This window comes from Rhodopseudomonas palustris, from assembly GCF_013415845.1.
In the GTDB taxonomy this organism is placed as follows: Bacteria; Pseudomonadota; Alphaproteobacteria; order Rhizobiales; family Xanthobacteraceae; genus Rhodopseudomonas; species Rhodopseudomonas palustris_F.
The window spans coordinates 4,037,272-4,152,614 of sequence record NZ_CP058907.1; the positions used below are offsets into that span (position 1 = coordinate 4,037,272).

Annotated in this window: 98 protein-coding genes and 1 pseudogene (2 of these 99 only partly in view); 48 read left to right on the forward strand and 51 right to left on the reverse strand. The window is 64.6% G+C overall.

Features of this window, described 5'->3' with window-relative positions; all coding sequences use genetic code 11:
* Positions 1-753: the 5' portion of an alcohol dehydrogenase gene (locus tag HZF03_RS18465; protein ID WP_119017902.1), read on the reverse strand. Its footprint begins 300 nt before the window's first position; only the first 753 of its 1,053 coding nucleotides appear in the window; the start codon lies at positions 751-753; its stop codon lies beyond the left edge, outside the window.
* Between the two features lie 78 nt (positions 754-831).
* Positions 832-1,821 carry an NAD(P)H-dependent flavin oxidoreductase gene (locus HZF03_RS18470; protein WP_179906190.1) on the reverse strand — a complete coding sequence of 330 codons (990 nt, stop codon included), beginning with the start codon at positions 1,819-1,821 and terminating at the stop codon, positions 832-834.
* An 84-nt stretch (positions 1,822-1,905) separates the two neighbouring features.
* Here HZF03_RS18470 and HZF03_RS18475 point away from each other — a divergent pair, with 84 nt between their 5' ends.
* Entirely contained in the window at positions 1,906-3,468 is a 1,563-nt protein-coding gene (locus tag HZF03_RS18475) for an AMP-binding protein (protein WP_119017901.1), read from the forward strand.
* Positions 3,469-3,533: 65 nt separating this feature from the next.
* Here HZF03_RS18475 and HZF03_RS18480 read toward each other — a convergent pair whose 3' ends face one another.
* From HZF03_RS18480 to HZF03_RS18490, 3 genes are read right to left on the reverse strand one after another with little or no spacing between them, the layout of a single operon-like run.
* Complete coding sequence (locus HZF03_RS18480; RefSeq protein ID WP_119017900.1) at positions 3,534-4,256, reverse strand: urease accessory protein UreF; 723 nt, start codon at positions 4,254-4,256, stop codon at positions 3,534-3,536.
* Positions 4,246-4,902, reverse strand: coding sequence for an urease accessory protein UreE (locus tag HZF03_RS18485; protein ID WP_119017899.1), 657 nt, complete (start codon positions 4,900-4,902; stop codon positions 4,246-4,248). Before HZF03_RS18485 ends, HZF03_RS18480 begins: the two co-directional genes overlap by 11 nt.
* An 8-nt stretch (positions 4,903-4,910) precedes the next feature.
* Entirely contained in the window at positions 4,911-5,210 is a 300-nt protein-coding gene (locus tag HZF03_RS18490) for a putative quinol monooxygenase (protein WP_119017898.1), read from the reverse strand.
* 268 nt (positions 5,211-5,478) lie between these two features.
* Here HZF03_RS18490 and HZF03_RS18495 point away from each other — a divergent pair.
* Positions 5,479-6,647, forward strand: a pseudogene (locus HZF03_RS18495) (IS481-like element ISRpa3 family transposase).
* A gap of 40 nt (positions 6,648-6,687) precedes the next feature.
* Here HZF03_RS18495 and ureC read toward each other — a convergent pair.
* From ureC to urtA, 10 genes are all read right to left on the reverse strand, one after another.
* Entirely contained in the window at positions 6,688-8,400 is a 1,713-nt protein-coding gene (gene ureC, locus HZF03_RS18500) for an urease subunit alpha (RefSeq protein WP_119020067.1), read from the reverse strand.
* Positions 8,397-8,933, reverse strand: coding sequence for an HD domain-containing protein (locus HZF03_RS18505; RefSeq protein WP_107345418.1), 537 nt, complete (start codon positions 8,931-8,933; stop codon positions 8,397-8,399). Before HZF03_RS18505 ends, ureC begins: the two co-directional genes overlap by 4 nt.
* Complete coding sequence (locus HZF03_RS18510; protein ID WP_119020068.1) at positions 8,933-9,238, reverse strand: urease subunit beta; 306 nt, start codon at positions 9,236-9,238, stop codon at positions 8,933-8,935. Before HZF03_RS18510 ends, HZF03_RS18505 begins: the two co-directional genes overlap by 1 nt.
* A gap of 136 nt (positions 9,239-9,374) precedes the next feature.
* On the reverse strand, positions 9,375-9,677 hold the full coding sequence (locus HZF03_RS18515; protein ID WP_011159202.1) for an urease subunit gamma: 303 nt from the start codon (positions 9,675-9,677) through the stop codon (positions 9,375-9,377).
* Positions 9,678-9,723: 46 nt separating this feature from the next.
* Complete coding sequence (locus HZF03_RS18520) at positions 9,724-10,560, reverse strand: urease accessory protein UreD (protein ID WP_165858186.1); 837 nt, start codon at positions 10,558-10,560, stop codon at positions 9,724-9,726.
* Between the two features lie 228 nt (positions 10,561-10,788).
* Positions 10,789-11,484 (reverse strand): urea ABC transporter ATP-binding subunit UrtE, encoded by a 696-nt coding sequence (gene urtE, locus HZF03_RS18525; protein ID WP_119020070.1) that lies wholly within the window; start codon positions 11,482-11,484, stop codon positions 10,789-10,791.
* Between the two features lie 219 nt (positions 11,485-11,703).
* The gene (urtD, locus tag HZF03_RS18530; RefSeq protein WP_119019507.1) at positions 11,704-12,468 is read right to left on the reverse strand and encodes an urea ABC transporter ATP-binding protein UrtD; all 765 of its coding nucleotides are present in this window, start codon (positions 12,466-12,468) and stop codon (positions 11,704-11,706) included.
* A gap of 4 nt (positions 12,469-12,472) precedes the next feature.
* A complete protein-coding gene (urtC, locus tag HZF03_RS18535) occupies positions 12,473-13,639 on the reverse strand; it encodes an urea ABC transporter permease subunit UrtC (RefSeq protein ID WP_119019508.1) in 1,167 nt (388 codons plus the stop codon).
* A 358-nt stretch (positions 13,640-13,997) separates the two neighbouring features.
* Positions 13,998-15,611 (reverse strand): urea ABC transporter permease subunit UrtB, encoded by a 1,614-nt coding sequence (gene urtB / locus HZF03_RS18540; RefSeq protein WP_119019509.1) that lies wholly within the window; start codon positions 15,609-15,611, stop codon positions 13,998-14,000.
* A gap of 109 nt (positions 15,612-15,720) precedes the next feature.
* A complete protein-coding gene (gene urtA, locus HZF03_RS18545; RefSeq protein ID WP_107345426.1) occupies positions 15,721-17,043 on the reverse strand; it encodes an urea ABC transporter substrate-binding protein in 1,323 nt (440 codons plus the stop codon).
* A 490-nt stretch (positions 17,044-17,533) separates the two neighbouring features.
* Between urtA and HZF03_RS18550 the strand changes: the two genes are divergently transcribed.
* The 3 genes from HZF03_RS18550 to HZF03_RS18560 all read left to right on the forward strand — a co-directional run bounded on the left by HZF03_RS18550 (position 17,534) and on the right by HZF03_RS18560 (position 19,752).
* Positions 17,534-18,955, forward strand: coding sequence for a DEAD/DEAH box helicase (locus HZF03_RS18550; RefSeq protein ID WP_179906335.1), 1,422 nt, complete (start codon positions 17,534-17,536; stop codon positions 18,953-18,955).
* 24 nt (positions 18,956-18,979) lie between these two features.
* Positions 18,980-19,258 (forward strand): translation initiation factor IF-1, encoded by a 279-nt coding sequence (gene infA / locus HZF03_RS18555; protein WP_011159210.1) that lies wholly within the window; start codon positions 18,980-18,982, stop codon positions 19,256-19,258.
* 281 nt (positions 19,259-19,539) lie between these two features.
* A complete protein-coding gene (locus tag HZF03_RS18560) occupies positions 19,540-19,752 on the forward strand; it encodes a cold-shock protein (protein ID WP_011440687.1) in 213 nt (70 codons plus the stop codon).
* Positions 19,753-19,865: 113 nt separating this feature from the next.
* On the opposite strand, the gene HZF03_RS18565 is transcribed toward HZF03_RS18560, so the two are convergent.
* Complete coding sequence (locus HZF03_RS18565) at positions 19,866-20,492, reverse strand: TadE/TadG family type IV pilus assembly protein (RefSeq protein ID WP_119019511.1); 627 nt, start codon at positions 20,490-20,492, stop codon at positions 19,866-19,868.
* A 12-nt stretch (positions 20,493-20,504) separates the two neighbouring features.
* Positions 20,505-21,038 (reverse strand): TadE/TadG family type IV pilus assembly protein, encoded by a 534-nt coding sequence (locus HZF03_RS18570; protein ID WP_011159213.1) that lies wholly within the window; start codon positions 21,036-21,038, stop codon positions 20,505-20,507.
* Positions 21,039-21,951: 913 nt separating this feature from the next.
* On the opposite strand from HZF03_RS18570, the gene HZF03_RS18575 reads away from it, so the two are divergent.
* The 9 genes from HZF03_RS18575 (at position 21,952) to HZF03_RS18615 (ending at position 30,574) form a co-directional block, all read left to right on the forward strand.
* Positions 21,952-22,116: a Flp family type IVb pilin gene (locus HZF03_RS18575; RefSeq protein WP_011159214.1), complete on the forward strand. Its 165-nt coding sequence runs from the start codon at positions 21,952-21,954 to the stop codon at positions 22,114-22,116.
* 327 nt (positions 22,117-22,443) lie between these two features.
* Positions 22,444-22,968: an A24 family peptidase gene (locus HZF03_RS18580; RefSeq protein WP_011159215.1), complete on the forward strand. Its 525-nt coding sequence runs from the start codon at positions 22,444-22,446 to the stop codon at positions 22,966-22,968.
* Positions 22,969-23,092: 124 nt separating this feature from the next.
* Complete coding sequence (gene cpaB, locus HZF03_RS18585) at positions 23,093-23,656, forward strand: Flp pilus assembly protein CpaB (RefSeq protein WP_338111527.1); 564 nt, start codon at positions 23,093-23,095, stop codon at positions 23,654-23,656.
* 14 nt (positions 23,657-23,670) lie between these two features.
* Positions 23,671-25,113, forward strand: coding sequence for a type II and III secretion system protein family protein (locus tag HZF03_RS18590; RefSeq protein WP_011159217.1), 1,443 nt, complete (start codon positions 23,671-23,673; stop codon positions 25,111-25,113).
* A 19-nt stretch (positions 25,114-25,132) separates the two neighbouring features.
* Positions 25,133-25,861: a CpaD family pilus assembly protein gene (locus HZF03_RS18595; protein WP_011159218.1), complete on the forward strand. Its 729-nt coding sequence runs from the start codon at positions 25,133-25,135 to the stop codon at positions 25,859-25,861.
* Positions 25,858-27,129 (forward strand): CpaE/TadZ family protein, encoded by a 1,272-nt coding sequence (locus HZF03_RS18600; protein WP_119019513.1) that lies wholly within the window; start codon positions 25,858-25,860, stop codon positions 27,127-27,129. The genes HZF03_RS18595 and HZF03_RS18600 overlap by 4 nt, the downstream gene beginning before the upstream one ends.
* A 20-nt stretch (positions 27,130-27,149) precedes the next feature.
* Positions 27,150-28,604 (forward strand): TadA family conjugal transfer-associated ATPase, encoded by a 1,455-nt coding sequence (locus HZF03_RS18605; RefSeq protein ID WP_012497088.1) that lies wholly within the window; start codon positions 27,150-27,152, stop codon positions 28,602-28,604.
* Between the two features lie 12 nt (positions 28,605-28,616).
* Positions 28,617-29,591 (forward strand): type II secretion system F family protein, encoded by a 975-nt coding sequence (locus HZF03_RS18610; RefSeq protein WP_012497089.1) that lies wholly within the window; start codon positions 28,617-28,619, stop codon positions 29,589-29,591.
* An 8-nt stretch (positions 29,592-29,599) separates the two neighbouring features.
* Positions 29,600-30,574 carry a type II secretion system F family protein gene (locus HZF03_RS18615; RefSeq protein ID WP_119019514.1) on the forward strand — a complete coding sequence of 325 codons (975 nt, stop codon included), beginning with the start codon at positions 29,600-29,602 and terminating at the stop codon, positions 30,572-30,574.
* A gap of 23 nt (positions 30,575-30,597) precedes the next feature.
* Here HZF03_RS18615 and HZF03_RS18620 read toward each other — a convergent pair whose 3' ends face one another.
* Complete coding sequence (locus HZF03_RS18620) at positions 30,598-31,392, reverse strand: tetratricopeptide repeat protein (RefSeq protein WP_119019515.1); 795 nt, start codon at positions 31,390-31,392, stop codon at positions 30,598-30,600.
* Positions 31,393-31,509: 117 nt separating this feature from the next.
* On the opposite strand from HZF03_RS18620, the gene HZF03_RS18625 reads away from it, so the two are divergent.
* Positions 31,510-32,892, forward strand: a complete 1,383-nt coding sequence (locus tag HZF03_RS18625; RefSeq protein WP_119019516.1) for a leucyl aminopeptidase family protein — start codon at positions 31,510-31,512, stop codon at positions 32,890-32,892.
* Positions 32,885-33,730, forward strand: coding sequence for a C40 family peptidase (locus HZF03_RS18630; RefSeq protein ID WP_119019517.1), 846 nt, complete (start codon positions 32,885-32,887; stop codon positions 33,728-33,730). The genes HZF03_RS18625 and HZF03_RS18630 overlap by 8 nt, the downstream gene beginning before the upstream one ends.
* Here HZF03_RS18630 and HZF03_RS18635 read toward each other — a convergent pair.
* The 7 genes from HZF03_RS18635 to HZF03_RS18665 all read right to left on the reverse strand — a co-directional run bounded on the left by HZF03_RS18635 (position 33,714) and on the right by HZF03_RS18665 (position 42,834).
* The gene (locus tag HZF03_RS18635; RefSeq protein WP_119019518.1) at positions 33,714-34,352 is read right to left on the reverse strand and encodes an NUDIX domain-containing protein; all 639 of its coding nucleotides are present in this window, start codon (positions 34,350-34,352) and stop codon (positions 33,714-33,716) included. The two genes, HZF03_RS18630 and HZF03_RS18635, sit on opposite strands and share 17 nt — an antisense overlap.
* Before the next feature lie 7 nt (positions 34,353-34,359).
* The gene (locus HZF03_RS18640) at positions 34,360-35,997 is read right to left on the reverse strand and encodes an ABC transporter ATP-binding protein (RefSeq protein ID WP_104512631.1); all 1,638 of its coding nucleotides are present in this window, start codon (positions 35,995-35,997) and stop codon (positions 34,360-34,362) included.
* 5 nt (positions 35,998-36,002) lie between these two features.
* Positions 36,003-37,181 (reverse strand): ABC transporter permease, encoded by a 1,179-nt coding sequence (locus tag HZF03_RS18645; protein ID WP_011159228.1) that lies wholly within the window; start codon positions 37,179-37,181, stop codon positions 36,003-36,005.
* Positions 37,181-38,290, reverse strand: coding sequence for a microcin C ABC transporter permease YejB (locus HZF03_RS18650; protein ID WP_011159229.1), 1,110 nt, complete (start codon positions 38,288-38,290; stop codon positions 37,181-37,183). Before HZF03_RS18650 ends, HZF03_RS18645 begins: the two co-directional genes overlap by 1 nt.
* Position 38,291: 1 nt before the next feature.
* Positions 38,292-40,157, reverse strand: coding sequence for an extracellular solute-binding protein (locus HZF03_RS18655; protein WP_119019519.1), 1,866 nt, complete (start codon positions 40,155-40,157; stop codon positions 38,292-38,294).
* Between the two features lie 14 nt (positions 40,158-40,171).
* Positions 40,172-42,067: an extracellular solute-binding protein gene (locus HZF03_RS18660; protein WP_012497096.1), complete on the reverse strand. Its 1,896-nt coding sequence runs from the start codon at positions 42,065-42,067 to the stop codon at positions 40,172-40,174.
* Between the two features lie 212 nt (positions 42,068-42,279).
* On the reverse strand, positions 42,280-42,834 hold the full coding sequence (locus HZF03_RS18665) for a c-type cytochrome (protein ID WP_012497097.1): 555 nt from the start codon (positions 42,832-42,834) through the stop codon (positions 42,280-42,282).
* Between the two features lie 199 nt (positions 42,835-43,033).
* Here HZF03_RS18665 and HZF03_RS18670 point away from each other — a divergent pair, with 199 nt between their 5' ends.
* Together HZF03_RS18670 and HZF03_RS18675 are read left to right on the forward strand one after the other, a co-directional pair.
* Positions 43,034-43,771 (forward strand): 3-deoxy-manno-octulosonate cytidylyltransferase, encoded by a 738-nt coding sequence (locus tag HZF03_RS18670; protein WP_012497098.1) that lies wholly within the window; start codon positions 43,034-43,036, stop codon positions 43,769-43,771.
* A 71-nt stretch (positions 43,772-43,842) separates the two neighbouring features.
* On the forward strand, positions 43,843-44,685 hold the full coding sequence (locus HZF03_RS18675; protein WP_012497099.1) for a prephenate dehydratase: 843 nt from the start codon (positions 43,843-43,845) through the stop codon (positions 44,683-44,685).
* Between the two features lie 39 nt (positions 44,686-44,724).
* Here the strand turns inward: HZF03_RS18675 and HZF03_RS18680 are convergent, their stop codons facing one another.
* Positions 44,725-45,324 carry a TetR/AcrR family transcriptional regulator gene (locus tag HZF03_RS18680; RefSeq protein WP_234832307.1) on the reverse strand — a complete coding sequence of 200 codons (600 nt, stop codon included), beginning with the start codon at positions 45,322-45,324 and terminating at the stop codon, positions 44,725-44,727.
* A gap of 171 nt (positions 45,325-45,495) precedes the next feature.
* On the opposite strand from HZF03_RS18680, the gene HZF03_RS18685 reads away from it, so the two are divergent.
* Genes HZF03_RS18685 through HZF03_RS18695 form a run of 3 tightly spaced genes read left to right on the forward strand, consistent with a single transcriptional unit; the run spans position 45,496 to position 48,927 of the window.
* A complete protein-coding gene (locus tag HZF03_RS18685; protein ID WP_234832308.1) occupies positions 45,496-46,653 on the forward strand; it encodes an HlyD/EmrA/EmrK family protein in 1,158 nt (385 codons plus the stop codon).
* Positions 46,650-48,182 (forward strand): DHA2 family efflux MFS transporter permease subunit, encoded by a 1,533-nt coding sequence (locus tag HZF03_RS18690; RefSeq protein ID WP_119019521.1) that lies wholly within the window; start codon positions 46,650-46,652, stop codon positions 48,180-48,182. Before HZF03_RS18685 ends, HZF03_RS18690 begins: the two co-directional genes overlap by 4 nt.
* A 16-nt stretch (positions 48,183-48,198) precedes the next feature.
* Complete coding sequence (locus HZF03_RS18695) at positions 48,199-48,927, forward strand: siderophore-interacting protein (protein ID WP_119019522.1); 729 nt, start codon at positions 48,199-48,201, stop codon at positions 48,925-48,927.
* Between the two features lie 67 nt (positions 48,928-48,994).
* Here HZF03_RS18695 and HZF03_RS18700 read toward each other — a convergent pair whose 3' ends face one another.
* Positions 48,995-50,011: an LLM class flavin-dependent oxidoreductase gene (locus HZF03_RS18700; RefSeq protein ID WP_119019523.1), complete on the reverse strand. Its 1,017-nt coding sequence runs from the start codon at positions 50,009-50,011 to the stop codon at positions 48,995-48,997.
* Positions 50,012-50,421: 410 nt separating this feature from the next.
* Between HZF03_RS18700 and metF the strand changes: the two genes are divergently transcribed.
* From metF to metH, 3 genes are all read left to right on the forward strand, one after another.
* A complete protein-coding gene (gene metF, locus HZF03_RS18705) occupies positions 50,422-51,309 on the forward strand; it encodes a methylenetetrahydrofolate reductase [NAD(P)H] (RefSeq protein WP_119019524.1) in 888 nt (295 codons plus the stop codon).
* Positions 51,310-51,391: 82 nt separating this feature from the next.
* Positions 51,392-51,793, forward strand: a complete 402-nt coding sequence (locus tag HZF03_RS18710) for an endonuclease domain-containing protein (RefSeq protein WP_119019525.1) — start codon at positions 51,392-51,394, stop codon at positions 51,791-51,793.
* A gap of 11 nt (positions 51,794-51,804) precedes the next feature.
* Positions 51,805-55,686, forward strand: coding sequence for a methionine synthase (metH, locus tag HZF03_RS18715; RefSeq protein WP_119019526.1), 3,882 nt, complete (start codon positions 51,805-51,807; stop codon positions 55,684-55,686).
* 385 nt (positions 55,687-56,071) lie between these two features.
* On the opposite strand, the gene HZF03_RS18720 is transcribed toward metH, so the two are convergent.
* Genes HZF03_RS18720 through glpK form a run of 3 tightly spaced genes read right to left on the reverse strand, consistent with a single transcriptional unit; the run spans position 56,072 to position 58,072 of the window.
* Positions 56,072-56,335: a DUF2442 domain-containing protein gene (locus HZF03_RS18720; RefSeq protein WP_119019527.1), complete on the reverse strand. Its 264-nt coding sequence runs from the start codon at positions 56,333-56,335 to the stop codon at positions 56,072-56,074.
* Positions 56,316-56,552 carry a DUF4160 domain-containing protein gene (locus HZF03_RS18725; RefSeq protein ID WP_119019528.1) on the reverse strand — a complete coding sequence of 79 codons (237 nt, stop codon included), beginning with the start codon at positions 56,550-56,552 and terminating at the stop codon, positions 56,316-56,318. Before HZF03_RS18725 ends, HZF03_RS18720 begins: the two co-directional genes overlap by 20 nt.
* 17 nt (positions 56,553-56,569) lie before the next feature.
* Positions 56,570-58,072 (reverse strand): glycerol kinase GlpK, encoded by a 1,503-nt coding sequence (gene glpK, locus HZF03_RS18730; RefSeq protein WP_119019529.1) that lies wholly within the window; start codon positions 58,070-58,072, stop codon positions 56,570-56,572.
* On the opposite strand from glpK, the gene HZF03_RS18735 reads away from it, so the two are divergent.
* The 7 genes from HZF03_RS18735 (at position 58,059) to HZF03_RS18765 (ending at position 64,694) form a co-directional block, all read left to right on the forward strand.
* The gene (locus HZF03_RS18735; RefSeq protein ID WP_133303254.1) at positions 58,059-58,265 is read left to right on the forward strand and encodes a hypothetical protein; all 207 of its coding nucleotides are present in this window, start codon (positions 58,059-58,061) and stop codon (positions 58,263-58,265) included. The genes glpK and HZF03_RS18735 overlap by 14 nt on opposite strands.
* A gap of 15 nt (positions 58,266-58,280) precedes the next feature.
* The gene (locus HZF03_RS18740; RefSeq protein WP_047310094.1) at positions 58,281-58,865 is read left to right on the forward strand and encodes an ANTAR domain-containing response regulator; all 585 of its coding nucleotides are present in this window, start codon (positions 58,281-58,283) and stop codon (positions 58,863-58,865) included.
* Positions 58,862-60,022, forward strand: coding sequence for a CmpA/NrtA family ABC transporter substrate-binding protein (locus HZF03_RS18745; protein ID WP_119019530.1), 1,161 nt, complete (start codon positions 58,862-58,864; stop codon positions 60,020-60,022). The genes HZF03_RS18740 and HZF03_RS18745 overlap by 4 nt, the downstream gene beginning before the upstream one ends.
* Positions 60,023-60,042: 20 nt before the next feature.
* Positions 60,043-60,483 carry a globin domain-containing protein gene (locus tag HZF03_RS18750; protein ID WP_011159247.1) on the forward strand — a complete coding sequence of 147 codons (441 nt, stop codon included), beginning with the start codon at positions 60,043-60,045 and terminating at the stop codon, positions 60,481-60,483.
* 357 nt (positions 60,484-60,840) lie between these two features.
* A complete protein-coding gene (locus tag HZF03_RS18755) occupies positions 60,841-61,263 on the forward strand; it encodes a globin family protein (protein WP_119019531.1) in 423 nt (140 codons plus the stop codon).
* A gap of 42 nt (positions 61,264-61,305) precedes the next feature.
* Complete coding sequence (locus tag HZF03_RS18760; RefSeq protein WP_119019532.1) at positions 61,306-63,078, forward strand: NirA family protein; 1,773 nt, start codon at positions 61,306-61,308, stop codon at positions 63,076-63,078.
* Positions 63,075-64,694: a sulfite reductase subunit alpha gene (locus HZF03_RS18765; RefSeq protein ID WP_119019533.1), complete on the forward strand. Its 1,620-nt coding sequence runs from the start codon at positions 63,075-63,077 to the stop codon at positions 64,692-64,694. Before HZF03_RS18760 ends, HZF03_RS18765 begins: the two co-directional genes overlap by 4 nt.
* Before the next feature lie 318 nt (positions 64,695-65,012).
* Here the strand turns inward: HZF03_RS18765 and HZF03_RS18770 are convergent, their stop codons facing one another.
* The 6 genes from HZF03_RS18770 to HZF03_RS18795 form a co-directional block, all read right to left on the reverse strand.
* Positions 65,013-65,786 (reverse strand): SDR family NAD(P)-dependent oxidoreductase, encoded by a 774-nt coding sequence (locus HZF03_RS18770; RefSeq protein ID WP_119019534.1) that lies wholly within the window; start codon positions 65,784-65,786, stop codon positions 65,013-65,015.
* Between the two features lie 329 nt (positions 65,787-66,115).
* Complete coding sequence (gene pimD / locus HZF03_RS18775) at positions 66,116-67,258, reverse strand: pimeloyl-CoA dehydrogenase small subunit (protein ID WP_119019535.1); 1,143 nt, start codon at positions 67,256-67,258, stop codon at positions 66,116-66,118.
* 189 nt (positions 67,259-67,447) lie between these two features.
* Positions 67,448-68,638: a pimeloyl-CoA dehydrogenase large subunit gene (pimC, locus tag HZF03_RS18780; RefSeq protein WP_011159252.1), complete on the reverse strand. Its 1,191-nt coding sequence runs from the start codon at positions 68,636-68,638 to the stop codon at positions 67,448-67,450.
* 214 nt (positions 68,639-68,852) lie between these two features.
* Positions 68,853-70,040, reverse strand: a complete 1,188-nt coding sequence (locus tag HZF03_RS18785) for an acetyl-CoA C-acyltransferase (RefSeq protein WP_119018005.1) — start codon at positions 70,038-70,040, stop codon at positions 68,853-68,855.
* A 31-nt stretch (positions 70,041-70,071) separates the two neighbouring features.
* Entirely contained in the window at positions 70,072-71,730 is a 1,659-nt protein-coding gene (gene pimA, locus HZF03_RS18790) for a dicarboxylate--CoA ligase PimA (protein WP_119018006.1), read from the reverse strand.
* A 179-nt stretch (positions 71,731-71,909) separates the two neighbouring features.
* Complete coding sequence (locus HZF03_RS18795) at positions 71,910-74,009, reverse strand: 3-hydroxyacyl-CoA dehydrogenase NAD-binding domain-containing protein (RefSeq protein WP_119018007.1); 2,100 nt, start codon at positions 74,007-74,009, stop codon at positions 71,910-71,912.
* Between the two features lie 132 nt (positions 74,010-74,141).
* Here HZF03_RS18795 and HZF03_RS18800 point away from each other — a divergent pair, with 132 nt between their 5' ends.
* The 8 genes from HZF03_RS18800 to HZF03_RS18835 all read left to right on the forward strand — a co-directional run bounded on the left by HZF03_RS18800 (position 74,142) and on the right by HZF03_RS18835 (position 82,884).
* Positions 74,142-75,008: an IclR family transcriptional regulator gene (locus HZF03_RS18800; RefSeq protein ID WP_011159256.1), complete on the forward strand. Its 867-nt coding sequence runs from the start codon at positions 74,142-74,144 to the stop codon at positions 75,006-75,008.
* A 30-nt stretch (positions 75,009-75,038) separates the two neighbouring features.
* Positions 75,039-75,839: an ABC transporter ATP-binding protein gene (locus HZF03_RS18805; RefSeq protein ID WP_011159257.1), complete on the forward strand. Its 801-nt coding sequence runs from the start codon at positions 75,039-75,041 to the stop codon at positions 75,837-75,839.
* A complete protein-coding gene (locus HZF03_RS18810; protein ID WP_011159258.1) occupies positions 75,836-76,549 on the forward strand; it encodes an ABC transporter ATP-binding protein in 714 nt (237 codons plus the stop codon). Before HZF03_RS18805 ends, HZF03_RS18810 begins: the two co-directional genes overlap by 4 nt.
* Before the next feature lie 10 nt (positions 76,550-76,559).
* The gene (locus HZF03_RS18815; RefSeq protein WP_011159259.1) at positions 76,560-77,438 is read left to right on the forward strand and encodes a branched-chain amino acid ABC transporter permease; all 879 of its coding nucleotides are present in this window, start codon (positions 76,560-76,562) and stop codon (positions 77,436-77,438) included.
* Positions 77,439-77,440: 2 nt separating this feature from the next.
* Complete coding sequence (locus HZF03_RS18820) at positions 77,441-78,460, forward strand: branched-chain amino acid ABC transporter permease (RefSeq protein WP_104512645.1); 1,020 nt, start codon at positions 77,441-77,443, stop codon at positions 78,458-78,460.
* A gap of 198 nt (positions 78,461-78,658) precedes the next feature.
* Complete coding sequence (locus HZF03_RS18825; protein ID WP_119018008.1) at positions 78,659-79,894, forward strand: ABC transporter substrate-binding protein; 1,236 nt, start codon at positions 78,659-78,661, stop codon at positions 79,892-79,894.
* Positions 79,895-80,074: 180 nt separating this feature from the next.
* Positions 80,075-81,307, forward strand: a complete 1,233-nt coding sequence (locus tag HZF03_RS18830) for an ABC transporter substrate-binding protein (protein WP_119018009.1) — start codon at positions 80,075-80,077, stop codon at positions 81,305-81,307.
* 347 nt (positions 81,308-81,654) lie between these two features.
* Complete coding sequence (locus tag HZF03_RS18835; RefSeq protein WP_012497121.1) at positions 81,655-82,884, forward strand: ABC transporter substrate-binding protein; 1,230 nt, start codon at positions 81,655-81,657, stop codon at positions 82,882-82,884.
* Positions 82,885-83,008: 124 nt separating this feature from the next.
* Here the strand turns inward: HZF03_RS18835 and HZF03_RS18840 are convergent, their stop codons facing one another.
* Positions 83,009-83,509: a YciE/YciF ferroxidase family protein gene (locus HZF03_RS18840; RefSeq protein WP_011159264.1), complete on the reverse strand. Its 501-nt coding sequence runs from the start codon at positions 83,507-83,509 to the stop codon at positions 83,009-83,011.
* A 244-nt stretch (positions 83,510-83,753) separates the two neighbouring features.
* Here HZF03_RS18840 and HZF03_RS18845 point away from each other — a divergent pair, with 244 nt between their 5' ends.
* Positions 83,754-84,800 carry a transporter gene (locus HZF03_RS18845; RefSeq protein ID WP_119018010.1) on the forward strand — a complete coding sequence of 349 codons (1,047 nt, stop codon included), beginning with the start codon at positions 83,754-83,756 and terminating at the stop codon, positions 84,798-84,800.
* A 188-nt stretch (positions 84,801-84,988) separates the two neighbouring features.
* Positions 84,989-87,001 (forward strand): carbohydrate porin, encoded by a 2,013-nt coding sequence (locus HZF03_RS18850; protein WP_119018011.1) that lies wholly within the window; start codon positions 84,989-84,991, stop codon positions 86,999-87,001.
* Positions 87,002-87,131: 130 nt separating this feature from the next.
* On the opposite strand, the gene HZF03_RS18855 is transcribed toward HZF03_RS18850, so the two are convergent.
* On the reverse strand, positions 87,132-88,304 hold the full coding sequence (locus tag HZF03_RS18855; RefSeq protein WP_011159267.1) for a M20 aminoacylase family protein: 1,173 nt from the start codon (positions 88,302-88,304) through the stop codon (positions 87,132-87,134).
* A gap of 124 nt (positions 88,305-88,428) precedes the next feature.
* Between HZF03_RS18855 and HZF03_RS18860 the strand changes: the two genes are divergently transcribed.
* The 3 genes from HZF03_RS18860 (at position 88,429) to HZF03_RS18870 (ending at position 94,070) form a co-directional block, all read left to right on the forward strand.
* On the forward strand, positions 88,429-90,054 hold the full coding sequence (locus HZF03_RS18860) for a GMC family oxidoreductase (RefSeq protein ID WP_119018012.1): 1,626 nt from the start codon (positions 88,429-88,431) through the stop codon (positions 90,052-90,054).
* A 228-nt stretch (positions 90,055-90,282) separates the two neighbouring features.
* Positions 90,283-93,411, forward strand: coding sequence for an N-6 DNA methylase (locus tag HZF03_RS18865; protein WP_119018013.1), 3,129 nt, complete (start codon positions 90,283-90,285; stop codon positions 93,409-93,411).
* A complete protein-coding gene (locus tag HZF03_RS18870; RefSeq protein WP_119018014.1) occupies positions 93,408-94,070 on the forward strand; it encodes a hypothetical protein in 663 nt (220 codons plus the stop codon). The genes HZF03_RS18865 and HZF03_RS18870 overlap by 4 nt, the downstream gene beginning before the upstream one ends.
* A gap of 129 nt (positions 94,071-94,199) precedes the next feature.
* Here HZF03_RS18870 and hpnO read toward each other — a convergent pair whose 3' ends face one another.
* Both hpnO and hpnN read right to left on the reverse strand, forming a co-directional pair.
* Positions 94,200-95,591: an aminobacteriohopanetriol synthase HpnO gene (gene hpnO / locus HZF03_RS18875; protein ID WP_011159270.1), complete on the reverse strand. Its 1,392-nt coding sequence runs from the start codon at positions 95,589-95,591 to the stop codon at positions 94,200-94,202.
* A gap of 331 nt (positions 95,592-95,922) precedes the next feature.
* Positions 95,923-98,529: a hopanoid transporter HpnN gene (gene hpnN, locus HZF03_RS18880; protein ID WP_119018056.1), complete on the reverse strand. Its 2,607-nt coding sequence runs from the start codon at positions 98,527-98,529 to the stop codon at positions 95,923-95,925.
* A gap of 312 nt (positions 98,530-98,841) precedes the next feature.
* Here hpnN and ispH point away from each other — a divergent pair, with 312 nt between their 5' ends.
* Positions 98,842-99,786, forward strand: a complete 945-nt coding sequence (gene ispH / locus HZF03_RS18885; RefSeq protein WP_012497128.1) for a 4-hydroxy-3-methylbut-2-enyl diphosphate reductase — start codon at positions 98,842-98,844, stop codon at positions 99,784-99,786.
* Positions 99,787-99,825: 39 nt separating this feature from the next.
* On the forward strand, positions 99,826-100,986 hold the full coding sequence (hpnH, locus tag HZF03_RS18890) for an adenosyl-hopene transferase HpnH (RefSeq protein WP_119018015.1): 1,161 nt from the start codon (positions 99,826-99,828) through the stop codon (positions 100,984-100,986).
* A 75-nt stretch (positions 100,987-101,061) separates the two neighbouring features.
* Here the strand turns inward: hpnH and pstS are convergent, their stop codons facing one another.
* On the reverse strand, positions 101,062-102,066 hold the full coding sequence (pstS, locus tag HZF03_RS18895; protein WP_119018016.1) for a phosphate ABC transporter substrate-binding protein PstS: 1,005 nt from the start codon (positions 102,064-102,066) through the stop codon (positions 101,062-101,064).
* A gap of 33 nt (positions 102,067-102,099) precedes the next feature.
* Positions 102,100-103,344 carry a phosphonoacetate hydrolase gene (gene phnA / locus HZF03_RS18900; protein ID WP_119018017.1) on the reverse strand — a complete coding sequence of 415 codons (1,245 nt, stop codon included), beginning with the start codon at positions 103,342-103,344 and terminating at the stop codon, positions 102,100-102,102.
* 157 nt (positions 103,345-103,501) lie between these two features.
* Here phnA and HZF03_RS18905 point away from each other — a divergent pair, with 157 nt between their 5' ends.
* Positions 103,502-104,392 carry a LysR substrate-binding domain-containing protein gene (locus HZF03_RS18905; RefSeq protein ID WP_119018018.1) on the forward strand — a complete coding sequence of 297 codons (891 nt, stop codon included), beginning with the start codon at positions 103,502-103,504 and terminating at the stop codon, positions 104,390-104,392.
* Positions 104,393-104,482: 90 nt separating this feature from the next.
* Here HZF03_RS18905 and HZF03_RS18910 read toward each other — a convergent pair whose 3' ends face one another.
* From HZF03_RS18910 to HZF03_RS18935, 6 genes are all read right to left on the reverse strand, one after another.
* A complete protein-coding gene (locus HZF03_RS18910; protein WP_119018019.1) occupies positions 104,483-105,226 on the reverse strand; it encodes a phosphorylase in 744 nt (247 codons plus the stop codon).
* Complete coding sequence (shc, locus tag HZF03_RS18915) at positions 105,223-107,184, reverse strand: squalene--hopene cyclase (protein ID WP_119018020.1); 1,962 nt, start codon at positions 107,182-107,184, stop codon at positions 105,223-105,225. The genes HZF03_RS18910 and shc overlap by 4 nt, the downstream gene beginning before the upstream one ends.
* Before the next feature lie 33 nt (positions 107,185-107,217).
* Positions 107,218-108,474, reverse strand: a complete 1,257-nt coding sequence (gene hpnE, locus HZF03_RS18920) for a hydroxysqualene dehydroxylase HpnE (RefSeq protein WP_012497134.1) — start codon at positions 108,472-108,474, stop codon at positions 107,218-107,220.
* Positions 108,474-109,313 (reverse strand): presqualene diphosphate synthase HpnD, encoded by an 840-nt coding sequence (hpnD, locus tag HZF03_RS18925; protein ID WP_119018021.1) that lies wholly within the window; start codon positions 109,311-109,313, stop codon positions 108,474-108,476. The genes hpnE and hpnD overlap by 1 nt, the downstream gene beginning before the upstream one ends.
* On the reverse strand, positions 109,310-110,188 hold the full coding sequence (gene hpnC, locus HZF03_RS18930) for a squalene synthase HpnC (protein ID WP_119018057.1): 879 nt from the start codon (positions 110,186-110,188) through the stop codon (positions 109,310-109,312). Before hpnC ends, hpnD begins: the two co-directional genes overlap by 4 nt.
* A gap of 204 nt (positions 110,189-110,392) precedes the next feature.
* The gene (locus tag HZF03_RS18935; protein WP_011159282.1) at positions 110,393-110,632 is read right to left on the reverse strand and encodes a hypothetical protein; all 240 of its coding nucleotides are present in this window, start codon (positions 110,630-110,632) and stop codon (positions 110,393-110,395) included.
* 389 nt (positions 110,633-111,021) lie between these two features.
* Here HZF03_RS18935 and HZF03_RS18940 point away from each other — a divergent pair, with 389 nt between their 5' ends.
* Complete coding sequence (locus HZF03_RS18940) at positions 111,022-111,525, forward strand: hypothetical protein (RefSeq protein ID WP_011159283.1); 504 nt, start codon at positions 111,022-111,024, stop codon at positions 111,523-111,525.
* A 94-nt stretch (positions 111,526-111,619) separates the two neighbouring features.
* Here HZF03_RS18940 and HZF03_RS18945 read toward each other — a convergent pair whose 3' ends face one another.
* The 3 genes from HZF03_RS18945 to hpnP all read right to left on the reverse strand — a co-directional run.
* Positions 111,620-113,989, reverse strand: coding sequence for an efflux RND transporter permease subunit (locus tag HZF03_RS18945; protein WP_119018022.1), 2,370 nt, complete (start codon positions 113,987-113,989; stop codon positions 111,620-111,622).
* Positions 113,990-114,196: 207 nt separating this feature from the next.
* On the reverse strand, positions 114,197-114,964 hold the full coding sequence (gene eutC / locus HZF03_RS18950; protein WP_119018023.1) for an ethanolamine ammonia-lyase subunit EutC: 768 nt from the start codon (positions 114,962-114,964) through the stop codon (positions 114,197-114,199).
* 7 nt (positions 114,965-114,971) lie between these two features.
* On the reverse strand, positions 114,972-115,343 hold the final stretch of the coding sequence (hpnP, locus tag HZF03_RS18955; RefSeq protein WP_119018024.1) for a hopanoid C-2 methylase. Its footprint extends 1,212 nt past the window's final position; the window shows 372 of its 1,584 coding nt (coding positions 1,213-1,584); the start codon falls outside the window, past its right edge; it ends in the stop codon at positions 114,972-114,974.

Consider the following 115,343-nt stretch of genomic DNA (forward strand, 5'->3'; position numbering starts at 1 on the left):
GACCAGATCCAGCGCACCGCGCACCGGGCCTTTGGCGATCGCCGCGATCTGCGCCAGCGCGTCCGGCGCGGCGCCGTCGACCGTGCCGAGCGCGCCGGCCTTCTGCGCCGCCTCGCGCTTGGCCGCGTCGATATCGACCATGATGGCGCCCTTGCCGCCCATCGCCTTGAGCAGCTCCAGCGCCATCAATCCGAGTCCGCCGGCACCGAAGATCACGATCGGGCTGTCGAGGCAGAAGTCGAGCTTCTTCAGCGCGCTGTAGGTGGTGATGCCGGAGCACGCATAGGGCGCTGCGGTCACCGGATCGAGCCCATCAAGGCTGAGCAGATAGCGCGGATGCGGCACGATCAGTTCGTCCGAGTAGCCGCCGTCGCAATACACCCCGAGAAACCGCGGCTTCAGACACATATTCTCGTCGCCGGCCTTGCAGACGTCGCATTCGCCGCAGCCGATCCACGGATACACCAACGCGACCTCGCCAATCTTGGCGTCCTTGGCGTCGGGACCGGCGGCGACGATTTCGCCGACGGTCTCGTGCCCCATCGTCAGCGGCAATGCGACGCCGCGATCGGCGAGCGACAACTTCTTGCGGCCGTGGCCGAGTTCGTAACCGCCTTCCCAGATGTGCAGATCGCTATGGCAGATGCCGGCGGCCTTGACGCGGACCAGCACTTGCGTGCCGGTCAGTTCCGGCGTCGGCCGGTTGTCCTCGCTCAACGGTTTGCCGAAATCGGTGACGCGAAAGCTCCTCATGGCGTAGTCTCCCGAGATTGTTCTTGTTTATCGTCGAAGCATGCCACGCCGCCGCACGGCCGTCGATGGCCGGTGCGGCTACGCCGCGCTGCGGAATTCGGCCGTAGTCTTCGCCACCAGATCGGCGATCGGCACGACGCCGCCGATGCCGGACGCCGAATGACCGGCGCTCCAGATATCGCGCCAGCGCTTCGGCCGGTCCTCCCGCGCACCGACGTCGATATCTTTGCCGATGTCGATGCCGCCGCGCTCCGGCAGATCGTCGGGATCGAGCCCGGCGGCGACGATCGACGGCCGCAGCATATTGGTCTGCAATCCAGTGAACGCTTTGGTGAGCAGGATATCGTCGGCGCTCGCCTCCACCAGCATTGCCTTGTAGCGCGGATCGGCGAGGCTCTCTTCCGTGGCGATGAACTTGGTGCCCATGTAGCCGAGGTCGCAGCCGAGCGTCATCGCGGCGCGCAGCGCGACGCCGTCACTGATGCCGCCGGCCAGCACGATCACGCCGTCGAAGAATTGCCGCACCGCACGCACGAAGGCGAACGGATTGAGCCAACCGGTCTGGCCCCCGGCACCGGCGGTGAGCAACACCAGGCCGTCAACTCCGGCCGCCACCGCGCGTTCGGCATGGCGGATGCTCGCAACGTCGGCGAGCACCATGGCGCCGACATCGTGCAGCGGCGCGATCACCGGCTGCGGCGAGCCGACGCTGGTGATCACCACCTCGGGCTTGTGCCGCAATAACAGCTGTAAATCGTCGCCGAGCCGCGCGTTGGAGCGATGCACGATCAGGTTCGGACACCACGGCGCGGCGCGCCGGCCGCTCGCGTGCTCGTGTGCCGCGATTCGGCGCGTGATCTCATCGAGCCAGCCCCCGAGTTGTTCCGTCGTGCGGCAATTCACCGTCGGAAATGATCCGATCACGCCGCTACTACACGCCGCAGCCACCAGATCGACGCCGGACACCAGAAACATCGGTGCCGCAATCAGCGGCAAACTGAGACGATCGCCGAAGCGCGCCAGACGGTCGGATGATTTCACGGCAGTTTCCTCCTGCTCTGTTTGCATCGGCCCTGGTCAGCCGTGCTAATGTGGTTGCCGAACATTGGCACGCCCAACAGCCGATGACAAAACACAAGGGAGACGAACGCCATGACTGCCGAGCTCAACGCTTTTCCGACTGCAGGCACGCAGACATTGCGGGCGCTGGCGCGCTATCCGTCGCGCACCGCGTTCGCCTGGCCCGGCGGCAGCTTGAGCTATCGCGGCGCCACCGACATGATCGGCAGCATCCAGAAGGTGTTCATGGGGCTCGGCCTGCCGCCGGGCACGCGGGTTGCGCTGCTCACCGCCAATCGCGCCGAGACCTGGTGCGCCGGCGTCGCCGCCCAGCTCTGCCGCTTCGCCATCACCTGGCTGCATCCGCTCGGCTCGCGCCAGGATCAGCTCGATCAGATCGAGGACTCCGAAGCTGCGGTGCTGATCATCGACGCCGCCGCCTTTCTGGAGCGCGGCGGCGAGCTGGCCGCCCAGGCCAGCGGCCTGCGCCACGTCTTCACCATCGGCCGCGCCGGCTACGGGCTCGATCTGCTCACCGCGCTGGAGCAGGCCGGCAGCGCCACGGCGCGCGACTTCGCTCAGCTCGATGATGTCGCGGTGCTGAACTACACCGGCGGCACCACCGGGAAATCCAAAGGAGCGCTGCGCCACCATCGCGAGAACGCCGGTTTCGCCAATGCGATCCTGGCCGATTTCGAAATCCCGTTCGATCCGCGCTATCTCACGGTGGCGCCGATCAGCCACGTTGCCGGCACCAAGGTGCTGCCGTCGCTGATCCGCGGCGGCACCATCCACATGATGAAGGGGTTCGATCCGGAAGCGGTGCTGCAGACGATCGAGCGCGAGAAGATCAACTTCACGCTGTTCGTGCCGACGATGATCTACGTGCTGCTCGATCATCCGGCGCTCGCCAAGACCGATCTGTCGTCGCTCGACCTGGTGCTGTACGGCGCCTCGCCGATGTCGCCGACGCGGCTGGTCGAAGGCATCGAGCGGATCGGGTCGGTGTTCTCGCAGCTCTACGGCCAGACCGAGTGCTATCCGGTGTCGGTGCTGCGCAAGGCCGATCACGATCCGAAGCAGCCGGAGCTGTTTCTGTCGTGCGGCTTCCCGATCGCGGCCTGCGATGCCCGGATTCTCGACGAGAACGATCAGGAAGTGCCGCTCGGCGAGGCCGGCGAGATCTGCGTGCGCGCGCCGCACGTGATGGCTGAATATTGGAAGCGTCCGGAGCAGACCGCCGAAACGCTGAAGAGCGGCTGGCTGCACACCGGCGACATCGCCAAGCAGGACGACCGCGGCTACATGTACATTCTCGACCGCAAGAAGGACATGATCGTGTCCGGCGGCTTCAACATCTTCCCGCGCGAGGTCGAGGACGTGTTGTCGACCCATCGGGACGTCGCGATGGTCGCGGTGGTCGGCGTGCCCGACGACAAATGGGGCGAAGCGGTCACCGCCGTCGTCGTCGCCAAGCCTGGCACCAAGCCCGACGAGCGCGAGTTGATCGAGCTGGTCAAGACCCGCAAGGGCTCGGCGCATGCGCCGAAACAGGTGCAGTTCGTCACCGAGCTGCCGATGACCGGCGTCGGCAAGATCGACAAGAAAGTGCTGCGCGCCGGCTTCTGGGCCGGTCGGGATCGGATGGTCGGGTAGTTCGCAATCCCGTCAATGGTCATTCCGGGGCGCGCGCAGCGCGAACCCGGAGTGACGACCTGGTACTACGACCGAAACAGCCGCGTGTACTGCGTCTCGTGGCGCAGGCTGGCGAGATCGGCGCGGAAGGTGGCGGTGCCGAGGTCGTCGAGCGACGCGGTCAGCGCTCGCGCGCCCGTCGCGATCACCGATGGCTCCAGCGCGGCGAGCACGCGCTGGCTGTCGGTCTGGCCGAGCGGGATCAGCCGCGCGCCGGCCGAGATCCAGTTCGACGTCACCGCGTGCAGGAAGCCGTGCAGCGTCGCCGGCAGCGGCACGCCGTGCGATGCGCTGACCACGCCGACCGCGACCGGATAGGCGATCGCCTCGCCGCATGCTGCCACGGCGCGGCCGAGGCCGTCGCTGTTCCATGCCTTGCGGGCGATCTCGATAAAGGCGCGGCCCTGCGACAGCGTCTCGAGCTGGCGCTCAGCCGAGGTGACGAACGCCGCGGCGAGTTCAGCGACGGCTAGCAGGCCGGCGTCGTCATGTCGCTCGGTGGCGCGGTAGGCATGGCAGAGCAGCACCGCGTCGCAGAATCCGGCGCCATGCTGCAGCATCGCGTCGAGCCAATCGCGCAAACTGGCGGCGCCTTCGACGTCGCCGGCCTCCACCGCCCATTCGATGCCGCTGGAATAAGAGAACGCGCCGACCGGGAACGCCGGCGACAGCCAAGTCATCAGCCGGAACAGCGCCGCGCTCTGCTGTGCGGGCAGCGGCTGCGCCGACGCCTCCGGCTCAGTGCTCATGCTTGTGAGAATGGCCGTGCGAATGCTGATGGCCGCAGCTCTCGTCATGGACATGATGGTCATGCCCCTGGTGATCATGCCCGCAACCGTGGCCGTGAGCGTGATCATGGGCGTGATCATGGTCGTGGCTGTGATCATGATGTGCATGACCATGATGCGCGTGGTCATGATGCGCATGATCGTGGTGGCCGTGCGCCGCATCGCCGCTGTCGTGCGCCGGTGCGTAGGCGCCGCCTTCCGGATCGAACGGCGCTTCGATCTCCACCACCTTGCCGCCGAGGCCGCGGACCATGTCGGCGATGACGTGGTCGCGGCGGATGCGCAGCGCCTTAGCCATCAGTTGCGTCGGCAGATGGCGGTTGCCGAGATGCCAGGCGAGCCGCACCAGATGTTGCGGATCGTGGCCGCGGATCTCGAGCAGCGGCTCCGGTGCCGCGACCACTTCCACCAGCCGGCCGTCTTCCAGCACCAGCGCGTCGCCGCCGCGCAGCGCCACCGCCTGCTCCAGATCGAGCAGGAACGAAAGTCCCCGCGTCCCGGTCATCGCCATGCGGCGGCGATGCCGGTCGTCGAAATCGAGCACGACGGTGTCGGCCGGGGTGGCGGTCCAGCGATGCTGGCCGCGGACGGCGGTGGCGCGGATCATGGAGTCTCCTATCTGGTCACGACGTTCGCCGGCGTGATGATTTCGATCTTGGGCGGCGCGGCGAAGCAGGTGACGGCGACGCGACCGAACGTCTTCATGTGCTCGGCCTTGCGATGCGGCTCCAGCGCTTCGGCGTTTTCCCACTGCTCGACGAACACCATCTTGCCGGGATCGGTGACGCTCTCGTGCAGGTCGTAGGCGATGTTGCCGGGCTCCTTGCGCGTCTCGGCGATGCAGGCTTTGGCAGCGACGATCAGTTCGGCACGCATTTCGGGCTTCACGGTCAAAGTGGCGACGACATAGATCACGAATATTCCTCCCGGCGGTTTGTGTCTGCAAGGCCGGACATGGCGCCGGCGCGCGGGACATTAGGCGGATGCGGCGGGGATGCAAAGGGGCGGCTCAACCGCGTCGACGCGCCACGCGACGGTCATTCCGGGATGCGCGCAAACGCGCGCTGTTGCACAGAGATGGATCGCCGGGTCAAGTGTTCAGCCCGGAGACATGACCTACGGGTGTTCGGAGACATAGTCGACGCATCATAGTGGCTGGATTTGGCGGTTGGAGGCCAAGTCCATGCCCTGGCGTGAGGTGTCGGCGGTGGATCAGAGACGAGAGTTCGTCCGGCTTGCGATGCAGGAGGGAGCGAACCGGCGGGAGTTGTGCCGGCGGTTCGGCATTCATTGGACGACCGGCTACAAATGGTTGGAGCGATGCGCGGCCGGAGGTGATGTCGTCGACCTATCGCGGCGGCCGCACGAAAGCCCGCGGCAAACCTCGGCGGCGTGCGAGGCACAGGTGCTGGCGGTTCGCGATGCGCATCCAGCGTGGGGGGCGCGCAAGATCGCTAGCTCGATGAAGCGGTCCGGACACAGCGCTCCGGCGGTGTCGACGATCCACGAGATCCTGCGCCGGCACGGCCGGATCAAGCCTGCCGCCGGCGGTCCACCGGCGACGCTGCGGTTCGAGATGCCGGCACCGAACATGCTTTGGCAGATGGACTTCAAAGGCTGGGTTCGGCTCGGCAACGACGTCCGCTGCCATCCGCTGACCGTGGTGGACGATCACTCACGCTACGATCTGTGCCTCCAGGCTTGCGCCGATCAGCGCGGCGAAACCGTGCAGGACAGGCTGCAAACGACGTTCCGGCACTACGGCTTGCCCGACACGATCTTCGTCGACAACGGCTCGCCGTGGTCGGATAGTTCCGGCGAGCGCTGGACGTGGTTTTCGGTGTGGCTGCTCAAGCTCGGCATCAGCGTGATCCGCAGCCGTCCCTATCACCCGCAGAGCCGCGGCAAGAACGAGCGCTTCCATCGCACGCTGGACGACGAGGTGTTTGCGCTGCGGCCCTTGCGCGACCTCGCCGAGGCGCAACGTGCCTTCGACTCCTGGCGCGAGGTGTACAACTTCGAGCGCCCTCACGAGTCGCTAGGCCAGCTGGTGCCTGCTGATCGCTACCAACCGAGCCGGCGTTCTCTGCCGGACCGCCTGCCGGCTCCAGAATACGATGAGCGCGACATCGTCCGCTCCGTCCCGAAAACCAAGGCCTATGTCAGCTTCAAAGGTCGTTTGTGGAAGGTGCCGCAAGCCTTCGCCGGAGAGCGCTTGGCCATCAGGCCGCTCTCCACCGACGGCAAATACGGCGTGTTCTTCGCCGCCCACCAAGTCGCCACCATCGACTTGACGGCGGAAAAGGTGTCGGTCATGTCTCCGAACACGTGTCGACTATGTCTCCGGGCTGAACATCAAGCCCGGCGATGACGCAATGAATGCTGCCCCGCTTCAGAACATGAAGTAGCGCTGCGCCAGCGGCAGCACTTCGGCCGGGGCGCAGGTGAGCAGTTCGCCGTCGGCGCGGACTTCGTAGGTCTCGGGATCGACTTCGAGCTTCGGCGTGGCGTCGTTGTGGATCATGCTCTTCTTGGAGATGCCGCCGCGGACGTTGCTAATCGGGACCAGCTTCTTGGCGATGCCGAGGTCGCGGGCGAGATTGCCGGCAGCGGCGGCCTGCGAGGTGAACACCACCGACGACGCGGTCAACGCCCTGCCGAAGGCGCCGAACATCGGCTGATAGTGCACCGGCTGCGGCGTCGGGATCGAGGCGTTGGGATCGCCCATCGGCGCCGCGACGATGCTGCCACCCTTGATGATGCAGTCCGGCTTGACGCCGAAGAAAGCCGGCGACCACAGCACGAGGTCTGCCATCTTGCCCTTTTCGACCGAACCGATCAGCTTCGACACGCCATGCGCGATCGCCGGGTTGATCGTGTACTTGGCGATGTAGCGTTTGACCCGGAAGTTATCATTCCGCGCCGAGTCCTGCGGCAGCGCGCCGCGCTGCTTCTTCATTTTGTCGGCGGTCTGCCAGGTGCGGATGATCACTTCGCCGAGCCGGCCCATCGCCTGACTGTCCGACGACATCATCGACAGCGCGCCGAGGTCGTGCAGGATGTCTTCGGCCGCGATCGTCTCCTTGCGGATGCGGCTCTCCGCAAAGGCGAGATCCTCGGCGATCGACGGATCGAGATGGTGGCACACCATCAGCATGTCGAGATGCTCATCGATGGTGTTCTTGGTGAACGGCCGCGTCGGATTGGTCGACGACGGCAGCACGTTGTCGAGGCTCGCGACCTTGATGATGTCCGGCGCGTGGCCGCCGCCGGCGCCTTCAGTGTGGAAGGCGTGAATGGTGCGGCCCTTGAACGCCTTCACGGTGTCTTCGACGAAACCCGACTCGTTGAGCGTGTCGGTGTGGATCATCACCTGGATGTCGTATTCGTCGGCGACGGTGAGGCAATTGTCGATCGCCGCCGGCGTCGTGCCCCAGTCCTCGTGCAGCTTGAGCGCGCAGGCCCCGCCTTCGATCATTTCCTTCAGCGGCCCGGGCAGCGCGGCGTTGCCCTTGCCGGAGATGCCGAGATTGACCGGAAACGCATCGAACGACTGAATCATCCGGCCGATGTGCCATGGGCCCGGGGTGCAGGTCGTTGCAAAGGTGCCGTGCGACGGGCCGGTGCCGCCGCCCAGCATCGTGGTGACGCCGCTCATCAGCGCATGTTCGATCTGCTGCGGGCAGATGAAATGGATGTGGCTGTCGAAGCCTCCGGCGGTGAGGATCTTGCCTTCGCCGGCGATCACGTCGGTGCCGGGACCGATGATGATATCGACATTGGGCTGAATGTCCGGATTACCGGCCTTGCCGATCGCGGTGATCACGCCGGCCGTGATGGCAACGTCGGCTTTGACGATGCCCCAATGGTCGACGATCAGCGCGTTGGTGATCACCGTATCGGCGGCGCCGCCCTTGTTGGTCACCTGCGACTGGCCCATGCCGTCGCGGATCACCTTGCCGCCGCCGAATTTCACCTCTTCGCCGTAAGTGGTGAGATCCTTCTCGACCTCGACGATCAGATCGGTGTCGGCGAGCCGGACGCGGTCGCCGGTGGTCGGGCCGAACATGTCGGCATAGACGGAACGTGCAATCTTGGTGCTCACAACACGGCCCTCCCGCGCGCGGCGGTTTCGTCGAATAAACGTTCGAGGTGATCGTTGACGCCGCGGCAACCGGCCGCGACCTTTTCGGCCCAATCGAGATAGTCGAGCAGCCGGTCGCGTTCCCAATCGTCCGGCGGCGACAGGATCAGCGAGCGAAGATTGCTGATCTTGTCCGCGAGCTTGATCATCTTGGCGCGCGGCGCCAGATGCGGCGCGTGCTCGATCTGCAGCCGCTTGCGCTCGGCCTTCGGCAGCGTCTTGTCGTCAGTGCAGGCGACCACCAGCTCGGCGACGTCTTCGCTAAACAGCTCGGCGAGATCGTCGCGCGTGACGCCGGTGTCCTCGATGGTGTCGTGCAGCCAGCCGGCGGCCACCAGCGGCGCATCGGCGCCCTCCGTCGCGACCGTCAGCAACAGCGCGACTTCGGCGAGGTGATTGACGTAAGGCTCCTTATCGGCGCCCTTGCGCCGCGTCCCGGCATGTTTTCGCGCGGCGAAGTCGGCAGCGCGAGACACCAGCACGAGATCGGTCATTACAGCTTGCCCATCACGTCGCCGCGGAAGCCGTAGATGGTGCGGCTGCCGGCGAGCGCGACCAGCTGGACGTCGCGGCTCTGGCCGGGCTCGAAGCGCACGGCGGTGCCGGCCGCGATGTCGAGCCGCATGCCGCGGGCCTTGTCGCGGTCGAATTGCAGCGCCGGGTTGGTTTCGAAGAAATGATAGTGCGAGCCGACCTGGATCGGCCGGTCGCCGCTGTTGGCCACCGTCAGCGTCACCGTGGCGCGCCCGGCGTTGAGCTCGATCTCGCCGTCTTCGATGAACAGTTCACCGGGGATCATCGATTTTCTCCACAACAGGCGTCATTGCGAGCGAAGCGAAGCAATCCAGAGCCGCACGCGTGGCCCTGGATTGCTTCGTCGCTGCGCTCCTCGCAATGACGAACGAAAGAGCCTTCGAAACGACGGCACATCGCCACTACCTGATCGGCTGGTGCACGGTGACGAGCTTGGTGCCGTCGGGGAATGTGGCTTCGACCTGGATGTCGTGAATCATTTCGGCGATGCCGTCCATGCACTGGTCGCGCGTGATCACCTGGGCGCCGGCGTGCATCAGTTCGGCGACGCTGCGGCCGTCGCGCGCGCCCTCGACGATGAAATCGGTGATCAGCGCCACGGCCTCGGGATGGTTGAGCTTGACGCCGCGCTCGAGCCGGCGGCGGGCGACCATCGCTGCCATCGAGACCAGCAGCTTGTCCTTTTCGCGGGGGGAGAGGTTCATGAAGGCACTCGATCGAATGAGCCTGAAATTCGGACGTGACGCAGGATCAACTCAGCCACAGCCGCGGCAGCGCGCGGCCGGCGGCGCGGCCGAGAACAGTCATCATGTCGGCGCGCAGCTTCGCGGCATTTTGAGCGCAGAACCGGGCCATTGCAAACCCATTCCACGCCGAAATCCCAACCTCGGCGCCGAACGTATCGGCCGCCTCACGCAGCCGTTCGACCAGCGCCGCATCGCCCGGCACGATCAGCGCCGTGCCGATCGCGACACCGGCTTTGGCCACTGCAGGGCGTGCCAAGAGGGCACCGATCTCGCCATCGAGCCGCACGGTTTCGGCGAACAGCAATTTGCCGCCGCGCCGCATCCGCCAGCGGTCGACGAAGCGGCCGTGCTGCATGGTCTCCCCCATCGCCGAGCGGCCGAAGATCACCATCTCGGACAGCAACAGCGAAGCATCGTCCGCAAGCTCGATATCGATCCGTCGCTCGGCGCGGGCCTGATCGAACAGGATGGTCTCCTGCGGCAGCCACGCCAGATGGCCGCCGCTCGCGACCTTGAGGGTGATATCGAGCTGCGCGGCGGGGCCGTGCGAGCGATACACCTTCTCGGCCGCCGCCGTGGTCAGCGTCAGCCGCGCATCGGCCTGAACGTCGAGGCTGATGCCGAAGCGATCCCCACCGGCGACGCCGCCCGCGGTATTCACCAGCACAGCCGACAGCCCCTGCAGCTCCGGCGATGGAAAGCGCACCCGGAGCGATCCGGCTTCGTGCACCGGTCCGCGCCGCGTGACGCCGCCATCCGCCCGCACCTCGACGGCGACTTCGCCGACCGCGCGATTGGCGGCGAAGGTCGGCGAGGTGGTGAGGCTGGTATCCGCGATCATGCCGAGTATCCGCGGCGGCGCCACAACGGCAGCGCGCTCCCTCGCCCCGCTGTTGCGGGGAGAGGGTTGGGGTGAGGGGCGACGCGGGTCGCAGGCTCTCGGCTCTGCGGAAGCGCCCCCTTACCCGATCGGCATCGCTGCGCGACGCCGATCGACCTCTCCCCGCGCGCGGGGAGAGGTGAAGAGCGGCGCGCGTGGTTATGCCGAAGCTGATAAGTCAAAGCCGTCCTACAGCGCCATCTGCCGGCTGATCTCGGCTTGGTCGAGGCTGGCGCGGTCGCAGGTGTATTTCACTGCGCCGCGATCCATCACCGCGAAATTGTCGCCGAGTTCGCAGGCGAAATCGAGATACTGTTCGACCAGCACAATGGCGATGTTGCCGAGATTGCGCAAATACGAAATCGCCCGGCCGATGTCCTTGATGATCGACGGTTGAATGCCCTCGGTCGGCTCGTCGAGCAGCAGCACCTTGGGCCGCATCACCAGCGCGCGGCCGATCGCGAGCTGCTGCTGCTGGCCGCCGGACAGATCGCCGCCTCGCCGCTTCAGCATCGAATTGAGCACCGGAAACAGCGAGAACACGTCGTCGGGGATCGACTTGTCGGCGCGCTTCAGCGGCGCATAGCCGGTCTTGAGGTTTTCTTCGACCGTGAGCAGCGGAAAGATCTCGCGGCCCTGCGGCACCAGCGAGATGCCGCGCCGCGCCCGCTCATACGGCTTCAGATGCGAGATGTCGGTGCCGTCGAAGGTGATTGCTCCGGACGAGATCGGCTGCTGTCCCACCAGCGCACGCAGCAGGCTGGTCTTGCCGACGCCGTTGCGGCCGAGCACACACGTGACCTTGCCGGGCTCCGCCGCGATCGACACCCCGCGGAGCGCCTGCGCGGCGCCGTAGTACAGATTGATATTGTCGACGGTGAGCATGGGTTCGTCCTCAATATGTAGCTTCAGCAAGAGCCGGCGTACTTTGCCCGGCCGCCATCCCGCCCACGGACGTCATCCCCCGCGCATGCGGGGGATCCAGTACGCCGCAGCGTTGCGGTGAACACGCGGCTCCCTGGGATACTGGGTCGCCCGCCTGCGCGGGCGATGACGGTGCAGCGTGGGGAGACGGCGCGAGAAACAACCCAGCAAGAATCATCATCACCGCCCCAGATACACTTCGACGACGCGCTCGTTGGCCGAGACGTCGTCGATCGAGCCTTCGGCCAGTACGGTGCCTTCGTGCAGGCACGTGACTTTAACGCCGAGCTCGCGCACGAAGGTCATGTCGTGCTCGACCACCATCACGGTCTTGTCGTGGCGGTTGATCTCGCGCAGCAGCTCCGCGGTCTGCTGGGTCTCGACGTCGGTCATGCCGGCGACCGGTTCGTCGACCAGCAACACCTTGGGGTCCTGCGCCAGTAGCATGCCGATCTCCAGCCACTGCTTCTGGCCGTGCGACAGCGAGCCGGCGAGCCGGTCGCGGGCGTCGCGCAGGCGGATGATGTCGAGCACGCGCTCGATCCGCTCGCTCTCGTCCCTGCTCCGCCGCCAGAACAGCGTGCCGCGGACGCTGTGATCGACGTTGAGGGCCAACAGCAGATTGTCTTCGATGGTCTGGCTTTCGAACACCGTCGGCTTCTGAAATTTGCGGCCGATGCCGAGCTTGGCGATCTCGGTCTCGTCGAGCTTGGTGAGGTCGACGGTGCCATCGAACACCACCTCGCCTTTGTCCGGCTTGGTCTTGCCGGTGATGATATCCATCATCGTGGTCTTGCCGGCGCCGTTCGGGCCGATGATCGCCCGCATCTCGCCGGGCTCCAGCGTCAGCGACAGGTTGTTGATGGCGTGAAAGCCATCGAACGAGACGTGCACACCGTCGAGATACAGCATCGCCGATGTCGAGCGGGTTTCGAGCATACTCATGACGTCACTCCGCCGGCTTCGGTTGAATCACGCCGTCTTCCCGCGCCGCGCTGTCCGCGGTGTCGGTCGGCGGCAGCTTGCGCGAGGCCAGCCACGCATTGACGGTGCCGACGATGCCCTTCGGCAGCAGCAGCGTCACCGCCACGAACAGCGCGCCGAGCATGAACAACCAATACGGCGCCAGCGGCCCGGAGGTGAACACCGTCTTGGCGTAGTTGACGACGATCGCACCCAGCGCGGCGCCCACCAGCGTGCCGCGACCGCCGACCGCGACCCAGATCACCGCCTCGATCGAGTTGGCGGGGGCGAATTCGCTCGGGTTGATGATGCCGACCTGCGGGACGTACAGCGCGCCCGCGACGCCGGCCATGCACGCCGACAGCGTGAACACGAACAGCTTGTAGGACTCGACACGATAGCCGAGGAACCGGGTGCGGCTTTCGGCATCGCGGATCGCGATCAGCACCTTGCCAAGCTTGGAGGTAACGACCGCCCGGCAGATGAAGAAGCCGATCGCCAGCGCCAAACAGCTCAGCATGAACAGCGCCGCGCGGGTGCCGTCGGCCTGGACGTTGAAGCCGAGGATGTCCTTGAAATCGGTCAGGCCGTTATTGCCGCCGAAACCGAAATCGTTGCGGAAGAACGCCAGCAGCAACGCATAGGTCATCGCTTGGGTGATGATCGACAGATACACGCCGGTGACGCGGGAGCGGAACGCCAGCCAGCCGAAGCAGAAGGCGAGCAGGCCCGGCACCAGCAGCACCATCACGGCCGCGAACCAGAACATGTCGAAGCCGTACCAGTACCAGGGCAGCTCCTTCCAGTTCAGGAACACCATGAAGTCCGGAAGGGTCGGATTGGCATAGACGCCGCGGGTGCCGATCTGGCGCATCAGATACATGCCCATCGCGTAGCCGCCGAGCGCGAAGAAAGCGCCGTGGCCGAGCGAGAGGATGCCGCAATAGCCCCAGATCAGATCGATCGACAGCGCGAGCAACGCGTAGCAGACGTATTTGCCGAACAGCGAGATCAGATAGGTCGGCACATGCAGCGCCGACGACTCCGGCGTCAGCAGATTGAGCAGCGGCAGCAGGATTCCGATCGCAGCGAGCAGCACCAGAAAGATCGTCGCCCCGCGATCGAGCGAGCGGGTGAGGATGTGCGGAGTCATGACGCCACCCCTCCGTCATTGCGAGGAGCCCCCGGATCGGCGCTTCGCGCCGTCCGAGGACAGGCTCCGCGACGAAGCAATCCAGAGTCCAGTGCACGAAGCTCTGGATTGCTTCGCTTCGCTCGCAATGACGTGGCTGATGCCGTGCGTGTCGCCGCGTTGCGGCGTGTGTCGAACCATGAGCCTGCAAGTGACGAGCGAGCACGACCAACTCCCCTCCCCCTTGCGGGGAGGGGTCGGGGGTGGGGGTCCACAAGGGCTAAGCTTGTGGCAGGCCCCCTCACCCCAGCCCTCTCCCGCAGGCGGGAGAGGGAGTTCGGCTGCGGCGCGGAGTGAAGGTGTTGCATTCCGATCATCCTCATGCCTCCACCGCACGACCCTTGAGCGCGAACAGGCCGCGAGGGCGCTTTTGGATGAACAGGATGATCAGCACCAGGATGGCGATCTTGCCGAGCACGGCGCCGGCGACCGGCTCCAGGAACTTATTGGCGATACCGAGCGAGAACGCGCCGACCAGCGTGCCCCACAGGTTTCCGACGCCGCCGAACACCACCACCATGAAGCTATCGATGATGTAGCTCTGGCCGAGGTTCGGCGAGACGTTGTCGATCTGCGACAGCGCCACACCGGCAATGCCGGCGATGCCGGAGCCAAGCCCGAAGGTCAGCGCATCGACCCGCGACGTGGCAATCCCCATCGACGCCGCCATCCGGCGGTTCTGCGTCACCGCCCGCATCTCCAGGCCGAGCGAGGTGTAGCGCAGCATCGCCAGCAGCAGGGCGAACACCGCCAGCGTGAAGCACAGGATCCACAGCCGATTGTAGGTGATGGTCATCTCACCGAGTTCGAATGCACCGCTCATCCAGCTCGGATTGCCGACCTCGCGATTGGTCGGACCGAACAGCGTGCGAACCGCCTGCTGCAGGATCAGCGACAGGCCCCAGGTGGCGAGCAGCGTTTCCAAAGGACGACCGTAGAGAAAGCGGATCACGGTGCGCTCGATCAGCACGCCGATCGCGCCGGCGACCAGGAAGGCGAGCGGCACCGCGATCAGCAGTGAGTAGTCGAACAGCGCCGGATAGCGGGTGCGGATCGCCTCCTGCACCACGAAGGTGGTGTAGGCGCCGAGCATCACCATCTCGCCATGCGCCATGTTGATCACGCCCATCACCCCGAAGGTGATGGCGAGACCGATCGCGGCGAGCAGCAGCACCGAGCCGAGCGACAGCCCGTACCAAGCATTCTGCGCCATCGACCAGATCGCCAGATTGCGCTCGATCGATGCCTTGGCGCCGGCGATGCCGCTGGCGACGGCCGCGCTCTGGTTCGACGGCGCGCCGGTGAGCAGCGCCATCGCCTCCTGATCGCCGCGCGCCTTGATGGTGGCGACCGCATCCAGCTTGTCGGCATCGGAGGCGCCCTGCTTGAACAGCAGGATCGACGCCCGCGCTTCGGTGAAGGCGCGCTTGGCGGCAGCGTTCTTTTCCGCCTTCAGCGCTGCCTCGACGGTCGGCAGCATGGTCTCGTCGTGCGATTTGAACACCGACTGCGCCGCCTGGATCCGCTTGTCGAGATCCGGCGACAGCAGCGTCAGGCCGGCCATCGCGCCGGCGACGACGCGGCGCAGCTTGTTGTTGAGCCGCACCGCGCTGGCCTTGGCCGGCAGCGCACCGACCGCCTCGCCGGTCGCCGCATTGGCGATCTTGCCGTCGTCGGTCTTGATGAAGGCCGCCTTGCTGTCCGGATCAGCGTAGAGCTTGCCGTCCTGTAGCGCGGTGATGATCACCGCAGCGCGCGGATTGCCGCTGGCGACCAGCTTGCCGATCGCGTCCTCGCTGTCGGAAAAGGAATCTTGGGCGAATTGCGCGATGGCATCCTCATAGGGACCGGCCACTGCGGGCAAGCTCCCCAATGTGGCGAACGCGATCGCGACCGCGGCAAACAGAATGCGCGTCAGATGGATGAGAGGCACTGAAGTATCCCGGCAAGGATGAAGGTGCGTCGGCGGATGGAAAGGGCGGCGCGCACCGGCGTCGCCGCCCTTTCGCTTGTCGGACGTCAGCAGATGACCAGGCGAACCGTCAGGTGCCCTGGCCGCCGCACTTCTTGGTCACGGTGTTGTAGTTACCGCACTTCAGCGTCACCCAGTCACCGATCAGGTCCTTCGAGCCTTCCAGCTCCTTCGACCAGGCGTCGCCCGGCACCAAGCCCGGGGTCTTCCACACCACGTCGAACTGGCCGTCGGCCTTGATCTCGCCGATGAACACCGGCTTGGTGATGTGGTGGTTCGGCAGCATTTCAGAGATGCCGCCGGTCAGGTTCGGCGCCTTGGTGCCCGGCAGCGCGTCGATCACCTTGTCCGGATCGACCGAGCCGGCCTTCTCGACCGCCTTCACCCACATGTTGAAGCCGATCACGTGGGCTTCCATCGGGTCGTTGGTCACGCGCTTCGGATTCTTGGTGTAGGCCTGCCAGTCCTTGATGAACTGCTCGTTCTCGGGGGTCTTGATCGACTGGAAGTAGTTCCAGGCGGCGAGATGGCCGACCAGCGGCTTGGTGTCGATGCCGGCGAGTTCTTCTTCGCCGACCGAGAACGCCACCACCGGAATGTCGGTGGCCTTGATGCCCTGGTTGCCGAGCTCCTTGTAGAACGGCACGTTGGCGTCGCCGTTGATGGTAGACACCACGGCGGTCTTCTTGCCGGCGGAGCCGAACTTCTTGATGTCGGCGACGATGGTCTGCCAGTCCGAGTGGCCGAACGGGGTGTAGTTGATCATGATGTCTTCGGACTTGACGCCCTTCGACTTCAGATAGGCTTCGAGGATCTTGTTGGTGGTGCGCGGATAGACGTAGTCGGTGCCAGCCAGCACCCAGCGCTCGACCTTTTCTTCCTTGGCGAGATAGTCGACCGCCGGGATCGCCTGCTGGTTCGGCGCGGCGCCGGTGTAGAATACGTTGCGCTCGCTCTCCTCGCCTTCGTACTGCACCGGATAGAACAGGATCGAGTTCAGCTCCTTGAACACCGGCAGCACTGACTTGCGCGACACCGAGGTCCAGCAGCCGAACACCACCGAGACCTTGTCCTTGGTGATCAGCTCGCGGGCCTTCTCGGCGAACAGCGGCCAGTTCGACGCCGGATCGACCACCACCGCCTCGAGCTTCTTGCCGAGCACGCCGCCCTTCTTGTTCTGCTCGTCGATCAGAAACAGCACCGTGTCCTTCAGCGTGGTCTCGCTGATCGCCATGGTGCCGGACAGCGAATGCAGCACGCCCACCTTGATGGTGTCGTCCGCAGCCTTGGCCGGCCCGAACGCCGACAGGCCCAGAGCCAGGCCGGCCGCCGCGGCCAGCCAGCTCCGGCGGCTGATCGGGGTCGCTCCGAGTCGCTTGGTTTCAATACGCATGAGGTGTCATCTCCCTGACGCAGACATGATGCGCGGCCCCAACGGCCGTCTGCGGCAAGGAAGATCGCAAGAAGTATGCCATGCCCTCGGATGCGCCTAAGGCGATGATCGGGCGAGACAATTCGGATTAGAGCAAAGTTCGCTATGAGCACGTCAGCCCAATGAATGGGCAGAAGCAATGACCGCACATTGGCCATCCAGCACAACAAATAATCAAATGTTCGCAAGCTGATTAATTATTGCACTTTCCTGCCAATCGCGAAGGAACAGCAATTGGACCTTGAAAGCAGTGCAGCGATGTTCCATATGACTGTGAGAGACCTAGAGAATCATCAGGTCGTTGCGAGCCGCGTGTTCTGATCCCGCGTTCTGTCCTGAACAGCGGTTTCTGGTTCGCCTTTCATCCGATAATAGCCGACGTTCCGGACACGCGAGCGTCTCAGAGTTTCCAAGCGCACCCGACGGGCTCCGTCGGGCGTTTGCTTTCATGATGGAAAGAACCAACCTTTTGACCTCCTTTCAGGAATTCGGCCTCGCCGATCCGATCGCTCGCGCTCTTCAGGAAGAAAACTACCACACCCCCACGCCGATCCAGGCGCAGACTATCCCCCTCGCCCTCGCCGGCCGCGACGTCGTCGGCATTGCCCAGACCGGCACCGGCAAGACCGCCTCGTTCGCGCTGCCGATCCTGCACCGCCTGTTGCAGAACCGGATCAAGCCGGCCTCCAAGACCTGCCGCGTGCTGGTGCTGAGCCCGACCCGCGAGCTCTCCGGCCAGATCCTCGACAGCTTCAATGCCTATGGCCGCCACATCCATCTCAGCGCCGCGCTGGCGATCGGCGGCGTGCCGATGGGCCGCCAGGTTCGCAGCCTGATGGGCGGCGTCGACGTCCTCGTCGCCACTCCGGGCCGCCTGCTCGACCTCGTCCAGGGCAACGCGCTCAAGCTCGCACATGTCGAATTCCTGGTGCTGGACGAAGCCGACCGCATGCTCGACATGGGCTTCATCAACGACATCCGGAAGATCGTCGCCAAGCTGCCGATCAAGCGGCAGACGCTGTTCTTCTCGGCTACCATGCCGAAGGATATCGCCGACCTCGCCGAGCAAATGCTGCGTGACCCTGCCCGCGTGGCGGTGACGCCGGTGTCCTCGACGGTGGAGCGGATCAACCAGCGGGTGATCCAGCTCGACCATTCCGCCAAGCCGGCCGCGCTCGCCCAGATCCTCAAGGACGACAAGGTCAATCAGGCGCTGGTCTTCACCCGCACCAAGCATGGTGCCGACAAGGTGGTGAAGGGCCTCGCCCGGGCCGGTATTACCGCCGACGCGATTCACGGTAACAAGTCGCAGAACTACCGCGAGCGCGTGCTGGCGGCATTCCGCACCGGCGAATTGCGCACCCTGGTAGCGACCGATATCGCCGCGCGCGGTATCGACGTCGACGGCGTGTCGCATGTGGTCAACTTCGATCTGCCGAATATTCCGGAGACCTACGTCCACCGCATCGGCCGCACCGCGCGCGCCGGAGCGGATGGCACTGCAATCTCGCTTTGCGCCGGCGAAGAGATGGCGTATCTGCGCGACATCGAAAAACTGATCAAGGTGTCGTTGCCGAAGGAAGATCGCCGTACCCCGGGCGCCCACGCTGCTCCCACCCCGCCCCCGCATCGCGGCCCCCGTCAAGCGCCCCACGGCCATTCTCCGCGCAATGGCGATGCACCGACGCGGGGAAAGAATCATCGGCGCCGCGGGCCCGCAGCCGGGCCTGCCCGCCAGTCGGACGCCAGCCGCCACGAGGCGGCGCCGCGACCGCAGCACGGTGGCAACGGCGAGGGACTGCAGGGCGTGGCGTTTTTGCAGCGCAAAAACCGTCCGGCGCAGCCGACCGCTCAGCACCGACCGCATCGCTAACGAACAGCCGATCTGGAGATACCGATGGCCAAAGAAGAGCTGATCCAGTTCGAAGGACTGGTGACCGAAATTCTGCCCGACGCGCGCTATCGCGTGCAGCTCGATACCGGACATGAAATCGTCGCCTATACCGCCGGCAAGATGAAGAAGAATCGCATCAAGACGCTGGCCGGCGACCGGGTCACGGTCGAGATGTCACCATACGATCTGGAGAAGGGCCGGCTGATCTTCCGTCATAAGGACGAGCGTCCGGGCGGTCCGCCGCGCAGTGGTCCGCCGCGCGGTCAGTTCCGCCGCCGCTAAGGGCGAGCTGCCTAATAACAAGGCGCTTTGCCGACCCGGCAAAGCGCCCGAAGCCCCATACTTTCCGGAACCGCGAGGCTCAAAAAATCGCGCATGCCAGGATTGTTTTGGGGACAGGCTTCGCATAATATCTGTTAATCGATTTTCGGCCGGACGACATTAGCTATCCACCGGTACAGCCGGTTCAGAACGCTGACGACCCTTCCAAAAATTCGATCTCACCAGCCCACCGAGACAAAGTGGGCATCGACCGTGTCTATATTGAGAAGGGACTACCACCCGTGAGCATGGGAACCGTGAAGTGGTTCAACGCGACCAAGGGCTACGGCTTCATCCAGCCGGATGATGGCGGCAACGACGTGTTCGTGCACATCAGCGCTGTCGAGCGTGCCGGTCTCGGCACCCTGCGCGAGGGCCAGAAGATCAGCTACGAAATCGTCGCCGATCGCCGCTCTGGCAAGTCGTCGGCCGACAATCTGCGCGCTGCAAGCTGAGCAGATTTCGGTTCTGAACCGAATGGGGCCGCGCCAACAGCGCGGCCTCTTTCATTTTGGGCATGCTCGGCGTGAAGGAAGCCGCCGGATCGATCACGGCGAGGCGGAGAGCGTTAGTTCGTCGGGCACATTGTGGTGCCGTACAGCACACAGAGCGATTGCCGAGGCCGCGTGTAGGACTGGTCCGTCAGACTGATGCCAGCCTGTGGAATGAAGTACGCGACCGTCGGCTGATACTGATAGCTGACTTCACTCAGGATCAGATAGGTGTTGGCGACTTTGAGTCCATCCGGAATCGCGATGGTGTCACCCGCCTGCCGCGTCGAGTTCGCCACTGTCGCGGTGGCCGAGCCGCCACTTTGCGTCACCGTCCCCGTCTTGCTCCACTGCACCGTGGCAACCTGGTTCTTGTTGACGAAGATCTCGGTGATCGTCGCTTTGACTGGAGTAGCTGCATACGGGGTCAACACGCCGTAGCTCGCAGCAAACACGTTCTTGAGGTCGTTGTCAGTGACGCTGGTCGCCTGCGACACCAGGTCCGACAAGGTTCGCGCGACCAACGTCACCTTGCGATCGACGGCGATACCGGAAGTGACTTCGACGGTTGCGAGGAACATCACCAGCATCACCGGCACGATGATTGCGAATTCGATCGCGGCCACGCCGCGGCGATCACGTTGCAGCTGCCGCAGCAACACGAGCGATCGAGCAAGAAGAAGACGTTGAAAACTAAAACGCATCGCGCTGCTCGCTCAAGGCTCGTTGCGGAACGCGGCGGTTGCCGACAGCAGTCGCTTACCACCAGCGAGATTCGAGGTGTCGAAACCGAGCCCGGTGACGAACAACGGCCATTGATAGAAGGCGCGAACGACGATGATGTCTCCGGCCTTGCCGATGTTGTACTGCATGTTGTCGACGAACTTCTTGTTGCTGTCGATCGGCGTGGTGATACTGACCGTACCGAAGTCGCTGCCGTAGTTTTGCACGTCGACGCGGACAATACTGCAGTCGAACAAAGAGATGAGACGCTTACAGACCTCGGTCTTGAATTGGTCCTGCGTCATTGAGGCGTCCTGCGCCTGCCGCGTAAAGATCAGCCGCGACGAATCCTGAACCGCGGTCTCCAGTACCTGGCTGGCGAAAAAGATCATTGCCACTTCAATGATCGCGAACAACAACGCGAAAAAAATCGGGGCAACGATCGCAAATTCGACCGCCGCAGAGCCCTTCCGGTTCCGACGAAATTTGCGAGCCATTGCCCGCGCTGGTGAAACGATGGACGGCATCGATCCGTAGCCCTCTTCCGTCAGTCAACCTCTATTCAAGGCAACCTAATCGCAACACATTGTGGAAGTGTTTCGCTGTATTGAAACGAAATGCGACGCGCTGTTAACCGCGCGTCAACCACGACGTTCTGGCCACCAGGGAGCCATCCCGAACAGCCGCCGCAGACTTGGTGTTGGCGGTCCCGACGCGCCACTCGCGTGCTCGTTGAGCCTACCGGTCTGCCCCATGGCGGACCTGAAGTCGCATTCCAATATCCCAGCGTCTCGCGACGCTGTCAGATCCGCGCGCAGTTCTAAGATTCCCAATCGACGCACGATGCCTCCAGTCTAGAGGGTCACATCCGCAATGATCGGGTTGAGCAACATCCAGAGGCTGCTTGATCGGCTTGGCCTGATCCACGCTGACAGAAACCGAATCTCCGTGCCGGCACTCGCAGGCGCCGCCCCCACACGAAGAGCAGCGAAGGAACAAAGAGCATCGCACCAAGACGGCGCGTGAAGCGAATGGACGCCGCACTTAACTCTGGGAGGTTTACGAGCCGACGAAAGCGCCTCCGAGCGGGATCGGCGCCTGACGGTGAACAAGGTGCGGCCGACTGATGAATGAAACGGAAATCAAAACGTAAAGATTTGAAACAGTTTGTCCGATTTTGAAGCAGCTTGCGTAGCAATGGTCCAAACCACGGTATCGCCATGCCGAGAACGGGGCCTTCGCCACTCAATTACTTCAAATTAACAGCACATTTACCCTCCGCCGGAAGTGCCACCGAAACACCTGATGCCCCCATGTTTACGCAATCGAATTAACTGCGCTGCAATTTCCCCCACCTAGGGTTAGCTCCATGGTCACGGTGCTGAGAACGCCGGCCAGACCAAACAGAGTTCGACAGCCACGTGTACATGGAGCTACCCGATGAAGAACATCGTTGCGCGTTTCATCAAGGACGAATCCGGCGCCACCGCGATTGAATACGGCCTGATCGCTGCCGGCATCTCGCTCGCCATCATTGCCGCAGTGCAGGGCCTCGCCGGCAAGCTGAACTCGACCTTCACCAGCGTCCAGAACGCGCTGAAGTAATCGGCAGGTTGGCCGAACAATCAAGGCCCCGGCGTTCCGGGGCCTTTTTTGTTCTTCATCCCTCTCACGATCAGAACTGCAATGCACCGTTCCGATCATATCCAACCGATTCCGGCGCCTGATGGCGCGGTTGCGGCCTCACGCGACACGGCCGCACGGCAGACGGTTTGCGCAGCTCTCGCCCTCGCTGTCGCGGCGGTTCTTATCCAGATCGCTGCGAGGCTGTGGTGAGGACGAACCGCATTTCCCGATCATTCACTTCTGCCATCTAGTTTGGTTTCGAGCCGCAATGGTTCGAGTTGTTCGCAGAGTTCCGACGAGGCCAAGATGATCGCCGACCTGCTTCGCATTTCGCTGTTTCCCGCGTTGATGGCCTTCGCCGCAACCAGCGACTTGCTGACGATGACGATCTCCAACCGGATTTCGCTTTTGCTCGTCGCGGGCTTTCTGGTCTTGGCTCCGCTCACCGGACTCGGTGCCTACGACATCCTGCTGCACTTCGGCGCCGGCGCGTTGGTGCTTGCGGTCGCCTTCGGCTGTTTTGCGATGGGCTGGATCGGAGGCGGCGACGCCAAGGTGGTGGCCGCCGCAGCACTGTGGTTCGGCTTCGACCACCTGCTGGACTACCTGCTGTATGCTTCGCTGTTCGGCGGTGCGCTGACGCTGCTGCTGCTCGGCTTTCGGCAATGGCCCCTGCCCTATCGCCTCGCCTGCCAGGGCTGGGTCCTGCGGCTGCACGACCAGCAAACCGGCATTCCTTACGGCATTGCGCTGGCGATGGGCGCGCTGGTGATCTACCCGCACACCGAATGGATCAAGGCGGTCGATATCGCCCGTTTCACCCTGAGCTGATCGCCTGGGAACTTCCCGTTAACGCGATTTAGATACGCCTCATTAACCATGCTTTGACGAATAGCTGGTCAACTCGCCTCAATGCGGCGGGTGCGCCGCCCGAGTCATGTGGAAAGTGAAGCGTATGAATCCCGCGCGCATTGTCGTGCTGACCATCGCTGTCGGTGCCGGCGGCGTCGCCGCTTATCTGGCCAACAGCACCGGTCCGCAGCCGGGTGCCCCTGCCGCGCCGGTTGCGCAGACCGTCGAGGTTCTGGTCGCCAAGAACGACATTCCGCTCGGTCAAGCCGTGACGCCCGGCGATCTGCAATGGCAGACCTGGCCAGCCGCAACCGCCAGCTCGAACTTCATCCGCCGCGACGTTCACCCCGGCGCCACCACCGATATCGGCGGCTCGATCACCCGCGCGCCCTTCATTGCCGGCGAGCCGATCCGCAGACAGAAGCTGGTCAAAGCCGATGGCTCCAGCTCCGTGCCCGCGATCCTGTCCGCCGACATGCGCGCCATTTCGACTGAGACCGCTCTGGAGCCCGGCGCGACTGGCGCACGACAGAGCGGAACGCTGTCGCTGGCGCCGCTCCTTGCCGATGCGCGGCAGACTGCCTCGAACGACACCACCGAAGCCAAGCGTGGCATCGTCAAAGTGGCGCGCTACGAAATTACCACTCAGGCATCGTTGCAGAGATGATCGGAGAACGGGAGATGACTCGCAATACCGGTCCCCGATTGACCCACTTCTGGCGCGGCACGGCGATCGCCCTGTCCGCAGCCGTGGCTCTGACGCTGATCCCGAGCTGGACCGCGGTGCACGCCAGCGACTACCGTGCGGCGCCTGTCCCGCCGGCATCGTCCGGCCTGAATGCCCAATCGATTTCGCTCGGCATCGGCAAGTCGATGGTGATCGACCTGCCGCGCGACATCAAAGACGTGCTGGTTGCGGATCCGAAAATCGCCAATGCGGTGGTCCGTTCTGCGCAGCGCGCCTACATCATCGGCGCCGCCGTTGGCCAAACCAACATCGTGTTCTTCGATTCCGCCGGCCGGCAGATCGCCGCCTACGACATCGCCGTGACGCGCGACCTCAACGGTCTCCGGACCGCACTCAAGCAGACCTTGCCCAATGCCGAAATCCAGGTCGAAGGCCTCGGCGACGGCGTGATGCTGAACGGCTGGGTGACCTCCCCGATCGACGCGCAGCAGGCGTACGACCTCGCCGTTCGGTTGGTGGGCGAAGATAAGAAGGTCGTCAACAACATCGCGGTCCGCGGCCGCGATCAGGTGATGCTGAAGATCACCGTCGCCGAAGTGCAGCGGGACATCGTCAAGCAGCTCGGCGTCGATCTCAGCGCCAACATGGCCTACGGCACCGCCGTGGTGAACTTCAACAACTCCAATCCATTCACCCAATCTGGCGGTCCGCTGGTTTCGAGCAACGCGCTGACCACGAAATTCGGATCGCTGCCGTCCGTCACCGCAACGCTGCGGGCGATGGAAAGCGCTGGCGTCGTGCGTACCCTCGCCGAGCCAAACCTGACAGCAATCTCCGGCGAGCCGGCGACCTTCCTGGCCGGCGGCGAATTCCCGGTGCCGAGCGGCGTGACCTGCACCAACGGTGTCTGCACTCCGTCGGTGACGTTCAAGAAGTTCGGTATCCTGCTCAACTTCACCCCGGTAGTGATGACCGCAGGCCGGATCAGCCTGAAGGTGATGACCGAGGTCTCCGAGGTGTCGAGCGACAACTCCGTCATCATCAGCAACATGTCGGTGCCGTCGATCAAGACCCGCCGCGTCGAGAGCACGGTGGAAATCCCCTCCGGCGGCTCGCTGGCGATGGCCGGCTTGATCCAGGAGCAGACCAAGCAGGCGATCAATGGCATGCCCGGCGCAGCGCAACTGCCGATCCTCGGCACGCTGTTCCGCAGCCGCGACTACATCAACCGCCAAACCGAGCTGATGGTGCTGGTGACGCCCTATGTGGTGCGCGCCGTGGCGCAGAAGGATCTGTCACGGCCGGACGACGGCTTCGCCGACGCCTCGGATCCGCAGTCCGACCTGCTCGGCAGCATCAACAAGCTCTACGGCGTTCCCGGCCGGACCGAGCCCGCCCGCACCTATCGCGGCCGGTTCGGTTTCATCACCGACTAGGCGGAGCGAGGACAGCACGATGACATTTCCTACCTCCGCCAAAGTGGCTCGCGGCCTCGGTCTTGGGGCCGCGTTGATCGGTTTCTCGCTGTCGCTCGGAGCCTGCACCCATACCAGCCGGGAAGTCGAAGTGACCCAGAGCATTCCGACCGACTATCGGCAGCGCCATCCGATCGCCATCCGGGAAGCTGACCGCACCGTCGAAGTCTTCGTCGGCAACGGCCGCGGCGGGCTCACCCCCGTGCAGCGCGCGGAAGTCGCCGAGCTTGGGCAGACCTGGCTGCGTGAAGGCACCGGCGCGATCATCGCCGAAGTGCCGTCCGACACGCCCAATGCCCGCGCCGCCTCGGACACCATCCGTGAGATTCAGTCGGTGCTCGCGGCCAATGGCGTGCCGGCGCGCGGCGTGACGGTGAAGCACTATCGTCCGGCCGATCCGCGCACGTTCGCGACGATCCGTCTGATCTATCCGAAGGTGACCGCCGTGGCCGGCCCCTGCGGGCTGTGGCCGGAAGATCTCGGTCCGAGCATCAAGAACAAGGGCTATTACGACAATCGCCCGTACTGGAATCTCGGTTGCGCCAACCAGCGCAACCTCGCTGCGATGGTCGAAAATCCCTCCGATCTGGTGCAGCCGCGACCTGAAACACCGCCCTACACCGCTCGTCGCGCGGTCACCTATGACACCTATCGCACGACCAAACCGGACACGAGCGACAAGAGCAAGTTGAGCGGCGTCGGACAATGATCAGTTACTCGCGCCAAAATCAGGACGAACCGGCGACGGCGGCACCGGATGTAGGGCCGGAGGAGCACATCGCGCCAGCGCCGCGCGTCTCGGTTCAAGCGTTCTGCGAGACCGTCGAGACTGCCGCCGCGGTGCAGGCCGCGGGCGAAGACCGTCGTCTCGCAAAAGCACACCTGAAGATCCAAATGGGCGGCGTGGTTGCGGCAATCGAAGCCTACCGATCCGCCCCGACGCCGAACGTCATCGTGCTTGAGACCGACGCACGCAGCGACGTGCTGGCCGGTCTCGACCAGCTCGCGACGGTGTGCGATCCGGGGACGCGGGTGATCGTGATCGGCAAGGTCAACGACGTCACGCTGTACCGCGAGTTGGTCCGCCGCGGCGTCAGTGATTACGCGATCGCGCCGGTGCAGCCGATCGACGTGGTCCGCTCGATCTGCAATCTGTTCTCGGCACCCGAAGCCAAAGCCGTCGGCCGCATCATCGCTGTGGTCGGTGCGAAGGGAGGCGTTGGCGCGTCCACGGTCGCCCACAACGTGGCCTGGGCCATCGCTCGTGACCTGGCGCTCGACTCGGTGGTGGCCGATCTTGATCTCGCGTTCGGCACCGCCGGGCTCGACTACAATCAGGACCCGCCGCAGGGGATCGCCGAGGCGGTGTTTGCCCCCGACCGCGTCGATACCGCCTTCGTCGATCGGCTGCTGTCGAAATGTACCGACCACCTCAGCCTGCTGGCTGCGCCGGCGACACTGGACCGCGTCTACGACTTTGGCGCCGATGCATTCGACTCGGTCTTCGACACGCTCCGCACCACGATGCCGTGCATTGTTCTCGACGTGCCGCATCAATGGACCGGGTGGGCGAAACGGTCCCTCATCACCGCCGATGATATCCTGATCGTCGCGACGCCCGACCTCGCCAACCTGCGCAACACCAAAAACCTGATCGACCTCTTGAAGGGGGCCCGGCCGAACGATCGTCCCCCGCTGTACTGTCTCAATCAGGTCGGGGTGCCGAAGCGGCCCGAAATCTCCACGAGTGAGTTCGCCAAGGCGATCGAGAGCCAGCCGATCGTCTCGATTCCGTTCGAGCCTCAGATCTTCGGTGCGGCCGCCAACAACGGCCAGATGATCGCGGAAATCGCGGCGAACCATAAGACGACGGAGATGTTCCTGCAGATCGCCCAGCGGCTGACGGGACGCGGAGAAGCCAAGAAGCCGAAAGGCTCGTTCCTGGGACCGATTCTGGAGAAGCTGCGGGCCAAGTAGCCTGGTGTTGGAGTATCAAGGTGTTTGGTAAGCGCGGACCGGAAAACGAAGTCAGGGCCCCGAAACCGGCGAGCTTCTCGCCGGAGCCGGCGATGCGCGCCGCTGAACCCAAGCCCGTCGTGTCTTCACCGCCGCTGGCACCGGCACGCGCCCCTTCAGCGCCGCCGGTGGCAGTCGAAACGCGCCGCTCCGAGAACTACTACCAGGTCAAGGCGACGATCTTCGGCGCGCTGATCGAAGCGATCGATCTGGCGCAGCTCGCGAAGCTCGATGGCGAGTCGGCGCGCGAGGAAATCCGCGACATCGTCAACGAAATCATCGCGATCAAGAACATCGTGATGTCGATCGCCGAGCAGGAGGAACTGCTCGACGACATCTGCAACGACGTGCTCGGCTACGGCCCGCTGGAGCCGCTGCTGTCCCGCGACGACATCTCCGACATCATGGTCAACGGCGCCGGCACGGTTTACATCGAAGTCGCCGGCCGGATCCAACGCACCGGCATCCGGTTTCGCGACAATCAGCAGCTCCTCAACATCTGCCAGCGCATCGTCAGTCAGGTCGGCCGGCGCGTGGACGAATCCTCGCCGATCTGCGACGCGCGCCTTGCCGACGGCTCGCGCGTCAACGCCATTGTGCCGCCGCTGGCCATCGACGGCCCCGCCCTCACCATCCGTAAATTCAAAAAGGACAAACTGACGCTCGACCAGTTGGTCAAGTTCGGCGCGATCACGCCGGAGGGCGCTCAGATCCTGCAGATCATCGGCCGGGTCCGCTGCAACGTGCTGATCTCGGGCGGTACCGGCTCGGGCAAGACCACGCTTCTGAACTGCCTGACCAACTATATCGACGACGACGAGCGCATCATCACCTGCGAAGACGCGGCCGAACTGCAACTGCAGCAGCCGCACGTGGTGCGCCTTGAAACCCGACCACCGAATATCGAAGGCGAAGGCCAGATCACGATGCGCGATCTGGTCCGCAACTGTCTGCGTATGCGTCCTGAGCGGATCATCGTCGGCGAAGTCCGCGGACCCGAGGCATTCGACCTGTTGCAGGCGATGAACACCGGCCACGACGGCTCAATGGGCACGCTGCATGCCAATAATCCGCGCGAAGCCCTGTCTCGTTGTGAATCGATGATCACAATGGGCGGCTTCGCACTCCCGTCGCGCACCATCCGCGAGATGATCTGCGCCTCGATCGACGTCATCATCCAAGCGGCGCGCCTGCGTGACGGCTCACGCCGCATCACCCACATCACCGAGGTGATGGGGATGGAAGGTGACACCATCATCACCCAGGACATCTTCGTCTACGACCTGTTGGGCGAGGATGCCAACGGTCACATCGTTGGCCGCCACCGCTCTACCGGCATCGGTCGCCCGCGGTTCTGGGAACGCGCCCGCTATTTCGGCGAAGAGCAGCGACTCGCCGCGGCGCTGGATGCCGCGGAGGTCGTGGTCAATTCATAAGAGGCCGGTGCGATGGAAATGCAAACGCTCGCACTCGGCTTCTTTGCCGCCATCGCGGTCGGTGGTGTGGCATGGGTTTTCGTCTATCCGCTGCTGTCCGGAGAAAAGACTGTCGAACAGCGGCTGACCTTCGTCGCACGCTCCACGCCCACGGTGCGTCAAGCCGATCGCACGCAGCGGTCGCGGCGCGAGCAGATCGAGGGCTCTCTCAAAGAGATCGAGACCCGCAACGAAAAGCAGAAGAACGTCCCGCTGACCGCCAAGCTGTCGCAGGCAGGTCTCGACTGGACTCCCGGCAAGTTCGGCGTGGTTTCGGCGTCGCTCGGCATCTTCATGCTAGGCATCGCGATCATTTTGGGCGCCAGCCTGCCGGCCGCGGCCGGTCTTGGTTTCGCCGCCGGCTTCGGGTTGCCGCGCTGGACCCTCGGCTATCTCAAGCGTCGCCGTGAGAAGAGGTTTCTTGCCGCCCTTCCCGACGCGGTCGACATCATCGTTCGTGGTATCAAGGCCGGCCTGCCGTTGTTCGACTCGATCAAGATGGTGGCCGCGGATTCACCGGAGCCGCTGCGGAGCGAATTCAACGCCATTATCGAAACCCAGGCGATCGGCATGCCGATCGGCGAGGCCTGCGCCCGGCTGTATGAGCGGATGCCGATTCCCGAAGCGAATTTTTTCGGCATCGTGATCTCGATCCAGCAGAAATCGGGCGGCAACCTCTCGGAAGCGCTCGGGAACCTGTCCAAGGTGCTGCGCGATCGCAAGAAGATGGCCGAGAAGATCCAGGCGATGTCGATGGAAGCCAAGGCATCAGCCGCAATCATTGGCTCGCTGCCGATCATCGTGATGATGCTGGTCTATGTGACCACTCCAGACTACATCTCGCTGCTGTGGACACATCCGACCGGTCGCATCCTACTCGCGGCTTCGGCGCTGTGGATGTCGGCGGGCATCTTCGTGATGAAGAAGATGATCAATTTCGACTTCTGAGGGCGGCCATGTTGGATTTTCTGATCGAGAAGTTCCACGACGCGCGATTCATGGCGACGCTGCTCGCGGCGATCGCTGCCAGCGCGACGGTCTACACCCTCGTCACTCCATTTTTCGTAGGCGAGACGCTGGCCAAGCGAATGAAGGCCGTCGGCAGTGAACGCGAACGCCTGCGGCAGCGCGAACGGGATCGCCTTGCCAAAGCCGAGAAGGTGTCGCTACGGCAAGCGCCGAAGAAATTCGTGGCGCGCGTGGTGGAAGACTTCAACCTCGCCAAATGGTTGGCGCAAGAATCCGCTCGCGACAAGCTGGTGATGGCCGGCTACCGCGGCCAGGCGCCCTACGTCACCTTCCTGTTCTTCCGCATGGTGATGCCGATCGCGTTCGGCGCGGCCTCGGCGCTGTACGTGTTCGTCATCGCGAATTTCGACCAGCCGCTGACGATCAAGATCGGCATGTGCGTCGCCGCGATCTTCTTCGGCATGCAGGCGCCGATGCTGTTTCTGAAGAACGCGATTCAGAAGCGTCAATTGTCCATCAAGCGAGCGTTTCCCGACGCACTCGACCTGCTGCTCATCTGCATCGAGTCCGGCATGTCGATCGAAACCGCGTTCCGCCGGGTGTCGATCGAAATCGGGTCGCAGTCGATCCCGCTCGCCGAAGAATTCACCCTGACGACCGCCGAACTGTCCTATCTGCAGGACCGCAAGCAGGCCTACGAGAATCTGGCGCTGCGCACCGGCCTCGACGGCGTAAAGTCGGTTTGTTTGGCGCTGCAGCAGTCAGAGCGTTACGGCACGCCGCTCGGTCAAAGCCTGCGGGTGATGGCGCAAGAAAATCGCGACATGCGGATGAACGAGGCCGAGAAGAAGGCGGCGGCGCTGCCGCCCAAGCTCACCGTGCCGATGATCGTGTTCTTCCTGCCGGTGCTGTTCGTGGTGATCCTCGGCCCGACCGGCATTCGCATCGCGGCGATGCAGTAAGGACCATCCGCTTAAGGGATCAGCTAGCGGCCTGAGGCCAGCACGCCACGGCCTGCCGCACGCGCGGTGTCGTGACCGCTTACCATCTCTTTGAGATAGGCGACGTTGGCGGCCGCCTCATCCGGCGGCAGATCGGCACGAACGATCGACTCCGCTTCGGCGTAGCGCCCCTGCAGGCCGACCACCAGCGCAAGGTTTTGACGCACCCGCGAGTCGGCCCGGCCGTTCGCGTAGGCCTGCCGCAGTGTCTGCTCCGCTTTCGGCAGCTCCTTGGTCAGCACATAAGACATGCCGAGATTCGACAGCACCGAGGGCTCGTCCGGCGCCAGCCGCAACGCGCTGGCGTAGTAACGCCGCGCATCCTCATTGCGTCCCATCTGATCAAGCACGGTGCCCTGCACCGATAAGATGCGCCAGTCCGGATTGTCAGGGCTGTGCGCCCGCGACAGCGTATCGAACGCCAATTGGAAATTGCCGTTGTCGGCGAGCGCGCGGCCGTAGGCCGCCCGCACCGCCTTGTTGCTTGGATTGGCCAGCGAGGCCTTCTCCAGCACCGCGACGGCTTGAGCGCGCTGGCCGATCGCGCGGAGCGCGTTGCCGTAAGCAATCGCGGCGTCGGGATCGTTGGGACGTGACCGGTAGCGGTCACCGGCGATCTCGACCGCGCGGTTCGGATCGGTCGAGGCCTCGTTACGCCCGCCGAGCGAGCCGGTGACATCGGCCATGCCCATGGTCTTGCAACCTGCGAGCGACACCGCCACGCTGACGGTCAGCGCCGCGGACGCGGCAAACCGGGCAAGACAACGCAGGTCGCGCATGGCACCATTACTCACAAAGCCGACAAATTCTGGCCCAGCAATAGAGCGTTAACCCTAATGTTGGGTTAATCCTCCCAGCTATCGGCGCCGCCTTAAGATTCGAAAGAGCCGCAACGCATGCACCCGATCTTCCAGACCGAGCCCACCCCGTCCGCAACGCCAATCCTGTTCGTCACCAAATCAAGCTGGGATGCGGTGCGGGCTGATCTGCCCGAGGCAGCCCAGCGCTTTGCAACGGCGAGCGGCTATAGCGGCAAGCCCGGCCAATTTCTGGCGCTGCCGACTTCGGACGGCGAGATCGGCCACGTGCTGTTCGGTCTCGACGAGCCGGACGCGAAAGGTCACGACCCATTCCGTGCCGGCGCCCTGCCCGGGCTGCTGCCCGCCGGCGTCTATCGGTTCGCCAATGCGCCCCACGATGTGCGGCTCGCGGCCCTCGCCTTCGCGCTCGGCGCCTATAAGTTCGGCCGCTATCGCAAGGCCGAGCCGCCGGCCGTGCGGCTGGTGCCGCCCGATAGCGTCGATGCCGCCGCGATCAGCCGCACAGCAGAAGCCGCGGCACTCGCGCGCGATCTGATCAATACCCCGTCGAACGACATGGGCCCTGCCGAACTCGCCGACGCTGTGGACGCGCTGGCGACGCGCTTCGGCGCGAGCATCAACGTCATCGTCGGTGACGAGCTCGCCACCCAGAACTTCCCGCTGATCCGCGCCGTCGGCATGGCCTCGACCCGCGCGCCGCGGCTGATCGATCTCACCTGGGGCGATCCGTCCCATCCGAAGGTCACGCTGGTCGGCAAGGGCGTGTGCTTCGACACCGGCGGCCTCGATCTGAAGCCGTCGAGCGCGATGCTGATCATGAAGAAGGACATGGGCGGCGCCGCCAACGTCCTGGCGCTGGCCTCGATGATCATGGATGCCGGGTTGAAGCTGCGGCTGCGCGTGCTGATCCCGGCGGTCGAGAACTCCGTCGCCGGCAACGCGATGCGGCCGCTCGACATCTTCCCGTCGCGCAAGGGGCCGACCGTCGAGATCGGCAACACCGATGCCGAAGGCCGGCTGGTGCTCGCCGACGCGCTGGCCTATGCGGACGAGGAAGCGCCAGATCTGCTGATCGATCTCGGCACGTTGACTGGCGCCGCCCGCGTCGCGCTCGGTCCGGACCTGCCGCCCTACTACACCAACGACGAGACGCTGGCGCTCGACGTCGCGCGCCACGCCCGCGCGGAGAACGATCCGCTATGGCGGATGCCGCTGTGGGCCCCGTACGACTCGTGGCTCGACTCCAAAGTCGCGAACATCAACAACGCGCCGTCCGGCGGATTCGCCGGCTCGATCACCTGCGCCCTGTTTCTGCAGCGCTTCGTCGAAGCCGCCAAGAGCTGGCTGCATGTCGACATCTACGGCTGGACCCCGAAGGCCAAGCCCGGTCGCCCCGAAGGCGGCGAATGTCAGGCGGCGCGCGCGATCTTCGCGTTGTTGAGCGAGCGCTATGGCTGATCGAAGGCTGACGCCGGCGCGGCCCGACCTCGCTGCCAAGCATCTCGAAGGCCAAGTCACCGCAGCGCGGTTCGTCGAAGGCGAAGAGTTCGAAGTCAGCTACGGCGTGGCGCCGGTGCGGCGCGAACCGTTTTCCGGCGCGATGCTCGAGACCGAGGCGCTGAAGGGAGAGCGCGTCACGGTGTATGACCGCACCGAAGAAGGCTGGGCCTGGGGTCAGCTGATGACAGACGGCTATGTCGGCTGGCTGCCGGATCTCGCCCTGTACAGGCCCGCCGCAGAACCGACCCACAAGGTCACGGCGCTACGCACCTTTGCGTTCCAAGGTCCCTCGATCAAACTGCCGCCGGCCGAGACGCTGCCGCTCGGCGCGCGGCTGGCGATCGTGCGCGAGGACGCGAACTTCGCAGTGACGCAGGAAGGCTGGTACGTGCCGCGCCAGCACGTCGCTCCACTTGTTGACGTCGAAGCGGATTTCGTCGCCGTCGCCGAGCGCTTCGTCGGCACCCCCTATCTGTGGGGTGGGCGCAGCAGCCTCGGCATCGATTGCTCGGGACTGGTGCAGACCGCGCTGGCGGCCTGCGGGATCGCAGCACCGCGCGACAGCGACATGCAGGAAGCCGCGCTTGGCGCGCCCGTGCCGCTCGCCGAGCAGGCTGCGCTGAAGCGCGGGGATCTGTTATTCTGGAAGGGCCACGTCGCGATCGCACGCGACCATGCCAGCATCGTGCACGCCAATGCTTATCACATGGCAACGGCGATCGAGTCGACGCGGGAGGCGATCGCGCGGATTGCAGCCGCCGGCAGTCCGCTGACTGCGATCAAGCGGCTCGGCTGAAACACTCGCGCAGCCGTGCGCGGTTGAGCGCCAGCCACTGCAAGGCAGTCACCAGCAACGCATTGGTGAATGCGCCGCGGCTGAGCGCCGCCAGGGCCTCGTCGATCGCGACGACGAAAGGCTCGGTGTCCTCGTCTTCTTCCGCCAATCCGGCGCGTTGCAGCACCGCGCTGGAATCGACGTGGCCGACAAAGAAAATGACCTGCTCATCGGTGAGGCCGGGCGTCGGCAGGACACGATAGAGTTCGACGAGCTGCGTCGGCGCCACGCCGATTTCCTCGATACATTCGCGCCGCGCAGCATCCGCATCGCTCTCGTGCGGATCGACCCGGCCGGCAACGATCTCGACCATATCGCCACGCCCGGTGGCGAGATGCGCAGGAAGACGAAACTGCCGGATCAGGACAATCGAATCCCGTGCCAGATCAATCGGGACCACGGCGGCGACGCGGCTGGCACGCAGCACATCGCGGCGCTGCAACAGCGGCGGCTCGCCGTCGCGCCGGATCGACACCTCGAAGCGCTCGTACGCCATGAACCCCTGCCCGATCAGTTCAGGGGCCGACACGGTGACGTTCGCCGCGCGGTCCGCGAGCTGATCAGTTTGGTCACTCTCGCTCATCAAACACCTATTGAGCCGCAGCGCCGCCGGGCGCGGTCTCGAGCCGGAACGCAGCGGCAAACAGCGCCCGCGTATAATCGGTCTTCGGAGACTTGAATAGCTCGCCTGCGGGGCCTTCCTCGACCACTTTGCCCTGTTTCATGACGATCAAATGACTGGCAAGCGAGGCAACCACCCGTAGATCATGGGAAATGAACATGTAGGTCAGGTCGCGCTTGCGCTGCAGTTCGCGAAGCAAATCGACCATCTGGGCCTGAAACAGCATGTCGAGCGCGCTGGTCGGCTCGTCGAGCACGACGAAGTTCGGCTCCAGCACCACCGCGCGCGCGATCGAAATCCGCTGACGCTGGCCGCCGGAGAACTCGTGCGGATAGCGGAAACGCGTCGCCGGATCGAGGCCGACATCCTTCAGCGCCTTGATCACACGCGCCTCGCGCTCGTCCTCGCCGAGTTGCGGCTGATGCACGCTGAGCCCCTCGGCAATGATGTCGCCGACCGACATGCGCGGGCTGAGCGCTCCGAACGGGTCTTGAAACACGATCTGCATATCGCGGCGAAACGGCAGCATCTGCTTGAACTTCAGACCCTGAACATCCTTGCCGAGAAACACGATCGGCCCGTCGGACGAGATCAACCGCAGCAGCGCCAGTCCCAGCGTTGTCTTGCCCGAACCGGACTCGCCCACCACGCCGAGCGTCTCGCCTTTGCGGATCGCCAGCGTCACGCCGTCGACCGCCTTGATATGGCCGACGGTCTTGCGCAGCAGGCCACGGCGGATCGGAAACCAGACCTTGAGATCGTTCGTCGAGATCACCACCGGCGCATCGGGGCACGGCGGCGCCGGGTCGGGCTTCGGCTCGGCGGCAAGCAGCGCCTTGGTGTATGGATGCTGCGGATCGGTGAACACCTGCTCGACCGGTCCCTGCTCGACGATCTTGCCGGTGTGCATCACGCAGACGGTATCAGCGATACGACGGACGATGCCGAGATCGTGGGTGATGAACAGCATGCTCATCCCAAGCCGCGCGCGGATGTCGGCGAGCAGCGCCAGGATCTGCGCCTGCACGGTGACGTCGAGCGCCGTGGTCGGCTCGTCGGCAATCAGCAGATCCGGCTCGTTGGCGAGCGCCATCGCGATCATCACGCGCTGGCGCTGCCCGCCGGACAATTGATGCGGATAGCTGGCGAGACGTGTCTCCGGCTCGGGGATGCCGACCTGGGTCAGCAACTCGATGATCCGCGCCCGTGCCTTGGCGCCGCGCACACCGCCGTGCAACTGCAGGATTTCGCCGATCTGGGCCTCGATCGTGTGCAGCGGATTGAGCGAGGTCATCGGCTCCTGAAACACGATCGAGATCTCGTTGCCACGAATGCCGCGGATCTCGCGCTCGGACATCCCGAGCAGTTCGTGCCCCTTGAACCGGATATGGCCGGACGGATGCGACGCGCTCGGATACGGCAGCAGCTTCAGGATCGACAGCGCGCTGACCGACTTGCCCGAGCCGGACTCGCCGACCAGTGCAACGCACTCGCCGCGCTTGATCCGGAACGACACATGATCGACGGCAGTCGTCGTCCCGCTGGGCTGGTGAAACGCCACCGACAGGTCGGAGACATCCAGGAGAGGCTGGTTGATCGCGTCCATGCGGCTCACCTGAACGTCTTGCGCGGGTCGAAGGCATCGCGGACGGCTTCGCCGATGAAGATCAGCAGCGACAACATGATGGCAACCGCGAAGAAGCCGGTGAAGCCGAGCCATGGCGCCTGAACGTTGGCCTTGCCCTGCGCCAGCAGTTCACCCAGCGACGGCGAGCCTGGCGGCAGGCCGAAGCCGAGGAAGTCGAGCGCGGTCAGCGTCATCACCGAGGAAGAGACGATGAACGGCAGAAACGTCATGGTCGCAACCATTGCGTTTGGCAGCAGGTGCCGCACCATGATTTTGGCGTTGGAAACGCCGAGCGCGCGTGCCGCCGTGATGTATTCGAAATTGCGTCCACGCAGGAATTCGGCGCGCACCAGACCGACCAACGACACCCAACTGAACAGCAGCAGGATGCCGAGCAGCACGAAGAAGCCGGGCACCAGCACCGAGGACAGGATCAGCAGCAGATACAGCGACGGGATCGCGGTCCACACTTCGATGAAGCGCTGGAAACCGAGATCGACCCAGCCGCCGAAATAGCCCTGGATGCCACCAGCAGCGACGCCGATGACCGACGAGATGATCGTCAGACTGAGGCCGAACAGGATCGAGATCCGGAAGCCGTAGATCAGCCGCGCGACCACGTCGCGGCCCTGATCGTCGGTACCGAGCCAGTTGTATTCGAGATCGCGGCAGCTCTTCACGCCCTTCTTGGCGACCACTGCGGCACATTCCTGCTCGGTCAGCATCCAGGTCGGCTTCGACGGCGCCGGCGTCGGCAGATCGAGATTGTGGGTCCCGTAGGAATAGCGGATCGGCGCCCAGATCACGGTGCCGCCCTTGTCGGCGATCAGCTTCTGCAAAAACGGATCGCGATAGTCCGCCGCCGTCTCGAAGTCACCGCCGAATGTGGTCTCGGAATAGGTCACCACCGCCGGGAAATAATAATGGCCGTCGAGCTTGATCAGCAGCGGCCGGTCGTTGGCGATAAATTCGGCGAACAGCGAGACGCCGAACAGCACCAAAAAGAGCCAGAACGACCAATAGCCGCGACGATTGGCTTTGAAGTTCTGCCAGCGCCGCTTGTTCAGCGGCGACAGCGACAAGCGGTTTCGGGTCGGCGGCACCGCCTCGCCGAGGGGCGCCTGCGTGGTGGCTTCGATCGGCTCGCGTGCGATCAGCGTCATCAGACGTCCCGCGCCTCGAAGTCGATCCGCGGATCGATCCACATATAGGTGAGATCGGAGATCAGGTTCACCACCAGGCCCACCAGTGAAAAGATGAACAGTGTACCGAACACGACCGGATAGTCGCGGTTGAGCACGCTCTCGAAGCCGAGCAGGCCCAGCCCGTCGAGCGAGAAGATGGTCTCGATCAACAGCGCGCCGGAGAAGAACGCGTGGATGAAGGCGCCAGGGAAGCCGGCGATCACGATCAGCATGGCGTTGCGGAACACGTGCCCGTACAGCACCTGGGTCTCGCTGCACCCCTTGGCGCGCGCAGTCATGACGTATTGCTTACGGATCTCGTCCAAGAACGAATTCTTGGTCAACAGCGTCATGGTGGCGAAGGCCCCCAGCGCCATCGAGATCAGCGGCAATGTGAGGTGCCAGAAATAGTCGAGGATCTTCCAGTACCATGGAAACTGGCTCCAGCCATCGGAGGTCAGGCCGCGGAGCGGAAACCAGCTGAAGAAGGAGCCGCCGGCGAACAGGATGATCAACAGGATCGCGAACAGGAAGCCTGGGATCGCGAAGCCGACGATGATCACCGCCGAGGTCCAGGTGTCGAATTTGGAGCCGTCCTGCACCGCCTTGCGAATGCCGAGCGGAATCGAGATCAGGTAGGTCAGGAGCGTCATCCAGATCCCGAGCGACATCGAGACCGGCAGCTTCTCCTTGATCAGTTGCAGCACGCTGACGTCGCGGAAATAGCTCTTGCCGAAATCGAACCGCGCGAAATTCCACAGCATGATCGCGAAGCGTTCCGGCGCCGGCTTATCGAAGCCGAATTGCTTCTCCAGGCTCTTGACGAATTCGGGGTCGAGCCCCTGAGCGCCGCGATATTTCGAGTTCACTGCCTCCGCCGCGCCGGCCGCTTGCGGCCGCGCGCCGAAGTCGCCGCCGGAAGAACCGGAGATGCGTGACGACGCGCCGGTGTCGGCGCCGGAGATCTGCGCGATCACCCGTTCGACGGGACCGCCGGGCGCGAACTGCACCACGACGAACGAAACGAACAGAATCCCGAGCAGCGTGGGAAACATCAGCAGGATGCGGCGGGCGATATAGGCGGCCATGCTATTTCCCTTGGCCGGCGGGTGCCGCAGGGGCGGTCGCCCACCACAGCTCCGGCACGCCGACGCCGGCGTATTTCGGCAGACTCGGCGGATGGGAGAACACGTCCCAATAGGCCAGCCGGTGCGAGGCCGAGTACCATTGCGGCACCCAATAACGGCCAGCCCGGATCAGCCGATCGAGAGCGCGCGCCGCAACGACCAGCTTGGTGCGGGTGTCGGCCGCGATCACCTGATCGATCATCGCATCGATGGCCGGATCGGAAATGCCGGCGAGATTGTTCGAGCCCTTGGTGGCTGCCGCCTGCGACGAGAAGAAGTTGCGCAGCGCGTCGCCCGGCACGGTCGAAAAGCTGTAGCGCTCGATCGTCAGATCGAAATCAAAATCGTCACGGCGCGCCCGCAGCTGCACCGGATCGACCAGCCTCAACGTGGCGTCGATGCCGAGCGTGCCGAGGTTCTTGATGAACGGCATATGGTGCGGCTGGAATGCCGGCTCGTCGAGCAGGAATTCGACCCGGAACGGCTCCCCCTGCGGCGTCAGACGTTTGCCGTTCTTGATCGGAAAGCCAGCCTCGTTCAACAGCTGCCCGCCCCGGCGCAGCAGCGCCCGGTCCTGTCCAGAGCCGTCGGATGCGGGCGGCATGAACGGTGTGCCGAACACTTCGTCGAGCACCTTGCCGCGGAACGGCTCCAGCAGCGCCAACTCTTCGGGCGACGGCGCGCCTACCGCCATCATGTCGGAATTCTGGAATGGCGACACCGTGCGCGCATAGGTGCCGTACATGATGGTCTTGTTGGTCCACTCGAAATCGAACGCGCAGCCGAGCGCCTCGCGGACGCGCGGATCCTTGAACTTGTCGCGGCGGGTGTTGATGAACCAGCCCTGCGCACCCGACGGGGTGTCGTCCGGCAGGATCTCGCGCTTGACGCGGCCGTCATGGATCGCGGGGAAATCGTAGCGGGTGTTCCAGATCCGCGAGGTGAACTCCTCGCGAAACAGATAGCTGCGCCCGGTGAAGCCTTCGAACGCAACGTCGCGATCGCGATAGAACTCGAACCGAACGGTGTCGAAATTGTAAGCCCCGACATTCACCGGCAGCTTCGCGCCCCACCAATCCTTGACCCGATCGAACTCGATGTAGCGACCAGATTCGAGCCGTCCGACCTTGTAGGGCCCGCTCCCGAGCGGCACATCCATGGTGGATTCATCGAACGGCTGTTTCGAATAGTAAGTTTCCGAAAACAGCGGCAGGCCGGCGACAAACAGCGGCACGTCGCGGCCGCGCTTCGGCTTGAAGGTCACCACCAGCGTCGCGTCGTCGGTCGCCACAGCCTCGACGAAGTCGCGCATTTGTTGCGTGACGATCGGGTGGCCCTTCGCCTTCAGGATGTTCAGCGAGAAAGCGGCGTCGCGCGCCGTCAGTTTGCTGCCGTCGTGGAAACGTGCTTCCGGCCGCATCGCGAAGCGATAGGTCAGGCCGTCGGCAGAGATCGCCACTTTGGAGGCCGCGAAGCCGTACATCGCGTCGGGCTCGTCGCCGGCACGCGCCATCAGCGTCGCGAAGGTCAGCCCCATGCCCTGGGCACCGTCCCCTTTGAGAATATAGGCATTGAGCGAATTGAAGGTCTGAAACGACTGGTTGAACGCCCGAACCGAAGGGATGGTGGAGAACAGTCCGCCTTTTGGAGTTCGCGGATCGACATAGTCGAAATGCGCGAAGTCGGCCGGGTACTTCAGGTCGCCGAAAGCCGACATGCCGTGGGCGATCGTCTCGCCTTCGGCCGCGGCGGCGGTGCCCCTGAGATGCGTGGCAGCCAGCGCGCCGACGCCGAGAGCGAGCACGTTGCGGCGGTTAAGCTGCGCCATAAGCGAAGCAATCCTCAAGAGCGCTTGCCGAGATTGGCGGCCTTGTCGGCGTCGTACCACCACAACGCCGGCAGACCAGAGCGAGCGTATTTCGGCAGCGGCGCGTGCCCAAACCGGTCCCAGCGCGCGTAGCGCATGAAGCCGTAGGTGAATTGTGGGACGACATAGAAGTTCCACAGCAGCACGCGGTCGAGCGCTCGCGTCGCCGCAATCAACGAGGGCCGGTCCTTGGCGTAGATCACCTTTTCGATCAGCTCATCGACGGCCGGATTCTTGATGCCGATGGTGTTGTGCGAGCCCTGCTCATTGGCCGCCTGTGATCCCCAATAATCGCGCTGTTCATTACCGGGCGACAGCGACTGGCCCCACAGGTCGGTGATGATGTCGAAATCGAACGCGCGAATCCGATTCTGATACTGCGCGTCGTCGACCACGCGGATCGAGACGGTGACGCCGAGCCGCTCCAGCGACGGCTTGTAGAACAGCGCAATCCGCTCCGACGACGGGTCCTGCACCAGGATCTCGACAGCGACCGGCTTGCCGGACGGATCGACCAGTTTGCGATCCTTGATGTCGAAGCCGGCCTCTTTCACCAGCTTGATCGCCTCACGGAGATTGGCGCGTACCGCCTCCGGGTTGCCGCCGACTGGATTGGTATAGGGCTGCGTGAACAGTTCGGCTGGCACCTTGTCGCGCACGGTTTCGAGCAGCGCCAGTTCCTGCCCTTCAGGCAGTCCGCTGGAGGCGAGCTCGGTGCCTTCGAAGAAGCTCGCGATCCGCTTGTACTGTCCATAGAACAGCTGCTTGTTCATCTCTTCGAAATCGAACGCGTAGTTGAACGCGCGCCGGACCCGCGGATCCTTGAACATCTCGCGGCGGGTATTCAGCACGAACGCCTGCATCCGTCCCGAATCGTTGATCGGGAATTCTTCTTTGACAACACGCTTGTCGTTCACCGCGGGAAAGTCGTAGGCGGTCGCCCACTGCTTGGCGGAGTTCTCCATGATCCAGTCGGCCTGGTCGGCCTTGAAGGCCTCCAGTGCGACGGTGTTGTCACGGAAGTACTCGAACCGCAGCTCGTCGAAATTGTTCTGGCCGATCCGCACCGGCAGCTTCTCGCCCCAATAGTCCTTCACGCGCTCCAGCACGATCGAACGGCCGGCGACGAAGTCCTTGATCTTGTAGGGCGCCGAGCCGAGCGGCGGCTCCAGCGTTGTTGCCGAGACGTCGCGCTTGCGCCCCTGGGCGTCAGTGCCCTCCCACCAATGCTTCGGCAGCACCATCAACTCGCCGACGATGGTCGGCAGTTCGCGGTTGCCCGGCGCATCGAAGGTGAAGCGGACGTCGCGCTCGCCGACCTTCTCGGCCTTGACGACGTGACGATAATACGAGGCGTAGCGTGGGCTGTATTTCTTCAGCGCATCGAACGAAAAGACGACGTCGTCGGCCGTGACCGGCTTGCCGTCGTTCCAGCGCGCTTCCTTGCGCACGCGATAGATCACCCAGGAAAAATCGTCGGGATGCGCAGCGCCCTCGGCGAGCAAGCCGTATTCGGTGCCGACCTCGTCCTGCGACGGCGTCATCAGGGTTTCGTAGAGATACCCCACCGGCCCGGCGATGTTACCTTTCACGCCGGCGACCGCGAGATTGAAATTGTCGAAGGTGCCTAGCGCGATCTGCCGCGCGGCACCGCCCTTCGGTGCTTTCGGATTCACATAATCGAACTGCGCGAAGCCGGCCGGATATTTCAGCTCCCCGAACAGCGACAGACCGTGGCGCCATGCCGCCCCATCGACCGCGGTTTCGGCGCGCGCCGCGCTCGCCCCAAACAGGCCGGGGCTGAAGCTCAAAGCCGGGGTCGCTGCGGCCAACAAGCCGCCCTGCAGAAGATGTCGTCGGGTCAACGTCACGATACTGAAATCCCTGTTCGCTGCGGTCTTCGCCCAGACCGGACTGTCCGAGGATTCGTCCGATTATGGCGATTTTGGCGGAGGATAACACCCCACGCACGGCCGACTTGCGGCGAAAGGTCCCGGTTACCGATGTTTAATCCGCACCGGTTTCGCAAAACAAAACGGCCGGGAAAATCCCGGCCGTTCAACGTCCCAGTCTTGGAAAATCGTTACTTCTCGGCCGTCGCCGGCAGCGCCTCGGGCTTGTCGGAATTCTTGTTGAGATAGGCGATCAGGTCGGCCCGTTCCTTGTCGTTCGGGACGCCGGCGAAGCTCATCGCGGTGCCCGGAATGTAGCCCTTCGGGTTCGCAAGGAACTTGTTGAGCTCGTCGAACGTCCAGGCGCCGCCCTTGGCCTTCATCGCAGCCGAGAAATTGAAACCGTTTCGGCCTTCGCCGCGATGGTCGCCGACGATGCCGTAGAGGTTCGGGCCGACGCGGTTCGGGCCGTCCTTCTCGAAGGTGTGGCAGGCCGCGCACTTCTTGGCGACCTTGGAGCCCTGATCGACCGAGGCGGTCTGCAGCAGCTTCTCGATCGGCTCGTCCGCCTTCGGCGCAGCATCCTTCGCCTGCGCCGGCTCGGCTTCCTTCACTACGATGGCATAGCCCTGTTTTTCAGGCTTGGTCGGAGAGAAGATCGCCTGGGCGGTGAAATTGGACAGCAGCAGGATCAGCAAGGTCCCGAAGATCGCGCCGACAATTTTGTTGAGTTCGAAAGTATCCATTTTCGCTCGCGTTTCCGAACCAGCCCGCGCCCGGACCTGTTCATCGGAGGCATTCTCAACTTGACTTTAGTCGGGATGAGATATCGGTTTGCCCCCGCGCTGGCAACCCGTATAAACGCCTCACACGCGTCGCTTCGGGCAGCCTGATACCAGTTCCGGCATTCGCTGCGGTGCATCATCCGCTGCAAGCGATCCTCTCATGACATCTCCAGCCACTCTGGTTCTAATCCCTGCCCGGATGGCCGCTACGCGGCTGCCCGGCAAACCGCTGCTCGACATCGCTGGGCTGCCGATGGTGGTGCAGGTGCTGCGCCGGGCCCAGGCGGCGGAAATCGGACGGGTGGCGGTAGCAACCGATGCACCGGAGATCGCCGCCGCGGTGACCGCCCATGGCGGCGAGGTGGTGATGACCCGCGCCGACCATCCCTCCGGATCGGACCGCATCTTCGAGGCCCTGCAGACGCTGGACCCGGACCGCAAGATCGAAACCGTGATCAACCTGCAGGGCGATTTCCCGACCATCCGCCCCGAGCAGATCGGCGCGGTGCTGGGGCCGCTCGCCGACCCGGCCGTCGACATCGCCACGTTGGCGGCCGAGATCCACACCGAGGAAGAGGCCACCAATCCGAACGTGGTGAAGGTGATCGGCTCGCCGCTCGCCGCGGACCGGCTGCGGGCGCTGTATTTCACCCGCGCGACCGCCCCATGGGGCGACGGACCGCGCTACCATCATATCGGCCTGTACGGCTACCGCCGCGCCGCCCTAGAGCGGTTCGTGGCACTGCCCCCTTCCCCACTCGAGCTGCGCGAGAAGCTCGAACAGCTCCGTGCGCTAGAGGCCGGGATGCGGATCGACGTCGGCATCGTCGACACCGTGCCCCGCGGGGTCGATACGCCGGCAGATCTCGAGACCGCACGGCGCGTGCTCGGCGGCTGACCCCGCCCTCTGGCGAAAACCGCTGCGACTGCTAGAAGGCGCGCCAGACAAAGGACGACGAAGATCAGACCATGAAAATCGCATTCCAGGGCGAACCCGGCGCCAATTCCCACATCGCGATCAGCGACGCCTATCCCACCGCCGAGGCGATGCCTTGCGCCACCTTCGAGGACGCGCTGAGCGCGATCTCCTCCGGTGAAGCCGATCTCGGCATGATCCCGATCGAGAACTCGGTCGCCGGCCGTGTCGCCGATATCCATCATCTGCTGCCGACTTCGAAGCTGTTCATCGTCGGCGAGTGGTTCCTGCCGATCCGGCATCAGCTCGTGGCGGTGCCCGGCGCAAAGCTCGAAGACATCAAGACGGTCGAAAGCCACGTCCATGCGCTCGGCCAGTGCCGCCGCATCATCCGCAAGTTCGGACTGAAGCCGATCGTCGCCGGCGACACCGCCGGCTCGGCACGGATCATCGCCGAACGCGGCGACAAGACCTGCGCGGCGATCTCGTCGCGGCTGGCGGCGAAGATCTATGGTCTCGACATCCTGGCCGAGGACATCGAGGACGAGGCACACAACACCACCCGCTTCGTCGTGCTGGCACGCGAGCCGCGCTGGGCGGCGCAAGGCTCCGGCAAGCTCGTCACCACTTTTGTCTTCCGGGTGCGCAACCTGCCGGCCGCGCTCTACAAGGCGCTCGGCGGTTTCGCCACCAACGGCGTCAACATGACCAAGCTCGAAAGCTACATGGTCGACGGCAATTTCTTTGCGACGCAGTTTTACGCCGATGTCGAAGGCCATCCCGAGGATCGCAACCTCGCCTTCGCGCTCGACGAGCTGAAGTTCTTCTCCCGCGAATTCCGCATCGTCGGCGTCTATCCGGGCCACCCGTTCCGCGCGACATTCAGCGAGCGCTGACTTAGCGTCTCGGCGTTTGTGACGAAGATCATCGACCGATCACAGGTCGATGATCTTCATTCGCTCAAGATAGCCGGACATCGCCGCGGCCACACGCGTTTCAAGGCCGCGAGCATCGGTCTCGCCGCGCTCGCCCGCTGCATCGATCATCCCTCTGGCCATCGCAAACAGGTCGCGGCTCGCCGTCCGCGCGGCGGCGCCTCGCCCGGCACCGTGCCGCGCCAGCAGCCGCGCGAGCGCCTTGGCGCCGACGTCCCCGAGGGCGCCGACTTCGGCCTGGAGCGGCAGCCGGGCCTCCTCGAAATCCAGCAACCGGGCCAATACAGGCCGCCGCAACTGATGCGCCACTGCCGCGTGGATGAAATGGCGTAACCCCTCGGCCAGCGACGGCGCGTCGCCGACCTGCTCAAGCGCCGCGCTTAGCGGCTCGGTCTCGCGGCGGAGCAGAGCCTTGGTAATCGCATCCTTATTCGGGAAGTACTGATACAACGAACCGATGCTCACGCCAGCGCGCGCCGCGACGTCGTTGGTGTTGTACCCCCGAAATCCCTTGTCCTCCAAAATGCGAGCAGCGGCTTCGACGATCGCCGCGACGGTTTCGGCGGACCGCGCCTGAGCCGGCCTTTTACGCGGCTCCATGCGGTTCTTCGAGCTTTTCCTGGCCATAACCCAATGCGAGTAGCGTTTGTGAGCTTTCACTCATATTTTTGCATTCGTTATCGAAGCGCAAGTTAATAATTGCCATCGACCGCGTCGCCGACCGTTCCGGCCAGCGCCGGGCTGTGTCCGATGGCTCGACCGGACCAACGCATGACCACGACCACCCCGACAACACCTGCAGATCCACGCGCCGTCCGCCGCAAGCGGCTGGCGTGGTTCGGCATCCTGTTGGCCACGACCGCCGTCGCTGCAGGCGCCTGGGCTTATTTGTCCGACCCCGCACTACGCCACACCGACGACGCCTATGTCGGCGGCCAGTTGGTACAGATCACCTCGGAAATGTCCGGCGCCGTGACGCGCATCCTCGCCGACAACACCGATTGGGTCGCGGCCGGCGATGTCCTGGTCGAACTCGATTCCACCGATGCACGGATCGAACTCGCCAGCGCCAAGGCGGAACTCGCGCAGGCCGTCCGCAACGTCCGCGGCTTGTTTGCCAGCGACGCCCGTTCCGACGCGGACGTCCATCTCCGCCTCGCCGAATTCAACAAGGCGCAGGGCGACCTCAACGTCAAGCAGACGCTGATCAGCAGCGGCGCAGTGTCACGCGAGAGTCTTCGCCACGCCAGTGACGCACTCAGTGCCGCACAGGCGGCGCTCGCTTCGGCGCAGCAGGCGCGCGCTCAGGCGCTGGCGCTCGTCAACAACTCCACGCTGGCGTCGAATCCGCCGGTGCAAGTCGCAGCCGAACGCGTCCGCGCCGCAGCACTGGCGATCGAACGGACCAGGATCACCGCGCCGGTGTCCGGCATGGTCGCGCAGCGCTCCATTCAACTCGGCCGCCGCGTCGGCCCGGGCGAAAAGATGATGACGGTCGTCCCGCTCGACCGGCTGTGGGTCGACGCGAACTTCAAGGAGATTCAGCTGCAAGGCGTCTGCGCCGGACAGCCTGCCAAGGTGACGGCCGACATCTATGGCCGGTCGATAACATACCACGGCACAGTCCGGGGCATCGAGGCCGGCACCGGTGCAGCCTTCGCCTTGCTGCCGGCGCAGAACGCCACCGGCAACTGGATCAAAGTGGTGCAGCGGGCTCCTGTGAGGATCAGCCTCGATCCCTCCGAACTGCTCCAGCATCCGCTGCGGATCGGCATGTCGGCCGAAGTGGAGGTTGACACCAGGACCTGTGATTCCACGGCGGCGCCCGCGAAGCGGCAAGAGCAGTCCGCAATCCACGACGCCCGGGCGGCAGCCGCCGACGCCGTGGTCCGGCAAGTCATCGCCGACAACATCGGAGCGGACCGATGACTGCGTCTCAAGCAAAGCAACCGATCACGCCACTGGTGGGCGTGCCCCGCTCGCTGGCCGCAGTGACATTCGGCCTCGCCTCCTTCATGGCTGTGGTCGATATCACGGTTGCCAATGTGTCGGTGCCGACGATCTCCGGCAACCTCGGCGTCAGCCCGGAAGAAGGCGAATGGACAATTACGTTCTTCGCTATCTCGAATGCGATTTGCATTCCGTTGACCGGCTGGCTCGGCCGCCGCTTCGGCCAGGCGCGGCTGTTCGCTGGCTCAGTCGCCGCCTTCACGCTCGCCTCGATCCTGTGCGGGCTGGCGCCGACGTTCGAAACGCTGCTGATCGCCCGCGTCCTGCAGGGCGCGGTGGCAGGTCCGATCGTGCCACTCAGCCAAGCCCTGCTCGTCGCGGTGTTTCCGCCTGAGAAGCGCACCTTCGCAGTGGCGATGTGGGCGATGACCAACATGGCGGGGCCGGTCGCCGGCCCGATGCTGGGCGGCTGGATCACCGACCAATTCTCCTGGCCGTGGATCTTCCTGATCAACGCACCGGTCGGCGTCTTCGTGGTGATCTCGGCCGGAATCCTGCTCCGGGGCAAGGATACGCCGACGGTCCGGCTACCAGTCGATGTCGTGGGCCTCGCCCTGTTGGCGATCGCGGTGGGCTGCCTTCAGGTCACCTTCGATCGCGGCCGCACGCTCGACTGGTTTGCGTCGCCGCTGATCTGTGCCACCGCGACGATCTCGGTGGTCGGCTTCTTTCTCTTGGTGGTCTGGGAACTCGGCGAAGCTCACCCGATCGTGGATCTGCGCCTGTTCGAATTTCGCAACTTCGCGATCGGCACGCTGAGCGTCGCGGTCGGCTTCGGTCTGTACTTCGCGGCACTCGTTCTCGTGCCGCTGTGGCTGCAGACGGATCTCGGCTACAGCTCGACCTGGGCCGGCGTCGCGACCGCTCCCATGGGGGCATTCGGAATCGTGCTGGCGCCGTTTCTCGGCCGCTGGGTGGCGACCCACGGGCCGCGCCTCTATGCCAGCATAGCCTTCGCCGCCTGGGCGCTGGTGGCGCTGTGGCGTTCGACGATGACGACCGGCGTGACCGTCGCGGACGTTGCGCTGATCCATCTCGCGCAAGGCATCGGCATCGCGTTCTTCCTCACGCCGGTGGTGAGCCTGTCGCTGGCCGGACTGCCGCCCGACAAACTCGCGTCCGCCTCCGGCCTACAGACCGCAATCCGCATGATGGCCGGCAGCCTGTGCGCATCGATCGCCCAGACGTTCTGGGACGAACGCGCGCGCTTCCATCGCAATCACCTGGTCGATGCCGTGACGGAGCTGAGCGGTCGAGCCGCGACGGCGATCAATCAGTTACGGAGCACCGGCCTGACCGAACAGCAGTCCTGGACGGTGATCAATCAACAGATCGACGTTCAGGCGCGCATGCTGTCGCTGAACGACTTCTTCTACGTCTCTGCTTTCGCGTTCGCTGCTGCGCTCGGCATCATCTGGCTCGCACGCGGACCGAAACAATCAACCTGAAGGTGCTCTCGTGCATATGCTGCGAAACAACAGAACGCTTCATCAGACCGAGGTCGTCGATATCGTCGACATCACGCCGCGGATGCGACGGATCAGCATCGTCGGCGAGTCTCTCCCCTTGCTGGGGATCAACCTGCCGGGCCAATGGATGAAGGTGTTCGTCCCAACAGCCGACAACGAAGTGCGCGCGGGCCGAGCCTACACGATCCGCCAGTTCGACCGCCCCTCCGGGCGGATCGCCTTCGATGTCGTGCTGCACGGTGACGACGGGCCGGCGTCCCGCTGGGCGCGCCGCGCAAGACGTGGCGATCGCCTCGATGTCGGTGGCCCGCGCTCGGGCCACATGATCGACGCCGGCGTCGCAAACTACATCCTGGCCGGCGACGCGACCGCGCTTCCAGCCATCGCCGCCATTCTGGAAGCGCTACCGGAGGGCTGCCAGGCCGAAGCTTTCCTCGAAGTCGCAGACACCGCCGAGGAAAGCTATCTCGCGCCCCGCCCCAATCAGACGATCACGTGGTTGCATTCCGGCACGTTTATTCCGGGCACCACCGGACTGATCGAGCGCGCCCTGAAGACCGCGCCCCTTGAAACAGCAAACTGTCAGGCCTGGATTGCAGGCGAGTCGTCGATGATGCGATCGATCCGAAGCCACTTGCTGCTGGACCGCGGCATCATCCATCCCGCCATCGAATCGGCCGGCTACTGGAAGCTCGGCTCGGCGGATCACCGCGAGCGGGACTAGAACGCCGGGCTGCGAAGAGAACCTGAGCACTCTTCGCGAAGCCATCCCGTCTTACTAAGTTCTTCGGCTAAGCTGCCACTTTCTGCAGCTCGAACGCGTCGGCCAGCAAGCTGTAGGACCGCTTGCGCGCATCGTGGTCATACACCGCGGTGATCACCATCAGTTCGTCGGCACGGCTTGCGTTAATCAGCGGCTGCAGCGCCTGCCGAACCGTCGCCGGACTGCCGACGAACAGCCGCGAGCGATTACGCGCGATCGAGGCACGGTCGGCTTCAGTGTACGAATAAGACAGAGCTTCCTCGACACTTGGCAGCGGCACGTAGCGGCCACGGTCGCGTAGCAGGCGACTGAGATCCATCGAACTCGCCAGCCGCTCCGCTTCCTCATCGGTGGCGGCGACAACGGCGGCGACGGCCAAAATACCGTGTGGCGTCGACCGCCAGCGCGTCGGACGGAAGTTGCTGCGATAATGCGTCAGTGCCTCGACCGCATCGTGCGAAGCGAAGTGATGCGCGAACGCGAAGCCCATACCGACCTGCGCGGCGAGCTCGGAACTGTAGTCGCTGGAGCCGAGCAGCCAGATCGGTGGCAGCGGCGTATCGTCGGGCATCGCGACGACGTTGTTGTACGGATGGCCCGGCGGAAAGCCGCGCGTCTCCCACAGCGTCAGCTCTTGCAGCCGCTCCAGAAAATCGTCGCCCTCACGGCCATCGAGCCGGCGGCGCAACGCGTGCATCGTCGCCTGGTCGGTGCCCGGCGCGCGGCCGATACCGAGATCGATCCGACCGGGGAACAGCGCTTCAAGCATCTTGAAGCGTTCCGCCACGACCAGCGGCGCGTGGTTCGGCAGCATCACGCCACCGGAGCCGACGCGAATGCGTTCGGTCACCGCCGCGATCTGCCCAATCATGATTTCGGGCGCGGGACTGGCGACCGAAGGAAGATTGTGATGCTCGGCCAGCCAGTAGCGCACATAGCCCAGCGAATCCGCGTGGCGCGCAAGGTCGATCGAGTTGCGCAATGACGCCGCCGGCGGTGTGCCGGTGGTGACGACGGACAGATCGAGGATCGAGAGTGGCAGCATCTACATAACCTAGTGCGCTACCGAGGCGGGCGCAAAGGTATTGGGCTAGGCAATTCGACGATCATCTGCCCCTTTCTCTGGCAGTGGGCAGAATGACCACCTGCTTGGGAAGATGTGGCTGATCTGGTCCCGCCAAGATCGCCACGCTGCACACAACCATCTGACGGATCGATCTATTTTCAAAGAAGGCGCGGCATCCGCCTTGCCCACCCCCGGACAGGCTGCAACCCCACCCAACGTGAAAAACGGACTATTTTGGGCAACTTCCCAAACTGATATCGCCCAAAGTGGGCTGGCCGCGGAAAGCAGTTCGGCCTAATTTAACGCGGTTCGTGGAGGTTCCTGGCCGTTGGGCAGCCGCACGTGCCTGTGGATGCCCGAACCGCCCTTTCAAACTGGATGACGATCAGATGAGCGACCTGCCGCAGCAGCTTCCGGCGATTTCCTTCGAGTTCTTCCCGCCGAAGACCGAGGAGATGGAGCGCAATTTGTGGCAGGCGATCAGCCGGCTGGCGCCGCTGCATCCAAGCTTCGTCTCCGTCACCTATGGGGCTGGCGGCTCCACCCGGGAGCGGACCCACGCCACCATCGCGCGCATCCTGAAAGAAACCGATCTGACGCCGGCGGCGCATCTGACCTGCGTCGACGCCCCCTGTGCCGACGTCGACGATGTCGTCGCGCGGTATCACGACATCGGCGTCCGCCACATCGTGGCGCTGCGCGGGGATCCGACCACCGGCCTCGGCGGCACCTACACGCCGCATCCGCAGGGCTATCGCAGCTCGGCCGATCTCGTCGCCTCGATCAAGCGCCGCTACCCGGACATCGACGTCACGGTGTCGGCCTATCCGGAGAAGCATCCGGAGAGCACCGGTTTCGACGCCGACCTCGATATCCTGAAGGCCAAGGTCGATGCCGGCGCGACCCGCGCGATTACCCAATTCTTCTTCGATAACGACCTGTACTTCCGCTACCTCGACCGCGTCCGCGCTCGCGGCATCAATATCCCGATCGTGCCGGGTATCCTGCCGGTGCAGAACTTCAAGCAGGCCGCAGGCTTCGCCGCCCGCGCCGGCGCCAGCGTGCCGGACTGGCTAGCCAAGCAGTTCGAAGGGCTCGACGACGATCCCGACACCCGCAAGCTGGTCGCCGCCACCGTCGCGGCCGGCCAGGTGCATAAGCTCGCCAAGCACGGCGTCAGCAACTTCCACTTCTACACCATGAATCGCGCGGACCTGGCGTTCGCCATCAGCCATCTGCTGGGCTTCCGGCCGCAGGCGGCAAGGCAAGCCGCGTGAACTTGCAACCAGATTCTCCCCGCGCAGGGCGCGCTCCCTCTCCCCGTCGGGGAGAGGGCTGGGGTGAGGGGCGCCGGCGCCGATGGTCATCCGCACCACGCGTACACCGATCGCCAGGCGCCTGCGGGCTCAGCCGACGCAGGCCGAAACGTTGCTGTGGCGCCGTCTCCGCAATCGCCAGCTCGATGGATGGAAGTTCAAGCGGCAATTTCCGATCGACCGATTTGTCGTCGACTTCTGCTGCACCGAAGCGCGGCTCGTCGTCGAACTCGACGGCGGACAACATGAACAACAGACCGAGCAAGATACGGCGCGGACGGAGGTGCTCTCCGCGATGGGCTATCTGGTCGTTCGGTTCTGGAACAACGATGTGCTGTCGAATCCCGACGGCGTGCTCGAAACGATTGCCCGAACGATCAGACCGCATGCGTTCGATCCCCCTCACCCCAGCCCTCTCCCCGACGGGGAGAGGGAGCCGCGCTGAGTAGTTTGCAGATGTCGACTTCCAAAAGCCCAATCGCCGATCGTCTTCATGCCCTCGCCGCGCAGCGTATCCTCGTGCTCGACGGCGCGATGGGGACGATGATCCAGCAGCTGCAGCTCGACGAAGCTGCATTCCGCGGCGAGCGGTTCAAGGACTTCCACCGCGACCTGCGCGGCAACAACGACCTGTTGATCCTGACCCAGCCGCAGGCGATCGAGGACATCCACGCGCAGTACCTGCGCGCCGGCGCCGACATCGTTGCGACCAACACATTCTCCTCGACCTCGATCGCCCAGGCCGACTACGACATGTCGGAGCTGGCCTATGAGATGAGCCGCGACGGTGCCCGCCTTGCCCGCAACGCCGCCGCCAAGGTCGAAGCCGAAGATGGTAAGCCGCGCTTCGTCGCGGGCGCGATCGGCCCGACCAACCGCACCGCCTCGATCTCGCCGGACGTCGCCAATCCCGGCTACCGTGCGGTGACGTTCGATGATCTGCGCATCGCCTATAGCGAGCAGATCAACGGTCTGCTCGACGGCGGCGCCGATATCCTGCTGCTCGAAACCATCTTCGATACGCTGAACGCCAAGGCGGCGCTGTACGCGATCGCCGAGATCACCGAAGCCCGCGGCATCGACGTGCCGGTGATGATCTCCGGCACCATCACCGACAAATCCGGCCGCCTGCTGTCGGGCCAGATGCCCGAAGCATTCTGGAATTCGGTCCGGCACGCCCGCCCGATCACCATCGGCTTCAACTGCGCGCTCGGCGCCAAGGATCTGCGCGCCCACATCGCCGATATCAGCCGCGTCGCCGATACGCTGGTCTGCGCCTATCCCAACGCCGGCCTGCCCAACGAATTCGGCCAGTACGACGAGAGCCCGGAATACATGGCCTCGCTGGTCGGCGAATTCGCCGAAGCCGGCCTCGTCAACATCGTCGGCGGCTGCTGCGGCACTACGCCGGCCCACATCAAGGCGATCGCCGAAGCGGTCGCGCCGCATAAGCCACGCGTGATCCCGACCATCGAGCCGCGGCTGCGGCTGAGCGGCCTCGAGCCATTCGAGCTGACCAAAGACATTCCGTTCGTCAATGTCGGCGAGCGCACCAACGTCACCGGCTCGGCGAAATTCCGCAAATTGATCACCGCCGGCGACTACGCCGCCGCGCTGCAGGTTGCCCGTGATCAGGTCGAGAACGGCGCCCAGATCATCGACGTCAACATGGATGAAGGGCTTCTCGATTCCGAAGCCGCGATGGTCACCTTCCTCAACCTCGTCGCCGCGGAGCCGGACATCGCCAAGGTGCCGGTGATGGTCGACTCGTCGAAGTTCAATGTGATCGAGGCCGGGCTGAAGTGCCTGCAAGGCAAGCCGGTGGTGAACTCGATCTCGCTGAAGGAAGGCGAGGACAAGTTCCTACACGAAGCCAGGATCGCTCGCCGTCACGGCGCCGCGGTCGTGGTGATGGCCTTCGACGAGACCGGCCAGGCCGACACCTACGCACGCAAGACCGAGATCTGCGCCCGCGCTTACGATATCCTGGTGAACCGCGTCGGCTTCCCGCCGGAAGACATCATCTTCGATCCGAACATCTTCGCGATCGCCACCGGCCTCGAAGAGCATAACAACTACGGCGTCGACTTCATTGAGGCGACGCGCTGGATCCGTTCGAGCCTGCCGCACGCCCATATCTCCGGCGGCGTGTCCAATCTCTCCTTCTCGTTCCGCGGCAACGAGCCGGTGCGCGAGGCGATGCATTCGGTGTTCCTGTATCACGCCATCAAGGCCGGCATGGACATGGGCATCGTCAATGCCGGGCAGATGATCGTGTACGACGACATCGATCCCGAGCTGCGCCAGGTCTGCGAGGACGTGATCCTCAACCGTGATCCAGGCGCTTCCGAACGGATGCTGGCGCTCGCCGACAAGTATCGCGGCCAAGGCAAGCAGCAGAAGGAACAGGACCTCGCCTGGCGCTCCTGGCCGGTCGAGCAGCGGCTCAGCCACGCGCTGGTACACGGCATCACCGAATTCATCGAGCTGGATACCGAGGAAGCGCGAGCGAAAGCGGAACGTCCGCTGCACGTCATCGAAGGCCCGCTGATGGCCGGCATGAATGTGGTCGGCGACCTGTTCGGCGACGGCAAGATGTTCCTGCCGCAGGTGGTGAAGTCGGCCCGCGTGATGAAGCAGGCGGTCGCCTATCTGATGCCGTTCATGGAAGAGGAGAAGGCACGCAATCTCGCCGCCGGCACAGACACCGGCGAACGTGCCACCGCCGGCAAGATCGTGCTCGCCACCGTCAAGGGCGACGTCCACGACATCGGCAAGAACATCGTCGGCATCGTGCTCCAGTGCAATAACTTCGAGGTGATCGACCTCGGCGTGATGGTGCCGGCCGCCAAGATCATCGAGACCGCGAAGGCCGAGAACGCCGATATCGTCGGCCTGTCCGGCCTGATCACGCCGTCGCTCGACGAGATGAGCTTCCTCGCCGGCGAGCTGCAGCGGAGCGGCTTCAATATTCCGCTGCTGATCGGCGGCGCCACCACCAGCCGCGTCCACACCGCGGTGAAGATCGACCCGGCCTATCCGTCCGGCAGCGTCGTCCACGTCAACGACGCCAGCCGCGCGGTCGGCGTCGCCTCCTCGCTGCTGTCGAAAGACAGAGGCGCCGCTTATGCGGCGGAGGTACGTGCCGACTACGCCAAGATCTCGGCGGCGCATCACCGCGCTCAGGCCGACAAGAAGCGGCTGACGCTCGCCGCGGCCCGCGCCAACGCCACCAAGATCGACTGGCCCGCGACCAAGCCGGTGAAGCCGTCCTTCATCGGCACGCGGAGCTTCAGCGGCTATTCGCTGGCGGAGCTCGCCGAGTACATCGACTGGACGCCGTTCTTCCAGGCCTGGGAGCTCGCCGGACGCTTCCCTGCGATCCTCGACGACAGCGTGGTCGGCGAAGCGGCGCGGTCGCTGTATGCCGACGCCCGCAAGATGCTGGACCGCATCGTCACCGAGAACTGGTTCACCGCCAAGGCGACCATCGGGTTCTGGCCGGCGAACGCGGACGGCGACGACATCCTGGTCTATGCGGACGAAGCCCGTATCACGCCGATCGCGACGCTGCACACGCTGCGCCAGCAGCTCGACAAGCGCGAGGGCCGCGCCAACGCCGCACTGAGCGACTTCATCGCGCCGGTGGCGAGCGGCGTCGCCGACTACATTGGCGGCTTCGTCGTCACCGCCGGCATCGGCGAGGACGTGATCGCCGACAAGTTCAAGGCCGAGCGCGACGACTACTCATCGATCATGGTCAAGGCGCTGGCGGATCGTCTCGCCGAGGCCTTCGCCGAGCGGATGCACGCCCGCGTCCGCCGCGAGTTCTGGGGCTATGCGGCGGACGAGACCCTGTCGGCCGAGGATCTGATCCTGGAGAAGTATCAGGGCATCCGCCCGGCGCCCGGCTATCCGGCGCAGCCCGATCACACCGAGAAGGCGACGCTGTTCGAGCTGCTCGACGCCGAAGCCTCCGCCGGGGTGACGCTGACCGAGAGTTTTGCGATGTGGCCGGGCTCGTCGGTCTCGGGGCTGTATTTCAGCCATCCGCAGAGCGCTTATTTCGGCGTCGGCAAGATCGAACGCGACCAGGTCGAGGACTACGCCGCCCGCAAGGGCTGGGACGTCGCCACCGCCGAGCGCTGGCTGGCACCGGTGCTGAACTACATCCCGTCGCGCAGCACCGGCGCCACAGACGAAACCGGCATGCCGCCGCTGGCGCCGCAAGCCGCTGCCCCGCTCTCTGCCGAAGACGCCGCTCTGGCATCGCACCCGCAGGGCTGCACCTGCGCGCTGCACCTCGCCTGGCGCAAGCAGAAGGTTGCGGCGAAGTAAGAGCGGTGGGCTTCTTGCAGGCGTGATCGCCTGCGCAAGCCGCCGTCCTCGATCGTCGTCCCCCGCGCAGGCGGGGGACCCAGTATGGCAGAGAGCGCGTGGTCCACATAGGAATATTGTCAAGATGCGACGCGAGTTTCGCGTGTGCTGAGGCCGATTCGATGATCAGCCTCGTCGACCCAGCACGCGGTCAGGCAGCGGGAGCGATGCTGGGAATCAGAAATCCAGTTACTCACGAATTTCAGTGGGTGGACGACCCTATACTGGCTGTCGAACTTATACTGTTTGCTCAGCACCTATTACGGAAAGCGCGTGCGGCGCTTGTAGCTCCTCAGGACGCCTAGCCTCTCGCAGAGCGACGGATGAGGCCATTCCGCCCTCTGCGCTAAGCTTGTGAAGCGCATGTCGCAGATCGACCGCGTAGCATGCCTGCAATGCCGAGGTCTTCGTCGAGCTCCGGCCAGTGAATGCCCATCGGCATCAACTCGAAATTAGTGCGCGCCGCCGCAGACGCGTGTAGCAGGCTGGGGTACCAATCGAGCGGCGTTGCGATCCGCCGGCCATCGGCGAGCGTCACGACGAGTTCGTCCGCAGTGAACTCCACCGCGACCGGCCTGATGTCGCCGACATCAATTTCCAAAGTGCTCATGCCACTTGCCTTCCAGCAACTCACGATGCGCGCGGAGGTGACGAAGAATAGCGCCGATCTCGTGAGCGGGAAATCCCGCATTCACCGCAATCGAGAGATCGTGCAACCAGAACTTGGCTTCGCTGTTGCCGGCTCGGACATGCACGTGAGCAGGTTCCCCGGCTTCATTTGAGTAGAAGAACGCCCGGTAGGCTCCCCAGCGCAACACGGTCGGCATCGCGGCGAAGCTCCCTGTTACTCCCCCTCATCCGTCGCCAACAGCCCCTTCACAGCCCTCGCCCAGCCCGCCAACTTGCGCTCGCGCGTCGCTGCGCTCATTGCGGGGCGGAAGCGGTGGTCGAGGCGCCAGTTGTCGGCGAATTTTTGCGGCTCGGGGAAGACGCCGGCGCTGAGGCCGGCCAAGTACGCGGCGCCGAGCGCGGTGGTTTCCTGGATCACCGGGCGATCGACCGGGGCGTCGAGCAGATCGGCGAGGCGCTGCATGGTCCAGTCCGACGCGGTCATGCCGCCGTCGACGCGGAGCACGGTAGTGGCGGCGTCGGCATCCGGCCAGTCGGCGCGCATCGCCGCCCACAGGTCGAAGGTCTGGTAGCAGACACTCTCCAGCGCGGCATGGGCAAGCTCGGCCGGGCCGGTGTTGCGCGTCAGGCCGAACAGCGCGCCGCGGACGCGTGGATTCCAATACGGCGCGCCCATGCCGACGAAGGCCGGCACCAGGTACACGCTCTGCGCCGAATCCGACTTGTCGGCGAGCGGCCCGGTCTCGGAGGCATGCTTGATGACGCCGAGGCCATCGCGCAGCCATTGCACCGCGCTGCCGGCGACGAAGATCGAGCCTTCCAGCGCGTAGGTGCGTTTGCCATCGAGCTGATAGGCGACCGTGGTGAGCAGCTTGTTGTTCGACTTCACCGGCGTCGCACCGGTGTTGAGCAGCGCGAAGCAGCCGGTGCCGTAGGTCGACTTGATCATGCCCGGGGTGAAGCAGGCCTGGCCGATGGTCGCCGCCTGCTGGTCGCCCGCGATGCCGCGGATGGTGATCGAGCCGCCGAACAGCTCCGGCACGCTGTCGCCGAAATGCGCCGATGAATCCTTCACCTCCGGCAGCATCGAGCGCGGCACGCCGAGCAGCTTGAGCAGCTCGTCGTCCCAGGCGCCGTCGTGGATGTTGAACAGCAGGGTGCGCGAGGCGTTGGTAGCGTCGGTGGCGTGGACTTTGCCGCCGGTCAGCCGCCACAACAGATAGCAATCGACGGTGCCGAATTTCAGCTCGCCGCGCTCGGCGCGGGCTCGTGCGCCGGGCACGTTGTCGAGCAGCCAGGCAACCTTGGTGCCGGAGAAATACGGATCGATGATCAGTCCGGTCTTGGCGGTGACCATCGGCTCCAGCCCGTCGGCCTTCAGCCGGGTGCAGAACTCCGCGGTGCGGCGATCCTGCCAGACGATGGCGCGGTGGATCGCCTGGCCGGACACCGCGTCCCACACCACCACGGTTTCGCGCTGGTTGGTGATGCCGATCGCGGCGATGTCGGCGGCGGTCGCGCCGGCCTTGTCCATCGCAGCGCGACAGGTGGCGATGGTCGTCGCCCAGATGTCCTCGGGCTCGTGCTCGACCCAACCGGACGCCGGGAAATGCTGCGGGAATTCCTGCTGCGCGGAGGCCGCGATCGAAATGTCGGAGCGGAACAGAATCGCCCGCGACGAGGTGGTGCCCTGATCGATGGCCATGACGAAAGGCATCAGCGTTCTTCCCGAAGATGATGACGGAACGATTTTGCCCACCCCACCCGATCGCGGTTTCGGCGTCAATATCGGCCGAAAATCCAGCCCGCGACCGCTGCCGGGTTTGAACCTGGGAGCGCCGGCGGTGCACAATCAATCTGCTTCAATTGCCGACCCGGATGTGGTTTGTGCTGCCATCAACCCTCCATAGGTACCGCCGCGACTGATGGACCATTCGCTCAACATCGTCATCGTCGATGAGAACCCGGTGCGCGCCGCGATTCTCACCGAGGGCCTGCGCGAGGCCGGGATGACAGAAATCACCCATCTCGAAGGCACCACCAATCTGTTGGCGCGGATCTATCAGATCGATCCGGACGTGATCCTGATCGACCTCGAAAACCCCAGCCGCGACATGCTGGAGCAGATGTTCCAGGTCTCGAGGATCGTGAAGCGGCCGATCGCGATGTTTGTCGACCAGAGCGACACCGCCTCGATCCAGGCCTCGGTCGATGCCGGCGTCTCCGCCTACATCGTCGACGGGCTGAAGAAGGAGCGGATGAAGCACATCCTCGATCTGTGCATCTCGCGCTTCAACGCCTTCGCCAAGCTCGAGACCGAGCTGAGCAATGCCCGCTCGGCGCTCGAAGACCGCAAGGTGATCGACCGCGCCAAGGGCATCCTGATGAAGGCCAAGGGCCTCACCGAGGAGCAGGCCTACGTGCTGCTGCGGACCACCGCGATGAACGAGAAGAAGAAGATCGCCGAGATCGCCCAGTCGGTGATCACGGCTTCGGAGATGCTGAAATGAGCGAGCGGCTGCGCATCGGATTCATCCCGCTGGTCGACGCCGCCGCGCTGATCGTCGCCGCCGACAAGGGCTTCTGCGCCGCCGAGGGCCTCGACGTCGAGCTGGTGCGCGAGATCTCCTGGGCCAACGTCCGCGATAAATTCAACATCGGCCTATTCGACGCCGCGCATCTGCTGGCGCCGCTGGCGGTCGCTTCCAGCCTCGGCATCGGCCACGTCAAAGTGCCGGTGATTTCCGGCTTCGGCCTCGGCGTCAACGGCAACGCCATCACCGTGTCGCCGGACCTGCACGCCGCGATCGTCGCGATGGCCGACGGCGACGTCGCCGATCCGGTCGTCTCGGCACGCGCGCTGGCACGGGTCGTCGCCGAGCGCCGCGCCAAGGGCCAGGAGCCGCTGACCTTCGGCATGACCTTCCCGTTCTCCAGCCACAACTACGATCTGCGGTTCTGGATGGGCGCCGGCGGCGTCGATCCGGACGAGGACGTGCGGCTGGTGGTGCTGCCGCCGCCGTTCATGGTGGAGAGTCTCGCCAGCAAGCATCTGGACGGCTTCTGCGTCGGTGCGCCGTGGAATTCGGTGGCGATCGATCTCGGCATCGGCACCATCCTGCATTTCACCAGCGAGCTGTTTCAGCGCGCCGCCGAGAAGATGCTGACGGTGCGGGCGACCTGGGCCGCGCAGCACCCCGAGGTGCTGCAAGCGCTGATCCGCGCCCATGTCCGCGCCGCCGACTACATCGAAGACGTCGCCAACCGCGACGAGGTTTGCGCCCTGCTCGCCGCGCCCGGCCGGATCGAGGTGACGCCGGAGCTGATCCGCCGCACGCTCGACGGCCGGCTGAAGGTCGCGGCCGACGGCACGCTGCGCAGCAGCGACCGCTATCTGCTGGTCGGGCGCGAGGCCGCGGCGCGGCCCGACCCCGTGCAAGGCGCCTGGAACTACGCCCAGATGGTGCGATGGGGACAGGCGCCGCTGTCGGCCGACCTGCTTGCCGCCGCCAAAGCGGTGTTCCGGCCGGACCTGTATGACGCAGCGGTCGGCACGGCTCCTGCATTGCCGAAAGCGCCCGCCGACGGCATCGGCGAGTGCACCGGCGCGCCGTTCGATCCGGACGATATCGCCGGCTATCTGGCGCGGATGACGATCCGGCGCTGAGCCCCGCACGAGACCGCGCCATGAGCCCGCTCGCGACCCTCAGTCCCGCCGACATCCACCGGGTGCGGACCTCGTTCGATCTGATGTGGCCGCGCTCGACCGAAATGGCCGATCAGTTCTACGCCCGGCTGTTCGAGATCGCGCCGGACAGCCGGACGCTGTTTCGCAGCGACATGACCCGGATGAAGGATAAGTTCATCCAGACGCTGGCGGTGCTGGTCGGCAGCCTCGACAACCTCACCGGGCTGTACGCGGTCGCCGGTAAGCTGGCGGTCGATCATGTCCGCTACGGCGTCCGTCCTGATCACTACGCGCCGGTCGGCGAAGCGCTGCTATGGAGCCTCGGCCAGCAGCTCGCCGGGTTCTGGAACGACGACGTCGAGCAGGCCTGGCGCAGGGTCTATGCGGTGATCTCGGCGCGGATGATCGGCGCCGCCTATCCGGATCACCGCCAGGGCTGAGTGCTGCTGCGCTGCACATTTCGTCGCCACGCTGCTCAGCCGGGCAGCGCAGTACGGCGGCTTTGAGCAGGCTCCGGCATCCCCCACGCGAGGCGCTAAGCACCTGACAATCCAGCCAAATCCCTCTCCTGCCAGCGATTGGCACGAAATTCGCTGAACTGTCTTTGCGGGATGCCGGTGGGGCGTCCTGGCGTCATCGAAACTCCGACAGCAACGCCGCTGTCCTGGCCTCGCTCCGCGAGCAACCAGGCAGCGGCTTTTTTTCGTCGGTTCGAGACGCCCCGTGCAAAGGGGATTGGTCGATGCAGCGCTTCGTGTACGGATGTCGGCGAAACCACCTCGCAAGCAAGGAACGTGATGACGCCGCAGGCGATCGCATTGGTGCAACAGAGCTTCGCACGGCTGACGCCGATCTCGGACGAGACCGCGACGCTGTTCTACGAGCGGCTGTTCGCGACCGCGCCGGAGCTGCGGCCGCTGTTTCATGGCGACATGCGCCGGCAGGGCAAGAAGCTGATGAGCACGCTGAACGTGGTGGTGACCGGGCTGACCGATCTCGCCACCATCCTGCCGGCCACGGGGCGGCTGGCGCGGTTGCACATCGCCTATGGCGTCAGCGCCGCGCACTACACGCCGTTCGGCGCGGCGCTGCTGTGGACGCTGGAGCGGGAGCTCGGTTCGGACTGGACGCCGGAGCTGGCCGAAGCCTGGCGCGACGCCTACGCGATGCTTTCGGAGACGATGCTGGCGGCGGCTTACGGCGACAACGCGCCGAGCTGATCTGCGCCCTGCCCGTCCCCGTGCAAGCGGCGTGAGGCGGCGATGGGCAACGAATTCTCGATCGACCAGAAGCGCTATCTCGAAGGCTTTGCCACCGGCGTCACCGCGGCGCGCGCCGCGCGTGGCAGCCTACCGGCCGGCAGCGCCGCGTCGCCGAGCGGCCCCGACACGATCCACCTCCAGGCACAGGACCGCGTCACCGCGTCGGGCAAGAAGCTCAACGACCAGGAGAAGTGGAAGCGCGAGCAGCATCCGTTCGATGCCTATGCCCGGCTGAAGCAGCAGGCGAAGGATAACGCCGCACCGAAGCCGGCGGACAATTTCCGCTGGCGCTACTACGGGCTGTTCTACGTCGCCCCGGCGCAGACCTCGTATATGTGCCGCCTGCGTATTCCCAACGGCATCCTGACATCATGGCAGATGGCCGGCCTCGCCGATCTCGCCGACACCCTCGCCGGCGGCTACGCGCATGTGACGACGCGCGCCAATCTGCAGATGCGCGAGATCGCACCAAAGGATGCGGTGCAACTGCTGCAGGGCATCGAGAGCTTGGGTCTGTGGGCGCGCGGCTCCGGCGCCGACAACATCCGCAACGTCACCGGCTCGGCAACCGCGGGCATCGACCCGCAGGAGCTGATCGATACGCGGCCCTACGCCCGCGACTGGCATTTCCACATCCTCAATGAGCGCGCGCTGTTCGGCTTGCCGCGCAAGTTCAACGTCGCGTTCGACGGCGGCGGGCTGATCCCGACGCTGGAAGACACCAACGACATCGCGTTCCAGGCGGTGCAAATCGCGGACGGTCACGGCGTGGCGCCCGGCGTGTACTTCCGTCTCGCGCTCGGCGGCATCACCGGCCACAAGGATTTCGCCCGCGACACCGGCGTGATCGTGGCGCCCGACGAGGCGACCGAGGTCGCGGATGCGATCGTGCGGGTGTTCATCGAGCACGGCGATCGCACCGACCGCAACAAGGCGCGGCTGAAATACGTGCTCGATGCGTTCGGCTTCGACAAGTACTTGGAGCTTGTGGAGGGCAAACTCGGCCGCAAACTGATCCGTGTGCCGGCCGAGGCCGCTGCGCCGCGCCCCGCACAGGATCGCGCCGCGCATCTCGGCGTGCATCCGCAGCAGCAGGCCGGGATGAACTGGATCGGCGTCCGTCTCGCCACCGGCCATCTCACGTCAGCTCAGATGCGCGGGCTCGCCGAGATCGCGCGCAGCTTCGGCGACGGCGATCTGCGGCTGACGGTGTGGCAGAACCTATTGATCTCCGGCGTGCCAGATGCGCGCGTAACCGACGCCACCGCGGCGATCGAGGCGCTGGGACTGGCGATCACCGCCTCGCCGCTCCGCGCCGGGCTGATCGCCTGCACCGGCGCCAGCGGCTGCCGCTTCGCCGCCGCGCATACCAAGGAGACCGCAGAAGCGATCGCGCAATATTGCGAGCCGCGCGTGCCGCTCGATACGCCGATCAACATCCATCTCACCGGCTGTCATAACTCCTGCGCGCAGCACTTCATCAGCGACATCGGCCTGATCGGCTCCAAGGTGGCGATCTCGGATGAGGACAGCGTCGAAGGCTTTCATATCCACGTTGGCGGAGGCTTCGGCGTTGATGCGGCGATCGGCACTGAGGTGCTGCGCGACGTCAAGCAGGACGATGCCCCGCGCGTGATCGAGCGGATGCTGCAGACGTATCTGGCGCGGCGCGCGTCGCCATCCGAAACCTTCCTCGCCTTCGTCCGCCGCCACGATGCGGCGACGCTGCAGCAACTATTCGCATCCGAGCAATCACCGGAGACCGTGGCATGAGCCAGAACCTGCCGCCGCCGATCCCGCTACTGGTGCCGGAAACCGCGCCGTTTTCCGAAGAGCAGCGTGCCTGGCTCAACGGCTTCTTCGCCGGCCTGGTGTCGCTCGATGGGCAAGGCGTCACCGCGCTGTCGCCCGATCAGGCCGCGGCATTCATCGCCGGCGCTCCCGCGCCAGCGGCCGAAGACGATGACGGCGGCGCACCGTGGCACGACCAGAGCCTGCCGATCGCCGAGCGAATGCAGCTTGCGGAGGGCAAGCCGCTGCGCTGGAAGCTGATGGCCGCGATGGCACAGCAGGATTGCGGCCAATGCGGCTACGACTGCTGCAACTACTCGGGCGCGATCTTCGAAGGCCAAGAGACGCGGCTGAACCTGTGCGCCCCTGGCGGCAAGGACACCGCGCGGATGGTGAAGGCGCTGGCCGAACAGATCGGTTCGGCCCCAACGCTGGACAACGCCCCCTCGCTCGCGGCCGACACTGCTCCAGTAGCAGCGTTGCCGCCGCGCGGCACCTCGCGCGACAATCCGGCAACCGCCAAGGTGCTGTCGCGCAAGCGCCTCAACAAGCCGGGCTCGGAGAAAGAGACCTGGCACGTCGAGTTCGAGCTGGAGGATTGTCTCAGCTACGAGGCCGGCGATTCCTTCGGGCTGTTTCCGACCAACGATCCGGCGCTGGTCGACGCGGTGCTGCACGCGCTCGGCGCGCCGGCGGAGTTTCCGATTGCGCAATCGACGCTGCGGCAGACGCTGCTCGACAGCGTGTCGTTGGCACCGGCGCCCGACATGCTGTTTCAGCTGATCAGCTACATCACCGGCGGCGACAAACGAAAGAAAGCGCGTGCGCTCGCCAGCGGCGAGGATCCCGACGGCGACGCCGCAACGCTCGACGTACTCGCCGCGCTGGAGAAATTCCCCGGTCTCCGTCCCGATCCGGAAGCCTTCATCGAAGCGCTCGATCCGCTGCAGCCGCGGCTGTACTCGATCTCGTCGTCGCCGAAGACCACGCCCGGCCGGCTGTCGCTGACGGTTGATTGCGTGCGCTACACAATCGGCAAGCGGCAGCGGCTCGGCGTCTGCTCGACCGGGCTCGCCGAGCGGGTCCGGCCGGGCGAGACGTTGCGCGCCTATGTGCAGAAGGCGCATCATTTCGCGCTGCCGTCCGATCCCAACCAGCCGATCATCATGATCGGCCCCGGCACCGGCGTCGCGCCGTTCCGCGCCTTCCTGCACGAGCGCCAGGCGATCCAGGCGCCGGGCAAGAACTGGCTGTTCTTCGGCCATCAGCGTTCCGCCTCGGACTTCTTCTATGAGGACGAACTGAAGGCCATGAAGACCGCCGGCCTGCTGACGCGGCTGACGCTGGCGTGGTCGCGCGACAGCGGCGAGAAGATCTATGTCCAGGACCGGATGCGCGAGGTCGGCCGCGACCTGTGGAGCTGGCTCACCGAAGGCGCCAGCCTCTACGTCTGCGGCGACGCCAAGCGCATGGCCAAGGATGTCGAGCGCGCGCTGGTCGACATCGTCGCCCAGCACGGCGCCCGTTCAGCAGCGGAGGCGACGGCGTTCGTGTCCGAGCTGAAGAAGCAGGGGCGCTATCAGCAGGATGTGTATTAGGCGAGGTTGACAGCCTCTCCCCTCGTCATTCCGGGGCGCGCGCCTTGCGCGCGAACCCGGAATCCCGAGCTTGTTTCCAAGCAAGAGAGATTCCGGGTTCGCTCACTTCGTGAGCGCCCCGGAATGACGACGGAGAGGTTGATGCACGATCCCTCCACGCGTCATTCCGGATTGCGAGCGCAGCTCGCAAGTCCGGAATCTATAACCCCTGCAAGCGCCGTCACGCACAGCAACCGCAACACTATGCCTCACAGCAACGCCCGTGGTTATGGATTCCGGGCTCGCGCTGCGCGCGCCCCGGAATGACGATAGAGAGGCCTACACCGACGCGGTTGTGACACCGCCGTCGATCACGATGGTCTGGCCGGTCATGAAGGTCGAGGCATCCGAGCCCAAATACGCAACGGCCCCGGCGATTTCGTGCGGCTCGCCGATCCGGCGCAGCGGGGTGCCGGCGGTGCGACGTTTCAGGTTGGCCTCGTCTTCCCACAGCGCGCGCGCGAAGTCGGTTTTGACCAGGCCCGGCGCGATGGCGTTGATGCGGACGCCCTTGGGGCCCCACTCGCCGGCGAGACTGCGGCACAGCGCGAAGTCGGCGGCCTTGGAGATGCCGTAGGCGCCGATCACGGTGGAGCCGCGCAAGCCCCCGATCGACGAGATGATCACCACCGAGCCGTTGCCGCGCTCCGCCATCTGCGGGATCGCGCGGGCGCACAGCCAGATGTTGCTCTTGACGTTCGACGCCATGATCTTGTCGAACGCCTCGTCGGCGATATCGAGCAGCGGGCCGTAATACGGGTTGACTGCGGCGTTGCAGACCAGGATGTCGACCTTGCCGTATTTCGCGGTGGCACCGTCGATCAGCCCGTCGACCTCGGCCTTGCGGGAGATGTTGCAGGCGATGACGTGCGCGTCGCCGCCTTCCTTGCGGATGCCTTCGGCAACTTCCTCGCAGGCGTCGGCCTTGCGGCTCGAGATCACCACCTTGGCGCCGAGCTTGGCCAGCAGCTCCGCCGACGCCCGCCCGATACCGCGCGACGAGCCGGTGACGACGGCGACTTTGCCGGTGAGATCGAACGGATTGACGGTCATGGCGCGGCTCCCTGATTGTTTTTCGTTGTCGTCATTCCGGGGCGCGAGCGGATGCTCGCGAACCCGGAATCCAGAGGTTGTTTGTGCGGCCGAGATTCCGGGTTCGCGCTGCGCGCGCCCCGGAATGACAAACATGTTGGTTGTGGCAGACCAACTTGCGCTGGCCTGCTCCCTCGCCCCGCTTTAGCGGGGAGAGGGTTGGGGTGAGGGGCGACGCGGGCATTGAGCTCGGCCTTGCGGAAACGCCCCCTCACCCGCCCGGCTCCGCTGCGCTCCGCCGGACGACCTCTCCCCGCGCGCGGGGAGAGGTTAGTCCGAACGCGCGGCGCTCAGATCAGCCCGCCGCCCGCGCTGACGCGGGCGAGGTGGTGATCGGTGTCGCCGAAGGTCTGCTCGATCATGGTCAGCCGCTTGAAGTAGTGGCCGATCTTGGCTTCCATCGTCATGCCGATGCCGCCATGGAGCTGGATCGACTGCTGGCCGACGAACTTGCCGGACTTGCCGATCTGCACCTTTGCCGCCGCGATCGCGCCGGCGCGTTCCTTGGCGTCGTCGAACTCGGCCGCCATGGTGGCGAACATCGCCATCGAGCGGGCCTGTTCGGTGGCCACGAACATGTCGGCGGCGCGATGCTGCAGCACCTGGAAGCTGCCGATCGGCACGCCGAACTGCTTGCGGGTCTTGATGTACTCGACCGTGGTGGTGAGTGACTCATCCATCAGGCCGACCGCTTCGGCGCACAGCGCGGTGCGGGCGTCGTCGACCACCACTTCGATCAGCTCGAGCGCGTTCTCCGGATCGCCGATCGCCGCATCGGCGCCAACCTGGACGCCGGTGAAGGTGATGTCGGCGGCGTGCAGCCCGTCCTGGGTCGGATAGCCCTTGCGGGTGATGCCCTTGGCATCGGCCGGCACCAGGAACACGCCGACGCCGGCGCGGTCACGCTGGCCGCCCTTGGTGCGGGCGGTGACGATCAGGGTGTCGGCGGCCTCGCCGTTCAACACCACGAACTTCTCGCCGTCGATCACCCAGCCGTCGCCGCTCTTCTTGGCGGTGGTGGAGACGTCGCCAAGATCCCAGCGCGAGTTCTTTTCGAGCTGGGCGAACGCAAAGGTCTTGGAGCCGTCGATGATGCCCGGCAAATGCGCGGCCTTCTGCGCGGCCGAACCAGCACGGCGCAGGAAGCCTCCGCCGATCACCACGGTCGGCAGATAGGGTTCGAGCACCAGCGAATGGCCGAGCGCCTCCATGACGATCATGGTCTCGACCGCGCCAGCGCCGAAGCCGCCGTCTTCTTCCGAGAACGGCAGGCCGAGCAGGCCCTGCTCGGCAAACTTGCCCCACACCGCGCGGCTCCAGCCGCCCTTCTCCTTGGCGTACTTCTTGCGGCTGTCGAAATCGTAACTGCCCTTCAGCAGGCCTTCGACGCTTTCCTTGAGGAGGCGCTGCTCCTCCGACAAATCAAAATCCATCGTGATGCTTCCTTGAGAAATCCGGTTGCCTTGCTCCCTCTCCCCGCTTGCGGGGAGAGGGCTGGGGTGAGGGGCGACGCGAGTCGCTGACTCTCGGCCTCGCGGAGACGCCCCCTCACCCGGATTGCTGCGCAATCCGACCTCTCCCCGCGCGCGGGGAGAGGTTTGGGAGACGCTTCGCTGAGCCGCTTACAGCCCGAGCACCGCCTTGCAGATGATGTTGCGCTGGATCTCGTTGGAGCCGCCGTAGATCGAAACCTTGCGGTTGTTGAAGTAACCGGGGGCGATCTGGGCGGTCCAATCCATCGTCTCGTTCGAATCGTCGTCGCCATGGACGTCGTACGGCGCGGCGAACGGGCCGATCACTTCCATCAGAAGCTCGGTGGTCGCCTGCTGGATCTCGGAGCCCTTGATCTTCAGCACCGACGAAGCCGGGTTCGGCTTGCCCTTGCCGTGCTTGCCTTCATCGGCGACGACGCGGAGCTGGGTGAGCTCGAGCGCCTTCAGCTCGATCTCGACCGCCGCCAGCTTGTCGCGGAACTTGGGGTCTTCGATCACCGGCTTGCCGCCAGACTCGACCTGGGCGGCGAGCTGCTTGATGCGGCGGATCCGCTCCTTCGACATGCCGACCCGGGCGATGCCGGTGCGCTCGTTGCCGAGCAGGAACTTGGCGTAGTCCCAGCCCTTGTTCTCCTGGCCGACCAGATTCTCCAGCGGCACTTCGACGTCATCGAAGAACACTTCGTTGACTTCGTGCCCGCCGTCGATGGTCTGGATTGGACGGACGGTGATACCCTTGGTCTTCATGTCGACCAGGATGAAGGAGATGCCTTCCTGCTTCTTGGCGGCCGGATCGGTGCGGCACAGGCAGAAGATCCAGTCGGCGTGCTGCGCCAGCGTGGTCCAGGTCTTCTGGCCGTTGATGATCCACTTGTCGCCCTTCTTCTCCGCCTTGGTCTTGAGCGAAGCGAGATCGGAGCCCGAGCCCGGCTCGGAGAAGCCCTGGCACCACCAATCGTCGACATTGGCGATGCGCGGCAGGAAGCGCTTCTTCTGCTCCTCGCTGCCGAAGGTGTAGATCACCGGGCCGACCATCGAGACGCCGAAGGCGAGCGGCTGCGGCGCAGGCGCGGCCTGCAGCTCCTCATTGAAGATGTAGTGCTGCACCGAGCTCCAGCCGGTGCCACCATATTCCTTCGGCCAGTGCGTCACCGCCCAGCCCTTCTTGTTGAGAATGCGGTACCACTCGACCATTTCTTCCTTGGTGTTGTGGCGGCCTTCGATCAGTTTCTGCCGCGTCTTGGCCGGCACATTGTCCTTGAAGAACTGCCGCACCTCGTCGCGGAACGCGATCTCTTCCTTGCTGAAATTCAGATCCATCGGATCCTCCTTGGGTCATTCAGATCAATTGTAACTTAGTCGTCGCCGCACCGGCAGCGTGCTCCCTCGCCCCGCTCTTCGCGGGGAGAGGGGTGGGGTGAGGGGCGACGCGAGACACTGACTCTCGGCCCCTTGGAGACGCCCCCTCACCCGCCCGGCTTTGCCGGTCGACCTCTCCCCGCGCGCGGGGAGAGGTTACTCAGTGCCCGCCGCGTCAGTGCACGATCTCGAACAGGCCGGCGGAGCCCATGCCGCCGCCGACGCACATGGTGACCACCGCGTACTTCGCCTTGCGGCGGCGGCCTTCGATCAGTGCGTGGCCAGCGAGGCGCGCGCCCGACATGCCGTAGGGATGGCCGACCGAGATCGCGCCGCCGTTGACGTTGAGCTTGTCCGGATCGATGCCGAGCTTGTCGCGGCAGTACAGCACCTGCACGGCGAAGGCTTCGTTCAGCTCCCACAGACCGATGTCGTCGACGCTGAGGCCATGGCGCTTCAACAGGCGCGGCACCGCGAACACCGGGCCGATGCCCATCTCGTCCGGCTCGCAGCCGTAGGAGACCATGCCGCGGAAGATGCCGAGCGGCTTGAGGCCCTTCGCGGCCGCCGTCTTGTCGCTCATGATCACCGTGGCGGAGGCACCGTCCGACAGCTGGCTGGCGTTGCCCGCGGTGATGGTGAAGCCCTCGCCGCGCACGGCCTTGAGGCCGGCGAGACCTTCGGCGGTCGTCTCCGGCCGCGGGCCTTCGTCCTGCGACAGCGTGATGTCCTTGAACGACACTGCGCCGGTGGCCTTGTCGACGACGCCCATCTTGGTCGAGATCGGCGCGATCTCGTCGTTGAACTTGCCGCCCTGCTGCGCAGCCGCGGTGCGGCGCTGGCTTTCCAGCGAATACTCGTCCTGGCGCTCGCGCGAGATGCCGTAGCGCTTCGCCACGGTTTCGGCGGTGTCGAGCATCGCCATGTAGACGTCGCCCTTGATCGCCTCGAGCGCCGGATCGACGGCGTGGAAGGTGTTCATCTTGTCGTTCTGAACGAGCGAGATCGACTCGCCGCCGCCGCCGACCGCGATCTCGACGCCGTCGAACAGCACCGAGCGGGCAGCGAGCGCGATCGCCTGCAGGCCGGACGCGCACTGCCGGTCGATGGTGGTGCCGGCGGTAGTTACCGGCAGGCCGGCGCGCAGCAGCGCCTTGCGGGCGATGTTGCCGCCGGTGGCGCCCTGCTGCATCGCCGCGCCCATCACCACGTCCTCGACCTCCTTCGGGTCGATGCCGGCGCGCTTCACCGCGTGCTCGATGGCGTGGCCGAGCAGCGTGGCGCCCTCGGTGGCGTTGAGAGCGCCGCGATACGCCTTGCCGATCGGCGTGCGCGCGGTTGAAACGATAACGGCCTCGGTCATGGGCAGGCTCCTGCGGGGTTGCTGTTACGAATTACTTGGTCTGTGTCTTGGTGGTGGTCTGCTGGCTGCGCAGTTCGTGGCGGGACAGTTTGCCCACCGTGGTACGCGGCAGTTCGTCGAGAAACTCCACCGCGGTCGGCAGTTCGTGCTTGCCGAGCTTGCCGGTGAGGAAGGCGCGCAGCTCGTCGATGCTGAACGGCTTGGCGCCGTCGCGCAGCTTGACGAACGCCTTCGCCGCCTCGCCGCGGTAATCGTCCGGCACGCCGATCACGATCACTTCCTGCACCGCCGGGAGCTCATAGATCGCCTGTTCAATCATCTGCGGATAGACGTTGAATCCGCCGGAGATGATCATGTCCTTCTTGCGGTCGACCAGGAAAAAGTAGCCATCCTGGTCCATATAGCCGATGTCGCCGGTCAGAAAACGATCGCCGACAAAACTGTGAGCGGACTCCTCCGGCCGATTCCAATAGCCCTTGGTGACATTGGGACCGCGAACGCGGAGCTCGCCGACTTCGCCCGGCGGCAGCACGCGCTTCGGATCATCGAGTGCGACGACGTCCAGTTCGATGCCAGGCAGCATCAGGCCGATCGAGCCCGGCTTGTCCGGCCCTTCCGGCGGATGGCCGGTGCCGGGCGAGCAGGTCTCGGTCATGCCCCAGCCGCTCTTCAGCTTCAGATTGGTTTTGCGCTCGAACAGGCGCGCAACCTCGACCGGCAGCGGCGCGCCGCCGGAGCCGGCCATCGTCAGCGACGACAGATCACGCTTCTCCAGCGACGGATCGTTGGCGAGCGCGATCCACATCGTCGGCACGCCGGGGAACACGGTGGCGCGCTTTTCCTCGATGTCACGGAACACCGCGGCGACGTCGAAGCGCTGATGCAGCGAGATCAGGTCGCCCTGCTTCAGGCAGCGCAGCAGGATGACGGTGAGCGCGTAGATGTGGAACAGCGGCAGCACGCAGATCACGCGATGAATGCCGCCGCTGTTGGCGCGCACCAGACCCCAGACGTCGTAGATCGCCACCGCCGAGGTCAGATTCGAATGGGTCAGCATCGCGCCCTTCGGCAGGCCGGTGGTGCCGCCGGTGTACTGCAACAGCGCGATATCGTCCGGCACAATCGCCGGCCAGGCCATGGGCTTGGAGGCGCCCTTGATGAAGTCGGCGTAAGTAATCACCCGCGGATCGCTGGGCAGCGGCGCCAGTGGCGTCGCGGACTCGCCCCAGCTCGCATCGCTGCACACGATCAGGCGATCGAGCAACCCCTTGGCGAGAAACCTCTCGGCCATCGGCAGCAGCGCGGCGGAATCGGTTGTGATCAGCACCCGCGCGCCGGAGTCGCTGAGCTTGTGCGATAGCGCCCGCTCGCCGTCGAGCGGCGACAGATGCACCACGCGGGCGCCGGCCTTCAGCGCCCCGAAGAAATTGATCGGATGGTCCGGCGTGTTGCCGATATACAGCGCGACCGAGGAGTCGCGGCCATAGCCTGCTGCGAGCAGCGCGGCCGCCGCGGTCTCGGCCATCGCTTCGAGCTTGGTGTAGGTGATCTGCCGATCACGAAACTCCAGCGCCGGCCGCGAGCTGTACTCCTTCGCGGCCTGCGCCAGCAGCTCCGGCAATGTTCCCCTCGCGATCACCGCATCCCAGCGAACGCCGGGTGGATAGTACTGCTCACCGGGATGGGACATGCGGGCCACTTCGCGATTGGGGGTGAATTAACGGCTCATCGTTTCTGGCAGGAATAGCGGTACGTCATTGGCTCCCGTCCCCCTTGCGTGGAGGGGTCGGGGGTGGGGGTCCTCAGGCACTGTGCCCGCGTCACCCTCACCCCGGCCCTCTCCCGCAAGCGGGAGAGGGAGAAGAGAGATCACGCCGCGGCCTTGGTCGGCTGCGTCAGCGACGCGAAGGTCTTGCCTTCGGCAGCGAGACGGGCGAGCAGCGGGGCTGGCTCCAGCGACGGATCGTTGGTTGCCTTGGCATAGGCCGACAGCCGCTCGGCGATGTGCTTGAGGCCGACGCTGTCGGCATAGTGCATCGGGCCGCCGCGATAGATCGGCCAGCCGTAGCCGTACAGCCAGACCACGTCGATGTCGCTCGGCCGCGCCGCGATCTTCTCTTCGAGGATGCGGGCGCCCTCGTTGATCATCGGGTACACCATCCGCTCGAGGATCTCCTCGTCGGTGATGTCGCGGCGCTTGAGGCCGAGCTTGGCGAGCGTGTCGTTGATCAGCGTCTCGACTTCCGGATCGGCCATCGGGGCGCGCGAGCCCTGTTCGTATTTGTAGTAGCCCTTGCCGGTCTTCTGGCCGAAGCGGCCGGCTTCGCACAGCGCGTCCGCGATCTCCGACTTGATGCCGCGGTCCTTGCGCGAGCGCCAGCCGATATCCAGGCCGGCGAGATCGCCCATCGCGAACGGGCCCATCGGCATGCCGAACTTGGTGACGACGGCGTCGACCTGCTGCGGCAGCGCGCCTTCGAACAGCAGCTTCTCGGACTGCTTGGAGCGGGCCGCGAGCATACGGTTGCCGACGAAGCCGTCGCAGACGCCGACGACGACCGGCACCTTGGCGATCTTCTTGGCGATCGACACCGCGGTCAGCAGCGCGTCGGGTGCGGTCTTGGCGCCGCGCACGATTTCGCACAGCTTCATCACGTTGGCCGGCGAGAAGAAGTGCATGCCGAGCACGTCCTGCGGACGCTTGGTGGTGGCGGCGATCTCGTCGATCGACAGATACGAGGTGTTCGACGCCAGCACCGCGCCCGGCTTGGCGTGGGCGTCGATCGCGGTGAACACTTCCTTCTTCACCGCCATGGTTTCGAACACCGCCTCAATGATCAGGTCGGCGTCCTTGACGTTTTCGAGGCCGACCACGCCGGTGATCAGCGCCATGCGCTTGGCCGGCGCATCCGGCGGCAGGCCGCCGCGCGCCGCGGTGGCTTCCCAGTTTTTCTGCATGATGCCGAGGCCGCGCTTCAGCTGCTCCTCGCCGTTCTCGATCAGCGTCACCGGGATGCCGGCATTGGCGAACGACATCGCGATGCCGCCGCCCATAGTACCGGCACCGATGATCGCGACGCGCGACACGGCGCGCGGCTTGGTGCCGTCCGGCACGCCATCGACCTTGGCAGCTTCACGCTCGGCGAAGAACGCGTAGCGCTGCGCCTTCGACTGATCGGAGACGACGAGCTTCATGAAGCCCTCGCGCTCCTTCTTCAGCCCTTCTTCGAACGGCAGATCGATCGCGGCGCCGATCGCGTCGGCGCAGGCGAACGGCGCTTCGAGGCCGCGCGCCTTCTTGGTCATCGCCGCGACCGCATTGGTGAAGATCGAGCGATCGGCCTTGGCGGCAGCGAGCTTGGAATCGTCGTCGCGCAGCCGGCGCAGCGGGCGCTTCTCAGCCAGCACCTTCTTGGCGAACGCCACCGCGCCCGCGACCAAATTCTCGACGATCTCTTCGACCAGGCCATGCTTGAGCGCTTCAGCGGCGCCGATCGGGCTGCCGCCGACGATCATCTGCACCGCGAGCTCCGGACCGACCGCGCGCGGCAGGCGCTGCGTACCGCCAGCGCCCGGCAGCAGGCCGAGCTTGACTTCCGGCAGGCCGAGCTTGGCTTCCTTGACGGCGACGCGGAAATGGCAACCGAGCGCGACTTCGAGGCCACCGCCGAGCGCGGTCCCGTGGATCGCAGCAATCGTCGGCTTCGGCGAATTCTCCAGCGCGGCGATGACGTCGTTGAGCGCCGGCGGCTGCGCCGGCTTGCCGAATTCGGTGATATCGGCACCGGCAATGAAGGTGCGGCCCGCGCATACCAGCACGATCGCCTGCACCGCGGGATCGGCAACGGCGGCGTTGACGTTTTCCAGAATGCCGCGGCGAACAGCCGCACTGAGCGCATTGACCGGCGGACTGTCGACCGTGACGATCGCGACCTGATCCTGCGTTGCGCGTGTGACTACTTCGCTCATGCCGTTCTCCTTGGGTTTGCGTTTCTTAGTTTGTTTCGCACTGCGAAAATTAATTCCACATCTTGACAGCGAGGGTTATTTTGAAGAGCGTCGATTGTCAACGACGTCCATAAAATCAAAAGCCGTGCAGGGATGAAGCGTCCACCGAAGAAACCCGCAACCGACCGCAGTTTCGTGGTGGCTCTGTCCCGCGGCCTGGAGGTGCTTCGCGCCTTCGGCCCCAATGACGGGCTGCTCGGCAACCAGGAATTGGCGGCGCGCACCAAATTGCCCAAGCCGACGATTTCGCGGCTGACCTACACCCTCACCAAGCTCGGCTATCTCACGCAGGTTCCGCGGTTCGAAAAGTATCAACTCGCACCCGCCGCGATGTCGCTCGGCTATGCGGCGCTCGCCAATCTCGGCGTCCGGCATTTGTCACAGCCTTACCGCGACGAATTGATGCAGCAGACCGGCGGCGCGGTGGCGGTCGGCGCGCGCGACCGGATCAGCATGATCTATGTCGGACAGGCGCGATCGAGCCTCACCGTCGGCGTGCAACTCGACGTCGGCTCGCGAATCCCGATCGCCACCACGGCGATGGGCCGCGCTTACTTGTGTGCGCTGCAAAGCGAAGAACGCGCGGTTTTAATGAAGGAAATGCGCGAATACTACGGCAGCCGCTGGCCGCGCATCAAAGAGGGCATCGAGCGCTCCGAAGAAATGGTGGCCAAGCATGGCTTTGCGATCTCGGTCGGCGAGTGGCAGGACGACGTGCACGCCGCGGGCGTTGCACTCACCCTCAATGATGGCACCGGGCCTTACGCGTTCAACTGTGGCGCGCCGGCTTTCCGCTTCACGGAAGAACGGCTGATCAACGACATTGGACCTCGCCTTGTCGCGATGGTAAGGAAAATCGAAGCGGCGCTCGGGGGAGTAGCTGCGCCGCAACCAAGAAAATCCGATAACAAAAGAACAAAAGGAGGGAAAGTTGCGCGTGTCGTCGAGGGGATCAGGTAGCAAAACGCTGCCTCGACCGGGCCTCTGCAAATGATGCAGGCTCAGTCTTCTTCTTCCGCGTCGCCGCTTCTTGCGGTGCGCGACGTCAGCGTCGTGTTCGGTGGCATCGTCGCCCTGAACGGCATTTCTTTCAACATGCAAAAGGGTCAGATCCTCGGACTGATCGGCCCGAACGGCGCCGGCAAGACCACGTTGTTCAACTGCCTGTCGCGGCTGTATCAGCCGAGCAAAGGCGACATCCTGCTCGAAGGCGAGAGCATTCTGACGCGGCCGCCGCACCGCATCGCGGAGATCGGAATCGGCCGCACGTTCCAGAACGTCGCGCTGTTCCCGAACATGTCGGTGATCGACAACGTGCGCGTCGGCGCGCATTGCCGCACCAATAGCGACATCGTTTCGGATTCGCTGCGCATGCCGTGGATCCGCAGCACCGAGAAGGCGCTGAACAAGAAGGTCGACGATATCCTCGGCTATCTCGATCTGCGCAGCGTCGGCCACACCACGGTGTCGGGCCTGCCGTTCGGCACCCAGAAGCGCGTCGAGCTGGCGCGTGCGCTTGCTGCCGAGCCAAAGATCCTGCTGCTCGACGAACCGGCCGGCGGTCTCAACCACGAGGAAGTCTACATCCTCGGCGACCTGATCCGCCGCATTCGCGACGACCGCGGCATCACCGTGCTGCTGGTCGAGCACCACATGGGCATGGTGATGTCGACCGCCGACTACGTGGTCGCGCTCAATTTCGGACGCAAGCTCGCAGAGGGGACGCCGACCCAGGTGCAGAACGACCCGGATGTGATCAAGGCCTATCTGGGGAGCAAGGACGAACAATGACCGCGATGCTCAACGTTCGCGACCTGCGCGCCTATTACGGCCAGGTCCAAGCGCTGCACGGGCTCGAATTCGACCTGCACGAAGGCAGCCTCACCACCCTGCTCGGCGCCAACGGCGCGGGCAAGACCACCACGCTGCGGGCGATCTGCAACATGGTGCGCTCGACCGGCACGATCGAGTTCGAGGGCAAGGCCATCAACAAGAGCTCGACGGAATCGATCGTCAAGCTCGGCATCGCCCATGTGCCTCAGGGCCGCGGCACCTTCACCACGATGACCGTGGAGGAGAACCTGCAGCTCGGCGCGATGACCCGCAAGGACACCAAGGCGATCGCCTCGGACATCGAGCGGATGTACGCGCACTTCCCGGTGCTCAAGCAGCGCCACACCCAGCAGGCCGGCACATTGTCCGGCGGTGAGCAGCAGATGCTCGCGGTCGCCCGCGCGCTGATGCTGCGGCCGCGGCTGATGCTGCTGGACGAGCCCTCGTTCGGCCTCGCGCCGCTGATCGTGCGGGATCTGTTCAAGATCCTCGGCAAGATCAACCGCGAGGACAAGGTCACCATCCTGGTGGTCGAACAGAACGCCCAGCTCGCGCTCGAGCTCGCCGACAAGGCGTATGTCATCGAGACCGGGCGGATCGTGATGTCTGGCAATGCGGCGGAAATCGCCAGCAACGAAGACGTCCGCAAATCTTATCTGGGCTACTGAGGAGACGGCCATGGATCTGTTTCTGAACCAAATCCTGGCTGGCATCGCCACCGGCGCGATCTATGCCTGTATGGCGCTCGCCGTGGTGATGATCTACCAGGCGATCGACCACCTCAACTTCGCCCAGGGCGAAATGGCGATGTTCTCGACCTTCGTCGCCTGGCAGCTGATGCAGTGGGGCGTGCCGTATTGGGGCGCGTTCGTGCTGACGCTGGCGTTCTCGTTCGCGGGCGGCGTGATCATCGAGCGGGCGCTGTTCAAGCCGCTCGGCAACGCGCCGGTGCTGACCCACGTCGCGGGCTTCATCGCCCTGTTCGCGATCATCAACTCGGTCGCGGGCCTGACCTGGGACTTCACCATCAAGCAGTTCCCGTCGCCGTTCGGCTCCTCGCCGTTCCTCGGCAGCCAGTTGATCTCGACCCACCAGGCCGGGATGATCGGCGTGACCATCGTGCTGCTGATCCTGCTGTTCCTGTTCTTCCAGTACACCAGGATCGGTCTGGCGATGCGGGCTGCGGCGTCGCAGCCTGAATCGGCACGGCTCGTCGGCATCAACACCTCGTGGATGATCGCCCTCGGCTGGGGCATGGCGGCCGCGATCGGTTCGATCGCCGGCATGCTGATCGCTCCGGTGGTGTTCCTCGAGCCCAACATGATGGGCGGCGTACTGATCTATGGGTTTGCTGCAGCGGTGCTCGGCGGTCTGTCCAGTCCGTTCGGCGCAGTGGTCGGCGGCTTCCTGGTCGGCGTGTTCGAGAACCTCGCGGGCACCTACATCCCCGGTGTCGGCAACGAGCTCAAACTGCCGATCGCACTGGCGCTGATCGTCACCGTTCTTGTCGTGAAACCCACTGGCCTGTTCGGCCGCACCATCGTCAAGCGAGTCTGAACATGAGTGCACTCCAGGAAGTCGTCAACGACACCCAGCCGGTCGAGACCACGCCGAAGAAGTACATGGCGCTCGGCAACACCGCCTCCGTCGTGGTGGTGCTGCTGCTGTGTCTCGCTCCGCTGGTCGCCAAGAACTTCATCATCTTCCAGATGACGATGGTTCTGATCTACGCCATCGCCGTGCTGGCACTGAACATCCTGACCGGCGGCTCCGGCCAGTTCTCGCTCGGCCAGAGCGCTTTCTACGCGGTCGGTGCCTACACCTCGGCGATCCTGATGGAGAACTTCGGCGTCAACTACGCGTTGACGCTGCCGATCTCCGGCGCGATCTGCTTCATCTGCGGCTATCTGTTCGGCCTGCCGGCGCTGCGATTGAGCGGCATCTATCTGGCGCTCGCGACCTTCGCGCTCGCCACCGCAATGCCGCAGCTGCTCAAGCTGCACTACTTCGAGCACTGGACCGGCGGCGTCCAGGGCCTGGTCATCACCAAGCCGGACGCGCCGTTCGGCCTGCCGATGTCCCAGGACATGTGGCTGTACTACTTCGTGCTGGTGGTCTCGATGGCGATCTACGTCGCCTCGGTCAACCTGCTGAAGTCGCGCTCCGGCCGGGCCATGATGGCGATCCGCGACAACGAAATCGCTGCTTCGGCGATGGGCGTGGACGTGGCGCGCTACAAGACGCTGGCGTTCGGCATCAGCGCCGGCATCACCGGCGTCGCCGGCGGCCTCGGCGCCATCGCGGTGCAGTTCGTTGCGCCGGACAGCTACACCATCCAGCTCGCGATCGCGCTGTTCCTCGGCATGGTGGTCGGCGGCGTCGGCTGGCTGCCGGGCTCGATCGTCGGTGCGGCGTTCATCGTGTTCGTGCCGAACATCGCGGAAGGCTTCTCCAAGGGCCTGTCGGGCGCGGTGTTCGGCGTGATCCTCGTCCTGATCATCTTCCTGCTGCCGCACGGCTCGCGGCAGATCGCCTACACGGTGCAGAACTGGGTACACAAACTCGGCCGGCGGGCATAACCCCGCTCGCACCGACCACTGCCAGCCCCTCGCGACCCGTTCGCGAGGGGCTTTTTCTTTAAGACGCTGGCCTGCCCGCCTCTGCACCGTCGGCGGGGCTGTTGCCCGATCGGAGGCTGTCGCGCTGCCTCGCGGGGGCGTATGCAGACGCCAACGAAGCGCGCGGCGGCCCGCGCGCGCCTACGATCCGATCGAGCCATGTCGTCCTTGAGCTTTTGCCGTGCGCGCCGACGCGCGTTGCTGGTACTGTCAGCCGCCGTCCTCGCCCTCGCCTCGCCGGCCCGCGCCGAGAGCCCTGCTCCCGGCCCCGGCGGCGGCACGATCCGCATCGGCAATCTGATGCCGTATTCGGGACCGGCGTCGGCCTATTCGATCGTCGGCCGGATCGAGCAGGCCTATTTCAAGATGATCAACGATCAGGGCGGCATCAATGGCCGGCAGATCGAGTTCATCTCGTATGATGACGGCTACAATCCCGCCAAGGCGGTCGAGCAGGTGCGCAAGCTGGTCGAGCGCGACGAGGTGCTGTTGGTGTTCAGCGCGATGGGCACGCCGTCCAACGCCGCGATCCAGAAGTATCTGAACCTGAAGCAGGTGCCGCAATTGTTCGCGGCCACCGGGGCAACCCGGTTCGGCGATCCCAAGGCGTTTCCGTGGACGATGGGCTGGCAGCCGCCGTACCAGACCGAAGGCCGAGTCTATGCCAAGTACATCCTGGCGACCAAACCGGCCGCACGAATCGCGGTGCTGTACCAGAACGACGACCTCGGCCGCGACCTGCTCAAGGGCCTCAAAGACGGGCTCGGTGATCGGGCCGCCGCGATGATTGCCCTGGAGGAGAGCTACGAGGTCACCGAGCCCTCGGTCGACAACCACGTGGCGCGGATGAAGGCCTCAGGCGCCGACGTGTTCGTATCCATTACGACGCCCAAATTCGCCGCCCAGAGCATCCGCGCCGCCGCCACGCTGGACTGGCATCCGCTGTATGTGCAGGCGCTGGTATCGGCCTCGATCGCCGCGGTGCTGCGGCCCGCCGGGCTCGACGCCGCGCAGGGACTGGTGTCGGCGGCCTACAACAAGGACGCCGCCGATCCACAGTGGCGCGACGATCCCGGCATGAAGCGGTTCCACGCGTTTCTCGACGCCTACGCGCCGGACGTCGATCGCGGCGACAATTCGGTGGTGTACGGCTACGGCGCCGCGCAGTGTCTGGTCGAAGTGCTGCGCCGCGCCGGCGACGATCTCAGCCGCGCCAACATCATGAAGCAGGCCGCCAGCCTCCAGGGCTACGCGCCCGACACGCTGCTGCCGGGCATCACGGTGAACACCGCGGCGGACGACTTCCATCCGATAGAGCAGCTTCGGATGATGCGGTTCTCCGGCGATCATTGGGAATTGTTCGGCCCGGTGATCGGCGGCGAGCTGCGCAACTAAGCCGCGCCACCGCCGCCCCTCCCACGCCGCCTCCAATTTATCGCCCTGCGGCATTTGGCGGCCTGCTGCAGTGCGGTTGTAATCCCGCTTTTGGTTGCTGCACTCGCGAGAACCGTGTTCAATCGGCTCCGGACCTCGACGTCCACACAAGAAGAATCGAAAATCCCAAGGAGCCTATCGATGCCCACCTTCCGTTCGGGCGCGCTCGCTGTTTCGACAGCGGTCGCCGTTTTCGCCGCGTTTAGCGGCACCACTTTCGCCCAGAAGAAATACGACACCGGCGTCACCGACACCGAGATCAAAATCGGCAACATCATCCCCTATTCGGGCCCGGCATCGGCCTACGGCACCATCGGCAAGACCGAGGAAGCCTATTTCCGGATGGTCAACGAACAGGGCGGCATCAACGGCCGCAAGATCAACTTCATCAGCTACGACGACGCCTACTCGCCACCGAAGGCGGTCGAGCAGGTGCGCAAGCTGGTCGAGGGCGATGAAGTGCTTGCGGTGTTCAACCCGCTCGGCACCCCGTCCAACACCGCGATTCAGAAGTACCTCAACGCCAAGAAGGTGCCGCAACTGTTCGTCGCCACCGGCGCCAGCAAGTGGAACGATCCGAAGGCGTTCCCGTGGACGATCGGCTGGCAGCCGTCTTACCAGAGCGAGGCGCAGATCTACGTCAAATACATCATGAAGGAAAAGCCGAACGCCAAGGTGGCGATCCTTTATCAGAACGACGACTTCGGCAAAGACTACCTGAAGGGCACCAAGGACGGCTTCGGCGAGAAAGGCGCCTCGATGATCATCGCCGAGGAAGCCTATGAAATCTCCGAACCGACCATCGACAGCCACATCGTCAAGCTAAAGTCGCTCAATCCCGACGTACTGCTGATCTACACCACGCCGAAGTTCGGCGCGCAGACCATCCGCAAGACCGCCGAGATCGGCTGGAAGCCGTTGCAGATCCTCACCAACGTGTCGGCCTCGGTCGGCAGCGTGATGCAGCCCGCCGGCTTCGACAACGCCCAGGGCGTGTTGTCGGCCAACTACGCCAAGGATCCGACCGACCCGCAGTGGGACAACGATCCGAGGTTCAAGAAGTGGCACGCCTTCGTCGACAAATACATGCCGGGCGCCAACAAGGCCGACGGCAATCTGGTTTACGGCTACGGCGCCGCCCAGACGCTGCACAAGGTGCTGGAAATGTGCGGCGATAACCTGACCCGCGAAAACCTGATGAAGCAGGCCGCCAGCCTGAAGGACTTCGAGCCGGACACCCTGCTACCGGGCGTCAAGATCAACACCTCGCCGACCGACTTCGCCCCGATCAGCCAACTGCAGATGATGCGGTTCAAGGGCGACAAGTGGGAACTGTTCGGCGACATCATCTCGGCGGACGCACCGACGAACTGATCGCGTCCCCCACCGCGACCCGATTCTCACCCCTCCCCCGGCAAGCGATTGCCGGGGGATTTTCTTTGCGCCGAAGCCAAGCCGGCCACGGCGGACCAGCCGCCCCGCACAACCCGCGCGAGCGGGTGCAGCGCACCAACGCCGAACCAGATCGAGAAATCTGGTAGTTCTACTGACCTAATTAGTTCGCTTTCGGTTACTTCGCATCGCAACAATACTGAGTGCGACGTCATAGCTATCGACGATACTTGCTGGCCCATTCGGGAAGGTGTTGAATGTTCGTCGAAGGGCCACCAAGAGCCCGCACCCGACACAACAATCACACATCCAAGAAAAGGGAGTCAGAAATGCCTTCACTCCGTTCGCACGCGGCTGCGCTTTCCGCGGCAGTTCTCGTCAGTTTCGCAGCCTCGAACGGCGCGCTCGCGCAAAAGAAGTACGATCCGGGCGCAAGCGATACCGAAATACGAATCGGCAACATCATGCCCTACAGCGGCCCCGCTTCCGCCTATGGCGTGATCGGCCGCACCGAGGCCGCCTATTTCAAGATGATCAACGACAAGGGCGGCATCAACGGGCGCAAGATCAACTTCATCAGCTACGACGACGCCTATTCGCCGCCGAAGACCGTGGAGCAGGCGCGCAAGCTGGTCGAGAGCGACGAGGTGCTCCTGATCTTCAATTCGCTCGGCACGCCGCCGAATTCGGCGATCCACAAATACATGAACAGCAAGAAGGTGCCGCAGCTGTTCGTCGCCACCGGCGCCAGCAAATGGAACGACCCGAAGAACTATCCGTGGACGATGGGCTGGCAGCCCAATTACCAGAGCGAAACCCAGATCTACGCCAAATATATCCTGAAGGAGATGCCGAACGCCAAGATCGCCGTGCTGTATCAGAACGACGACTACGGCAAGGACTATCTGAAAGGCTTCGAAGACGGTCTCGGCGCCAAGGGCCAGTCGATGATCGTGATGAAGGAAAGCTATGAGGTCTCGGAGCCAACGATCGACAACCACATCGTCAAGCTGAAGTCGACCGGCGCCGACGTCTTCATCAACATCACCACGCCGAAATTCGCCGCCCAGGCGATCAAGAAGCTGGCCGAAGTCGGCTGGAAGCCGACCCACTTCCTCAACAACGTCTCGGCCTCGGTCGGCAGCGTGATCAAGCCGGCCGGCTATGAGAACGCCCAGGGCGTGATCTCTGCGGCCTATCTGAAGGACGTCTCTGACGACCAGTGGAAGGACGACGCCGGCATGAAGCAGTTCCTCGCCTTCATGGACAAGGAGTTCCCGGAAGGCAACAAGCTCGACGGCGGCACCATCGTCGGCTACGGCGTGGCGCAGACGCTGGTCGAAGTGCTGAAGGCCTGCGGCGACAACCTGACCCGCGAGAACGTCATGAAGCAGGCCGCCAGCCTGAAGGACTATCGCACCGAAGTGCTGCTGCCGGGCATCAAGATCAACACCTCGGCCACCGACTTCGCCCCGGTCAGCCAGCTGCAGCTGATGCGGTTCAAGGGCGAGAAGTGGGAGCTGTTTGGCGACGTCATCAGCGCCGACGTCGGCGGCTGATCGGCACGACCCGAACCACAGCACTCAACAACAAGCAGAAGCCCCGGGCGTCACGCCCGGGGCTTCGTCGTTTCGATCCGCCGATATTTTTGAAGTCTGCTCGTTTCTGAAGTCAGCCCGGCGATCAGGCCGCGGCTGCAACGTTGATCGAGCTCTCGGCGAGCTTGGTCAGGGTCTGATCGGTGGTCTTTTCCTGCTGCAGCGTCTGGTCGATCAGCTTGGCAGCGTCCTTCATGCCGAGCTGGGTCGCCCACTGCTTCAGGGTGCCGTAGCGAGAGATCTCGTAGTGTTCGACCGCCTGGGCCGCGGCGAGCAGGCCGGCATCGAGCGCCTCGGTGCCCTTGTACTCGTCCATGATCTCCTTGCCCTCGTCGATGATGCCGAGGATGGCGTCGCAGGTCTTGCCGCGGGCCGGCTTCTCGAGCAGTTCGAACACCTGCTCCAGCCTCTCGATCTGGCCTTCGGTTTCGTCACGATGCTTCTCGAACGCGGCGCGCAGTTTGTCGGAGGTTGCGGCCTTCGCCATCTTCGGCAACGCCTTCAGGATCTGCTTCTCGGCGAAATAGATGTCCTTCAAGGTGTCGAGGAACAGGTCGTTGAGGTCCTTGTCTTTGGTGGCAACCATGCTGTGATCTCCGGAGGTGAATGGTGTGGCGCTGACAGTGCAACCGCCCAACGCGACCTTCCGACGAATGTTCCTGACAATCGCTCGCGTAGCACTGTCATCCCACCGTCAAATCATCGAGGCAAAATCGTCATTCGTTCGTAGAGGGTGACGAGAATGATCGGCGACATCAGCCCCACCTCCACCGTCGCCGCGGCTCCGGTCCGCTGCAGGGCCATGCTGCGTCTGGTGTGATCGGGCCGTGATGCCGACCGTATTGCCACTCGCGGGTGATGTCCGCTTCAGCGTTCCCGAGGAGGAAGCCGCCGCCGGCGCGTCCGCGCAGCCGACGGTGCCTGGCCTGATCTGGTCATTCAGAATCGGCCCCGACGGCGCGGCGCAAAGCGGACCGGACGGCGGCTTTCCGCTCGAACCGCATGACGGCTGGACCTGGCTGCACCTCGATCTCACCGACACCCGCGCGCTGCAGTGGATCGGCGGCACCGCGTTGCCGCCGCCTGCCAAGACGCTGCTGCAGGCCGCCGACGTCTATCAGCAGATCCACAGCCTGGATGGCTGCGTATACGGCGCGATCGCCGACCTCGGCCGCGACATCGACGAAATCACCGAGGATATCGGGTTGCTGCGGTTCGTGATGACCGAGCATCTGGTGATCACTGGCCGCCACCAGCCGCTCGGCGCGGTCGACGCCGCCCGGCGGGCGCTGGAAAACGGCCAACGGGTCGAGAGCTGTGCCGGCCTGTTCGACCTGATCGTCCACAACGTTGCCGAGGCGATCGAAGCGATCGCCGACGACATGGTGCAGGCGCTCGACCGGCTCGAGGAAAAGCTGCTCACCGACGATACGGACGAACTGCGCCAGGGCCTCGGCCGACTACGCCGGAGTTGCGTGCGGCTGCACCGGCATCTGTCGGGACTGCGGGTGCTGCTGCACCGGTTTAACCGCGACGGCACCGAGCTGGCGCCGTCGCTGCGTCCCTGTGCCGGCAAGCTGGCGCAGCGGCTCGACGGGCTCGACCATTCGGTGGTGGAGATGCGCGAGCGCAGCCGGCTACTGCAGGAAGAGCTGCACCTGCAGATCGAGGAACAGGGCAACAATAGCCTGCGGGTGCTGTCGGTGCTGACCGCGTTGCTGCTGCCGCCGACCCTGGTCACCGGCATGTTCGGCATGAACCTGCACGGCCTGCCGTTCTCCGAGGATGGCGGCGGCTTCGGCTGGGCGCTGGTGATCATGCTGCTGTCGTCGATCGTCGCCTATGTGGTGATGAAGCGTTTCGGCCTCATCAGGTAGCCCAATCCCGTGTGCCCGCCGTTCCGACCCCAGCCGCCCGTCGCGGCACCCCACCGGCCTGCCGCGGTGCCCGTTGTGGCCCGGCGGCTACGCCATTGTGAAATCTGTGGGCGTGGCCGATCGGTGGCCGCGCCCCGCCGATCGCTGTGATACGGGACGCAGCATCGAATACCAGGACGATCCAGCGCGTGCGAAACACTCTCCTTTTTCCGATCCTCGCTGCCGCCACGATCTGCGCCGCGCCCGCCGGTGCGGCCGATCTCGCGCGCAAGGCGCCGGAGGCGCCGCGCGCGGTGTTCGACTGGAGCGGGTTCTATATCGGCGCGCATTTCAGCGCGGTCGCAGGTCACTCGAACTGGAGCTCCACCCCGGCCGGCGGCAGCGGCTCGATCGATCTGTTCGATGCGTTTCAGCTATTCAAAGGCACTGGCAGCTACGTGATCGGCTTGCAGGCCGGCTACAACTGGATGCTGCCGTCGCGCTGGCTGATCGGCATCGAGGCCGACCTCAATTCACCGAACACCCTCGGCGGTAACACCGGCAACACGCTGCCGTCCGGCACGGTCGGCGGCCATGATCATCAGGCGCTGCTCGGCGGCACCGTGCGCGGCCGGGTCGGCTACGCGTTCGACGGCTGGCTACCCTACGTCACCGCCGGCTTCGCCTGGAGCTACGACCGGCTGCGCTGGCCGCCGGATCCCTCGCTCGCGCAGCAGGAGACCGCACTGTTGTGGCGGCTCGGCTGGGCCGCCGGCGCTGGCGTGGACGTGCCGCTATCGCCGGCCTGGAGCGCGCGCGCCGAATATCTGGCGACCGGGTTCGGTTCCGGCACTGTCAGCTTTCCGATCGCCGGCCAGAGCGTGTCGTCCGACGTGCTGACACACGCGGTCCGGCTCGGCCTGAACTATCGGCTCGGCGACGACCTGACCAAGTCCGACGTGTTCACCAAAGGCATCGACGCACTGGAGCTGGAGCGCTTCGCGGTGCACGGCCAGAGCACCTTCACCTGGCAATACGCGCCCGGATTCCGCTCGCCGTATAGCGGCGCCAACAGCCTCGCCCCGAACCAGGCGCGCGAGACCTTCGACGCCACGCTCTACATCGGCGCCAAACTGTGGGACGGCGCCGAGTTCTGGGTCAATCCGGAAATCAATCAGGGCTTCGGCCTCAGCGGCACCTTCGGCATCGCGTCGTTCCCGAGCGCGGAGTCCTACAAGGTCGGCGCCAACTATCCGTATGCGCGGGTGCCGCGCTATTTCGTCCGCCAGACGCTCGATCTCGGCGGTGCGGTCGAAACCGTGCAGGGCGGGCCCAACCAGTTCGCCGGCAAGCAATCCGCCGAGCGCATCGTCATCACCGCCGGCAAGTTCTCGGTCGGCGACATCTTCGACGTCAACAAATACGCCCACGACCCGCGCGTCGACTTCCTCAACTGGGGCCTCGCCGACGCGCTGACCTTCGACTACGCGGCCGACGCCTGGGCGTTCACCTACGGCACCGCGGTCGAGTGGTACACCGGCGCCTGGACGGTGCGCGGCGGCGTGTTCGACCTGCCGCAGACGCCGAACAGCACCGATCTCGATTCCAGCTTCGGACAGTTCCAGCTGGTCGGCGAACTCGAACACCGCCACGAACTGTGGGGCCTGGCCGGCAAGGTACTGGTCACCGGCTTCCTGAACCGCGCCCGGCTCGGCAACTTCACCGATGCGGTCCGCGCCGCGCAGGCGACCGGCGCGACGCCGAACATCGCCGACGTGCGGCGCTACACCTCCAAGACCGGCCTATCCGCCAGCCTGGAGCAGCAGCTCACCGCCGACATCGGCATGTTCGCGCGCGCCGGCTTCAGCAGCCCGAACCTCGAGACCAACGCCTTCACCGATTCCGACCGCACGGTGTCGGCGGGCCTGTCGCTGTCGGGGCGGATGTGGGGCCGTGCCGACGACACCGTCGGCATCGGCGGCCTGCTCAACCACATCTCGGCGTCGCGGATCGCCTATCTCGACGCCGGCGGCCTGACGGCGATCATCGGCGATGGCCGCCTGCCCAACCCCGGCGACGAGAAGGTGTTCGAAGCCTATTACAGCCTGCCGGTGTATTCGTGGCGGCTGACCGCGGACTACCAGTTCGTCGCCAACCCGGCCTTCAACCGCGACCGCGGCCCGGTCCACCTGATCGCCACGCGACTGCGCACGCAGTTTTAGCTGCAGTGATGAGATGCCGTCATGGCCGGGCTCGTCCCGGCCATCCACGTCTTTCGTTACGGTTATGTCCGCAAAGACCTGGATGCTGGCACAGGGTCGAGCATGACGAAGTTCGAGGCGACGCTTAGCGTCACGCCGCCAGCTGGGTCTCCACCAGCCGCACCCAGTACGAGGTACCGTACACGATCGCCTCGTCGTTGAAGTCGTAGGCCGGGTGATGCAGCCCGGCGCTGTCGCCGTTGCCGATGAACACGAACGCGCCCGGCCGCTTCTCCAGCATGTAGGCAAAATCCTCGGCGCCCATCAGCGGCGGCAGCGGCACCACATTGGCCTCGCCGGCGACGTCGCGCGCGACCTGGATCGCCACGTCGGTCTCCGCCATGTGGTTGACCAGCACCGGATAGCCGCGCTCGTAGGTGAGCTCGATCCTTGTGCCGGTCAGCTGCGCGACGCCGGCGACGACATCCCGCACCCGCTGCTCGACCATGTCGCGTACCTCGGCGGTCATGGTCCGCACCGTGCCCTTCAGCTCGGCGTATTGCGGAATCACGTTGCGGGCGTTGCCGGCGTGGAATTCGCACATCGACACCACCGCGGCTTCGAACGGATCGACGTTGCGCGACACGATGCCCTGCAGCGCGGTGATCAGTTGCGCGCCCGCCAGCACCGGATCGACGCACAGATGCGGCCGCGCGGCGTGGCCGCCATGGCCTTCGATGCGGATATCGATCGCATCGGTCGCCGCCATCACCGGTCCCGGGCTGATCGCGAACGCGCCGACCGGAATGCCGGGACCGTTGTGCATGCCGTACACCTGCTCGATGCCGAACCGCTCCATCAGGCCGTCGTCGATCATCGCCGCGGCGCCGGCACCGCCCTCCTCGGCCGGCTGAAAGATCATCACCGCATCGCCGACGAAGTTGCGCGTCTCGGCGAGATAGCGCGCGGCTCCGAGCAGCATCGCAGTGTGGCCGTCGTGGCCGCAGGCGTGCATCTTGCCGGGCACCTTGGAGGCATAAGGCAATCCGGTTGCCTCGACGATCGGCAGCGCGTCCATGTCGGCGCGCAGCCCGATCGCCTTGAGATCGCCGGTGCCGGCCGGCCGAGCGCCACGGATCACCCCGACCACGCCGGTGCGGCCGAGCCCGGTGACGACCTCGTCGCAGCCGAATTCGCGCAACCGTTCGGCGACGAACGCCGCGGTGCCTTCGACGTCGTACATCAGCTCCGGCTGCTGATGCAGCGTGCGGCGCCAGGCCGCGATGTCGGGCTGCAGATCGGCGACGCGGTTGATCACGGGCATGAGGCGATGCGGCTCCAGTTCTCGAAGCCAGCAGGCTAACCGCCCCGTCCCGCTCCGGCAACTGTACAGCGCCGGCCCGCGGCGCTAAGCCTCTGCGCAACGACAAAATATACGGGCGGACTCGATGACGGCACGAATCGAAGGCGAATTCGACACCATCGTGGTGGGCGCGGGCACCGCAGGTTGTATCGTTGCCAACCGCCTATCCGCCGATCCGAGCCGGAAGGTGCTGCTGCTCGAAGCCGGCGGCCGCGACAACTGGATCTGGTTTCACATTCCGGTCGGCTATCTGTTCGCTATCGGCAATCCGCGCTCCGACTGGATGTTCAAGACCGAGCCCGAGCCCGGACTGAATGGTCGGTCATTGGCCTATCCGCGCGGCAAGGTGATCGGCGGCTCCTCGGCGATCAACGCGATGATCTCGATGCGCGGCCAGGCCGCCGATTACGACCATTGGCGGCAGCTCGGCCTCGCCGGCTGGGGCTGGGACGATGTCCGCAAGGTGTTCCGCCGGCTCGAAGACCACTTCCTCGGCGACAGCGAGCATCACGGCGCCGGCGGCGGCTGGCGGATCGAGGCGGCGCGGCTGTCGTGGCCGATCCTCGATGCGGTGGCGAACGCCGCCTGCGAGATGGGAATCCCGCGCAGCGCCGACTTCAACACCGGCGACAACGAGGGCGTCGGCTATTTCCACGTCAACCAGAAGCGCGGCCGGCGCTGGTCGTCGGCGCGCGGCTTTCTCAAGCCTGCGCTGCATCGCTCCAACCTGCGGCTCGAAACCAATGTCGTGGTCGACCGCGTGCTGGTCGAGAACGGCCGCGCGGTCGGCGTCCGCTTCCTGCAGAATGGCGTGCCGATCGAAGCCCGCGCCCGCCGCGAGGTGGTGCTGTGCGCCGGCGCGATCGGCTCGATCCAGGTGCTGCATCGCTCCGGCATCGGCCCGGCCGAATGGCTGAAGCCGCTCGGCATCGAGCCGGTGCTCGATCGCCCGGGCGTCGGCCGCAACCTGCAGGACCATCTGCAGCAACGCGCGATCTACAAGGTCAGCGGCGGCCGCACGTTGAACGAGATCTATCACTCGCTGCCGCGCCGCGCCTGGATGGGGCTGGACTACGCGCTGCGCCGGCGCGGGCCGCTCACCATGGCGCCGTCGCAGCTCGGCATCTTCACCCGCTCCGATCCGCATCAGGAGCGCGCCAACATCCAGTTCCACGTGCAGCCGCTGTCGCTCGACAAGTTCGGCGATCCGCTGCATCGCTTCCCGGCGATCACCGTCAGCGCCTGCAACCTGCGGCCGACCTCACGCGGCGAAATCAAGCTGAAATCCACCGCACTCGACGCCGCGCCGTCGATCGCGCCGCACTATCTGTCGACCGCCGAAGACTGCCGCGTCGCGGCCGATGCGATCCGCGTGACGCGGCGGTTGATGAAGCAGCAGGCGCTGGCGACGTATCACCCGGAGGAGTATCTGCCCGGCCCGTCGGTCGGCGACGACGACGCCTCGCTCGCCAAAGCTGCCGGCGATATCGGCACCACGATCTTCCATCCCGTCGGCACCGCCAAGATGGGCCGCGCCGACGATCCGCTCGCGGTGGTCGACGAACGCCTGCGCTTCCACGGCCTCGATGGCCTGCGCATCGTCGACGCCTCGATCATGCCGACGATCACCTCCGGCAACACCAACACCCCCACCGCGATGATCGCCGAGAAGGGCGCGACGATGATTTTGGAGGATGGGAAGCAGTTGTAAGCGCAAAAAATACGTCATCCGCAGTCGCCGCCTGGAAACGGCACATTGAGGGATAACACCAATTGCAAGCGATTGCCCCGTAATAGAGCGGCACATTGACCTCAATGGATGAGTGCGCGATGCTTGAGAAGGTCTACAGTGCCCGCGTCGTTGATTCGTTTTCCAGACTAGAAATGGATTTTGCTCCCGAATTTGGCAACGCAACGCCGGGGATCGAGGGGGCGCCCCATGACCACAATTGAACGTTGGACCAGAGACTTGGGATATGGCGACGTGCCAGGTGCACTGTTAGCCGACGCCGACCAAGTTCCTGCGGATCATCCTTTTGCTACCGAGGTGGTGGGGATGTTCGACCCCGGTAGCGATGTTGGCGCTTCGGCCGTCCTTTGCATTGATCGAGTGCCTACCGTTTGTTTGGTTGATGCCGAACAACTTAAAGGCGACGAGAGAGCGAAAGCGGACCAGATTCGTCGATTTTGCGAGCGGCTCTGGAATCAAAATCTGGCTCGCATCGTTCTGGTGGTAGCAGACGACTATGTCGATGCGTGGTCCGTCGACGATCCACAGGCCCCGTGCGAGCGACTTTCAGATGGGTCCGGCATAGCGCTCACTGAGTTCTCCTTCCAGGGATTGTTGAGCGGAGAAATCCTAAAGAATCGGGCCACCTGGTTTGATCCACATAAGCGGGTGGACAAAACCTTGCTCGATAATGTGCGAGTGTTGGTGGAACGGCTATCTGGCACCATCGCCGCCAATATCGCACGTGAACTAACCGCTTCCGTCATCTTCGTGGCCTACCTCGAAGATCGAGAGATCATTACGGACGCGTATCGCGCGAGCCGTAACGTATCAAGCTTGATCGAGCTTCTGGGAAACTATAACGCGATTGGCCTCGAGCGGCTTTTTGGTCAGCTTCAGAAGGACTTCAACGGAGACTTCCTTGCGACCGACGGCCGCCATGAGGCGACTTGGCGCGGCTTGCCGCCACGTGCGTTCGAGGAACTTCACCACTTCCTGCGTCGCACCGTACTACGGTCCGGTCAGACTGCCTTTTGGCGCTATAATTTCGCGCAGATTCCAATCGAATTGATTGCCGGCATCTACGAAACCTTCCTCGGACAGAAGGCAGAGACCGAGGCGGAAGCTGGCGAAAGCGTAACCGCGAAGCGGAAACAGGGAGCCTATTATACGCCACGGCTGCTGTCGGATTGGGTCGTCGAACAGGCGCTCGCCGGACTCGATCCACTGGAGCAGCGCATCTTCGATGGGGCCTGCGGTTCGGGAATGCTTCTCACTGCGGCATTTCGACGGCTGATGCGTGCGCAGCGAGCCGCCGCCCATGCAAAAAACAACAACAACCATGACTTCGCAGCGCGTTGCCGCCTTTTGCTCGGCAATATCTTCGGCAGCGATATTGATGAAGACGCACGCCGATTGACCGCTTTCAGCCTCTATTTAGCGCTGCTGTCCGACCTCGCGCCACGCGACCTTGAGCTACTACGCAAGGGTGGACACAAACTGCCATCGCTCAAGAAAAATATCCGAAGCCACGGCCAAGGTAATTTCTTCAGTCAAGATAGCGAATCGATCAACCGCGAGCAGTACACGGTGTTTCTCTCCAACCCTCCGTGGCGAGAGATGCCGCCGGGAGCCCCGGAAACCACTGTCGTTGAAGCCTGGGCCGAGCGTCAACCAAATACCGTACACTGGCCTAAGCGCCAAATCGCGGCAGCGTTCGCGCTCGCAGCGGCAGACTCATTGACTGCGCACGGCCGCGTGGCGATGATTTTGCCGATAGGTCTCTTTATTTCGGCAGAGCCGAGCACGCGGCGCTTCCGAGCAAACCTACTTTCGCGTTACAAGATCGACCGCATCACGAATTTTGCCGATATGCGGCGGCTCATTTTCGTCGATGCTGACCACCCATTTGTTGTGATGATTGCCACGCGGCGCGCCGAAGCCGTCGACGACCTATCGGCTGAGCAGTTTGAATACTGGACACCTAAAACCGACATCGCACTTGCCTTCGGCCGCCTCACGCTTCATGGCGCCGATCGAACGATCTTGCGCGCCCCGGCATTGATTGATGAGACGCCGCATCTACGCCTTCGATATTGGGGCACCCTGCAGGACCTGGCATTGCTCGAACGTCTCTGGCAACACGGCTCGGTCAACGATCTGCGCTCGCGTTTTGGCTGGGAGAAAGGTAAGGGCTTCCACCGGGTCGACAATGATCGGCGTATCCCACGGCATCTGCGATCTGTGATTCCGTCACGATGGCTGCTGACTCACAAATTTCTCAAGGCAGAGCGAATCCCCGGTGATCTGCCCATCGTCGATAAACTCTGTTTGGAACGATTTCCCTACGAGCGTATCGCGCGAGAACCGGATGAGCTGCGACGCAATTTCAAAGGCGCCCGTGTTATCTGGCCAGACGGGACCCATCCCGAGAATGGGGTAAAGGCAGTCTTCGCAGAAGACCCGTTCAGCTTTCAACACTCGGTCGGTGTCTTATCGGCACCTGACAACGAAAATGGTAGGCTTGAGGCTCGTTTTTTGACGGCGTATATGCGCTCGTCGATGGGAACGTGGCTCTCGCTCCTGCTAAGTCCTTCGGTTGCGGCCGAACGTCCAAAGCTGCACGTCAACGAGTTGCTGAGCTGGCCTTATTGGCCGGCGGCAGGGCATCCGCAGCCAAAAAAAGCCAAGGCCATTCTGAAGAAAGTTGATCGCCTCTTTAAAACAATCGAGAGTGCTGAGCCGCTAACTCGACCGGCGAAATACGCCGCACGCAAGGCGGAATTCGAGGAGCTTGTCTTCGACTATTTTGCACTACGACCGGAAGAGCGTGTGTTGGTTCAAGAACTGGCAACCTACGCTGGGCAATCTCTACAACCTGGCAGTCTCAGCTATGAGATGCTTGTGAAATCTATGCGGCGCCCCCCGGAGCGGGACCAGATCGAGCGTTACTGTAAGCGACTAGTGCAAGTTCTAACTGAATGGCGCAACGCAACTGGAGGGAAGGGTGAGTTGAGCGCAGTTGCATGGACAGCGCGCAGCATTCCTCTCGGGGGCGTCATTGTCACGATCTCGGAATCCAAGCCGCGTAAAGCCATAGCCAACCGCTTGGAGGACGATCGCGTGGTTGCCGAACTTCTCAACATAGTCGCAACCGCTATGGACGGCAGTTCCGAGCAAATGCTGACTGTGCCGGACGTCATCGTGGTCAAGGGTGATCGCATTACGGTCGTTAAACCACTCGTTACTCGGTTCTGGCTTGAACGCGCCGCAATCGAAGACGCCAGCAAATTGGCAGGGGAAATAAATGCCATTCGACGGACGAAGAGTTCAGTATGAGCGACGTCAAGGGCCTGACCGCCGATAGTCCCTTCGTCGACCTGTTCGGCGATCCTCCGGTTTCGGCCTTGCTCGCTTACGTACACGAGACTTGGCTCGCCTATGCCGAGCTTTACAAAAACTCGGAGCTGCCGCTGCGAAAACGTACCGAACCGCAATTGACACAAGCCCTGGCAGCAAGTTTACGCGAACGACAGGATGCGGGTGAACAACCCTTTGCAGGCGATTTCTATGGCGAGTTGTCGGAGTACGTTCTCGACAAGGCGACTGGGTTGCCCAAGTGCATTGCACGCACTGATATCGAATGGCGCCTCTACGGTGTCTCGGGATTTATCATCGAGTTCAAGATACTGGACGGGAAATCGCAACGCCGTGAGAAATATTTGCTGGACGGCGTGATGCGCTTCGTTATCGGTCGTTACAGCGGTTCGGCAACTGCGGGTGCGATGTTTGCATTGCTTCGCAAATCTGCAGCCAAAGATCCCACCCTGCTATTGGTTGAATTAGAGAAAGACTGCACTGACCTTCGATGCACGGGCGTCAAAAAAGATTCAGAACTTCTGCCGAAAATCGCAGCGTTCGATTCAGCCCACCAAAGGAGCGCGCCGCACGTCACCCCATTTAAACTGGCACACCTTTTCGTTAAACTACCGGAGTAAAAGGAGCCATTGGAGCAGAAGTCGACCCTGAGCACAACTTGGCGGCTACTATCTAACTTGACGTTTCCGGTTACGAAATTGGCAAGCTGATGCCCGCCAATTGCTGGAAAGAGAATCTTCGAGGTCAATTCAAGCCGACTTGCGCACCGCGTTGTCGACCAGGGTCTTGCCGAGCGACCAGATCGCGCCCGGCACCTTGTGGCTGGCAGCGATGGTGTCGTCGAAGGCGCGTTCGATCCAGGCGCAATCGTCTTCGGTGATGGTCAGCGGCGGCAGCAGCTTGATGGTGTGCAGGCCGTGGCCCGCGACCTGAGTGAGGATCTTGTGATCCTTGAACAACGGCACGGTGATCAGCTGAACGAACAGGCCCTTGTTGGCGGTCTCGAGCATCGTCCACGACGCCTTCAGGCGGAGCGATTGCGGCGGGCCGAATTCGACGCCGATCATCAGGCCCTTGCCGCGCACTTCCTTGAGCAGCTCGTAGCCGGGGACCATGCGCGTGAGCGCCAACCGCAGCTCGGCGCCGCGCTTGGCGGCGGCCTCGACCAGCTTCTCGGCTTTGAGGACTTCCAGCGTCGCAATACCGGCAGCCATCGCCAGATCGTTCTTGGCGAAGGTCGAGCCGTGCACCACGGCGCGATCCATGCGGTTGAAGATCTTGTCGAAGATCGACTTGCGGGTCAGCACCGCGCCGACCGGGACGTGGCCGCCCGACAGCGCCTTGGAGAGCAGCACCATGTCGGGTTCGACGTTCCAGTGCTCGACCGCAAGGAAGCGGCCGGTGCGGCCCATGCCGGTCTGGATCTCGTCGGCGACGAACAGCGTGCCATAGCGTTTGCACAGCGCGGCGGCACCCGGCAGGAACTCGTCGGTGGGCATGTTGACGCCCTTGCCCTGGATCGGCTCGACGATGAAGGCGGCGACCTCACGGGTCGACAGCACCTTCTCCAGCGCTTCGAGATCGTTGAACGGGATGGTGGTGACGCCCGGCAGCAGCGGCCCAAAGCCACCCTGGAAATTCTGGTCGTCGGTCAGCGACAGCGCGCCGTAGGTCAGGCCGTGGTAGCTGTGGTCGCAATTGACGATGCCGTTGCGACCGGTTGCGCCGCGCGCGAACTTGATCGCCGCCTCGACGCTCTCGGCGCCGGAATTGGCGAAGAACACCTTGTCGAGATACGGCACCTGCTCGAGCAGCCGCTCAGCCAGGATACCGGCGAGGGTCGAGACGTCGAGCTGCACCAGATTGGGCAGGTCGGCATCGAGCACGCTCTGCAACGCCTTGCGCACCACCGGATGGTTGCGGCCGAGCGCGAAGACGCCAAAGCCGCTGAGCAGGTCGAGATAGCGGGCGCCGTCGCGGTCGTAGAGGTACTGACCGGTGCCCTTCTGGAAGCCGACGTCGTAGCCGATGGTTTTGAGGACGCGGACGAGCTGCTCGTTGAGATGCCGGGCGTGCATCGAACTGCGGTTCGCTTCGCGCGCCGCAAACATCTCGGCAAGGTCTAAATTCGGCTGATACATGGGCTACTTACGTCGCTTGTTGGACCCGCCGTCAACACAAAAGGCTGGCGGTGCGTCGCACTCGAGCTTTCTTTTCAGAGTTGTGATGCGCGGGTGACATGCCGATTTCACGGCGACTCCCGCATGGCGCACGACCCCTACCCCAGGTGTGGGTATAGTCCGATCGGCGGGGGGGACGCCAGCCCTGTGACGCAACCTGCGGCAATCGCGCCTTGCTTGCCGGTCTCAACGCGATTTCATGCTCCGGAACACCCCGGTGCAGGAAAAACGCCTCCCCGGCGAAGTCCCGGTCCGGGGCATCGGCGCGCGCCGACGCCCCGGACGGCGCGACTCACAGATCGGTGTCGCCGGACTCGTCGATGTGGCGCGGCTTGCCCATCAGGGCCGGCTGGAACAGCAGCACGGCGCCGAGCGTGGTCAGCAACGACAGCGCCAGCAGCTTGCCCATGCTGGCCGTTCCCGGATGGCTCGACAGCCACAGGCTGCCGAACGCGGTGGCAGTGGTGAGGGCGCTGAAGAAGATCGCCCGGGTCAGCGCCGACTGCAGCAGGTTGGTGCGGCCGGAGCGCCAGGCGGTCACGTAATAGATCTTGAACGCGACGCCGACGCCGAGCAGCAGCGGCAAGGCGACGATGTTGGCGAAGTTCAGCGGCAGATCGATCAGCACGCAGATCTCCAGCGTCACCGCGCCGGCCACCAGCAGCGGCACCAGGGTCAGCGCCACGTCGGAAATCCGGCGCAGCGTGATCCACAGCAGGATCGAGATCGACAATAGCGCCCACAGCCCGGCCTGGATGAACGAGGCCACGATGGTATCGCCCGACTTCAGGATCGACACCGGACCACCGGTCGCCAACGGCTCGGCCTGCAGCACGGCGGCGGCGAACTTGCGCAGCGTATCGTTGTCGTTGGGGTCGCCGCTCGGCAGCACCTCGACGCGGATCTGACCGTCCTTGGTCTTCCACGACGACACGATGTCGGCCGGCAGGTTGTCGAGCGTCACCGGCTGCGCTTTCAGCATGTTGCGCAGCAGTTCGAAGTCGAGCAGCAGCGGCCGCACGAACACGTCCTGGGCCTTCTCGCGCATCGCCTGATCGGCGCCCGCAAGCTTGGTCAGCGCGGTGGCGAGCCGGCGCGAGGCGTCGGCGCCGGGTCCAGTGGCCTCGCCGGCGGCGCGGCGCAGCGCTTCGGCCGAGCTCTTCAGCGACGCGATATTGTCCTGATCGGACGGCGGCGGATCGACCTGCTCGGGGTTAAGCGCGGGCTCCAGTACCTTGGCGCCGGCCTGGATCAGCTTCAGCTTCTCCGGCTGGTCCGGCGGCACGAAAGTGTCGAGCGAGATGGTGCGCGACACTTGCGGCAGCTTGGCGAGCTTGGCTTCGATCGCGCGGGCCGTCTGCTCGTTCGGCGCCATCACGTTGACGGCGTTGGCGCCGGTATTCGGATCCTTGCGCAGGTCAAGGAACGTCGCGATCGACTCGACCTTGGGGCTGCGCAGATTGATCGGGTTGAAGTCGAAATGCATGAAGTAGAGCAGCGGCAGGCCGGCCAGCGCGACACCGATCGTGCCGACGATGATGGCAATGCGGTGCTTCTCCAGGAAGTGATCGACCGGCGCCAGGAAGGCGTAGCCGAGCGGTTCCTTCTCACCGGCCGGGTTCAGCAACTTCAGCAGCGCCGGCAGCACGGTGATGCTGGTGAAGAACGCGATCGCCATGCCGGCACCGGCGATCTCGCCAAGTTCGGAAATGCCTTTGTAGGACGTCGGCAGGAACGACAGGAAGCCCGCCGTGGTCGACATCGCCGCCAGTGACAGCGGCACTGCGGAGTATTCGGCGGCCTGGACCAGGGCCTTCTCGAGGTCCCCGGTCTTGTGCCGTTCCGATCGATAGCGGACGCTGAATTGGATGCCGAAATCGACGCCGAGGCCGACAAACAGCACCGCGAACGCGATCGACAGCAGGTTGAGCGAATCCACCAGCATCAGGCCGACCGCAGTGGTGATCGACAGGCCGATCACCAGATTGGCCGCCACCGCGAAGATGATCTTGGAGGAATGCAGCGCCATCCAGAGGATCAGCAGCACCACCACGACGGTCCCGATGCCGTTGACCACGGCGCCGTCCTTGACGGTGGCAAATTCCTCGTTGGCGATCGGCACCGGGCCGGTCAGCCGCACCCGGGCGCCGAAATCCTGCTCGATCTTGAGATCGACCGCCGCCTGACGGATCGCGTCGGTCGCCGCCTTGCCGGGTTCGAGCGCCTTGAAGTCGAGGATCGGCTTGACCTCGATGAAGGCACGCTTGTCGCCATCGGTCAGCGGTTCCGGATTGACCAGGCCGCGCCAGGAGAAGAATGCCTGCTGCTTGCCGAGCACGTCCTCGATGGTCGCGGCGACTGTATTGAAAGGTTTCGCGGTGGCGTCGAGGGTCAGTTCCCCGCGCTTCAACCCGACCAGACCGGTTTCCAGCGCCGCCGTCAGGCCGCGGATCGACGGATCGCCGGCCATGATCTCGATCAGGGGAACCGCCTGCTGGAACTGGCCGGTGGCCTTGGCGACCTCGTCCTTGGGCAGGAACAGCAGCCCGCTGCGGTCGAAAAACGGCCCGCCGCCGAGCCGCTTCACCGAGTCGAAGTTGATGTTATTCTTGGATAATTCGGCCGTGAGCTTGGCCGCCGCGGCATTCGCGAATTCCGGCGTCGGGGCCTCGACCACGGCCAGGATCAGCCGTTCCTGGTCGAATGCCTTCTCGAACACGATATCACGTTTGCGCCAGTCGAGATCAGACGAGATCAAATGATTGATGTCTGTGTTGATCCCGAAATGTTGGTAAGTATAGAAACCTGCTGCAACTGCGAGAAATACGCCGATCAGCACAGTAAAAGCCGCAAAACGGGTGCTGGCTCTGACAATGGAGACGATGGCACTTTTCAGCACATTCACTCTTTCTATTGCTACCGGCTGGCCTAAAATGCGGCCGCCCCGCCGGGATCCGAGTCGATCGAACTGGTTCTTATGGTTCTGCGACCAAGGACTGGACAAAATGGCCGAAAACAAGCCGGCGTAGGTGTGTGCGCGGAAGTAATCTCACCAGGCCAGATTGCCAAGGGCGTTTTGCATTGCGTGCTGCACTGCGCCAATAAGTCCCCTGCGTCCCTTGCGGTTGCGGGTGTCCCCATACCAGCTAGATCATGCTACGGGAATGCGACGTGCTGCCAGGAGACCGAACAATCATGAGCGTGGTGCCCCTTGTCTGAAGTCCGCCCCCTCGAAGTGTTCCTTGCCCAACCCCGTGGTTTCTGCGCTGGCGTGGTGCGTGCGATCGAGATCGTCGAGCGCGCGCTGGAGAAGTACGGTCCGCCGGTCTATGTGCGGCATGAGATCGTGCATAACAAATACGTGGTCGAGAGCCTGAAGGCCAAAGGTGCGATCTTCGTCGAGGAGCTGTCGGAAGTTCCGCCGAAGGCCGTGACCGTGTTCAGCGCCCACGGCGTCGCCCGCAGCATCGAGGAAGAGGCCGCGGCGCGTGACCTGCCGGTGCTCAACGCCACCTGCCCGCTGGTCACCAAAGTGCATAACCAGGGCAAGCGCTATACGTCGAAGGGCCGCACCCTGATCCTGATCGGCCACGCCGGCCATCCGGAAGTCGAAGGCACGATGGGCCAGGTTCCCGGTCCTGTGCTGCTGGTGCAGAACCTCGACGACGTCGCGGCGCTGACGCTGCCGCCGGAAACCCCGGTGGCGTACATCACCCAGACCACGCTGAGCGTCGACGACACCAAGGACATCATCGTGGCGCTTTCAAAGAAATTCCACGATATCGAAGGCCCGGACACCCGCGACATCTGCTATGCCACGCAAAACCGGCAATCGGCGGTGCGGCAGATGAGCAAGCTGGTCGACCTGATCCTGGTGGTCGGAGCCAACAACAGTTCGAACTCCAACCGACTGCGGGAAATCGGCACCGAAGCCGGCATCCCGAGCTACCTGATCGCCGATGGCAGCGAGCTCGACCCGGCCTGGCTCGACGGCAAGAAGGCGGTCGGCATCACGGCCGGCGCCTCGGCCCCGGAAGTGCTGGTCGACGACGTGATCGAAGCGCTGCGCCGGATCGTCCCGGTCACCGTTTCGGTGCTGCCGGGCCGCGAAGAAAACATTGAATTCGTTCTGCCCGCGGAACTGGCCACCGCCTGATCCGCCCAACCGACATGCCGTGAAAGAGAAGATTTCGTAATGGCTATTCCGTTTCACAAGGAACTGGTGATCGGCGGTTATCTGCTGAAGCAGAAGCTGCTCGGGCGGAAGCGTTATCCGCTGGTACTGATGCTGGAGCCGCTGTTCCGCTGTAACCTCGCCTGCGCAGGCTGCGGCAAGATCGACTATCCCGACGCGATCCTGAACCGACGGATGACCGCGCAGGAGTGCTGGGACGCCGCCGAAGAATGCGGCGCGCCGATGGTTGCGATCCCGGGCGGCGAACCGCTGATCCACAAGGAGATCGGCGAGATCGTGCGCGGCCTGGTGGCGCGCAAGAAGTTCGTGTCGCTGTGCACCAACGCGCTGCTGCTCGAGAAGAAGCTCCATCTGTTCGAGCCGTCGCCCTACCTGTTCTTCTCGGTTCATCTCGACGGCCTGAAGGAGCACCACGACAAGGCGGTGTCGCAGCAGGGCGTGTTCGACCGCGCAGTCGCGGCGATCAAGGCCGCCAAGGCCAAGGGCTTCACCGTCAACGTCAACTGCACGGTGTTCGACGGCTACGCCGCCGAAGACATCGCCAAGTTCATGGACTTCACCGAGGAACTCGGCGTCGGCGTCTCGATCTCGCCGGGCTACGCCTATGAGCGCGCCCCGGACCAGGAGCACTTCCTCAACCGCACCAAGACCAAGAACCTGTTCCGCGAGGTGTTCGCGCGCGGCAAGGGCAAGAAGTGGAGCTTCATGCACTCCAGCATGTTCCTCGACTTCCTGGCCGGCAACCAGGAGTTCGAGTGCACGCCGTGGGGTATGCCGGCGCGCAACATCTTCGGCTGGCAGAAGCCCTGCTACCTGCTCGGCGAAGGCTACGCCAAGACTTTCCAGGAGCTGATGGAAACCACCGATTGGGATTCCTACGGCACCGGCAAGTACGAGAAGTGCGCCGACTGCATGGCGCATTGCGGCTACGAGCCGACCGCGGCGATGGCCTCGCTCAATAACCCGCTGAAGGCCGCCTGGGTGGCGCTCCGCGGCATCAAGACCTCGGGCCCGATGGCGCCGGAGATCGACATGTCGAAGCAGCGCCCGGCGCAGTACGTGTTCTCCGAGCAGGTCCAGAAGACGCTGACGCAGATCCGCCAGGACGAGGCCGCCGAGGCCAAGGACAAGCGGCACCCGGAAAGGTCGACGGCGGCCTGATCGCCGGCCAACGGCTTCCACATTTCAAAAGCGCGGCCCGCGGGCCGCGCTTTTTTGTTGAGTACGTCTGACCGTTCAGTTCATCAGATGCTTGACGATGTCGGCTTTGACCTTGCCCGGCAGAGGAACGAACTGCAGCGACCGCGCGATGCCGTCGCCATGCGCGAAGGCCCATCGGAAGAAGTCCAGAACGGCGGCCGACGTGGCGCGTTTCGCAGGACTTCGTGGCACCAGCGCAAAGGTCGCCGTGACGATCGGCCAGGCGTGCTCACCCGGCATGTCGGTGAGATCGACCGCATAGTTCGGCACCGACCAATCGCCATTCTCGGCGGCGGCCGCGAAACTGCTTCCGTTCGGCAGCACGAACCGGCTCGACTTGTTCTGCAGTTGCACGGTCGCAAGATTGTTGGCGGTGACGTAGGACAGCTCGGCATAGCCGATCCCGCCGGGCGTCATCGGCACCGTCGAGGCCGCGCCATAGCTGCCCTTGACGCCGGCGCCGACCGGCCAACTCAGCGTCATGCCGATCCCCATCTTGTCGCGCCACGCCGCGCTGTTCTTCGACAGATAGCGGGAGATCGCGTAGGTGCCGCCCGAGCCGCCCGCATGATACAGCAGAGAAATCGGAAGGTTGGGCAGCGTTAGATCGGGGTTGAGCTGCACGATCTGCTGGTCATCCCATGACCTGATGCCGCCCATGAAGATGTCGGCCAGCACCGGCGCGGTGAGCCGCAGCTTGCCGGGCAGGACACCGGGAATGTTGACCACGACGGCGTAGCCACCCACGACGGTGGGGAACTGCATGATGTCCCCTTCCTTGAGCTTGCTGTCCTCCATCGGCACATCCGACGCACCGAAATCCGTCAGGCCCTTCAGCACCTGGAGTTGCCCGACCGAAGACCCCGAAGGTTGATAGTTGATCGCGACACCCTTGGTCGCTTTCAGTTGTTCGGCCCATTTGATGTAGATCGGCGCGGCGAACGCCGAACCGGTCCCCATCACCGGCGTCTCGGCATGACCGGCCGTCCCGCCGGCGGAGCCGATGGCGAGCGCCATCAAAGCGGTGCGAAGTGCACGCATCTCGATTTCCTCTCTGGCTGCAATCGTGCGGGATTAGTCGACGCCGTTCAGGACGAAGTCGAAGATGTCGTAGTTGCGCAACACGCCGGTTGCCGCGCGCTCGCGGTAGTCACGCTTGAGCGGGCGTGACAGCACAAACGGCACGCGCTGCTCGCCGAGGCCGCCATGCGAGCGCAAACGATGATCGCCGAGGGCTGACAGGTCGTGATCTTCACGCCGCGCACCCACCGCCGTGCCGCGATCGGTGAACACCGCAAAGTCGCCCTCGCGATCCGGCGGCAACTGGTAGCGTTCGCAGACCGTGGCGCGATCCAGCACGAGCTCGACGCCGGGCAGCGACCGCGCAAAGGTCATCATCGCCGCGATGTCGCAAGGCTTGAGCAGATGGACGCGCACGAAGCCGCCGAGCGCGCCGTGATGCCGGACGAACGGATCGGCAATCGGGCAGATCACCCGCGCAACGCCGACCCCGAACCTCTGGTTCAGCGCGTCCTCGAGATAAACGACGTTGGGCCGGCCATCCGCATCCGACTTGTCGGCCATGCCATGATCGGCAGTCAGGGCAACGGTCGCGCCGAGTTCGATCAGGCGCGCGATGCGGCGATCGACGGCTGCGTGGAAGTCGTTCGCTTCCGCCTCGCCCGGCTGGTATTTGTGCTGCACATAGTCCGAGGTCGACAGATAGATCAGCTCGGGCTTGGCCGTTTCCAGCAGCCGAACGCCGGCGTCGAGCGCGAACAGCGACAGATCCGCGGAGTATTGATCCGGCCGGCCGCGGCCAACCAACTCCTCGCCGCTCTTGAAACCGAGCGCGGTGAGATCGGCAACGTTCGGATGTTCGGACGAGAAGGCGATCCCGTCCATCTCGTAGGCAAGCACCTTCAGGAGCTTGTCCTTGGCGGTGACCACCGCGGTCCGCACACCCGCTTTGCTCATCGCGCCGAGAATGGTGCCGCAGCGCAGCCGTCGTGCATCCGTCACCATGATCTCTTCACCGGTGTCGGCATCGAGATAGTAGTTGCCGTTGATACCGTGGATCGCCGGAGGCACGCCGGTGACGATCGAGGTGTTGTTGGTGTTGGTGGTGGTCGGCACCGTCGCCAGTGCCGTGCCGACATATCCGGTCGCCCTGAGCGCCCCGATCGTCGGCAGCACGCCGTCGGCGATGCCGCGCTCCAGATATTCAGGGTCGAAACCGTCGAGGCAGATCACAACGACGGGTCGTTGCGGCACTGCATAGCTGCGGCCGTTGGCTTCGATCAAAGGCTGGGTCGTCATGGGGTCATCCGGGTGCTGAACGCCGCCCGTTGGGGCGGCCGACGTCCTGCGTGGTAGGCCGTTCACATGTGAGAATCGATCGAATAAGATCGACAAACATGTGAGAAGAAGTTGCACGTCAAATGCCACTGCGGGCCGCTGTCGTCACACGGAGGTCATGTTGAAAGAACGAGAACTGCCGCTGAGTGCCCTGCGGGCATTTGCGGTCGCTGCGCGCAGCGACAGCCTGAGTGCGGCCGCGGAGGAGCTGGGAGTCACCCACGGCGCCGTCAGCAAGCAGGTGCGGCTGCTGGAAGACTGGCTCGGACAGCAGGTCTTCACCCGCGAGGGCCGCAGCGTGGCACTGACGCCCTATGGCAGCGTGCTGGCGGAGCAGCTGAGCCAATCTTTCCGCAATATCGAAGCCGCCTGTCAGTACGTCCGGCGCCGGCGCAGCAAGGCGGTGCTGGCGGTCGAGGCGCCGTCGACATTCGCGATGTACTTCCTGATGCCGCGGCTGAAGCGGTTCGAGAAAGCCAATCCCGATCTGGCGGTGTGGATTTCAACCCGGATGACGGGACAGACGCCGGACGTGTCCTCACATGATCTTCTGATCACGCGGGGCGGCGGCGACAAGATCGGCGGGCATTCGAAGGCGTCGACGCTGCTGTTGGAAGAGCACCTGACGCCGGTCTGCAGCCTGGATCTTGTTCAGGAGAGGACCATCGAGAAGCCGGAGGATCTTCTCGCATTTCCGTTGATCACGTCGGCGACGCGGCCGGGCCATTGGGAAGCATGGCTGCAGAAAGCGGGAATGCGCGACCATCTGTTCGAAGGCGGCCACCGCTTCGACCACATGTTCGTCGCGATGCATGCGGTGCGCGAGGGATTCGGCTCGATCGTCGCGCCGAAGGAGTTCTTTCCCGGAAAGCCGGAATGGCGACTCCTCTGCCCGTTTCCAGAGCTGTTCGTGAAGGGCGAGAAGTATTTCGCACAACCGACCTCGCGCGCGGACCCGCGCTATCTCGGCCGGTTCCTGGATTGGCTGAAAGACGAAATCAGGAGCTGAGGCTCGAAGAGCCTCGCGCGGCGCTCTGGGTCAGCGCGATGACAACGGAAATCACGTCCGCGCCGCCCTCACAGGCGGCGCGTGATGCGCTTAGATCTCGGCGACGAGACCGCCGCGGCCGAGCACGGCTTCCTGCACAAAGTTCCGACAGCCGCGCAAGGAGCGCAGCGCACGGTTGAAGTCGATGCCGGTCGACACCAGCGACCGGATCGAGGTCGGGTGACGGGCGATGCCGCGCAGCACCTTGCGCAGGTCGATATCGCCGTTCGGCTTGATCGCGCTCGACACGATCTGCGGCAGGCTGCGATTCGCCGGATCGCTGATCACCCGCAGTGCCGCGAAAGGCAGCTTGGCGGCGGCGGCGAAATCGGCGGCGATGTGGCTTTCCATATCGACCGCAGCCGCACCGGTCTCCGAACGCAGCGCCGCTTTGGCGGAGCGCGCTGCGATCACCTGCTCGGCTCCGACCAGACCGCCACGCACGACACGCTGACGGCCGAGCCCGGCGCTTCGCAATAATTCGTCGGTCAGTGCAACTTCCGACGTCCAGCGGCGTTCACCCGCCACAACCTCGGTGGCGATGACGATGTCACCCGCCTCGAGAGAGGGATCCAGCCCCCCGGCGACGCCGAAGCTGATCACGCCCCGGATCGACGATGCGTCGAAGTCGGCCATGATCGCGCGCAATTGCTTGGGGTCACTGCTGCTGCAGATAACGGTGAGGCCCGGCCCCGCCGCGATACGTGCTTCCTGAATCAGGCCCGTCACAATCAGTACCGGCCGCGGATCTTGGCGAAGCGCCGCGGCCTGGTCGTCCACTGCCCCCAGAATCACATTCCGACCCCTACCACCTTGCTGTTCGTGGCCTGCAAGTTCCGATACCGGGCGAGCGCCCAGAGTGGGAAGAACTTCGAATAGCCATGATACCGCAGATAAAACACCCGCGGGAAGCCCGTCGCCGTGTAACGCTGCTCGTCCCACAGTCCTTTTTCGGTCTGTGTGCTTTTCAGGTACTCGATGCCCCGTGCCACGGCGGGATGATCGACCTCACCCGCAGCCATTAGAGCAAGCAAAGCCCATGCCGTCTGAGAGGCGGTCGAAGGTGCACTTTCGTAGCCACGGTAATCCAGTCGGTAGCTGACCGCGTCCTCGCCCCAGCCGCCGTCGCGGTTCTGCACCGACTCCAGCCAGGCGACCGCCTTGCGGATCATCGGATCGGCATGGGGAACGCCGGCGGCGTTGAGGGCGCACAGCACCGACCAGGTGCCGTAGATGTAATTCATGCCCCAGCGGCCGTACCAGGAGCCCTCGGCGAGCTGGGTGTCGCGCAGATAGCCGACGGCGCGGGCCAGCGCCGGGCTGCTGTCCATGGTCTCACCAAGCTGAGCCAGCATCGAGACGCAGCGCGCGGTGACGTCCTCGGTCGGCGGATCGAGCATCGCGCCATGGTCCGAGAACGGGATGTTGTTCAAATAATACTCAGTGTTGTTGATGTCGAAGGCACCCCAGCCGCCATCGTCGCTCTGCATCCCTTCGATCCACTCGCGGGCGCGGGCAATCGCGGCATCGTAGGCGGGATTCGGCTGGTCCTTGCGGGCGCGGTCGAGCGCCATCACCACCACCGCGGTATCGTCGAGATCCGGATAGTGGGCGTTGTTGTACTGGAACGCCCAGCCGCCGGGGCGGACGTTCGGGGCCTTCACGGCCCAGTCGCCCTTGACGTCGAGCACCTGGCGCGGGAGCAGCCAGTCGAGCGCCGGCCGTACCGACTTGGCGCCCTCGTGGCCGTCCGCTTCAAGCACCGCATGGCTGGCGAGCGCGGTGTCCCACACCGGCGACACGCAGGGCTGGCAATAGGCTTCGTCGCCGCGATCGACCAGCAAGAGATCAATGCCGCGGCGCTGGCTGGCGCGCGGCGGATAGTCCTCGGGATAGCCGAGCGCTTCGTACATCATCACGGCGTTGGCCATCGGCGGGAAGATCGCGCCCATGCCGTCCTCGCCGTTGAGCCGCTCCTCGATGAAGGCGAGCGCCTTGTCGATCGCCCGCTTGCGGATGCCTTTCGGCATCACAGGCTCGATGACGCGCAGCACCGCGTCGATCGATCCGAACAGCTTGAACAGCGCCCAGTTCTGATGCGGCGCCTTGACCGGCATCCCGATCGTCTTCGGGTCTTGAAGGAACAGTTCGTCGATACCGACGCCCTTCGGATTCTTGGCCTGCGGCTTCAGCGCGCACAGCACGAGCAGCGGCACCATCGTGGTACGCGCCCAATACGAGATCTTGGTCAGTGTGAACGGCGACCAGCTCGGCAACAGCATGATCTCGACCGGCAGTACCGGAACCGCGCGCCAAGTCGTCACGCCGTACAACGTGAGCAGAAACCGGGTGAAGACGTTGGAGTGGATCGCGCCACCGCGCGAACGGATCGCCTCGCGCGCCCGCACCATATGCGGGGCATCGATGCTGTCGCCGATCATCTTCAGCGCGAAGTAACCCTTCACGCTGGCGCTCATGTCGAAGTCGCCGTCGTGCACCAGCGGCCAGCCGCCATGGGCCCCCTGGATGCGGCGCAGATAAACCGCGATCTTGGCTTCGAGCTCGGCATCGACCGGCTCGCCGAGGTAATGCCGCAGCAGCACGTATTCGGCAGGAATGGTGCAATCGGCCTCGAGTTCGAACACCCAATGGCCATCGTCACGACGATAATTCAGCAGCGCGCTACGCGCCGCATCGATCGAAGCTTCGAGCGCGTTGCGCCCGACACCAGTCGTGTAGCTGCCGGAATCCATTTTATCTGCTGTGTCTCCGTTTTGGGGGCCGGATCAGGCGCGGCCAGCGGCCAGCACCAGGTCCGCGGCACGGTTGCCGGACCGGACCGATCCCTCGATGGTCGCCGGTAACCCCGTATCAGTCCAATCGCCTGCGAGATATAGGTTTCTCCACTGGGTGACCGGCCCGGGGCGCAGGGCGTTCTGCGCCGGTGTAGCGGCGAACGTGGCGCGGCGCTCGCGGACAATTTGCCACGGCGGCAGATTGGCCGAGATCCCCGCAATTTTACAGATTTCGCCCCAAATTTCGGCCGCAAGCTGCTCGCGCGGGGCGTCCACCAGCCGGTCGCCGTTGCTGATCGTCACGGACAGCCGGTTCGGGAACGCGAACAGCCACTCCACCACCCCGCCGATCACCCCGGTCAGGGCTGGCATGCCGGGCGGCGGCGCGTAATTGAAATGCGCGTTCACGATCGCGCGGTATTCCTGTGGCGTCTTCAGCCCGGGCAGCAGCGAAGCGGCCGGGCGCGGCGGCACCGCCAGCACCACCGCATCATCCGGCCCGAGGGTGACGACATCCTCACCGCCGAACTGCAGCGCGCCGACGCGGTCGCCGGCCGGGGTCAGCGCCCGCAGCTCGTGGCCGAACTGCACTCCTGGACCGCGGGCGGCGAGCTGCGCCACGGCCGGCTCGACCAGCACCGCCGACAGGCCATCGCGGGCGATCAGCGGCCGGCAGGCCTTGCCGCCGGCCAGCAGCGTCTCACGAACCACCGCGCCGGCAAGCCCGGCCGAGCCTTCCGGCGGATCGACGTTGAGCGCGGCGAGCAGCAGCGGCGCCACCAAGCGGTCGTACAGCGGGCCGGAGCAGTTGATGGTGTCGCCGATCAGTTTGGTGGTCGGCGCCCACAGCAGCGGCATCAAGCCGAGGTAATCGCCGATCGACGTGTCCGGCACGCGGCTATTGGCATCAAACAGCCACAGCGGCAGCTTGCCGCCGCCGAGCTTCAGCCGCCAGCGCGCATTAGCCGGCAGATCGATGAAGTCGAACTCGGCGCGCTCCGGGCCGACGAGGCCCGCCTCGGTGCCGATCGTCCGCGCGTAGTCGCAGGCAGCGTGATTGCCCGACAGCAGCAGGTGATTGCCGTTGTCGATGACGAGCCCGGTCTGGGCGTCGAAATACGAGCGGCAGCGGCCACCGGCCTGCTGCATCGCTTCGTGAACATGGACGGTGAGGCCGGCGCGGGCGAGCCGGATCGCGGCCGCAAGCCCGGAGATTCCCGCACCAATGACGTGAACTGTTTTCGACATCACACGATCGCGTATTGCAGCAGGATGGCGATCTTCGAAGCCTTGCCGAGCTTCACCGGGGCGCGCGGCGCTGCGAAACCGCGCGCGATCAAAAGCTGCAAGATCGAGTAGTAGTACTTGCCCATGATACGGGGAGCTTTCACCACCCGGCGCGGATTACGGTTCATCACCTTGTCGGCGGCGGCAAAATGCGCGAGCGCACGCTCGACCAGCGGCGCGCAGACGCTCGGCAGCGCAGAATCCGCCGCGACCACGCGCGGATCGGTTGCGGTGATACCGACCTTGTGCAGCAGCTCGCTCGGCAGATACAGCCGGCCGATGCCGGCGTCCTCGTCGATGTCGCGCAGGATATTGGTGAGCTGCAGCGCGCGGCCGAGATGATGCGACAGCTCGATGCCGTCGCCTTCCGGAAGGCCGAAGATCCGCACCGACAGCCGTCCCACCGCGCTGGCGACGCGGTCGCAGTACAGATCGAGCGTGGCCTCATCGGGCGCGCGGATGTCGGCGTCGACATCCATCTCCATGCCGTCGATGATCGCCTCGAAGTCCTCGCGCTTCAGCCCGAAGGTGCGCAGCGACTCCTGATAGTCGGCGAGCCGCGGCGGCGGCGCGCCGCGATACAGCGCGGCGATGTCGTCGCGCCATTGCTGCAGCTCGGCGACCCGCTGCTCGCGCGGCCGATCGGAATCGGCGATGTCGTCGACGAAGCGGCAGAAGCTGTAGACTTGGAACATCGCTTCGCGCTGCGGACGCGGCAGGATGCGCATCGCGGCGTAGAACGAACTGCCGAGCGCGACACCTTGATGCGCGGCCGGCTCTGGCGTGGCGTGAACGGTCATGCGCGCGGTGCCGGATGCGACACCGGCCCCTTTCCGAAGCTACGACGGACGATCTCCGAACTCATCGCGCCGAAGCTGGCGATGACGAATTCGATCGGCTTCAGATGCACGCGCTCGCTGAGCGGATCGCGGGTCTGCAGCATCCGTACGATGCGATCGGCATAGGCCTGGATCACCGAGACTTCGAGACCGAGGCGATAATCCTTGATCTCGGCGGCGAGCGGCCGGCCGTCGCCGAGCAGCGACGCGGTGCGGACCGCAAGACCCTGCAGGCATTTCAGCAGCGCCGGTGACGACTTCTGCAGGCCGAGGTCTTCGACCTTGGCGCCGGCGGCATCGAGCACGTCGCGTGGCAGATACACGCGATTGAGGGTGCGATAGTCCTTGCCGCAGTCCTGAAGGTGATTGTTGATCTGAAGCCCCGCGCACAGCGCGTCGGAGGCCTGCCAGGTCGTGGTGCTTTCGCTGTGGACGTCGAGCATGAAGCGGCCGACCGGCATCGCCGAGTAGCGGCAGTAGTGAATGACCTCGTCCCAATCCTCGTAGCGCAGCTTGGTGACGTCCATCCGAAACGCGGTCAGCAGATCGAGCGCATGGCGCGGCGGCATGCCGCGTTCGGCCAGCGCCCGACGCAGATGCACCGCCTCGGGCTGGGTCTCGCCGCGGCCGAGCAGCTCGGCTTCGAGCAGATCGAGATATTCGAGCTTGGTGTCGCCATCGAGCATCTCGTGATCGGCGATGTCGTCCGCGGTCCGGACGAAATTATAGAACGCCAGAATCAGGTCGCGATGCCGCGGATGGATGATCCACGACGCGACCGGGAAATTCTCGTCCCGGTGGGTCTTGCCCGATCGAAGCTCGCTCGCAGACGTCATCGGCACTGGTTAAACACTTGGTTTGGAGACGAAAAAAAGCGAACGGCCGCACCCGGCCGGGCCGGGCGCACCGTTCGCGACGCCATATAAGGGAAATCGCCGGCTAAACCAACGATCTTGACGGACGATGTCCGGGCCGCAGATTCGCCTGGATCGCCGCCGCGACCTCCAAACCGGGCCGAAACCGGCCCGGCGGACGCCGCCTCACTGGCCGTGGCTGACCAACACCTGGTTGCAGGCTTTGCTGATCTTCTCGCGATTCTGCTGCAGGCAGGACAGGATCACCAGATCGCTCTGCTCCATCACGGAGCGGCAGAAACGCGACACGTCCCGCGAGCAGGCTTTCTGCTCGGCTTCGGTGCCGCTGCGCTGCTGTTGCTGGGCATTGGCACCGGAGGACATCGAAACGAGCAGCAACGCGAGCGCAACCAAGGTCTTTTGCATTGTCTTCCTTCGATATGTGGCTGGGGGTCGAAACCCGTTCTCGATCACATCTACGGCGCCGCCTGGAAGGGGTCGCGGTGCACACGATCGGCACAACGGTATGATGCGTCGATCAAGGTGACAAATACGGCCAAATTAGTGCCGACGCACGCACCTTCACGGGCGGGTGGCTGAAAGCCGCGGAATACCTGTCGGTTTTTCACGGAACGTTGCCGATTTGATGCAAATACTATAGTTCCGCAAGCAGCGCGGGCGGAACAGCGTGAGCCGTGCGTCTTGGTGTGCAGGCGCGGCGTTACTATGTGATTTGAACCTGCCGTGAGGCGAACACACTAACCAGCGACGTGACGCAACGGCGTCACCACAGCGATCTTCCAAGGATGGCCAGAATGAGCCTGCTTCGTTCCACCACGTCCTCGATCCATGCGTTGAAGGCAGCCGGAATCGGCGCCGCGATGATGCTGTCCGCATCGGCGGCATTCGCAGATTCGGGCCCGTTCGCCGGGTTTGAAGGAGCGTGGTCGGGGACCGGCACCGTGGCGCTGTCCGACGGCTCGAAGGAGCGCATCCGCTGCAAGGCGAACTATCGCGGCAGCGGCGGCGGCAATCAGCTGGCCCTGACGTTGCGCTGCGCCAGCGACAGCTACAAGTTCGACCTTTCCGCCGACGCCGCCACCAACGGCGACCGCATCTCCGGCAACTGGAGCGAGACCAGCCGCAACGTCAACGGCAGCCTGCAGGGCAAGGCCGGCGGCGGCCGGATCGAAGTGTTCGTCGAAGCCGCCGGCTTCGCCGCCAGCCTGTCGCTGACCACCCACGGCAACAAGCAATCGGTGGCGATCAGCTCGAAGGGCGAAATCCGCGGCGTCAACATCTCGATGACCCGCGGCTGATCACCGCCCTCTTCGGCTCCATCAGCAAAAGCCCTCCGGATCGACCGATCCGGAGGGCTTTTTGTTTTCACAAGCGGATCGCTTTTTTCGTGCGCTACACCACCGATCCGGCGCCACGGCCGCCGCGCAGGCGGTGAGCGACGCTGATCAGCCACATCGCGGTCGGGCGTAGGATGAACAGATCGGCGATCAGCGCCGCCACCATCGCGAAGGCGCTGAGCCAGCCGAACAGTCGCAGCGACGGCAGGTCCGAGAACACCGTGACGCCGAGCCCGCAGGCCAGCACCACGGTGGTGAGAATCAATGCGGGGCCGACCAACACGGTGGCGCGTTCGACCGCGAGGCCGGCGCTGACGCCCGGCGGGCTCTCCAGCCGCAGCCGGTTGAGGAAGTGGATGGTGGCCGACAGGCCGAGGCCGAACGACACCGTCAGCGCCACCACGCTGGCGAATTGCAGCCCCTCCCCCATCAGCCACAACAGCGTACCGGACAGCACCACCGGGAAGATGCCCGGCAGAATGCAGGCCAGCATCACCACCACCGAGCGGAACGCCAGGCCGATGAAGATCGCCACCAGCACGAACTCGATGGTGAGGCCGTGGTTGAGCTTGGAAATCATGTCGGCGCTGTTGCGCGCGGCGATCGCCGACAGGCCGGTGACCGCAACCTCATAGCCCGGATGCTTCTGGCGCACGCTGTCGAGCGCGTGGTCGAGCTTCTGCACCACGGGGAGGATTTCGCTGGAGTCGAGATCGGGCACGCGGCCCGACACCACTACGGCGGTCTGGTCCTCCGAGATGAAGCGCCGCACCAGGTTAGGCGGCAGCAGATCGACATATTCCTTCAGCGTGTCGACGCTGGTGGTGTGCGCCTTCTCGGAAAGCCAGCGACGCAGCGTCTCCAGCGACCAGACGTTGCCGACGCCGGCCTGCTTCTCGACCGTGGCGTGGACCTCGGCGATGATCTGCAGGCTCTCGGGCGAATACAGCGACTGGCCCTTGGGGAATTCGATCAGCACGTCAATCGGATTGGCACCGGTGAGCTTGGCGTCGAGCCGGTCGCTCGCCTGCACCGCCTGCTCCTTGTCGGGCACCTGATCGGCCAAACGATAGCGCGGTTCGAGGTTGGCGTAGATCACCGCCAGGCCGCCGACCACCAGAACCGCCAACAGGCTGAACAGGCCGGGCCGGCCGACCATCCGCACCGCGATGAAGGCGCAGAACCGGCGCAGCGCGTTGACGCCGAGATCGGCGCTCTGGAATTTCGCCGCGAAGGCTTCCTCGTGGCGCACCAGCAGCACGCCGAACACCGGCACCAGCGTCAGCACCGCGACCAGCGCCAGCACGGTGGCGAGCAGGCCGGCCTCGCCGAACGCGCGGATCAGGTCGGAGTTGGAGAACTGCAGCGCGATGAACGAAATGCCGGCGGTGGCGTGGGTCAACACGCAGGCCGGACCGACAACCAGGACGGCGTTCTTGAACGCGGTGTATTTGTCCTCGCCCGCGATCAGCCGGTCTCGTGCCGCGAAGGTGAGCTGCATCGAGTCCGAGAAACTGATCACCATGATCAGCGGCGTCATGACGTTGAGGAACATGTTGAGGCTGAAGCCGGCCCAGCCGAGCACACCGATGGCCAGCAGGATCGCCAGCAGCGGCGGAAACGCCGCCACCACCATGAACGAGATCTTGCGGAAGAACAGGATCGCGATGACGCAGCCTGCCAGGATGCCGGCGATGTTGTAGATCAGTCCGTCGCGCTCGACCGCGTTGCGGATTTCGAGCTGCATCACAGGAACGCCGGACAGTTGCCGGCTGAGACCTGAGCCCTCGAGATCCTCCGTCATCACCTTGCGCATTTCACCGATGGTGGCGCGCAGCCGGGTGTTGTCGGCCACCACCTTCGGATCGAGCGACAGCACGACCAGCGCCAGCGTCCCATCCTCCGACAGCAGCTTGCCGCGAATGATCTCGTTGGTCTTCACCGTCTGGGCGAACTGGTCGTAGGCATCGCCTTCCGGCAATTCCGACGGGAATAGAGCCGCCGGCAGCTTGCCCGGCTCGGGCGCCTGCCGCGCCGAGAACAGCGAGATCAGGCCGCGCACACCGTCGATCAATTGCAGATCGGTGACGGTGTCGCGCAGCTTCTCCAGATTCTCCCGCGCCAGCAGCTCCTTGCCCTCGACCACCAGCAGCACGTCGAACTCGGTCGACGGAAACCGCTTGGTGACCTCCTCGTACTGCTTGAACTCCTTGGTGTCGGAGCGAAACAGCTGGCTCAGAGAGTCGTCGATCTTGATCCGTTCGATGCCGAACACCGCGCCGACGATCAGTGCCAGCAGGATGATGCACGATACCACCGGGGCGCGCAGCGGGATCAGACCCAGCCGCTCGAGGCCAAAAGCGATGCTGACCCGCCGTCGCTTCAATTCTGCGACTTCGGTGTCGCTCACGTTCTTATCAAGCATGCGCTGATCCGTCCTGTCGATCGCTCGTCCTAACCAGACTTCCCGGCACGAATGCGACAGCGTCGCATCGCCCGGCATTCTGGTCTTGGGACATGCAGCAATTTCACCACGTGCGCAGGCTCGGACCGACCGCCCTTCGGAATCGAGACTGGGAACCGGAATCCACCAGATTCGCGGTCCGCTTGCGAGTTTTCCGGGAGCTGGGGATCAAGACTTCGGCAGCTCCGGCATCAGGCTGCCGCTCTCGTCCTTGAGCGCCACGCCGGTCGCCTTGCGTACCAATCCCTCGCGGACCAGCCAGGCGATCTTGTGCGCCGCCTCGTCCGCCGAAATCCCGGAAGCGTGGATATTCGAGACGCAATTGCGGTCAGCGTCGGTGAGGCCGGGGCGCGGTCCGAACGTCAGATAGGCGCCGAGGCTCGCCGGCGCGGACAGGCCCGGCCGTTCGCCGATCAGCACCACCACCATCCGGGCACCCAGCGCGGCGCCGACCTCGTCCCCGAGCGCAACCCGGGCGCCGGTCGCCACCACCGCAGCACCGACGCCGATCCGGACCGCGGCCAGCCGCGGTAACAGATGCCGCACCACCGCGGTCGCCTGCGCCGCCACCGCAATCGGCGACAGGCCATCCCCGATCACCAGCGCGACGTCGACGGCCTTCCCCGCCCCGTCCAGGACCGCGCGCGAAGCCGGGTCGAGCTGCCGGCCGAGGTCCGGTCGGGCCAGATAGTCCCGGCGGTCGGCGGCGCGGCTCGACACCTGCAGTGTCGGCAGACCGAGCGCCTGCAGCTCCGCGGCGATCGCTGTCGCATCGAAGCCGGCATGGACCGCGTCGCGGGCGCGGGCATGAGCCAGGGTGAAATCCAGCAGCGCCTCGGTCGGCAGACTGGCGCCGGCACGGCCGAGCGCGACGCGGGCGGGAGTCAAACGGCGCAGTTCGGCCAGCGAACGCGGCGGGGTGGCAGGAGAATTCATCGCTGTCCTATTCCGCCGGCACCGCCGCTTCGCGCAGGCGTATCGAGTAGTTGGAGGCATTGGCGTGACCGCGCGAGGCTTCGCGCGCGTAGATGATCAGATGATGCGCCACCACCATCACCAGAAGCAGGTTTTCGATATCGCCGCGGATCAGCCGTCGGAAAGCGAATTTCCAGAACGCCAGCTTGTAGTCGCCGCGAATGCCGATCTGCCAGATGACGTTGCGCAGCATGATCATGGCGCGCTTGATGTTGGCCTTCGACGCCCGCTGCGGCGTCGAAGGATGCAGCCGCGTCGCATAGGCGTGCGCGATCTGGTACTCGTAGCGCTTCAGCAGCGCCTCGGGCCGGTAGGCCCGCGCCATGCAGTCCTTCCACAT

Coding starts and splice junctions, on each gene's coding strand:
- HZF03_RS18820 (WP_104512645.1), top strand. CDS start 77,441: ATGAGTGCACTCCAGGAAGTCGTCAACGACACCCAGCCGGTCGAGACC.
- HZF03_RS18815 (WP_011159259.1), top strand. CDS start 76,560: ATGGATCTGTTTCTGAACCAAATCCTGGCTGGCATCGCCACCGGCGCG.
- eutC (WP_119018023.1), bottom strand. CDS start 114,964: ATGAATTCTCCTGCCACCCCGCCGCGTTCGCTGGCCGAACTGCGCCGT.
- HZF03_RS18795 (WP_119018007.1), bottom strand. CDS start 74,009: ATGAGCGAAGTAGTCACACGCGCAACGCAGGATCAGGTCGCGATCGTC.
- HZF03_RS18595 (WP_011159218.1), top strand. CDS start 25,133: ATGACATTTCCTACCTCCGCCAAAGTGGCTCGCGGCCTCGGTCTTGGG.
- shc (WP_119018020.1), bottom strand. CDS start 107,184: ATGGATTCCGGCAGCTACACGACTGGTGTCGGGCGCAACGCGCTCGAA.
- HZF03_RS18515 (WP_011159202.1), bottom strand. CDS start 9,677: ATGAACCTCTCCCCCCGCGAAAAGGACAAGCTGCTGGTCTCGATGGCA.
- HZF03_RS18745 (WP_119019530.1), top strand. CDS start 58,862: ATGAGCGAGCGGCTGCGCATCGGATTCATCCCGCTGGTCGACGCCGCC.
- HZF03_RS18870 (WP_119018014.1), top strand. CDS start 93,408: ATGAGCGACGTCAAGGGCCTGACCGCCGATAGTCCCTTCGTCGACCTG.
- HZF03_RS18470 (WP_179906190.1), bottom strand. CDS start 1,821: ATGCAAACAGAGCAGGAGGAAACTGCCGTGAAATCATCCGACCGTCTG.
- HZF03_RS18670 (WP_012497098.1), top strand. CDS start 43,034: ATGACATCTCCAGCCACTCTGGTTCTAATCCCTGCCCGGATGGCCGCT.
- HZF03_RS18770 (WP_119019534.1), bottom strand. CDS start 65,786: ATGACCGTCAATCCGTTCGATCTCACCGGCAAAGTCGCCGTCGTCACC.
- HZF03_RS18855 (WP_011159267.1), bottom strand. CDS start 88,304: ATGCCCGTGATCAACCGCGTCGCCGATCTGCAGCCCGACATCGCGGCC.
- HZF03_RS18675 (WP_012497099.1), top strand. CDS start 43,843: ATGAAAATCGCATTCCAGGGCGAACCCGGCGCCAATTCCCACATCGCG.
- HZF03_RS18600 (WP_119019513.1), top strand. CDS start 25,858: ATGATCAGTTACTCGCGCCAAAATCAGGACGAACCGGCGACGGCGGCA.
- HZF03_RS18835 (WP_012497121.1), top strand. CDS start 81,655: ATGCCTTCACTCCGTTCGCACGCGGCTGCGCTTTCCGCGGCAGTTCTC.
- HZF03_RS18565 (WP_119019511.1), bottom strand. CDS start 20,492: ATGCGTTTTAGTTTTCAACGTCTTCTTCTTGCTCGATCGCTCGTGTTG.
- HZF03_RS18735 (WP_133303254.1), top strand. CDS start 58,059: ATGACGAAAGGCATCAGCGTTCTTCCCGAAGATGATGACGGAACGATT.
- HZF03_RS18805 (WP_011159257.1), top strand. CDS start 75,039: ATGATGCAGGCTCAGTCTTCTTCTTCCGCGTCGCCGCTTCTTGCGGTG.
- HZF03_RS18810 (WP_011159258.1), top strand. CDS start 75,836: ATGACCGCGATGCTCAACGTTCGCGACCTGCGCGCCTATTACGGCCAG.
- hpnD (WP_119018021.1), bottom strand. CDS start 109,313: ATGACCGTTCACGCCACGCCAGAGCCGGCCGCGCATCAAGGTGTCGCG.
- HZF03_RS18700 (WP_119019523.1), bottom strand. CDS start 50,011: ATGCTGCCACTCTCGATCCTCGATCTGTCCGTCGTCACCACCGGCACA.
- HZF03_RS18645 (WP_011159228.1), bottom strand. CDS start 37,181: ATGACGCTGATCGCACGCGAGCCGATCGAAGCCACCACGCAGGCGCCC.
- urtD (WP_119019507.1), bottom strand. CDS start 12,468: ATGAGTATGCTCGAAACCCGCTCGACATCGGCGATGCTGTATCTCGAC.
- HZF03_RS18615 (WP_119019514.1), top strand. CDS start 29,600: ATGTTGGATTTTCTGATCGAGAAGTTCCACGACGCGCGATTCATGGCG.
- HZF03_RS18475 (WP_119017901.1), top strand. CDS start 1,906: ATGACTGCCGAGCTCAACGCTTTTCCGACTGCAGGCACGCAGACATTG.
- HZF03_RS18860 (WP_119018012.1), top strand. CDS start 88,429: ATGACGGCACGAATCGAAGGCGAATTCGACACCATCGTGGTGGGCGCG.
- pimC (WP_011159252.1), bottom strand. CDS start 68,638: ATGGATCTGAATTTCAGCAAGGAAGAGATCGCGTTCCGCGACGAGGTG.
- HZF03_RS18740 (WP_047310094.1), top strand. CDS start 58,281: ATGGACCATTCGCTCAACATCGTCATCGTCGATGAGAACCCGGTGCGC.
- HZF03_RS18575 (WP_011159214.1), top strand. CDS start 21,952: ATGAAGAACATCGTTGCGCGTTTCATCAAGGACGAATCCGGCGCCACC.
- HZF03_RS18510 (WP_119020068.1), bottom strand. CDS start 9,238: ATGATCCCCGGTGAACTGTTCATCGAAGACGGCGAGATCGAGCTCAAC.
- HZF03_RS18695 (WP_119019522.1), top strand. CDS start 48,199: ATGCTGCGAAACAACAGAACGCTTCATCAGACCGAGGTCGTCGATATC.
- HZF03_RS18905 (WP_119018018.1), top strand. CDS start 103,502: ATGTTGAAAGAACGAGAACTGCCGCTGAGTGCCCTGCGGGCATTTGCG.
- pimA (WP_119018006.1), bottom strand. CDS start 71,730: ATGTCCCATCCCGGTGAGCAGTACTATCCACCCGGCGTTCGCTGGGAT.
- HZF03_RS18610 (WP_012497089.1), top strand. CDS start 28,617: ATGGAAATGCAAACGCTCGCACTCGGCTTCTTTGCCGCCATCGCGGTC.
- HZF03_RS18520 (WP_165858186.1), bottom strand. CDS start 10,560: ATGATCGCGGATACCAGCCTCACCACCTCGCCGACCTTCGCCGCCAAT.
- pstS (WP_119018016.1), bottom strand. CDS start 102,066: ATGCGTGCACTTCGCACCGCTTTGATGGCGCTCGCCATCGGCTCCGCC.
- HZF03_RS18630 (WP_119019517.1), top strand. CDS start 32,885: ATGGCTGATCGAAGGCTGACGCCGGCGCGGCCCGACCTCGCTGCCAAG.
- hpnE (WP_012497134.1), bottom strand. CDS start 108,474: ATGTCGAAAACAGTTCACGTCATTGGTGCGGGAATCTCCGGGCTTGCG.
- urtA (WP_107345426.1), bottom strand. CDS start 17,043: ATGCGTATTGAAACCAAGCGACTCGGAGCGACCCCGATCAGCCGCCGG.
- HZF03_RS18945 (WP_119018022.1), bottom strand. CDS start 113,989: ATGCTTGATAAGAACGTGAGCGACACCGAAGTCGCAGAATTGAAGCGA.
- HZF03_RS18550 (WP_179906335.1), top strand. CDS start 17,534: ATGGAAAGAACCAACCTTTTGACCTCCTTTCAGGAATTCGGCCTCGCC.
- HZF03_RS18720 (WP_119019527.1), bottom strand. CDS start 56,335: ATGAGCACTTTGGAAATTGATGTCGGCGACATCAGGCCGGTCGCGGTG.
- HZF03_RS18580 (WP_011159215.1), top strand. CDS start 22,444: ATGATCGCCGACCTGCTTCGCATTTCGCTGTTTCCCGCGTTGATGGCC.
- HZF03_RS18755 (WP_119019531.1), top strand. CDS start 60,841: ATGACGCCGCAGGCGATCGCATTGGTGCAACAGAGCTTCGCACGGCTG.
- HZF03_RS18485 (WP_119017899.1), bottom strand. CDS start 4,902: ATGATCCGCGCCACCGCCGTCCGCGGCCAGCATCGCTGGACCGCCACC.
- HZF03_RS18635 (WP_119019518.1), bottom strand. CDS start 34,352: ATGAGCGAGAGTGACCAAACTGATCAGCTCGCGGACCGCGCGGCGAAC.
- HZF03_RS18690 (WP_119019521.1), top strand. CDS start 46,650: ATGACTGCGTCTCAAGCAAAGCAACCGATCACGCCACTGGTGGGCGTG.
- HZF03_RS18825 (WP_119018008.1), top strand. CDS start 78,659: ATGTCGTCCTTGAGCTTTTGCCGTGCGCGCCGACGCGCGTTGCTGGTA.
- metF (WP_119019524.1), top strand. CDS start 50,422: ATGAGCGACCTGCCGCAGCAGCTTCCGGCGATTTCCTTCGAGTTCTTC.
- HZF03_RS18765 (WP_119019533.1), top strand. CDS start 63,075: ATGAGCCAGAACCTGCCGCCGCCGATCCCGCTACTGGTGCCGGAAACC.
- HZF03_RS18505 (WP_107345418.1), bottom strand. CDS start 8,933: ATGACCGATCTCGTGCTGGTGTCTCGCGCTGCCGACTTCGCCGCGCGA.
- HZF03_RS18940 (WP_011159283.1), top strand. CDS start 111,022: ATGAGCCTGCTTCGTTCCACCACGTCCTCGATCCATGCGTTGAAGGCA.
- HZF03_RS18725 (WP_119019528.1), bottom strand. CDS start 56,552: ATGCCGACCGTGTTGCGCTGGGGAGCCTACCGGGCGTTCTTCTACTCA.
- hpnC (WP_119018057.1), bottom strand. CDS start 110,188: ATGACGTCTGCGAGCGAGCTTCGATCGGGCAAGACCCACCGGGACGAG.
- HZF03_RS18570 (WP_011159213.1), bottom strand. CDS start 21,038: ATGCCGTCCATCGTTTCACCAGCGCGGGCAATGGCTCGCAAATTTCGT.
- hpnO (WP_011159270.1), bottom strand. CDS start 95,591: ATGTATCAGCCGAATTTAGACCTTGCCGAGATGTTTGCGGCGCGCGAA.
- HZF03_RS18620 (WP_119019515.1), bottom strand. CDS start 31,392: ATGCGCGACCTGCGTTGTCTTGCCCGGTTTGCCGCGTCCGCGGCGCTG.
- HZF03_RS18685 (WP_234832308.1), top strand. CDS start 45,496: ATGACCACGACCACCCCGACAACACCTGCAGATCCACGCGCCGTCCGC.
- phnA (WP_119018017.1), bottom strand. CDS start 103,344: ATGACGACCCAGCCTTTGATCGAAGCCAACGGCCGCAGCTATGCAGTG.
- HZF03_RS18800 (WP_011159256.1), top strand. CDS start 74,142: ATGAAGCGTCCACCGAAGAAACCCGCAACCGACCGCAGTTTCGTGGTG.
- HZF03_RS18785 (WP_119018005.1), bottom strand. CDS start 70,040: ATGACCGAGGCCGTTATCGTTTCAACCGCGCGCACGCCGATCGGCAAG.
- HZF03_RS18655 (WP_119019519.1), bottom strand. CDS start 40,157: ATGGCGCAGCTTAACCGCCGCAACGTGCTCGCTCTCGGCGTCGGCGCG.
- HZF03_RS18750 (WP_011159247.1), top strand. CDS start 60,043: ATGAGCCCGCTCGCGACCCTCAGTCCCGCCGACATCCACCGGGTGCGG.
- HZF03_RS18590 (WP_011159217.1), top strand. CDS start 23,671: ATGACTCGCAATACCGGTCCCCGATTGACCCACTTCTGGCGCGGCACG.
- metH (WP_119019526.1), top strand. CDS start 51,805: ATGTCGACTTCCAAAAGCCCAATCGCCGATCGTCTTCATGCCCTCGCC.
- urtE (WP_119020070.1), bottom strand. CDS start 11,484: ATGCTCACCGTCGACAATATCAATCTGTACTACGGCGCCGCGCAGGCG.
- HZF03_RS18865 (WP_119018013.1), top strand. CDS start 90,283: ATGACCACAATTGAACGTTGGACCAGAGACTTGGGATATGGCGACGTG.
- HZF03_RS18640 (WP_104512631.1), bottom strand. CDS start 35,997: ATGGACGCGATCAACCAGCCTCTCCTGGATGTCTCCGACCTGTCGGTG.
- HZF03_RS18665 (WP_012497097.1), bottom strand. CDS start 42,834: ATGGATACTTTCGAACTCAACAAAATTGTCGGCGCGATCTTCGGGACC.
- HZF03_RS18680 (WP_234832307.1), bottom strand. CDS start 45,324: ATGGAGCCGCGTAAAAGGCCGGCTCAGGCGCGGTCCGCCGAAACCGTC.
- urtC (WP_119019508.1), bottom strand. CDS start 13,639: ATGACTCCGCACATCCTCACCCGCTCGCTCGATCGCGGGGCGACGATC.
- HZF03_RS18935 (WP_011159282.1), bottom strand. CDS start 110,632: ATGCAAAAGACCTTGGTTGCGCTCGCGTTGCTGCTCGTTTCGATGTCC.
- HZF03_RS18625 (WP_119019516.1), top strand. CDS start 31,510: ATGCACCCGATCTTCCAGACCGAGCCCACCCCGTCCGCAACGCCAATC.
- infA (WP_011159210.1), top strand. CDS start 18,980: ATGGCCAAAGAAGAGCTGATCCAGTTCGAAGGACTGGTGACCGAAATT.
- HZF03_RS18845 (WP_119018010.1), top strand. CDS start 83,754: ATGCCGACCGTATTGCCACTCGCGGGTGATGTCCGCTTCAGCGTTCCC.
- glpK (WP_119019529.1), bottom strand. CDS start 58,072: ATGCCTTTCGTCATGGCCATCGATCAGGGCACCACCTCGTCGCGGGCG.
- HZF03_RS18760 (WP_119019532.1), top strand. CDS start 61,306: ATGGGCAACGAATTCTCGATCGACCAGAAGCGCTATCTCGAAGGCTTT.
- pimD (WP_119019535.1), bottom strand. CDS start 67,258: ATGGATTTTGATTTGTCGGAGGAGCAGCGCCTCCTCAAGGAAAGCGTC.
- hpnH (WP_119018015.1), top strand. CDS start 99,826: ATGGCTATTCCGTTTCACAAGGAACTGGTGATCGGCGGTTATCTGCTG.
- HZF03_RS18710 (WP_119019525.1), top strand. CDS start 51,392: ATGGTCATCCGCACCACGCGTACACCGATCGCCAGGCGCCTGCGGGCT.
- HZF03_RS18480 (WP_119017900.1), bottom strand. CDS start 4,256: ATGAGCACTGAGCCGGAGGCGTCGGCGCAGCCGCTGCCCGCACAGCAG.
- cpaB (WP_338111527.1), top strand. CDS start 23,093: ATGAATCCCGCGCGCATTGTCGTGCTGACCATCGCTGTCGGTGCCGGC.
- HZF03_RS18650 (WP_011159229.1), bottom strand. CDS start 38,290: ATGGCCGCCTATATCGCCCGCCGCATCCTGCTGATGTTTCCCACGCTG.
- HZF03_RS18830 (WP_119018009.1), top strand. CDS start 80,075: ATGCCCACCTTCCGTTCGGGCGCGCTCGCTGTTTCGACAGCGGTCGCC.
- HZF03_RS18840 (WP_011159264.1), bottom strand. CDS start 83,509: ATGGTTGCCACCAAAGACAAGGACCTCAACGACCTGTTCCTCGACACC.